The sequence below is a fragment of the Methylobacterium sp. AC433 genome (genome assembly GCF_979253015.1).
Genome location: NZ_CEEDBN010000004.1, coordinates 1 through 115,343, shown reverse-complemented (window position 1 = coordinate 115,343; position 115,343 = coordinate 1). Strand labels below are relative to the sequence as shown.

At 67.8% G+C, this 115,343-nt stretch carries 85 protein-coding genes (1 of these 85 running past the window's edge); 38 read left to right on the top strand and 47 right to left on the bottom strand.

The window, feature by feature from the left end:
• Positions 1-7,382: the 5' portion of an apolipoprotein A-IV repeat region-like domain-containing protein gene (locus AC0IWM_RS08560; RefSeq protein WP_471754285.1), read on the bottom strand. Its footprint begins 475 nt before the window's first position; the window shows 7,382 of its 7,857 coding nt (coding positions 1-7,382); the start codon lies at positions 7,380-7,382; its stop codon lies off the left edge, out of view.
• Between the two features lie 276 nt (positions 7,383-7,658).
• On the opposite strand from AC0IWM_RS08560, the gene AC0IWM_RS08555 reads away from it, so the two are divergent.
• Both AC0IWM_RS08555 and AC0IWM_RS08550 read left to right on the top strand, forming a co-directional pair.
• Complete coding sequence (locus tag AC0IWM_RS08555; RefSeq protein ID WP_471754283.1) at positions 7,659-8,006, top strand: Hpt domain-containing protein; 348 nt, start codon at positions 7,659-7,661, stop codon at positions 8,004-8,006.
• Between the two features lie 181 nt (positions 8,007-8,187).
• Positions 8,188-8,508 (top strand): 2Fe-2S iron-sulfur cluster-binding protein, encoded by a 321-nt coding sequence (locus AC0IWM_RS08550; protein WP_055954982.1) that lies wholly within the window; start codon positions 8,188-8,190, stop codon positions 8,506-8,508.
• On the opposite strand, the gene AC0IWM_RS08545 is transcribed toward AC0IWM_RS08550, so the two are convergent.
• A complete protein-coding gene (locus tag AC0IWM_RS08545) occupies positions 8,483-8,959 on the bottom strand; it encodes a bleomycin resistance protein (RefSeq protein ID WP_471754281.1) in 477 nt (158 codons plus the stop codon). The genes AC0IWM_RS08550 and AC0IWM_RS08545 overlap by 26 nt on opposite strands.
• 18 nt (positions 8,960-8,977) lie before the next feature.
• Positions 8,978-10,153, bottom strand: coding sequence for a vWA domain-containing protein (locus tag AC0IWM_RS08540; protein ID WP_471754279.1), 1,176 nt, complete (start codon positions 10,151-10,153; stop codon positions 8,978-8,980).
• 239 nt (positions 10,154-10,392) lie between these two features.
• On the opposite strand from AC0IWM_RS08540, the gene AC0IWM_RS08535 reads away from it, so the two are divergent.
• The gene (locus AC0IWM_RS08535; protein ID WP_471754277.1) at positions 10,393-10,932 is read left to right on the top strand and encodes a hypothetical protein; all 540 of its coding nucleotides are present in this window, start codon (positions 10,393-10,395) and stop codon (positions 10,930-10,932) included.
• Between the two features lie 18 nt (positions 10,933-10,950).
• Here AC0IWM_RS08535 and AC0IWM_RS08530 read toward each other — a convergent pair whose 3' ends face one another.
• Complete coding sequence (locus AC0IWM_RS08530; protein WP_471754275.1) at positions 10,951-12,795, bottom strand: cation:proton antiporter domain-containing protein; 1,845 nt, start codon at positions 12,793-12,795, stop codon at positions 10,951-10,953.
• Between the two features lie 273 nt (positions 12,796-13,068).
• On the opposite strand from AC0IWM_RS08530, the gene AC0IWM_RS08525 reads away from it, so the two are divergent.
• From AC0IWM_RS08525 to AC0IWM_RS08490, 8 genes are all read left to right on the top strand, one after another.
• Positions 13,069-14,319 carry an ATPase gene (locus AC0IWM_RS08525; protein WP_471754273.1) on the top strand — a complete coding sequence of 417 codons (1,251 nt, stop codon included), beginning with the start codon at positions 13,069-13,071 and terminating at the stop codon, positions 14,317-14,319.
• Positions 14,316-14,966 (top strand): hypothetical protein, encoded by a 651-nt coding sequence (locus tag AC0IWM_RS08520; protein WP_056475835.1) that lies wholly within the window; start codon positions 14,316-14,318, stop codon positions 14,964-14,966. Before AC0IWM_RS08525 ends, AC0IWM_RS08520 begins: the two co-directional genes overlap by 4 nt.
• Positions 14,967-15,064: 98 nt before the next feature.
• Complete coding sequence (locus tag AC0IWM_RS08515; protein WP_471754271.1) at positions 15,065-15,916, top strand: AAA family ATPase; 852 nt, start codon at positions 15,065-15,067, stop codon at positions 15,914-15,916.
• A gap of 97 nt (positions 15,917-16,013) precedes the next feature.
• Positions 16,014-16,994, top strand: a complete 981-nt coding sequence (locus AC0IWM_RS08510; protein WP_471754269.1) for an aldo/keto reductase — start codon at positions 16,014-16,016, stop codon at positions 16,992-16,994.
• 14 nt (positions 16,995-17,008) lie between these two features.
• A complete protein-coding gene (locus tag AC0IWM_RS08505) occupies positions 17,009-17,527 on the top strand; it encodes a SixA phosphatase family protein (protein WP_471754267.1) in 519 nt (172 codons plus the stop codon).
• Between the two features lie 54 nt (positions 17,528-17,581).
• The gene (locus AC0IWM_RS08500) at positions 17,582-18,829 is read left to right on the top strand and encodes a hypothetical protein (RefSeq protein WP_471754265.1); all 1,248 of its coding nucleotides are present in this window, start codon (positions 17,582-17,584) and stop codon (positions 18,827-18,829) included.
• Between the two features lie 114 nt (positions 18,830-18,943).
• Entirely contained in the window at positions 18,944-20,383 is a 1,440-nt protein-coding gene (locus AC0IWM_RS08495) for a YcjX family GTP-binding protein (RefSeq protein ID WP_471754263.1), read from the top strand.
• A gap of 22 nt (positions 20,384-20,405) precedes the next feature.
• Positions 20,406-21,437 carry a YcjF family protein gene (locus AC0IWM_RS08490; protein WP_471754261.1) on the top strand — a complete coding sequence of 344 codons (1,032 nt, stop codon included), beginning with the start codon at positions 20,406-20,408 and terminating at the stop codon, positions 21,435-21,437.
• 3 nt (positions 21,438-21,440) lie between these two features.
• Here AC0IWM_RS08490 and AC0IWM_RS08485 read toward each other — a convergent pair whose 3' ends face one another.
• From AC0IWM_RS08485 to AC0IWM_RS08465, 5 genes are all read right to left on the bottom strand, one after another.
• Positions 21,441-21,992, bottom strand: coding sequence for an RBBP9/YdeN family alpha/beta hydrolase (locus tag AC0IWM_RS08485; RefSeq protein ID WP_471754259.1), 552 nt, complete (start codon positions 21,990-21,992; stop codon positions 21,441-21,443).
• A gap of 140 nt (positions 21,993-22,132) precedes the next feature.
• On the bottom strand, positions 22,133-22,852 hold the full coding sequence (locus AC0IWM_RS08480) for an ElaB/YgaM/YqjD family protein (protein WP_471754257.1): 720 nt from the start codon (positions 22,850-22,852) through the stop codon (positions 22,133-22,135).
• A gap of 69 nt (positions 22,853-22,921) precedes the next feature.
• A complete protein-coding gene (locus AC0IWM_RS08475; RefSeq protein WP_471754255.1) occupies positions 22,922-23,314 on the bottom strand; it encodes a DUF3618 domain-containing protein in 393 nt (130 codons plus the stop codon).
• Complete coding sequence (locus tag AC0IWM_RS08470; RefSeq protein WP_056475805.1) at positions 23,311-23,706, bottom strand: phage holin family protein; 396 nt, start codon at positions 23,704-23,706, stop codon at positions 23,311-23,313. The genes AC0IWM_RS08475 and AC0IWM_RS08470 overlap by 4 nt, the downstream gene beginning before the upstream one ends.
• Positions 23,707-23,716: 10 nt before the next feature.
• The gene (locus tag AC0IWM_RS08465; RefSeq protein ID WP_471754253.1) at positions 23,717-24,196 is read right to left on the bottom strand and encodes a hypothetical protein; all 480 of its coding nucleotides are present in this window, start codon (positions 24,194-24,196) and stop codon (positions 23,717-23,719) included.
• A gap of 414 nt (positions 24,197-24,610) precedes the next feature.
• Here AC0IWM_RS08465 and AC0IWM_RS08460 point away from each other — a divergent pair, with 414 nt between their 5' ends.
• Positions 24,611-26,032 carry an alpha,alpha-trehalose-phosphate synthase (UDP-forming) gene (locus AC0IWM_RS08460; RefSeq protein WP_471754251.1) on the top strand — a complete coding sequence of 474 codons (1,422 nt, stop codon included), beginning with the start codon at positions 24,611-24,613 and terminating at the stop codon, positions 26,030-26,032.
• A gap of 67 nt (positions 26,033-26,099) precedes the next feature.
• On the top strand, positions 26,100-28,199 hold the full coding sequence (gene glgX, locus AC0IWM_RS08455) for a glycogen debranching protein GlgX (protein WP_471754604.1): 2,100 nt from the start codon (positions 26,100-26,102) through the stop codon (positions 28,197-28,199).
• Positions 28,200-28,235: 36 nt separating this feature from the next.
• On the opposite strand, the gene AC0IWM_RS08450 is transcribed toward glgX, so the two are convergent.
• Positions 28,236-28,442, bottom strand: coding sequence for a hypothetical protein (locus AC0IWM_RS08450; protein ID WP_471754249.1), 207 nt, complete (start codon positions 28,440-28,442; stop codon positions 28,236-28,238).
• Between the two features lie 243 nt (positions 28,443-28,685).
• Here AC0IWM_RS08450 and treZ point away from each other — a divergent pair, with 243 nt between their 5' ends.
• The 5 genes from treZ (at position 28,686) to glgB (ending at position 44,679) form a co-directional block, all read left to right on the top strand.
• Positions 28,686-30,488, top strand: coding sequence for a malto-oligosyltrehalose trehalohydrolase (gene treZ, locus AC0IWM_RS08445; protein ID WP_471754247.1), 1,803 nt, complete (start codon positions 28,686-28,688; stop codon positions 30,486-30,488).
• Entirely contained in the window at positions 30,488-35,395 is a 4,908-nt protein-coding gene (locus tag AC0IWM_RS08440; RefSeq protein WP_471754245.1) for a malto-oligosyltrehalose synthase, read from the top strand. The genes treZ and AC0IWM_RS08440 overlap by 1 nt, the downstream gene beginning before the upstream one ends.
• A 169-nt stretch (positions 35,396-35,564) precedes the next feature.
• Positions 35,565-38,945: a maltotransferase domain-containing protein gene (locus AC0IWM_RS08435; protein WP_471754243.1), complete on the top strand. Its 3,381-nt coding sequence runs from the start codon at positions 35,565-35,567 to the stop codon at positions 38,943-38,945.
• A gap of 172 nt (positions 38,946-39,117) precedes the next feature.
• A complete protein-coding gene (gene treS, locus AC0IWM_RS08430) occupies positions 39,118-42,375 on the top strand; it encodes a maltose alpha-D-glucosyltransferase (RefSeq protein ID WP_471754241.1) in 3,258 nt (1,085 codons plus the stop codon).
• Positions 42,376-44,679, top strand: coding sequence for a 1,4-alpha-glucan branching protein GlgB (glgB, locus tag AC0IWM_RS08425; protein WP_471754239.1), 2,304 nt, complete (start codon positions 42,376-42,378; stop codon positions 44,677-44,679).
• A gap of 124 nt (positions 44,680-44,803) precedes the next feature.
• Here glgB and glgA read toward each other — a convergent pair whose 3' ends face one another.
• A complete protein-coding gene (glgA, locus tag AC0IWM_RS08420; protein ID WP_471754237.1) occupies positions 44,804-46,309 on the bottom strand; it encodes a glycogen synthase GlgA in 1,506 nt (501 codons plus the stop codon).
• A 191-nt stretch (positions 46,310-46,500) separates the two neighbouring features.
• A complete protein-coding gene (locus tag AC0IWM_RS08415) occupies positions 46,501-48,096 on the bottom strand; it encodes an alpha-amylase family glycosyl hydrolase (RefSeq protein WP_471754235.1) in 1,596 nt (531 codons plus the stop codon).
• A gap of 557 nt (positions 48,097-48,653) precedes the next feature.
• Here AC0IWM_RS08415 and AC0IWM_RS08410 point away from each other — a divergent pair.
• Positions 48,654-51,119 carry a glycogen/starch/alpha-glucan phosphorylase gene (locus AC0IWM_RS08410; RefSeq protein ID WP_471754602.1) on the top strand — a complete coding sequence of 822 codons (2,466 nt, stop codon included), beginning with the start codon at positions 48,654-48,656 and terminating at the stop codon, positions 51,117-51,119.
• 132 nt (positions 51,120-51,251) lie between these two features.
• Here AC0IWM_RS08410 and AC0IWM_RS08405 read toward each other — a convergent pair whose 3' ends face one another.
• The 14 genes from AC0IWM_RS08405 to coxB form a co-directional block, all read right to left on the bottom strand.
• Positions 51,252-52,196, bottom strand: coding sequence for a ferredoxin reductase domain-containing protein (locus AC0IWM_RS08405; RefSeq protein ID WP_471754233.1), 945 nt, complete (start codon positions 52,194-52,196; stop codon positions 51,252-51,254).
• A gap of 68 nt (positions 52,197-52,264) precedes the next feature.
• Positions 52,265-52,621 carry a hypothetical protein gene (locus AC0IWM_RS08400; RefSeq protein ID WP_471754231.1) on the bottom strand — a complete coding sequence of 119 codons (357 nt, stop codon included), beginning with the start codon at positions 52,619-52,621 and terminating at the stop codon, positions 52,265-52,267.
• Positions 52,622-52,751: 130 nt separating this feature from the next.
• On the bottom strand, positions 52,752-55,649 hold the full coding sequence (locus AC0IWM_RS08395) for an EAL domain-containing protein (RefSeq protein WP_471754229.1): 2,898 nt from the start codon (positions 55,647-55,649) through the stop codon (positions 52,752-52,754).
• A 208-nt stretch (positions 55,650-55,857) separates the two neighbouring features.
• Positions 55,858-57,153, bottom strand: a complete 1,296-nt coding sequence (locus AC0IWM_RS08390) for a M16 family metallopeptidase (RefSeq protein WP_471754227.1) — start codon at positions 57,151-57,153, stop codon at positions 55,858-55,860.
• 6 nt (positions 57,154-57,159) lie between these two features.
• Entirely contained in the window at positions 57,160-58,572 is a 1,413-nt protein-coding gene (thrC, locus tag AC0IWM_RS08385) for a threonine synthase (RefSeq protein ID WP_471754225.1), read from the bottom strand.
• A 66-nt stretch (positions 58,573-58,638) separates the two neighbouring features.
• Positions 58,639-59,055 (bottom strand): DUF4864 domain-containing protein, encoded by a 417-nt coding sequence (locus AC0IWM_RS08380; protein WP_471754223.1) that lies wholly within the window; start codon positions 59,053-59,055, stop codon positions 58,639-58,641.
• Between the two features lie 82 nt (positions 59,056-59,137).
• A complete protein-coding gene (locus AC0IWM_RS08375; protein ID WP_471754221.1) occupies positions 59,138-59,902 on the bottom strand; it encodes an SURF1 family protein in 765 nt (254 codons plus the stop codon).
• Positions 59,903-59,904: 2 nt separating this feature from the next.
• Entirely contained in the window at positions 59,905-60,315 is a 411-nt protein-coding gene (locus AC0IWM_RS08370; protein WP_471754219.1) for a DUF983 domain-containing protein, read from the bottom strand.
• Positions 60,316-60,407: 92 nt separating this feature from the next.
• Positions 60,408-61,265 (bottom strand): cytochrome c oxidase subunit 3, encoded by an 858-nt coding sequence (locus AC0IWM_RS08365; RefSeq protein ID WP_056475738.1) that lies wholly within the window; start codon positions 61,263-61,265, stop codon positions 60,408-60,410.
• Positions 61,266-61,402: 137 nt separating this feature from the next.
• Positions 61,403-62,014, bottom strand: coding sequence for a cytochrome c oxidase assembly protein (locus AC0IWM_RS08360; protein ID WP_471754218.1), 612 nt, complete (start codon positions 62,012-62,014; stop codon positions 61,403-61,405).
• A 27-nt stretch (positions 62,015-62,041) separates the two neighbouring features.
• Positions 62,042-62,215 (bottom strand): hypothetical protein, encoded by a 174-nt coding sequence (locus AC0IWM_RS08355; protein WP_056475733.1) that lies wholly within the window; start codon positions 62,213-62,215, stop codon positions 62,042-62,044.
• Positions 62,212-63,162, bottom strand: a complete 951-nt coding sequence (locus tag AC0IWM_RS08350; RefSeq protein ID WP_471754216.1) for a heme o synthase — start codon at positions 63,160-63,162, stop codon at positions 62,212-62,214. The genes AC0IWM_RS08355 and AC0IWM_RS08350 overlap by 4 nt, the downstream gene beginning before the upstream one ends.
• A gap of 166 nt (positions 63,163-63,328) precedes the next feature.
• A complete protein-coding gene (gene ctaD / locus AC0IWM_RS08345; protein ID WP_056475726.1) occupies positions 63,329-64,960 on the bottom strand; it encodes a cytochrome c oxidase subunit I in 1,632 nt (543 codons plus the stop codon).
• An 88-nt stretch (positions 64,961-65,048) separates the two neighbouring features.
• Positions 65,049-65,888, bottom strand: coding sequence for a cytochrome c oxidase subunit II (coxB, locus tag AC0IWM_RS08340; RefSeq protein WP_471754214.1), 840 nt, complete (start codon positions 65,886-65,888; stop codon positions 65,049-65,051).
• Positions 65,889-66,201: 313 nt separating this feature from the next.
• Here coxB and AC0IWM_RS08335 point away from each other — a divergent pair, with 313 nt between their 5' ends.
• From AC0IWM_RS08335 to AC0IWM_RS08310, 6 genes are all read left to right on the top strand, one after another.
• A complete protein-coding gene (locus AC0IWM_RS08335; protein ID WP_471754212.1) occupies positions 66,202-67,110 on the top strand; it encodes a LysR family transcriptional regulator in 909 nt (302 codons plus the stop codon).
• Positions 67,111-67,276: 166 nt separating this feature from the next.
• On the top strand, positions 67,277-67,750 hold the full coding sequence (locus AC0IWM_RS08330; protein WP_471754210.1) for a formate dehydrogenase subunit gamma: 474 nt from the start codon (positions 67,277-67,279) through the stop codon (positions 67,748-67,750).
• On the top strand, positions 67,747-69,306 hold the full coding sequence (locus tag AC0IWM_RS08325; RefSeq protein ID WP_471754208.1) for a formate dehydrogenase beta subunit: 1,560 nt from the start codon (positions 67,747-67,749) through the stop codon (positions 69,304-69,306). The genes AC0IWM_RS08330 and AC0IWM_RS08325 overlap by 4 nt, the downstream gene beginning before the upstream one ends.
• A 13-nt stretch (positions 69,307-69,319) precedes the next feature.
• On the top strand, positions 69,320-72,181 hold the full coding sequence (fdhF, locus tag AC0IWM_RS08320) for a formate dehydrogenase subunit alpha (RefSeq protein ID WP_471754206.1): 2,862 nt from the start codon (positions 69,320-69,322) through the stop codon (positions 72,179-72,181).
• Positions 72,168-73,037, top strand: coding sequence for a formate dehydrogenase accessory sulfurtransferase FdhD (gene fdhD / locus AC0IWM_RS08315; RefSeq protein WP_471754204.1), 870 nt, complete (start codon positions 72,168-72,170; stop codon positions 73,035-73,037). Before fdhF ends, fdhD begins: the two co-directional genes overlap by 14 nt.
• A gap of 41 nt (positions 73,038-73,078) precedes the next feature.
• Positions 73,079-73,369: a formate dehydrogenase subunit delta gene (locus AC0IWM_RS08310; protein WP_471754202.1), complete on the top strand. Its 291-nt coding sequence runs from the start codon at positions 73,079-73,081 to the stop codon at positions 73,367-73,369.
• Positions 73,370-73,438: 69 nt separating this feature from the next.
• Here the strand turns inward: AC0IWM_RS08310 and AC0IWM_RS08305 are convergent, their stop codons facing one another.
• Positions 73,439-74,368 (bottom strand): hypothetical protein, encoded by a 930-nt coding sequence (locus AC0IWM_RS08305; RefSeq protein WP_471754200.1) that lies wholly within the window; start codon positions 74,366-74,368, stop codon positions 73,439-73,441.
• 702 nt (positions 74,369-75,070) lie between these two features.
• Between AC0IWM_RS08305 and gltB the strand changes: the two genes are divergently transcribed.
• From gltB to AC0IWM_RS08280, 5 genes are all read left to right on the top strand, one after another.
• Complete coding sequence (gene gltB / locus AC0IWM_RS08300; protein WP_471754600.1) at positions 75,071-79,708, top strand: glutamate synthase large subunit; 4,638 nt, start codon at positions 75,071-75,073, stop codon at positions 79,706-79,708.
• A 199-nt stretch (positions 79,709-79,907) separates the two neighbouring features.
• Positions 79,908-81,338: a glutamate synthase subunit beta gene (locus AC0IWM_RS08295; RefSeq protein WP_471754198.1), complete on the top strand. Its 1,431-nt coding sequence runs from the start codon at positions 79,908-79,910 to the stop codon at positions 81,336-81,338.
• 129 nt (positions 81,339-81,467) lie between these two features.
• The gene (locus AC0IWM_RS08290; protein WP_471754598.1) at positions 81,468-83,771 is read left to right on the top strand and encodes an FdhF/YdeP family oxidoreductase; all 2,304 of its coding nucleotides are present in this window, start codon (positions 81,468-81,470) and stop codon (positions 83,769-83,771) included.
• A 66-nt stretch (positions 83,772-83,837) separates the two neighbouring features.
• Entirely contained in the window at positions 83,838-84,143 is a 306-nt protein-coding gene (locus AC0IWM_RS08285; protein WP_056475693.1) for an RNA polymerase sigma factor region1.1 domain-containing protein, read from the top strand.
• Between the two features lie 184 nt (positions 84,144-84,327).
• Positions 84,328-85,710 carry a class II 3-deoxy-7-phosphoheptulonate synthase gene (locus AC0IWM_RS08280; protein WP_471754596.1) on the top strand — a complete coding sequence of 461 codons (1,383 nt, stop codon included), beginning with the start codon at positions 84,328-84,330 and terminating at the stop codon, positions 85,708-85,710.
• 66 nt (positions 85,711-85,776) lie between these two features.
• Here the strand turns inward: AC0IWM_RS08280 and AC0IWM_RS08275 are convergent, their stop codons facing one another.
• Complete coding sequence (locus AC0IWM_RS08275) at positions 85,777-86,844, bottom strand: HD-GYP domain-containing protein (RefSeq protein ID WP_471754594.1); 1,068 nt, start codon at positions 86,842-86,844, stop codon at positions 85,777-85,779.
• Between the two features lie 1,019 nt (positions 86,845-87,863).
• Here AC0IWM_RS08275 and AC0IWM_RS08270 point away from each other — a divergent pair.
• From AC0IWM_RS08270 to AC0IWM_RS08260, 3 genes are read left to right on the top strand one after another with little or no spacing between them, the layout of a single operon-like run.
• On the top strand, positions 87,864-88,946 hold the full coding sequence (locus tag AC0IWM_RS08270) for a glycosyltransferase family 4 protein (RefSeq protein ID WP_471754592.1): 1,083 nt from the start codon (positions 87,864-87,866) through the stop codon (positions 88,944-88,946).
• A complete protein-coding gene (locus tag AC0IWM_RS08265) occupies positions 88,939-90,051 on the top strand; it encodes a glycosyltransferase family 2 protein (RefSeq protein WP_471754196.1) in 1,113 nt (370 codons plus the stop codon). Before AC0IWM_RS08270 ends, AC0IWM_RS08265 begins: the two co-directional genes overlap by 8 nt.
• Positions 90,048-91,109 (top strand): glycosyltransferase, encoded by a 1,062-nt coding sequence (locus AC0IWM_RS08260; RefSeq protein WP_471754194.1) that lies wholly within the window; start codon positions 90,048-90,050, stop codon positions 91,107-91,109. Before AC0IWM_RS08265 ends, AC0IWM_RS08260 begins: the two co-directional genes overlap by 4 nt.
• A gap of 11 nt (positions 91,110-91,120) precedes the next feature.
• On the opposite strand, the gene AC0IWM_RS08255 is transcribed toward AC0IWM_RS08260, so the two are convergent.
• The 9 genes from AC0IWM_RS08255 to AC0IWM_RS08215 form a co-directional block, all read right to left on the bottom strand.
• Positions 91,121-91,984 (bottom strand): glycosyltransferase family 2 protein, encoded by an 864-nt coding sequence (locus tag AC0IWM_RS08255; RefSeq protein ID WP_471754192.1) that lies wholly within the window; start codon positions 91,982-91,984, stop codon positions 91,121-91,123.
• Complete coding sequence (locus tag AC0IWM_RS08250; protein WP_471754190.1) at positions 91,981-92,727, bottom strand: PIG-L deacetylase family protein; 747 nt, start codon at positions 92,725-92,727, stop codon at positions 91,981-91,983. Before AC0IWM_RS08250 ends, AC0IWM_RS08255 begins: the two co-directional genes overlap by 4 nt.
• A 93-nt stretch (positions 92,728-92,820) precedes the next feature.
• Positions 92,821-93,714, bottom strand: coding sequence for a polysaccharide deacetylase family protein (locus AC0IWM_RS08245; protein WP_471754188.1), 894 nt, complete (start codon positions 93,712-93,714; stop codon positions 92,821-92,823).
• A gap of 19 nt (positions 93,715-93,733) precedes the next feature.
• Positions 93,734-95,227: an amidase gene (locus AC0IWM_RS08240; protein WP_471754186.1), complete on the bottom strand. Its 1,494-nt coding sequence runs from the start codon at positions 95,225-95,227 to the stop codon at positions 93,734-93,736.
• An 87-nt stretch (positions 95,228-95,314) separates the two neighbouring features.
• Positions 95,315-96,331: an ABC transporter ATP-binding protein gene (locus AC0IWM_RS08235; protein WP_471754590.1), complete on the bottom strand. Its 1,017-nt coding sequence runs from the start codon at positions 96,329-96,331 to the stop codon at positions 95,315-95,317.
• An 11-nt stretch (positions 96,332-96,342) separates the two neighbouring features.
• Positions 96,343-97,326: an ABC transporter ATP-binding protein gene (locus AC0IWM_RS08230; protein ID WP_471754185.1), complete on the bottom strand. Its 984-nt coding sequence runs from the start codon at positions 97,324-97,326 to the stop codon at positions 96,343-96,345.
• 10 nt (positions 97,327-97,336) lie between these two features.
• Positions 97,337-98,299, bottom strand: coding sequence for an ABC transporter permease (locus AC0IWM_RS08225; protein WP_471754183.1), 963 nt, complete (start codon positions 98,297-98,299; stop codon positions 97,337-97,339).
• A complete protein-coding gene (locus AC0IWM_RS08220; protein WP_471754181.1) occupies positions 98,299-99,276 on the bottom strand; it encodes an ABC transporter permease in 978 nt (325 codons plus the stop codon). Before AC0IWM_RS08220 ends, AC0IWM_RS08225 begins: the two co-directional genes overlap by 1 nt.
• A gap of 298 nt (positions 99,277-99,574) precedes the next feature.
• Positions 99,575-101,191 (bottom strand): ABC transporter substrate-binding protein, encoded by a 1,617-nt coding sequence (locus AC0IWM_RS08215; RefSeq protein ID WP_471754179.1) that lies wholly within the window; start codon positions 101,189-101,191, stop codon positions 99,575-99,577.
• Positions 101,192-101,675: 484 nt separating this feature from the next.
• Here AC0IWM_RS08215 and AC0IWM_RS08210 point away from each other — a divergent pair, with 484 nt between their 5' ends.
• Positions 101,676-101,927 carry a hypothetical protein gene (locus AC0IWM_RS08210; protein WP_471754177.1) on the top strand — a complete coding sequence of 84 codons (252 nt, stop codon included), beginning with the start codon at positions 101,676-101,678 and terminating at the stop codon, positions 101,925-101,927.
• Positions 101,928-102,030: 103 nt separating this feature from the next.
• Here AC0IWM_RS08210 and AC0IWM_RS08205 read toward each other — a convergent pair whose 3' ends face one another.
• The gene (locus AC0IWM_RS08205; protein ID WP_471754175.1) at positions 102,031-102,906 is read right to left on the bottom strand and encodes a Crp/Fnr family transcriptional regulator; all 876 of its coding nucleotides are present in this window, start codon (positions 102,904-102,906) and stop codon (positions 102,031-102,033) included.
• Positions 102,907-103,255: 349 nt separating this feature from the next.
• On the opposite strand from AC0IWM_RS08205, the gene AC0IWM_RS08200 reads away from it, so the two are divergent.
• On the top strand, positions 103,256-104,041 hold the full coding sequence (locus AC0IWM_RS08200; protein ID WP_471754173.1) for a Crp/Fnr family transcriptional regulator: 786 nt from the start codon (positions 103,256-103,258) through the stop codon (positions 104,039-104,041).
• Positions 104,038-104,292, top strand: coding sequence for a hypothetical protein (locus tag AC0IWM_RS08195; protein ID WP_471754171.1), 255 nt, complete (start codon positions 104,038-104,040; stop codon positions 104,290-104,292). Before AC0IWM_RS08200 ends, AC0IWM_RS08195 begins: the two co-directional genes overlap by 4 nt.
• Before the next feature lie 274 nt (positions 104,293-104,566).
• On the opposite strand, the gene AC0IWM_RS08190 is transcribed toward AC0IWM_RS08195, so the two are convergent.
• From AC0IWM_RS08190 to AC0IWM_RS08180, 3 genes are all read right to left on the bottom strand, one after another.
• Positions 104,567-105,136 (bottom strand): hypothetical protein, encoded by a 570-nt coding sequence (locus tag AC0IWM_RS08190; RefSeq protein ID WP_471754169.1) that lies wholly within the window; start codon positions 105,134-105,136, stop codon positions 104,567-104,569.
• A 312-nt stretch (positions 105,137-105,448) separates the two neighbouring features.
• Complete coding sequence (locus AC0IWM_RS08185; RefSeq protein ID WP_471754168.1) at positions 105,449-105,589, bottom strand: hypothetical protein; 141 nt, start codon at positions 105,587-105,589, stop codon at positions 105,449-105,451.
• On the bottom strand, positions 105,586-105,876 hold the full coding sequence (locus tag AC0IWM_RS08180) for a hypothetical protein (protein ID WP_471754166.1): 291 nt from the start codon (positions 105,874-105,876) through the stop codon (positions 105,586-105,588). The genes AC0IWM_RS08185 and AC0IWM_RS08180 overlap by 4 nt, the downstream gene beginning before the upstream one ends.
• Before the next feature lie 139 nt (positions 105,877-106,015).
• Between AC0IWM_RS08180 and AC0IWM_RS08175 the strand changes: the two genes are divergently transcribed.
• Both AC0IWM_RS08175 and AC0IWM_RS08170 read left to right on the top strand, forming a co-directional pair.
• A complete protein-coding gene (locus AC0IWM_RS08175; RefSeq protein ID WP_471754164.1) occupies positions 106,016-106,849 on the top strand; it encodes a DUF6502 family protein in 834 nt (277 codons plus the stop codon).
• A gap of 11 nt (positions 106,850-106,860) precedes the next feature.
• Entirely contained in the window at positions 106,861-108,159 is a 1,299-nt protein-coding gene (locus tag AC0IWM_RS08170; RefSeq protein ID WP_471754162.1) for a DUF5666 domain-containing protein, read from the top strand.
• 34 nt (positions 108,160-108,193) lie between these two features.
• On the opposite strand, the gene AC0IWM_RS08165 is transcribed toward AC0IWM_RS08170, so the two are convergent.
• Genes AC0IWM_RS08165 through hpnA form a run of 6 tightly spaced genes read right to left on the bottom strand, consistent with a single transcriptional unit; the run spans position 108,194 to position 115,073 of the window.
• The gene (locus AC0IWM_RS08165) at positions 108,194-108,898 is read right to left on the bottom strand and encodes a phosphorylase (protein ID WP_471754160.1); all 705 of its coding nucleotides are present in this window, start codon (positions 108,896-108,898) and stop codon (positions 108,194-108,196) included.
• 37 nt (positions 108,899-108,935) lie between these two features.
• On the bottom strand, positions 108,936-110,933 hold the full coding sequence (gene shc, locus AC0IWM_RS08160) for a squalene--hopene cyclase (protein ID WP_471754158.1): 1,998 nt from the start codon (positions 110,931-110,933) through the stop codon (positions 108,936-108,938).
• A gap of 39 nt (positions 110,934-110,972) precedes the next feature.
• A complete protein-coding gene (gene hpnE / locus AC0IWM_RS08155) occupies positions 110,973-112,277 on the bottom strand; it encodes a hydroxysqualene dehydroxylase HpnE (protein ID WP_471754156.1) in 1,305 nt (434 codons plus the stop codon).
• Positions 112,277-113,131 (bottom strand): presqualene diphosphate synthase HpnD, encoded by an 855-nt coding sequence (gene hpnD / locus AC0IWM_RS08150; RefSeq protein ID WP_471754154.1) that lies wholly within the window; start codon positions 113,129-113,131, stop codon positions 112,277-112,279. The genes hpnE and hpnD overlap by 1 nt, the downstream gene beginning before the upstream one ends.
• On the bottom strand, positions 113,128-114,051 hold the full coding sequence (gene hpnC, locus AC0IWM_RS08145; protein WP_471754152.1) for a squalene synthase HpnC: 924 nt from the start codon (positions 114,049-114,051) through the stop codon (positions 113,128-113,130). Before hpnC ends, hpnD begins: the two co-directional genes overlap by 4 nt.
• Positions 114,048-115,073 carry a hopanoid-associated sugar epimerase gene (gene hpnA, locus AC0IWM_RS08140; protein ID WP_471754150.1) on the bottom strand — a complete coding sequence of 342 codons (1,026 nt, stop codon included), beginning with the start codon at positions 115,071-115,073 and terminating at the stop codon, positions 114,048-114,050. Before hpnA ends, hpnC begins: the two co-directional genes overlap by 4 nt.
• Positions 115,074-115,343 lie beyond the last annotated feature (270 nt).

Below are 115,343 nucleotides of genomic sequence, written 5' to 3'. Positions count from 1 at the left end.
TCGGCGCCGCGCGCGTCGGAACGCGAGGCGGAACCGGTCCGGGCCGCTGGAGCCGAAACCAGGTTCATCGACGTGCCGGGGCGCGGGGTCGGAGCGGCGGGCTTGGCCGCCGCCGGCGCCGCGGCAGGCTTGGCCGGCGCGGCCTTCGCCGGCACCGCCGGAGCGGGCACGGCAGCGGCCGGAGCCTGCGCGGGGGCGGGCGTGGCCGGACGCTTCGGCTCGGAGACCTTCGGCGCCGCCGCATCCACCGCCCGTCCCGAGGTCTGGACGAGGCTCGAGAGCTCGTTCAGGGCCTTCAGCTGTTCGGAGACGACCCGTCGCATCTCGCCGGTGGCATCCTGCGTCTCGCGCGGGATCTCCAGCACGCCGCGCTTAAGATCGGCCCGGGTGGCATCCAGCTCGCGCCGGATCTCGGCCGCCATCTCGCGCAGGCTGGAGACGGATTCCCCGAAGCGGCCGGATGCCGCCTCGAGCACGCCCATCATCTGCTGCGAGGCCGCCTCGATCGCGCTCCGCACGGCCTCGGCGGTGCGTCCGCTCTCGCTGTCGGCGCTGGCGCGCAGGCCCTCGAAAGCCCTGGCGACGGTCGTCCCCGCACCGGTGGCGGTCTCGGACAGGCTGTTGCCGAGCGCCCGGGCCCGCTCCTCGGCGGCGCGCAGGGTCTCGCCGATCATCGCGTCGAAGCGCGCGGTCTGCGTGTCGAGGTTGCCGGAGCGCTCCTCGATCCGCGACAGCACGTTGGCGATGGCGGCCTCGCGCTCACCCAGGCGATCCGCGAGGCGGGCCTCGGCGCCCTGGATCTGGCCGGCGGCCCCTTGCAGCTGACCGGCGGCGCCTTCGAGGTGCCCGACGGCCTGGCGCAGGGTCCCGGCATGGGTGCGACCGAGTTCGTCGAGGGCGCGGCCACGCTCGTCGAGGGAGATCGCCAGCTCGCTGGCCTCCCGCAGGGCGCCTTCCGCCACGCTCCGCAGGAGATGAACCTGCTCGGACACGCCGGCACTGGCGCGCTCGGTCTCACCGGCCACCGCCGCCAGACCGTCGCGGATGTCGGCGATGCGATGCGAGAGGCTCGACTCGATGTTTCCGAGATTCTCACCCGTTCCGGCCAGCAGCTCGCGCAGGGCGTCGTTGGCCCCATCGATCCGCTGGAGGACGGCGGCGAGATCGCCGCGCATCTGATCGTTCGCATCGTTGAGCGACGCGATGGCCCGCGCCGCGCCGCCGTCGATGGCCGACAGCAGCGCCTCGGCGGAAGCGCGGGACTGGGCTGCGAGGGCCTCGGTGCGCTCGCGGATGGCGGCGACCAGTGGCGCGCCGCTCTCCTGCAGGGCCCGCTCGATGGCGTCGCCCCGCAGCGTCAGGGCCTCGACGAGCTGGGCCGCCGGACCGTCCACGATCTCCCGCAGGCGCTCCGACTGGTCCGTCAGGCCGGCGACGACCGCGTTGCCGCGTCCGTCCAGTGTCTCGACCAGGGCACCGCCGCCCGTCTCGATGGCGCGGGTGATGGTCTCTGCGCTCTCCGCCAGCCGGCGGGCGAGGGCTTGGCCGCGCGCCTCGACGAGGCCGGCGAGCGCCGCGGAGCGGCGATCGAACGCCTCGGTCAGGGCGCCGGTGCCGCTGTCGAGCAGCGCCGCGACGGCCTCGTTGCGCTGGTCGAGGGCCGCCGCCAGGGCCTGGCTGTGCGCCTGCGCCAGGGCCGCGTGCCGGTCGACCCGCTCGTCGAAGGCCGCGAGCATGGCGGCCGTCCGCTCGTCGACCAGCGACGCGTAAGCGTCCTGGCGGTCGTCGAAGGCCGAGGCGAGGGCATCGCCGCGCGAGGCGACGAGGGTGGCGAACACCTTCATCCGGTTGTCGATGCGGCTCGTGAAGGCTGCCGACCGGCTGTCCACGGCCTCGGTGAGCGCATGGCCCTGGGTGTCGATGGTGCGGGCGAACTCGGCGGCGCTGGCCTCGACGAGGCCGCCGAGGGCCGTGAGGCGCTCGTCGAACATCGCCGCCAGCGCGCTGCCGCGGTCCTCGGTCTGCTTGGCCAGGGCGTTGGCACGGTGGTCGACCGTCTCGTCGAGGGTCCGAAGCTGGGTATCGAAGACCGATGCGAGGGCGCGGGTGCGCTCCTCGACGCGGTCGGCGAGCGTGCCGGTGCGTCCGTCGACCAGCGCTTCGAGGGCACGCAGGCGCTCGTCGAAGATCGCCACGAGGGCGCGGGTGCGCTCGTCCGCCTGCGCGGCGAGGCCTGCGGACCTGTCCTCGAACAGGGTGACGAACGTCTGTGCCACCGCCTCGGCCTGCTCACGCAAGATTCCGGCCCGGGCATCGACCACCTGGTCGAGGGCGCCGACCCGCGTGTCGATGAGCGAGACCAGCGCCTGGGCGCGGGCATCGACCTCGTCGGACAACGTGCCGGTCCGGTGCTCGACGAGCCGGTCCAGGGCGCCGAGGCGCTCGTCGAACAGCGAAGTGAGACCCCGTGTCCGGGTCTCGACCCGGTCGGTCAGAGCCTCGGCACGGCCGTCGATGACGCCGTCCAGGGCGCTCAGCACCTCGTCGAACAGGCTGCGCAGGCCCTGCGCCCGGGCGTCGAGGGACTGGGTCAGGTGGTTGCCGCGGCCGTCGACGATCTCGTCGAGGGCGCCGATGCGCTGATCGAGGAGGGTTGTCAGGGCCTCGGTTCGGCTCTCGAGGGTCTCGGTCAGGTGTGCGCCGCGATGGTCGACGAGCTGGCCGAGAATATTGATGCGATGGTCGAACAGGTTGGCCATGGCGCGGGTGCGGTCGTCGACGGCCTGGGCCATCTCGCCGCTCCGGCGCTCGACGACCTCGTCGAGGGTACCGATCCGCTGCTCGAACTGCTCGACGAGAGTCTGGGCATGGGCGCCGAGGTTGTCCGCGAGACGCTTGCCCCGGGTGTCCACGAGTTCGTCGAGGACACCGATCCGCTGGTCGAAGGTCTCCGCGAGGGCGCGGGTCCGGGCTTCGACCGAGTCCGCGAGGCTGCCGCCGCGCCGGTCGACCACCTCATCGAGCTGCTCGATGCGCTCGTCGAACAGGGTGGCCAGGGCCCGCGTCCGGGCCTCGACCGCCTCGGCGGCGCTGCCGAGGCTGGCCGCGATGGTGTCCACGAAAGTCCGGCCGCGCTGGTCCAGCGTGTCGTGCAGCGGCGCGAGACGGTCGCTGAAATCGGAGCCCAGGGAGCTGGCGTGGTTGTCGAGCAGCGCCCGGATCTCGCCCGTGCGGTCGTCGAGCAGCTGGTGGACCGTGCGCACGCCCTCGTCGAGGAGCGAGCTGATGTCGGAGGTCCGGCGGTCCAGGGTGGTGCCGAGGCGGCCCTCGCCCTCGCTGAGCTGACGGTCGGCCTCGGCGACCATCTCGCGCAGGCGGCCCAGGATCGTCTCGCCGCGCTGCTCCAGCACCGCACCGAGGGAGTTGCTGCCGAGATCGAACAGGCGCGCCAGTTCGGTGATGCGGCCGCCGAGAGCCCCGAACACGGCGCGTCCCTTCTCGTCGAGCTCCGTGCCCATGGCGGCGGTGCGGGCGTCGATGAGGCGGACCAATTCGTCGGCGCGCTGCGAGAAGGCCTCGCGGATCGCCGCGGCCTGGGTGTCGAGGGCCTGGTTGGCGCCCCCGGTGCGCTCGACGATCATGTCGACGAGTTCGCGGGTGCGGTTGGCCAGATCCTCGTCGACCGCGCGGGTGCGGCTCTCGATGAGCCGGATCGCCTCGAAGGCCTGGGTGCCGAAGGATTCTTCGATCAGGCGGCTGCGCTCCTCGAGGGCGGTGCCGATCGCCTCGAGGCGGCCGAGCACGCCGGCGTCGAAGCGCCCGGCGCCCTCGTCCAGGCGGCGGGACAGTTCGAGGGTCTGCTCGTCGAGGCGGCGGGCGATCTCGGCCGAGCGCTCGCCGAGGACGTCGCCCAGGCTGGCGCCGCGCTGGGCGATGTCGAGGGCCATGGTGTCCGCCCGGGTGTCGAGGGACTGCACGAGGTCGCGACCGCCCTCGGCCATGACGCGCGCCATCTCGGCGGTGCGCACGATCAGGGCTTCGTTCAGGGCGGTGGCACGGCTGCCGAGATGGCCGTCGATCTGGGCGACCAGGTTCGCGAAGGTTTCGCCGATCTCCGTCGAGCGACGGGCGGAGCGCTCTTCGAGGGCTCCGAGCTGGCTCTCGACGGCTTCCTGGGCCTCGCGGGTGCGCTCGGCGATGCTGTTGGCCACCACCTTGCCCTGGATCGTGATGATGCGGTCCATCTCCTCCAGGCGGCCCGTCACGGATTCGGTGAGGGCGGCTGTGTCGCGGGAGATGCGCTCGGCGAGGATGTCACCGCGGGCGATGGTCTCCTGCAGGGTCGCGAGGCGGTCGTTGAGCACGCGGTCGATGGCCTGGACGCGGGTCTCGGTGGTGTCGGCGAAGCTCGCGCCGGTCTGGTTGAGGGCGTCGTTGACGCGCGCGCCCTGGGCGGTGACGGCGAGGACGATGTCGCGGCCGGTATTGGCCAGCTGCGACTGAGCCTCCTGAGCCTGGGCGGCGATGAGGTCGCCGAGGGTCCGGCCGTGGTCGCCGAAGACGGTCTCGACGTCGCGGATGCGGGCTATGAGGTCGCCGCCGAGGCCGTCGGCCGCGCGGGCGATCGTGCCGGCCGCTTCCTCGGCGCGACGGGCGAGTTCGTCGTTGACGGCGTCCAAGGTCCCGCGCAGGGCCTCGATCGACTCCTGGGCCCTGGTGCCGACCGTGCCACCAAGTCCGTCGGCGGCGTTGCGTAGGAGTTCGGCCGCCTCGGTGGTCCGGGCCGCCAGGTCGGCGGAAGTGGCGGCGAGACGCTTCTCGAAGATCTGCACCGCCTCGACGGTGCGGGCTTCGAGCTCGCCCGTGGCGCTGGCGGAAGCGCGACGCAGCGACTGTGCGGCCTCCGTGGTGCTGGCGCCGAGGGCGACGGTGGTCTCCTCCGCGCTGCGGCGGAAGGTGTCGGCGGCCTCCGCCGTGCGGCTGCCGATCTGCTCGTCGAGGTGGGCAGCCGTCGCGCGCAGGCTGTCCACGGCCTCCGAGGTTCGGGTCTCGAAGGTGTTCCCGAGGGCCGAAAGGGCGCCCTCGAGGGTCCCGGTCGCTTCCTGCGTCCGGATACGCACAAGCTCTCCGACGCGGTCGCCGGTCGCCCCGAGGGTCGCCTCGAGGTTCGCACCCTCGACCGTGACGGTCCGGTGCAGCTGACTTGCCACCGTCTCGATGCGCTCGGCCAGGGCCGCGCCATGCTGGTCGAGGCCGTTGGCGAGGCCTTCCACCGAGCGCAGGAGATCGTCGCGCACGCCGCCGGCACGGTTGCCGAAGGTCTCCACGATGGCGCTGGCAGCGAGCGCGAGGGCGGCCTGGGCCTCGCGGCCGGACGCGTCGATGCGCTCGGAAACCGATCCGCCATGGACGTCGATCGTCTCCCGGAGACGGTTCGCAGCGGCCTCGATGCGCTCGGCCAGGGTGCCGCCGCGCTCGTCGAGGCGGGCGGTCGCGTCCTCGACCGAGCCGATCAGGGTTTCGCGCAGGGCGTCCGCGCGAGCGCCGAAGCTCTCGATGATGGCGCTTGCGGCGAGCGCGAGGCCCGCCTGCGTGTCGCGGCCGCGGGTCTCGAACAGGTTCGAGACCTCGGAGCCGTGGACCGTGATCGTCTCGTGCAGGCGGGAAGCAGCGGTCTCGATGCGCTCGGCCAGGGCGCCGCCCTGGCTGTCGAGGCCGGAGGCGATCCCGTCCACGGAGCGGATCAGATCATCGCGCACGCCGTCGGCGCGGGCCGTGAAAGTCTCGATGATGCTGCCGGCGGCCGCGGCGAGACCGGTCTGGGCCTCGCGGGCGCGGGCCTCGATGAGGGCGGACACGCCGGTGCCGGCGATCTCGATCTCGCTGCGCAGGGCATCGCCGCGGGCGGCGATGTCGTGCGTGAGAGCGGCGCCGGTCTCCGCGAAGTGGGCGCGCAGGGCATCGCCCGTCTCGGCGAAGCGCGCGGTGATCTCGCCGCCGGTGGAGGAGAAATGGGCCGTCAGTTCGGAACCGCGGGTCAGGAAGGCTTCCTCCAGACCACGTGCGGAGAGCTCGAAGGTCTGGCGGACTTCGCCGCCCTGGCGGTTGAGGGCCTCGATGACCTCGGAACCGGTCTGGGCGAGGGTGCGCGCCACCTGACCGGCATTCTCGGCCAGGGTGGTGGTGAGGATGCCACCGGTACGCTCGAAGGCCCGGGTGACCTCCTCGGCCCGCGTTTCGAGGGATTGCGTGAGCGCGTTGCCGACCTCCGAGAGGCTGCCGCGCACGCCTTCGCTGGTGGAGGCCAGGCGCTGGACGAGGTCGTCGCCGCGGCCGGAGACCAGCTCGACCACGCGGTCGCCGGCTTCGCCGAGGGCGGCGGTGATCGCGTCGCCGCGGTCTCCGAGGGCGGACGTGATGGCCTCGCCGCGGGCGTCGAGGGCGCTGGTGACCCGGTCGCCGGCACCGTTGACCGCGGAGACGATACGCTCGGCCGCTCCGTCGAGTTCGGCCGTCAGGCTCTGGTGGCTGCCAGTGATGGCCCCGCGCACCCGCTCGGCATTGGCGATGATCGACTCGCGCTGGGCGACGAGCTCGTCGACGAGCGAGCGGATGCGGATCTCGTTGTCGGAATAGGCCCGCTCCAGGGTGGCGATCTCGCCGCGCACCAGGGTCTCCAGTTCGCCGGCCCGGGCGAGCGCCCGCTCTACGCCGTCGCCGACCGCCGCGACTTCGCGCCGGACGGTCTGCGACATGGTGAGCACCGCGTCGGTGGAGAAGTTCTCGGGCTCGGCCAGACGGATCGCGACCTCGCCCACGGCGCGGGCGACGAGGCGCATCTCCTGGGCACGGACCGCGAGCATCGCCATGATGGCGAACAGGACGACCGGTCCGACCAGAGCGGACGCGGCGACGGCGCCCTGGATCGCGGTCAGGCCCTGGAAGAAGCCGCGCAGGTCGCCCGAGGACTGGGCCCAGGCGAGGGCGAGCAGGCCGCCGATCCAGAGAGCACCGGCAGCGGCGGCGATGAGATAGGGCGTGCGCGACGGGCGGATGCGGAGGGTCTGCTGCAGGATGCCGATGTTCTGGCGGTCGTCGTTGGCGACCATCGAGCGGTCGGGCGGCAGGAGACCACCTTCCCGGCGCGGACGGTTGCGGTCCGGCGGCGGCAGGTCCGAAGCGAGCGGCTGGTCGAGGTCGAGGCGCGGCGGCGCGAGCCGACCGCTGGGGTCGCGAAGAGGGTCGCTGTCGCCGACGTCCGGAAGGCGGGGTTCCACCCGCGATGCCTCGTCGCCCTGAGCGAAAGCGTCGAGGTTGAGAGCCTGCTCGATCGCCGACAGAGCCGCCTCGGCCGGATCCTTGAGCTTCTTTTCCGTGGCCATACAACGCCTCGTTACGCGTATCCCGATCCACGGCCGCGCCCGTCGATCAGGGTTACTTTTACCAATTTACCAAGGAACTTTAGACTTCGGCACGAAGCTCCGATACCCGAGCCTGCCGCAGCGCCCAAAAAACCTTAACGGAATGGTTACCAAGCCCGGGGCCGATACCGCGCCGTCGTCTTTCTCCATGATGCCTCAACGCGTAAACGGAAGCGAACGGCGGCGGGGCTCAGCTGTGGATAGCCTGGATGGCCCCCGCCGGAACGAGGGGACGCTTTGTCAGATCCGAATTCCCGCGACGTGCCCGGGGCGGCGCTCCTCGATGCCGAACACCTCGCGCGGCAGACCTTCGGCGATGCCGAACTCGCCGCCGAACTGCTCGTGCTCTTCGCCGCCCAGTGTCGGCGCCTGCTGCCGGGCATCGTCGATGCGGGCGCGCCGACCGCTGAACGGGCCGACCTCGCCCATACCCTGAAGGGATCGGCCCTCGGGATCGGCGCGGACAGGGTTGCCCTGTCATCGGCCGCGGTCGAGGACGCGCTCCGCGCCGGTGCCGGCGCCTCCTGCGATGAACTCGCCGCTGCGGTGATCGAGACCCTCGCGGCCCTCCCGCAGAAGCCCTGACCGGGCGGGCTCGGACGTCGCGTCGCGGCGGCCCGATGGAACGGCGGAGCCTCTGCGGCGTAAGCGCAAGAATCCTTGCCGGGTCGGCGAGCGCGCTTGCATTCGGAGGCCTGCCCCTTCAAGGCAGGCGGTGCGCCGCACAACCGGCCGTTCTACGCGTTGTCCGAGCCCGGAGCCCCCGATGCCCAAGATCACCTACGTCGACCATGCCGGAACGGCCAGGACCGTGGAGGGCGACGTGGGATCGACCGTGATGGAAGCGGCGATCCGCAACAATGTCCCGGGCATCGATGCGGAATGCGGCGGCGCCTGCGCCTGTGCCACCTGCCACGTCTATGTCGATGCGGCCTGGGCCGAGGTGGTGGGCCCCGCCGAGGCGATGGAGCAGGACATGCTCGACTTCGCCTCCGATGTGCGCGCGACCTCGCGCCTGTGCTGCCAGATCCGGATCACGCCGGAGCTCGACGGCCTCAGCGTCACGACGCCGGCCCGTCAGGGCTGAACGGACGACGGCCGAGACTTTCGCTGAAGCGGAGGAGGTAGCCGTCCGGATCCTGTACGAGGAACTGCCGGCATCCCACTTCTTCGCGGCCAGCCCGATACCAGGCGTCGTGCAACGGCCTGAATAGCGGCCAGTCGAGGGCGTCGAGGCGCTCGATGATTTCGGCCGTGGACCGCACCGCGATCTGCAGGTTGATGCCCCGGCCGAGAGGCGGCTCGAGGGGCGCGGTCGTCCAATTTCCATTGACCACGTTCAGCATCACCTGAGCGCCATCGCGTTCGAGATAGGCGAAGCCGGTCTCGAACCGTTCATAGGCGATCGTGAAGCCGAGCCCGTCGCACCAGAACGTCAGGCTCTGCGCCAGATCGCGGATATCGAGTTCGGGAACGAGTGACGCGAACCCGCCCCGCGGCAAGGAATCCGACATCGAAGCTCCGTTCATTCCGGACATCGAGACGCGCTTCGCGCGTCAGCGAACCAGCGCGCGCATGGCGCCGTCGATGCCCTCGAGGTTGAGCGGGAACATGCGCTCGCCCATCAGGCGGCGGACCATCCCGATCGACTGCGTGTAGGCCCAGTGCTCCGCAGGTACGGGATTGAGCCAGACGGCCTTCGGGAATCGATCGAGGATGCGGCGCAGCCAGACCTCGCCCGGCTCCTCGTTCCAGTGCTCCACCGAGCCGCCCGCCATGGCGATCTCGTAGGGACTCATGGAGGCGTCGCCCACGAACACCACGCGATAGTCCGGCGGATAGGTGCGCAGCACGTCGAGGAGCGGCAGCGTCTCGTCGTGCCGGCGCCGGTTTTCGCGCCAGACGCGCTCGTAGGGGCAGTTGTGAAAGTAGAAGTGCTCGAAGTGCTTGAACTCCGAGCGGGCGGCGGAGAATAGCTCCTCTGCGAGCGCCACGTGCCAGTCCATCGAACCGCCGACGTCGAGGAACAGCAGCACCTTCACGGCGTTGCGCCGTTCGGGCCGGAGCTTCACGTCGAGGTAGCCCTTCGCCGCCGTCTCCCGGATCGTGCCGTCGAGGTCGAGTTCGTCCGCCGCCCCGGTGCGCGCGAAGCGGCGCAGGCGGCGCAGGGCCACGCGCATGTTTCGGGTGCCGAGCTCGACCGTATCGTCGAGATCCTTGAACTCGCGCCTGTCCCAGACCTTCACCGCACGGAAGTTGCGGTTGCCGTCCTGCCCGATCCGGATACCCTCGGGGTTGTAGCCGTAGGCGCCGAACGGAGAGGTGCCGCCAGTGCCGATCCACTTGCTGCCGCCCTGATGGCGCTCGCGCTGCTCGGCGAGGCGCTGCTTCAGGGTCTCGAACAGCTTGTCCCAGCCGAGCGCCTGGAGCTCCGCCTTCTCGGCGTCGGAGAGATACTTCTCGGCGAGCTTGCGCAGCCATTCCTCGGGAATCGCCGTCGGTTCCGTCGCCTCTCCCAGGGTCTCGATGCCCTCGAAGACGGTGCCGAACACACGGTCGAACCGGTCGAGGTTTCGCTCGTCCTTCACGAGAGCGGTGCGGGCGAGAAGGTAGAACTCCTCCACGCGCTTCTCGGCGAGATCGCGGTCGAGCGCCTCGAGGAGCGTCAGGAATTCCCGCAGGGTGACGGGGACCTTGGCCTCGCGCAGGGCGGTGAAGAACTGGAGCAGCATGGCGCGACAACGCGGGAAGCCGCGATCGGGGTCAAGGGGCCGTCCGAGACCGGCGCAGACCCGGTTCACATACGTTAAACTGGGTATAACCCCGGTTTTCTGTTGATAGCGCCATGCGGACGTTATTCCGGCGAACAGGACTTGTCATCTGAATCGAACATCTTGTCCGCACGGTCTCGTGCAAGTCAGGACAAGTCGTCAGGGCGCATGGTCTACGGGTAGAGTGAGGAGTGACCGACATGGCGCTCGCGTTGCGCTCGTTGAGCGATTTCAAGCGGTTCCTCTCCGAACCGGGCGCGACGATTCAGGTGGTGCGCAACACCTTCATCGACCGTCAGCCCGCCTCCTTCGCGGACGCCTACCGGTCAAAGGGGATGTACGAGCCGCGCACCATCCGCGCGTTGTCCAAGAAGGCGGCGATCTTCTCGGTCCAGGGCCACCCGACGACGATCTGGCTCTACTGGGATAAGGGCACACGCAAATGGCGCTTCAACGACGATACGGTGACGATCCCGCTCGACACCGGTCTCGGGCCGCCTGACGAGATCGTCTACCGCTGTAGCTTCGCGCCGGGCATGGAGCCCTCCGCGCATCCAGCCGTCCGCCGCGCCAAGCCGCGGGCAAAGAAGCCCCCCGATGCCTTGAAGCCGGCCGCGCCGAAACCGCCGCCCGGCATCAAGTCCGGGCCGGGCAAGGCTTCCGGCGCGCAGACGCCCTCCGGCTCTGCCCCGCTGACCGCGCCGGTGATGCCGTCCCGCGGACAGGGTCGGCTGCTCTGAAGCGTTTCGGAACGCCTCTCAGGCGCTCTTGACCACCGATTTGCCCTCGTCGGCGGCAGCCGGCGGCTCCCGCGTCTCGACGCCCTTGCCGACGGTCCGGCGGGCACGGAAGGCCGGGCGGACTTCGGTCTCCTTCTTCTTCAGCATCGCCCGGTACTCGTCGCGCCGCTCGTGGATCGAGGCGATCACGAGGCCCATCGGGACCCCGACATCGACGAGGACGGCCTCGGAGAGCTGGAGCGAAGCCTCGATCGTCTCCGGGACGGCATCGTCCACGCCCATCTCATAGAGGGCGGTGGCATGGCGGGCGTCGCGCGCCCGCGCCACGATGGTGATGTCGCGCCGCTCGGCCCGCGCTGCCTCCACGACCGCCTCGACCGCCCGCGGATTGTCCAGGGTGACGACGAGGGCGCGGGCATTGGCGATGTCGCAGCGACGCAGCAATTCGGGATTGGCCGAATCCCCGAAATAGACCGGGTTTCCGAGGCGGCGATGTTCCGAGACCCGGGCCGCGTCCGCATCGAGGGCGAGGTAGGGGATCTTGTGCCGCAACAGCATCTCGCCCACCAAGCGTCCGACCCGGCCGTAGCCTGCGATGATGACGCGGTTCTGCTGACGGTCCGGCACCGGCTCCGCCCGGGCGCGGCCGAGTTGCGCGACGGTGAGCCGCTTGCCGATGCGGCGGGCCAGGACCGCGAGCGCCGGAATCGCGATCATGGTCACGGTGGTGACGATCAGGGCCGCCTGTCCGACCTCCTCCGGGACGAGCCCGCCGGCCAGCGCGCCGCCGATCAGAACGAAGGCGAACTCCCCGCCGGGTCCCAGCAGCAGGGCCGCCTCGATCGCCACCGCCCGCGAGAGCTTCAGGAAGCGCGCCGCCAGCACGATGACGGTGCCCTTGATCAGAATCAGCGCCAGGGCCAGCCCGAGCACCGCGCCCGGCGCCGACATCAGCTGGGCCGGATCGAGGTTCATGCCCACGGAGACGAAGAACACGCCCAGCAGCAGGCCCTTGAACGGGTCGATCGTCGCCTCGATGGCGCGGCGATACTCGGTCTCGGCCAGGAGCAGCCCGGCCACGAAGGCTCCCAGCGTCATCGACAGGCCGGCGGCGGCGGCCGTCACGGCGGTGCCGATGATGACGAGGAGGCAGGCCGCCATGAACAGCTCGGGCGAGCGCGTCCGGGCCACCAGCTGGAACAGCGGCCGGAGCGCCACGCGCCCGACCACGACGATGACCACGATGGCGACGGCCGCCTGGCCGAGGGCGAGGGCCAGGGCGCCGCCGACGTCCGAGCCGTCGTTGCGGCCGAGCACCGCGATCGCGAACAGGACGGGGGCGACCGCGAGGTCCTGGAACAGCAGGACGGCGAAGCTGGCGCGCCCCGCCGGCGTGTTGAGCCGCTTCTGGTCCGCCAGCACAGGCAGCACGATCGCCGTGGAGGACAGGGCGAGGGCAAGGCCGACGATGATCGCGGCGGCGAGGGGCACCGAGAGGGATAGCAGGATCGCGCCGATGACGGCGGAGGAGGCGAGGACCTGGATCGAGCCGAGCCCGAAGACGAGGCGGCGCAGCGTTCGCAGGCGCTCCCAGGAGAGCTCCACCCCGATCATGAACATCAGAAAGATGACGCCGAACTCCGCGAGGTGGGCGATTTCCGCGCGGTTCGCGATGGTGAAGGTCGAGACCCAGTGATGCGTCTCGGCGAAGCGTCCGAGGCCGAAGGGGCCAAGAAGCGCGCCCGCGCCGATGAAGCCCAGGACCGGGCTGATGCGCAGCCGATGGAACAGCGGCACCACCACGCCCGCGGTGACGAGGAACAGAATCGCTTCCTTGTAGGATCCGGCGTGCACGTCCGTCATCGGTTCGGGATGTCTCCTGGCGCCGGACCGGAGGCGGGGCGCCGCGGCGCAGCCCCGTGCGTGTCCGTCCCGAACCATGGGCACCGGTGGCACTCCGGCGCAACAGCGCACACACCCGGAAACAACAAAATGGTGAGCTGCGACCATTCGGATGGGGAGACCGTGCTGGTCAGCACCCCTGATGCGGCGCAAAAACGGCACAATATGCGCATAAGGCAAAGCCTTAACGGACGGTTAAGCGCGCTGCGTCGCGTTTCGAGATACGAGTGCCCCATGCGAAAGACGCCGCCCAACCGCGACGTGCAACGTGAAGCCCGAGAATGGCGCCGGGAATCCGAGCGCTGGACGCAGGAGCGGCACATCGAGAAGGGCTACCGCATCAAGTGGGGCTACGTCTCGATCGCCTATCTCGTCGAGTTCATGGTCATCGGCGCGTCGCTCTGGGGCGCCTGGCTGTTCGCCGGCGTCTACAGCGACGGCGACTCCCAGGCCTTCTACTTCATGCTCCTGGCACCGCTGGTCTATGCCGCGGTGGAGCTGTGCCGCGTGCCGCTGGGCATCCTGGCCCGGACGCAGCGCTCCTACTTCATCCGCATGCTGGCGATCGTGGGCATCGTCTTCGCGGCCGGCGTGACCACCAAATCGGTGTCCCAGCTCGGCGAGATGATGTTCCATCCCCGCCTGATGGACGCCGCCAAGGCGAAGACCGCCCTCAAGGACGCGCAGGCCGATCGCAGCACCATCGACAACCGTATCGCCGCGGCGGATGCGCGGGTGGCGCAGTACACGACCGAACTCGACCAGATCGAGAAGCGCGCCGCCGAGAATGCGAGCCAGCTCGCCGGATTGCCGGCGCAGCGCTGCGAGCGCGTCTACGGCACCAACAGCAAGGGCCAGCGCTATTCCAACATGAAGTGCGTCACCGACCCCCGTACCGCGACCCTGAACGCCAGCGTCGCCAAGGCCGGATCGGACCGTGGCGCGGTGACGAAGATGCTGGAGGAGGCCCGCAAGGCCCGCGCGGACCTCGACCGCGGTGCGGCCGAGCGCAAGGTCGCGGATGCCGAGCAGGCCTATCGCAACTCGGTGAATCGCTCGCAGCTGCATTCCTTCACCGCGATGGTCTACGGCGTCGATCCGATCGACGTGTCCGAGGCGCAGGTTCACGCCTTCCTGCGCATCTTCGTATTCGTGCCGGCGCTCTGCGCCGCCTTCGCCTCGACGATCCTCGCCCTCTGTGCGGTCTCGGTGCGCAAGACCTTCATGGACGAGGACGACCTCGGCGCCACCGTCGACCCGGCAGCGACCCCGTACATGCTCGACTCGATCACCGACGCCCTGCGCCAGGAAATGGCTCTGAGTCAGCCGAGGGGCGTGCCGGACGAGCCGGCGGTCGCCCCGCCGGTGCCGGCGACCGCAGCGGCGACGCCCGCCGCTCCGGTGACCGCCGCTCCCGGCGGCGCTGTGATCCCGATCGATCGGCGCGGTCCGGCCCAGGCCGCCAGTGCGGGAGCCGGCGCGTGAGTATCCATACCCCCGGCACCCCCGAGAACGTCGTCCTCGCCCAGAGCGTGAACGGGCGCCTACGGGCCGAGGCGCGCATCGTCGCCGCGCGGGCCTTCCTCTTCCGCTCCCTCGGCGCGGGCGCCTTCGTGCTCCTCGCCGGCCTGGGTGTCGGCGCGGCGTCCTACGGCTACGCCTACATGAACCAGTTCGACTCGGCGGCGGAGAAGATCGCCGCCGCCATGCAGGCCGCCCTGTCGGACGTGACCCTGAAGACCAAGGGCGAGGTCACGCTCACCGACAACGTGCTCAAGCTCGAGGGTGGTTTGCCGAAGGCGGCCGGGGCGCCGACCCCGACGAAGGCCCAGCTCGGCAACGATGCGGCCCCGGCTTCGAAGGCCCCGGTGAACACCACCTTCACGGTGTTCAAGCAGGTTCCCTACATGGACGGCCAAATCGTCACCGGCTGGAACTTCCGCGCCAACGAGGAACAGCCGTTCCAGCAGTATTGCTACTTCTCCCGCCGCCAGAACGAGGCGAAGGGACAGGTCGAGATCAAGATCGACCTCGCCATGGACGGAAAGACCCTGCCGCAGCCGCAGAAGTCGGACGTCAACCTCGGCATCCTGGCCTCGAACTGCGTCTGGCACGACGGGAAGACGCTGTAATCGAAGCGCTCGAAATCCGACGCGGTCGGTGCCTTGCGGGGATGCCGGACGCGCTCTAACCCCGGACGCCTGCGTCCCCATCCCCCGCGAGGACCACCATGCGCTTCACCGGCACCGCCGACTACGTCGCGACCTCCGACCTGACCACGGCGGTGAACGCCGCCATCGTGCTGGAGCGGCCGCTGCTGGTGAAGGGCGAGCCGGGCACCGGCAAGACGGTGCTGGCCGAGGAGATCGCCAAGGGGCTCGGGGCGCCGCTGCTGACCTGGAACGTCAAGTCGACCACGAAGGCGCAGCAGGGCCTCTACGAGTACGACGCGGTCTCGCGCCTGCGCGACAGCCAGCTCGGCGATCCGCGCGTCTCCGACATCGGCAACTACATCCGGCGCGGCAAGCTCTGGGAGGCCTTCACGGCTCCAGAGCGGCCGGTCCTGCTCATCGACGAGATCGACAAGGCCGACATCGAGTTCCCGAACGATCTCCTGACCGAGCTCGATCGGATGGAGTTCCATGTCTACGAAACAGGGGAAACGGTCCGGGCCGAGCGCCGCCCGATCGTCATCATCACATCGAACAACGAGAAGGAGCTCCCGGACGCGTTCCTGCGCCGTTGCTTCTTCCACTACATCAAGTTCCCGGACGCCGACACGCTGAAGGCCATCGTCGAGGTGCACTTTCCCGGCATCAAGCATCGGCTTGTGGAGGAGGCCCTGCGGGTCTTCCTCGAGACCCGCGAGGTGCCCGGCCTCAAGAAGAAGCCCTCGACCTCCGAACTGCTCGACTGGCTCAAGCTCCTGGTCTCGGAAGACGTCGCGCCCGAGACCCTGCGCGAGCGGGACGGCCGCAAGCTCATTCCGCCGCTGCACGGTGCGCTCCTGAAGAACGAGCAGGATGTCGGGCTGTTCGAGAAGCTCGCCTTCCTGATGCGGCGCGAGCAGCGCGGCGGCTGAGCCGAACGATCGGGCCTCGGCCCCTGGCCCGGAGCGCCCGCCGGACCCAGATAGGACGGGTCGCCCGCGCAGGCTCCCCTCCAGCGGAACGCTCCCGATGAAACTGAAGAAGCTCGGCCGCACCGGCCTCGACGTCTCGCCTCTCTGCCTCGGCTGCATGACCTACGGAGTGCCGGAGCGCGGGCCTCACCCCTGGACCCTGCGCGAGGACGAGAGCCGACCACTGATCAAGCAGGCGCTCGATCTCGGCATCAACTTCTTCGACACGGCCAACGCCTACTCGGACGGCACCAGTGAGGAGATCGTCGGACGCGCCCTGCGCGACTACGCCGACCGCGATGCCATCGTGCTCGCCACCAAGTGTTTCTTCCCCCTGACGAGCCAGCCCAATGCCGGCGGCCTCTCGCGCAAGGCGATCTTTTCGTCGATCGACGCGAGCCTGAAGCGCCTCGGCACGGACTATGTCGACCTCTTCCAGATCCACCGCTGGGATTACGGGACGCCGATCGAAGTGACCCTTGAGGCGCTTCACGACGTGGTGAAGGCAGGCAAGGCCCGCTACATCGGCGCCTCGTCGATGTACGCTTGGCAGTTCGCCAAGGCGCTCTTCACCGCTGACCGCTACGGCTGGACACGCTTCGCCACCATGCAGGACCACTACAACCTGCTGCACCGGGAGGAAGAGCGCGAGATGCTGCCCCTCTGCCTCGACCAAGACATCGCGGTGCTGCCCTGGAGCCCCCTGGCCCGTGGGCGCCTGACCCGCGATTGGGAGGTTCGGAGCGTGCGCCAGGACAGCGACGAGGTCGGCCGGACCCTCTACGCCTCGGCCGATGCCGCCGACCGCGCCGTCGTCGCGCAGGTCTCGGCCATCGCTGCAGCCCGGGGCGTGCCGCGGGCCCAGGTTGCCCTGGCGTGGGTCCTGCAGAAACCGGTCGTGACCGCCCCGATCGTCGGCGCGTCGAAGCCGAGCCACCTCACGGACGCCGTCGCAGCCCTCGACATCGAGCTCACGCTCGAAGAGATGAGCGCCCTCGAAGCCCCCTACGCCCCGCATCCTGTCGCCGGTTTTTCCTGAAGGTCCGTTTCCGTATGCGCCGCCTGATCCTCCTGCGTCACGCCAAGTCCGACCGCCCTGCCGGCGTCGCAGACCTCGACCGGCCCCTGAACAATCGCGGCAAGCGCGCCGCGCCGCAGATGGGTGTCTATCTGGCGGCCGAGGGCCTGGTGCCGGATGCCGTCGTGGTCTCGCCATCCTTGCGCACCCGGGAGACCTGGGAGGCGATACGGGCGGCCCTCAAGGGACCCGAGGCCGAGACCGTTCCGTCGATCTACGAGGCGCCGGAGACGGCCCTGCTCGCCGTGGTGCGTTCGACACCGGATAGTGCGGCCACCCTCCTGATGATCGGTCACAATCCGGGACTGCAGGAGCTGGCGATGCGTCTGGCCGGCTCCGGCGAGAAGGCCGGCCGCCGCCGGTTGGCACTCGAATTCCCCACCGCCGCCGTGGTGGTCCTGGATTTCGAGGGCGACGCCTGGAGTTCGGTCGCCGCCGGCACCGGTCGGCTGGAGCGCTTCGTTGCCCCGAAGGACCTCGACATCGCGGATTGAACCCTTCGCGCCCGGTCGCCGTTGCCCTGGTCCTGATCAAGCTTCGCAGATCCCGTGCTCCTGACCACACTCATCGTCCTCACGACGCTGCTGCCCCGCCTCGAGGGCACGGTCGAGGATCTTCGGCCGAGGGTGTCGCAGTGGAGCGCGGTGCTGACCGTGTTCGAGGGTACGCCCGCGCCGTTCCCGGTCTTCCAATCCGAGGCCAGGGCCGTGTCGAACTGGCGCTACGAAGCGGCCGCGGGTCTCCGGCCCGCTTCGCTCGCCCTTGTCGCCCGCTACACCGCCGCCGAGCCGGCCTTCGTCGCCCGTTGCGTCAAGCTCAACAATTACTGGTGCATCAAGAAGGCACGCTGGAACGGTGAGATCGGCGCCGATGCCGAGGGGCATACCGGCTTCGCGACCGCGGCCGACGGGGCAGACGCGGCGGCCCAGCTCCTCCGGCGCTACTATCGCGAGTTCGGTCGCCGCTCGGCCCTTGCCATCGTGCGGCGCTGGGCTCCGGCCGAGTGCCGCATCGGCGGCGCGGCTCCGCCGCTGGCGCGCCGCGCGACGGGCGCGAAGGTCTCCCCGACCATCGCACCGCGCGGCATCGGCGGAACGCTGCGGGCGCGCTTCCTCGCCCGCCATCCGCGCGGCGGCGTCGCGCGCACGGCAGTCGCCACACGGGGCGGTCCCCTGCGGATCCAACCCTGGTCTCCCCTCGCACGCATGCGGGGACGTCCGAATTCCGTTCGCGCAAAGGCGAAGGCTGCGCCCGTTTCAAGACCCGTGCCGGCCGCGGCATCCAAATCCGCTCTCCTGGTCCGCCCCTCCGAGATCCTGGTCAAACCCTCGACGGTGATCGCCAAGCCGTCGGTGCTGCTCGTCGAGCCGAACGCCGTCCTCGGCGCTACGCCCACGGCGCAGAAGCGCGCGCCGCTCCCCAAGCCCGGCTCCGTGGCGAGCCTGCAGGAGCGCTTCGTGGCGGAATCCGCAGCGCTGCCGGCCATCGCGGCCGGTCTGCCCAACCTGCCGCTTCTCGACCTCAGCGTACCGGCACCGTTCTGCGGCAACGACGAGACACGCATCCGCAACTACGCCACCCGGATCGCCGCGAGCGTCGGCCTCAAGGTCGAGGACGATCTCAGGCTGTTCGGCCCTGACGGGCGTCCGCTGCCGAATCTGCGCCCGGTGATGCTGGCGATGTCCAGCGTGGAACTCGGTGCCCTGCGCGCGGGACCGGCGCTGGTCGAGGCCGCGATCGCACGCCTGGATGCCGTGACCCTGGCCGCCTTGAGCGCTCCGGTCACGACACCCTGATCGTCCAGCTTCGACCCCTGAGCCTTGCGGCGGCGTCCCGGTGGCGCCACCTCTGCGGCATCGTCGCGGCGCGCCCGCACCGCCCTCTCTCGCCCGTCGCATGAACAGGTTGCCATGAACAGCTTCGCCGCGCGTGCGGGTTCCGCGGTCAAGGCCTTCGCCGAGGCATCGAGCGACCTTCTGATCCAGCCGACCCTGAGGCTCGGCGTGACCGGGTTGGCGCGTTCGGGCAAGACCGTCTTCACGACCGCCCTGATCCACCACCTCGTCGAGGCCCATGCCCTCCCGGCCTTCGCGCCGGCGCACGAGGGCCGGCTGCGGCGCGCGCGCCTCGTGCCCCAGCCCGACGACGACATCCCGCGCTTTCCCTACGAGGAACACTATGCGGCGCTCACCGAGCAGCGGCTATGGCCGCGCTCGACCGACCGGATCAGCCAGTTCCGCCTCGCCATCGAGTACGAGCGCGCCGGCGGCTGGCGCTCCGGGCCGGGCACCCTGATGCTCGACGTCGTCGACTATCCCGGCGAATGGCTGCTCGACCTCGCGCTGCTCGACCAGAGCTACACCGCCTGGTCCCGGGCGACGATCGCGGGAACCCGCCGAAGCGGCCGCGGCACGATGGCGGCGCCGTGGCTGGAGACCCTGAAGGAACTCGACCCTCTGGCGCCCCTCGACGAAGTGGTGGCCGAGCACGCCAGCACCGCCTTCAAGACCTACCTCTCGGCCCTGCGCGCCGGCCCCGAGGCGGTGGCGACCACCCCGCCCGGACGCTTCCTGATGCCCGGCGATCTCGCGGGCTCGCCGGCCCTGACCTTCGCGCCCCTCGACAACCTCCCCGAGACCTTGGCTCCCGACAGCCTGGCCGGGCTCATGGAGCGCCGCTTCGAAGCCTACAAGGCGAAGGTCGTCGAGCCGTTCTTCCGCAATCACTTCCAGCGGGTCGACCGCCAGATCGTGCTCGTGGACGTCCTGGCGGCCGTGGATGCCGGGCCGGCGGCGCTGGCCGAATTGGAGGAGGCCCTCGATGCGGTGCTCCTCAGCTTCCGCATCGGGCGCAACACCATCCTGTCCCGGCTGTTCGCCCCGAGGGCCGAGCGCATCCTGTTCGCCGCCACCAAGGCGGACCACCTGCACCAGACCAGCCACGACCGCCTCGACGCCTTGCTGCGCCTCCTCGTCTCGCGGGCGATGCGGCGCACCGAGGCGGCCGGCGCGCGGGTCGGCACCGTCGCCCTGGCCTCGGTCCGTGCGACCCGCGAAACCACCGTGCACGACAGCGACGAGATCCTGCGCGCGGTGTCGGGCACGCCCGAATCGGGCGAGCGCGTCGGCGACGAGGTCTTCGACGGCCTGAGCGAGGCCGCGATCTTCCCGGGCGAACTGCCGCAGCGGCCGGAATCGGTTCTGGAGGGGGCAGTACCGCCCGGCTCCCTGCGCTTTCCGCGATTTCGGCCGCCGCTGGTGAAGGCCGACGCGCTCGGCCGGCCAGGCGCCCTCCCGCAGATTCGGCTCGACCGCGCCATGCAGTTCCTCATCGGCGACAAGCTCGCCTGAGGCGTCCCGGGAAACCCCATCCATGAGCTCGACCAACCGCCCCCGCGCCTTCCGCATTCCCTCCGCGCCGCCGGAGGAAGTCGCCGACGGCGTCGCGCCGGCCCCGGCCACTCCGTCCCAGGTCCGCATCGTCGAGGAGCCCTTCGAGATCGTCGATGCCGCCGACGGTGTGGCGGTGCCGGTGGCGCCGAAGGCGCGCGCGCCCTGGCTCAGCCTGCTCCTCGTCGCCCTCGGAGGCCTCGTCTCCCTTGGCGTCGGCCTGTCGGTGGAACGGCTGATTGCCGACCTGTTCAGCGCGGCGCCCTGGCTCGGCGCCGTCGCGCTGGTCCTGCTCGCGGTCGCCGGCATCGCCTTCCTGGCCCTCGTCGCCCGGGAGCTTTCGGGGATCTGGCGAGAGCGCCAGATCGAGCGGGTCCGTGCGAAGGCGATGGAGGCGATCGCGACGCGCGACCATTCCGCGGCCCAGGCCGTGGTCCGCGATCTCACGGGGCTCTACGCCGACCGGACCGCGTTGGCGGCGGGCCGCGGCCGCCTCGAGACCCTGGGCGATGCGATTCTCGATGTCGACGACCGCATCGGGCTCGCCGAGCACGAACTGCTCGTGCCTCTCGATCGACAGGCCCGCAACGCCATCGCGGCAGCGGCCAAGCAGGTCTCGGCGGTGACCGCGCTCAGCCCGCGCGCCATCGTAGACGTCGCCTTCGTGATCTTCGCCGCCGTGCGCCTGCTGCGTCGGATCGCGACGATCTATGGGGGGCGCCCGGGCTTCCTCGGCTTCGTGCGCCTGGCACGGGCGGCGTTCGCCCATCTCACGGTCACCGGCGGCATGGCCGTCGGCGAGAGCATGATCCAGCAGGTGCTCGGGCTCGGCATCGCCGCGCGGGTTTCTGCCAAGCTCGGCGAGGGTGTGCTGAACGGCCTGATGACGGCGCGATTCGGTCTCGCCGCGATGGCGGTGTGCCGGCCCCTGCCATTCGTGCGCGAAGCGCCGCCGCGCCTGTCCGACGTGGCGGGCGAGCTTCTGAAGCCCTTGGCGGACGAGGCGAAGGGCTGAACGCTAGAGGGTCTTCATGAAGCCGGCGAGGCGCATCAGTCCTTCCGGCCACGGACCGTGCCCGCTCGCCGCGTTGATGTGGCCGGATTCCCCGGCATCCACCACGACGGCGCCCCAGGCATAGGCGAAGTCTTCGGCGCGGGCGTAGCTGCAGTAGGGATCGTTGCGGCTGGCGACCACGAGGGACGGGAAGGGCAGGGGATCGCGTGGAACCGGCGCGAAGGCGGTCACGCTCGCCGGGAGGTTCGGCGTCGTCTCCACATCCGGAAAGGCGACGAGGAGTGCGCCGCGTACCGCGCCGAGCGTGAAGCCCGGAGCCGCCTGGACGGCGGCCACCACGCCGAGGCTGTGGGCGATGAGGATGACGGGCTTGGCTGCCGCGTTCACCGCCTCGACGATTCGCGCCCGCCAAGCCTCCGCATCGGGATGATGCCAGTCATCCTGGGCAACGATCCGCCCGGTCGAAAGCCGTTCTGCCCAGCGCGCCTGCCAGTGCTCGTCTTCGGATCCGGCATAGCCCGGCAGGATGAGGATTTCGCAATCGGCAATCTTCATGGCTTACCCGATAACGGCTCCGCTTTGCATCGTCGAGGGTCGTTGGACCTTCCCGAACGCAACATCGTCGGAACGACGAAAGGGGCGGCACGGATCGCGTGCCGCCCCTCGATTTCGGGCGCTTCGGATGGTGTCGCTGCTCAGTGCGGCTTCGAGGCAGGGCCCTGAGCCGCGGCCGGCGAAGCCGTGACCGGCTCGTCACTGCCGGTGGCCCGCTGGACGGCGGCGTTCAGATTCTCGGGGTCGAGGGCGCTGGCGACGAATTCGCGGCCGCGATGGGTGACGTCGCGGGCGTAGCGCAGCCCTTGGTCCCGGACCTCGTCCGCCCAGGGACCGACATTCTCGTCCTCCGTACGGGTCCGGGGAAGCAGCGCCCCGATGAGCAGGCCGGCAGCGAGGCCGACGACGCCGACGAGCAGCGGATTCTCGGACACGAAGTCCTCGACGGCGGACCGCCCGTCCTGAATGCGGGCGCTCCCGCGCTCGCTCAAGTCGCTGACGCGGCGGCGCCCTTCCTGGCGCGTGTCCGATGCCCAACTCCGGGCATCGTCGTAGGCGTCCGAGGCGCGATCGCGCAGGTTCTGGACGGTGCCGGAGACCTGGTCATGGACGTCGCTCGCGGTCTCGGCGGCCCGGTCCCGGACGTCGCCGGCCCGTGCCTTGACTGCGTCGGTCGCGGACGAGCCGTGCGACCCCTCCGCGTAGATGCTGTGGGTCTGCGTGCCGGTGTGGTGCGAACCCGGGCTGGGTACGTCGTGCAGGGAGCCCTCGGTCTGGTGACCACGCGGCATGCCGGCGGCGAGGGCGATGTCGTCGGGGAGCGAACGGTGCTCGTCACCGGGCTTCTGGGTCGAACTCATGGGACACTCCTGAGGGTCGGCGAAGGCCGCGGGGGCCGGATCGAGTCTCTTGGGATCGGCCGTGGCGGCTCAGATCTGGGTCTCGCTCGCGAGGTGGTTGACGGGGTGCTGGGTCGGGAGATCCGGGTCGTAGACGCGGTCGGCACCCGTCTTCGTCACCGGCAGCGCGTCGGTGGCGAGACGCGCACGCCGCCGAAGCGCCGGGTTGGTCTGGTTCGTCGACATGCGGTGGACGAGCCAGCCGACGCCCGCCGCGATCAGCAGCACCGGAACCGGATTGCGCCGGACGGCTTCCAGAGCTCCGTCATAGGCACCGCTGAGCGGAGTTCGGCGGGCATTGCCCAACATCTCGTCGACGATGCTGGAGACCGACAGCCTCTCCTGGATCTGGTCGATGGTCTGATCGAGGCGGGCACGGCTCGCCTCGATGTCCTTCTCGAGTTCGTTCAAAGATTCGGTCATCCCGAGACCCTCTCAGACAATGTACGGGCGTCTTCGCGGACCTGTCGGGTCGTTCGGACGGGCGCCAGGGTCGAGAGCGACATGGCGTTCCGACCGATGAGGGCCAGGGCCACGGCGACGACGAGGAGAACGCCACCGACGATCAGGGCGGCCAGCGCCTCCGAGTGGACGACGGTGGCGAGCCATTTCACCAGGGCATCCACGAGGACGAAGAGCGCGACGACGCCGAACACGGCGGCGCCGACGAGGAGGCCGAGGCCGATGAACAGCGCGCGGACGTTGCTCGTCATCTCGTTGCGGAAGAGGGCGATCTCCTTCCGAGCGAGTTCGTTGGTTTCCCGCAGGGCGTCGCCGATCAGGCCCTGGATGCTGGATTGCGGACCGGTGGTCATCGAACGGCCCTTAGAGACGGTTGTGGGTCGGGTAGGTGTCGGTCAGGGGTGCAGCGCTCGTGGACTTGATGAAGCGGGCCACGACGAAACCGGTGAGGAAGCTGGCCACCGCCACCGCGACCGGCGCCCGCCGCGCGAAGGCCTCGGCATCCTCGTAGAACTCGGAGAAGCTGCGCTCCTCGATCGACGTCCCGAGATGCTCGAGGCCGTCGGCGGCGCTGTCGAAGAATGCCCGGATGTTCGGCTGAGCCTCGAAGGTCTTGCTCGATTCCCGTACCGACTTGGCGAGATCGGTGACGGAACGAGCGGCATCGCCCTTGCGCTGGTCGATGTAGTCGGTCGCATGCGAGCGGGCCGCCTCGACGAAGGTGCGGCCGCGCTCGGCCGCCACGTCCGCGATCCCCTCGACGTCGCCGCGCAGGGCCTTCCAGTCGGCGGTTGGGTTCGCCGGCTCCGCGCCCGTGGGACCTGGGGATTGATTTGCGGTCACGGTGATACTCCTCGGCACGAGATTGAAAGAACTGGCGTTTGCGACGGTTAAACAGCAGCGGGAGAGGCAGGGTTCCGCCTGCACCGATCGTGCATCCGGCACGGCCCGATCGGTCCCGCGTCAGCCGCCGTTCATCCGGCGTTGCGTAGGACGCGGAAGCTTGACCGTGGAGGCGTCAGGCGAAGGTATCGTGCGTGGTCTGCAAGATGCATCGTGGCATGGTGGAACAGGGCGGAATGTGTTTCCGCGGAGCTTTGTTTGCCGTGAACCCCGGACATTCAGGTCTTGACCCGGGTCCATCGAACGCGCTTGGCTGCATCGACGGATCGCGCTCGGCTTCCGCGCGTTCACCCAATGTATCAGTCTGGTCGAGCGCACATCTGCGCGAGACCCGTGAGGACCGGAGCCGGCTTCGTGGCACGTCTCGTCATCGTATCGAACCGCGTTGCTATCCCTGAGGAAGGGGGCAAGGCCGTCGCAGCAGGCGGCCTCGCGGTGGCCGTCAAGGAGGCCTTCACGGCCTATGAAGGGCTCTGGTTCGGCTGGAGCGGGAATGTCGTCGAGAACCCGTCCAGCGAGCCGACCCTCATCGATCGGAGCCATATCAGTTACGCCGTAGTCGATCTGTCACCCCAGGATCACCGGGAATATTACAGCGGCTTCGCCAATCGGGCGCTCTGGCCGATCATGCATTATCGGCTCGGGCTCGGCGCGTTCTCGCGTTCCGATTACGCCGGCTATCAGCGAGTGAACCGCATCTTCGCCCGCGCCCTGGCGAACCTCGTGGAGCCCGACGACATCATCTGGGTTCACGACTACCACCTGCTCCCGCTCGCCTCCGAGCTTCGCGGTCTCGGGATCGCGAACCCGATCGGCTACTTCCACCACATCCCGTGGCCGGCGGCCGACGTGTTCAACACGCTTCCCGCCAGTGGCGATCTCCTGCGCGGCATCGCGGATTACGACCTGATCGGCCTGCAGACCGACCCGGACGTGCACAACCTGACCCGCAATCTCATCGACGAGCTGCGGGCGATCCCGCTCGGTGGCGGGTCGCTGATGGTGGACGGGCGCCGCACGCGCATCCGCAGCTTCCCGATCGGCATCGATGTGGCCGGCTTCAAGGAAGCGGCGGAAAACGCGGGCTCGAATCGGACCGTCCGCGAGACCATGGCGGGCCTGCGCACCCGCAAGCTCCTCATCGGCGTCGACCGCCTGGACTATTCCAAGGGCGTGCCCGAGCGCATGGAGGCGGTGGACCGCTTCTTCGCCTCGAATCCCGACCAGCGCGGGAACGTCGTCTACCTCCAGATCACCCCCAAATCGCGGACGGAGGTCCCGGAATACGAGGACCTCAGCCGCGAGGTGAACGAGACCGTCGGCCATATCAACGGCACCCTCGGGGAGCCCAATTGGACGCCGATCCAGTTCGTCACCAAGGCCTATCCGCGGCCGGTCCTGGCCGGGCTCTACCGGGCGGCCAGGGTCGGCCTCGTGACCCCCATGCGCGACGGCATGAATCTCGTCGCCAAGGAGTACGTCGTCGCGCAGACCGAGGAAGATCCCGGTGTCCTCGTCCTGTCGAAGTTCGCGGGCGCGGCGCGACAATTGCCTGAGGCGCTCCTTGTCAATCCTTACGACCGGTTCGAGGTCGCCGAGGCGATCCGCACGGCGCTCTACATGCCGCGCGGCGAGCGCCTCGAGCGCTGGAAGCCCATGGTCGAACGCATGACGCGCGAGGATGTGGACTGGTGGGCGCGCAACTTCATGGCGGAACTCGAGAATTTCCGGACGATCGAACGCGAGCCGCCCCGTACGGCAGCCGCTGCGGAATGATCTTTCGGTGGCGCCCGGCGGCGCCTAACTCCGGGACGGCACCAGCGTCTTGATCGCCTCCGACCATATGATCGGCGTCGACGACGGCGTACCGGCGCCTTTCGGCGCGCATTTCGATGGGCGCGGCGTGAACTTCGCGCTGTTCTCGGAGAACGCCACGGCCGTCGACCTGTGCCTGTTCGATCCGGGCGAGCGCCACGAGACCCGCCGCATCCGCCTGCCGTGCCGCACGGACGACGTTTGGCACGGCTATCTCCGCGGGGTCTTCCCGGGCCAACTCTACGGCTACCGCGTCCATGGACCATGGGACCCGGCGCAGGGACACCGGTTCAATCCCGCCAAGCTCCTGCTCGATCCCTATGCCCGCGACATCCAAGGTCGAATCCGCTGGCACGATTCGCTCTACGGTCACCGGCGTGGCCTGCAAAGAGCCGACCAGATCGACCGGCGCGACAGCGCTGCATTCATGCCGCGTGGGATCGTCACGCCGCCGGAGGTGCCAGACCTCGCGGTGAGTCCGGTCTGCCGGCCCCTGTCCCAGTCCGTGATCTACGAGGCGCACGTCAAGGCGCTGACCCAGACGCACCCCGACGTGCCGGAAGCGGCCCGCGGTACCTACGCGGCCCTCGCTCATCCGGCCATCATCGAACACCTTTTGAAACTTGGCGTGACCGCCATCGAGCTCCTGCCCATCCAATCCTTCGTCGACGACCGGTTCCTCGTCGAGAAGGGCCTGGTCAATTTTTGGGGCTACTCGCCGCTGAACTACTTCGCCGCCGATCCACGCTATCGGGGGCCGTCGGGAATCGGGGGCCTGCGCGCGGCCATCCGCGAACTCGCCGCCGCGGATATCGAGGTGATCCTCGACGTCGTCTACAACCACACCGCCGAGGCCGATCACACCGGGCCGACCCTGTCGTTCCGCGGCGTCGACAATGCGAGCTACTACAAGCTCAAGCCGGAGAACCGCCGCGAAGAAATCGACTGCACCGGCTGCGGCAACACCCTAGACCTCGACCATCCGCGAGTGATGCAGATGGTGCTGGACTCCCTGCGCCACTGGGTGACGGCCTACGGCGTCGCGGGCTTCCGCTTCGACCTGGCGACGAGCCTGGGGCGAAATCCGCACGATTTCAGTCCGAAGGCCGCCTTCTTCCAGGCCGTGGCCCAGGACCCCGTCCTCGCCCACGTGAAGATGATCGCGGAGCCCTGGGACATCGGCGCGGGCGGCTACCAGCTCGGTGGCTATCCCCGCGGCTGGAGCGAATGGAACGACCAGTTTCGCGACAGCATCCGGGGCTTCTGGCGGGGCGACCGGGGGACGCTCGCCAAGGTCACCCAGGGGCTGTCCGGCTCGCGCGAGATCTTCGCGGCGTCCGGCCGCTGGCCGCTGTCGAGCATCAACTTCGCCGCCTCGCATGACGGCTTCACCCTGGCCGACGTCGTGGCCTACGAGGAAAAGCACAATCTGGCCAACGGCGAGGACAATCGCGACGGTCATGGACACAACCTCTCGCGCAATTACGGCGTCGAGGGCGAGACGACCGATCCGGTCATCCTCAACCTGCGCGCCCGCCAGAAACGCAACCTTCTGGCGACGGTGTTCCTGGCGCAGGGTGTGCCGATGCTGCTGATGGGCGACGAGCGCTCGCGCAGCCAGGGTGGCAACAACAATGCGTACGCCCAGGACAATCCCACGAGCTGGATGGACTGGGAGAACGATCCCGATCTCAGCCTCACGACCTTCGTCGGGAATCTGACGCGCCTGCGCCGCGAGCAGCCCGCCCTGCGCCGGCGCGATTACCTGACCGGCGCGCTGGTGGAGAACGGACCCCTGCGCGATGTCCATTGGCTCGCGCCAAGCGGCACCGAAATGGCGGATGGCGACTGGTCCGATTCCGAGCGTCAGGCCTTCGGCATGCAGATCGGCAACGACCTGCCGCAGGCCGATCGCCTGTTGATCCTCGTCAACGCGGCCGAGGAGCCTTGCGACTTCACCCTGGCGCCGATCATCGGTGGTCCCTGGACCCTGGTCTTCGACACCACCAAGCAGACCGGCGCGGTGCCGGCCGGCCAAGCCCTCTTTCCGCCGGGGGCCGGCGTGCGCCTCGACGCGCAGGCCATCTACGTCCTGCGGGCGAGGCCCGCCTCCGCCTACAGGGCCTGACCACACGCCCCCTCCGAACGCGACCGAGGCGCACAGTCAGGACGCGGAAGCTTCCTGCCGAAGCTCGTGGCGCGCCTGTTCGAGGAACTCTTCGCGCTCAGTCTCGGACAGGGGCAGCAGCGTGCAGTCGGAGGTCAAGTGGGTGTCGGCGCCGCCGGCATCCCAGCACCGTTCGCCATGGCCTCTCCGAGCGAAATTCAGCTTGGCCCTGGCGAGGACCAGGGATGCGTCTGCCTCGGTCATTTCAAACCCCGGAACGCGGCGAATGTGTCTTCGGAGCCCGAGGCAAATGTCGGGCCGGCGATCGTGGGTCCGACAATCCTGTGCAGTGCACAAAACTCTTTCGCTCGGTGGTTGTCGCGGCCAAGCCACGCCTTACCTCGACGGTGACGCCGCAGGGAACAACACGGTGCGCGCCGTCTTCTGCAAGGTGCGACGGACGCTCACGGACCGCGGCGAACGCGAGAAACGGAAGATGGTGGCTTGATGCGGCGCGCCCACAGCATGGCCTTCGGCAGCGAAGTGTCGAAGGACGGGGTCAGGTTCGCCTTCTGGGCTCCGACCGCCAAGGATGTGAAACTTGTCCTCGACGGGACCGATCATCCGATGCCGGAGGCGGGTGAGGGCTGGCGGCGGCTGACCGTCCCAGGCCTGAGCGGCGGCGCGCGTTACGGCTACCGCATCGACGGCGATCTCGTGGTGCCGGACCCGGCCTCCCGCTTCCAGCCGGACGATGTCTCCGGTCTGAGCGAAGTGGTCGATCCTCGTGCCCACGATTGGGCAGACGGCGACTGGAAGGGGCGGCCGTGGGAAGAGGTCGTTCTCTACGAGCTTCATGTCGGCACGGCGACGCCGGAGGGCACCTATGCCGCCCTAGAAGGCAAGCTCGAGGATCTGCGTGACCTCGGCGTCACCGCCATCGAACTCCTGCCGCTTGCCGACTTCAAGGGCACGCGCAACTGGGGCTACGACGGCGTCCTTCCCTACGCCCCGGACAGCGTCTACGGCCGACCGGACGACCTGAAGCGGCTGATCGACAAGGCGCATGCTCTCGGGCTGATGGTCTTCCTCGACGCCGTCTACAATCACTTCGGCCCGGCCGGGAACTACCTCAACGCCTACGCCAAGACCTTCTTCACCGAACGCCACCAGACTCCCTGGGGCGCAGGGATCAACTTCGACGGTGAGACCAGCGGGCGCGTGGTCCGCGACTTCTTCATCGAGAATTCCCTGTATTGGCTCGAGGAATTCCACTTCGACGGACTTCGCTTCGACGCGGTGCATGCGATCCTCGACGATTCCGAGAAACACTTCATCGGCGAGCTCGCCGAGACCATCCGCGCGCGCCTACCCGGGCGCCACATCCACCTCGTCCTCGAGAACGAGGCGAATCAGGCCCGATGGCTCGAACGCGATCCGCAGGGGCAGGCGATCCAACACAGCGCGCAGTGGGCGGACGACCTGCATCATTGCTGGCACGTGCTGCTCACCGGCGAGGATGCGGGCTATTACGCGAGCTTCGCCGACAAGCCGGTCGAGCACCTCGCTCGCTGCCTGTCGGAGGGGTTCGCCTATCAGGGTGAGCCGTTCCCGACCCTCGACAATCATCCGCGCGGGGAGCCATCGGCCCACTTGCCCCCCTCGGCCTTCGTCACTTTCCTGCAGAACCATGATCAGGTCGGAAACCGCGCTCTCGGAGAGCGCCTTAGCGCCCTGTGCGATCCCCGGAAGCTCGCACTCGCCCGGGCCGGTCTGCTCCTCAGTCCGCAGATTCCCATGCTCTGGATGGGCGAGGAATGGTCGGCGACCGCGCCGTTCCTGTTCTTCGTCGATTTCGCGCCGGACGAGGAGCTGAACAAGGCGGTTCGCGAGGGACGGCGCCGGGAATTCAAGAGCTTCGCGGCCTTCGCCGACGACACGTCGGTGATCCCGGATCCCACGGAGGCGAAGACCTTCACGGATTCGCGGATCGATTGGGCCGAGCGCTCGGAGGCGCCTCACCGTGCCGTCCTGGCCGACACGCGCAACCTGCTTCAGATCCGTCACCAGAGCGTGGTGCCTTTGACGAAGACCCCCTATCTCGGCGCCAAGGCGGTCCTGCCGCGCGCCGACGTCGTCGACTGTACCTGGACTTACCAGGGCGGCCGGCTGCGCTTCGTCGCCAATCTGGGTGTCGATGATTTCACCGTCGAGCGCGGTGACGCGCAGGTCATCTGGTCGAGTGGGTCGGGCAACGGATCGATCGAACTCCCGTCATGGACGGGTGTCTTCCTGACGGGTGTGAAGTGATGAGCCGCGACCTCGAACGCCTCGCCGACCTCCTCGGCGTCGCCGCAGGCTACACCGACGCCTTCGGGCAGCCCGTGGAAACCGCCCTCGACGTCCGGCGCGGGATGATCGCAGCGCTCGGCTTCCCCACCGAGACGGACGACGATATCGCGAGAAGCCTCGCCGAGGTCGAAGCGGTGCGCAGCGGCTTGATTCCGCCGCTGCTGCCGGCCGAAGCACGCCGCGCGACCAGCATACCGATCCGGACGGCGGGTGCCGGCGGTACCCTGTCCTGGCGTCTCGTCGACGAGCGCGGCCATCATCGCGAGGGTCGCGTCGCGGTCACGGGCTCCGGCTCCGGCTTCGAGCTGCCGCCGCTCACACCCGGCTATCACCGCCTGTCGGTCGCCCTCGGCGAACACCGTTCGGAGGCCTGGGTGATCTCGGCGCCGCAGCGCTGCTGGCGTCCGCGGGCCTATGCCGACGAGGGAGCCCGTGACTGGGGCTTGGCGGCACAACTCTACGGTTTGCGTTCGCCTGACAACCTCGGGATCGGCTCCTACGCCGATGCGGGCCGCGCGGCACGGGATGCGGGCCTGCGCGGAGCATCCTTCCTGGGCCTCAGCCCGGTCCACGCGCTGTTTGCCACCGATCGCACCAAGATCTCGCCCTACTCGCCGTCCTCGCGGCTCTTCCTCGAGACCCTCTTCATCGAACCCGGCGCCCTGCCGGGCTTCGTCGGATCCAAGGCCGCCGATCTCCTGGCCTCCATGGCGGACCGGATCGAGGCCCTGCGGGAGGCCAAGCTCGTCGAGCATGCCGGCGTCTGGGCGGTGCTCTCGCCGGTGTTGCGGGCATTGTGGCAGGAATCCGCGGCACGTGACGGGATGGATGCCGGCTACGCCGCCTTCCGGTCAGCTGGCGGCGAGGACCTCAAGGCCCACGGTACCTTCGAGGCCCTCGCCGAGCATTTCCAGGCGCAGGGCGCCCAATGGCTCGGCGACTGGCCCGAGGAGATGCGCCGCAACGGAACGCCCGCGGTGCGCGCCTTCGCCGAAACCCATGCCGAGGCGGTGACCTACCACATCTGGCTGCAGTACCTCGCCGACCGCCAGCTCGAGGACGCGTCGAACACCGCCCTCGGCACCGGCATGCGCCTCGGGCTCTATCGCGACCTGGCGGTGGGCGCCGACCGCGGCGGCTCCGAGATCTGGTCCCATCCCGAGCGCTTCGCCAACGGCGTCTCCATCGGTGCGCCGCCGGACCTGCTGGCTCCGAAGGGGCAGGATTGGGGCCTGCCCGCCTTCCACCCGCTCGAGATGGAGCGAGACGGGCTCGCGGCGTTCCGCGCCCTCGTGGTGGCGAACATGCGCCATGCCGGTGCGATCCGGATCGACCACGCCTTCCAGCTCGCTCGCCTCTTCCTGATTCCCGTGGGACGCTCGGCGAAGGAGGGCGCCTACGTCGCGATGCCGTTCGAACCGATGCTCGCGGTGCTGCGTCTGGAGAGCCATCGCGCCAAGTGCCTCGTCATCGCCGAGGATCTCGGGACCGCACCGGAGGGCTTCTCCGATGCGCTGATGCAGGCCGGCATCCTCAGCTACCGCATCCTCGCCTTCGAGCGAGAGCAGGGTGCCCGCTTCAAGCCGCCCGCCGCCTATCCCCGCGATGCCCTGACGGCCATCACCACCCACGACCTGCCGACCTTCGTCGGCTGGTGGCGGGGCGTCGACACCGACACTCGCCAGGCCCTCGGCCTCTACGATTCCGAGCGGGCCGATGCGGAGCGCCGCGAGCGCGTCGAGGAGCGCGCCCGGCTTACCGAGGCGCTGGCGGGCGAACAGCTGCTCCCGAGCTACGATCCGCCCGAGGCGGCGCCCTTCGAGGCCGCCGCCCGCTATCTCGGGCGGGCGCCGTCCATGCTGACGGCCGTTCAGTACGAGGACGTCGTCTCCGAGTTGTCTCAAGCCAACGTCCCGGGCTCGACGGAGGGATATCCGAACTGGCGGCGCAAGCTCGATCGCACGCTGGAAAGCATCGCTGCCCCGGGCGGTCCGCTGGCCAAGCTCGCCGCCTCCCTGGCCGCCGAGGACCGTGGCCCCCGCTCGGGTGCCGCCCGCCTCGCCTCGGCTCCGCCCCGGTCGACCTACCGCCTGCAGTTCCACAAGGACTTTACCTTCGCGGATGCCGAGAAGATCGTTCCCTATCTGGCTAAGCTCGGCATCAGCCACGTCTACGCCTCTCCGATCCAGAAGGCCCGGCCGGGCTCGACCCACGGCTACGACATCGTCGATCATTCGACGATCAACCCGGAACTGGGCGGCGAGGGCGGCTTCGTGCGTTTCTCGGACGTGCTCCACGGAGCCGGCCTCAAGCTCCTCCTCGACATCGTGCCGAACCACATGGGCGTCGGCGGCGCCGACAATCCGTGGTGGCTCTCGGTGCTCGAATGGGGCGGCCTCTCGCCGTCGGCCGAAGCCTTCGACATCGACTGGTCGCGTCTCGGCGCCAAGAACAAGCTCGTCGTACCCTTCCTCGGCGACCGCTACGGCGAGGCTCTGGAGAAGGGGACGCTGGCGCTGAAATTCGACCCCGAGAAGGGCGCTTTCAGCATCTGGCACTATGAGCACGAATTCCCGATCTGTCCGCTGCAATACCCGACGATCCTCAATCGCTCGCTCGCGGCCCTGGGTGACATCGAGGACGCCGCCGCCCTGGAGGTTCTCGGCATCTCCGAGCGCCTGCGCCTGATGGGTGAGGAGACGAGTGACGAGCGTCGCCGAGCCTTTCCGGCCGAGGCCGAGGAGCTCAAGGAGCGCCTCGTCGAGGCCGTCGAGGCCTCGCCGGCCATCGCGGCGGCCATCGGGCGGACGCTGAAACTGCTGAACGGCGCCAAGGGCCACCCGGACAGCTTCGGCCCGCTGCACCGCCTGCTGGAGCAGCAATCCTACCGCCTCGCCCATTGGCGGATCGCCGCGAGCGACATCAACTACCGTCGGTTCTTCGACGTGAACGGCCTGGCGGGACTGCGCGTCGAGAAGTCCGACGTGTTCCAGCGCTCGCACGAGACGATCTTCCGCCACATCGAGGCCGGGCGGATCGACGGGCTGCGTATCGACCACATCGACGGCCTCGCCGATCCGCTCGGCTATGCGCGTGCGCTCCAGGCCGCGATTGGTCCGGGCTTCTACGTCGTGGTGGAGAAGATCCTCGAACCCGGAGAGCGCCTGCGGCCCTGGCCCGTGGCCGGCACGACCGGCTACGACGTGCTCAACCAGCTCGACGGCATCCTCGTCGACAAGGGGAAGCGCGCCGAGATCCGTATGCTCTACGAGAGCCGTACGCAGTTCGACGAGCCCTACAAATTCATGCTCCGCGCCGCCAAGGCCGAGATTCTCGAGATCAGCTTCGCCTCCGAGCTGGAGGTGATGACCTCCGACCTCAAGGCGGTCGCGGATGCCGACCGCCGCACCCGCGATTTCTCGGTCAACGCCATTCGCAGGGCGCTCATCGAGATCATCGCGCGCTTCCCGACCTATCGGAGCTACCTGCCGGGGGACCTGGACGAGAGCGACGTCGAGGACGAGGATATCCGCCTCATCGAGACGGCCGTGAAGAAGGCCAAGCGCTGGAGCGCGTTGCCGGATCGCTCCGTGCACGATTTCGCCGCCGACGCCATGCTCGGGCGCATCGACGTGACGGGTCCGGGTCGGCCGGACCCGGAGGTGATCCTGCGTTTCCGTCGCCGCTTCCAGCAGCTCACCGGCCCGGTCATGGCCAAGAGCCTCGAGGATACGCTGTTCTACCGCTTCGCCGAGCTCCTCGCCCTCAATGAGGTCGGGGGCGATCCGGGCGAGTACGGCATCGACGCGGAGCATTTCCATATGCTGCAGGCGGCGCGGGCCCGCGATTGGCCGAACGCCATGATCACGACCGCGACCCACGACACCAAGCGCGGCGAGGATGCCCGCTCGCGCCTGCTCGCCCTCTCTGAAATTCCGAAGGATTGGAGCGTCGCCTGGGAGACCTGGACGAATCTCGCCCAGCCCCACCTCACGGTCGTCGACAAGGAGCCGGTGCCGGACGCCAACGATCAGTGGATGTTCTTCCAGGCCATCCTCGGCGCCTGGCCGCTGGAATTGCTGGAGGCGGATGACGCGACCGCGATCGAGGATTTCCGCGGTCGTCTCGACGCCTATGCCGAGAAGGCCCTGCGCGAATCCAAGCGTCGGTCGAGCTGGGTCAATGTCGACGAAGTCTACGAGGGCGCGGTCCATGACCTGTTCGCCCAGTTGATCGCACCGGGTTCCGCGTTCCTGGCGCAGTTGCGTCCCTTCGCGAAGCGTCTCGCCCATCTGGGCATGATCGCCGGCCTCGGCCGGACCGTGCTCAAGGCGACTCTGCCGGGCCTGCCCGACACCTACCAGGGCACCGAGTTCTGGGACTTCTCGTTCGTCGACCCCGACAACCGGCGTCCCGTTGACTATCCGGCGCTGGCGCGCGCCCTGGACGAGGGGAGGCCGGCCGCAGACCTCCTGGCGCATTGGACGGATGGGCGGGTGAAGCAGGCGACCCTGGCCAGGCTGCTCGCCGACCGCGCCGCGCGCCCGAGCTTCTACGCCGATGCCGACTATCAGGCGCTCCCCGCGTCTGGTCCCCGGGCCGACCATGTCATCGCATTCACACGTTCCGATGCGACGACGGGCGAGGGTGATCTCGTGGTCGCGGTGCCACGCCTCGTTTCCGGCCTCGTCGGAGATGCCATCTGGTCGGGCGACGCCTTCGCCGGGACGGGGATTGCGGTGACGCCGGGATCGGCCTGGACCGATCTCGTCAGCGGCCACGAACTCGTCTGCGAGGATGGCAAGATCGAACTCGGACGGGCCTTCGCGCGTCTGCCCTATGCCGTCCTGAAGCGAGTTCGCTGACGGTGGACCGAACGCGCTCCCGAGATGCGGAGTGCACCGACACGATCGACGCGGGGGAGGGATCGACCTTCCCCGTCGCGGTCGCGTCCCCTTGGACCCGCCGCGTGCGGGTTCGCGCGACCCACCGTCGGTTCAGCGGTCGCGCAAGCACAGACGAGATGGAGCACGCATGAACGCACCCAGCCCCGCAACGACCGCCGCCCAGCGGACCGCAGCCGGTCAGGTGCCGCTTCCCGCCGCCCTCGCGCCCAGGGCCGAAGGGCCGCGCATCTACAATCTCTTCCCGCTCCTGGTGGGCCGTGTCTCGGCTTGGACCGCCGAGCTTCCACGGATCGCCGCCCTCGGCTTCGACTGGATCTATCTCAACCCCTTCCACCAGACCGGCGGCTCGCGCAGTCTCTACGCCGTGGCCGACCCGGACCGCCTGGACGAACGTTTTCGCGACCACGACGGCACATCGGACGACGAGCAGATCCGCCGATTCTGCGCTGCGGCGGTCGCGCAGGGCCTCAGCGTGATGACGGACCTCGTCATCAACCACACCGCCATGGACGGTCCGCTGGCCGCACAGCGCCCCGACCTGTTCGTGAAGGATAGCGAGGGTCGGATCGAAAGCCCGTATGCCGTCGATCCGGATGATCCGTCGATCCGCACGGTCTGGGGCGACCTCGCGGAACTCGACTACCATTCGGAGGGCTCGCGCCGGGAACTCACCGCCTTCTGGTCGGGCTACGTCAATCGCCTTCAGGACCTCGGCGTGCAGGGCTTCCGCTGCGACGCCGCCTACAAGGTGCCGGCCACGGTCTGGCGCGACCTGATCGGTGCCGCGAAGGCGTTGGAGCCGGATTGCCTGTTCGCGGCCGAAACGCTCGGCTGCACCTTCGCGGAGGCACAATCCACCGCCGGCGCCGGCTTCGACTACCTGTTCAACAGCTTCGCCTGGTGGGATCTCAAGGCGTCCTGGGCTCTCGATCAGTACGAGCGCCTACGCGTCATCGCGCCCTCGATCGCCTTCCCCGAAAATCATGACATGGCCCGCCTGGCGGCCGACCTGGATGGCGATCCGACCGCCATCGCCCGTCACCTGACGGCGCGCTACGCCCTGTCGGCCTTCTTCTCGGCCGGCGTGCTGATGCCGATCGGCTATGAGTGGGGCTATCGGCGCGCCCTGCACGTCGTCGAGACGACGCCGGAGGCGCGCGAATCCGCCACGGGCATCGACATTTCCACCCCCATCGCGGCGATCAACGCCCTGCGGGCCGAGTTGCCGGCGGCCAATGTCGAGGGTGCGCAGGCGCGCATCTCGTCGCCCGACGCGCCCTACACCGCGCTCCTGCGCTTCGACACCGGGCACGGCGCCTCGGCCCGCAGCGCCACGCTCGTGCTCTATAATCCGACCGGGCACCCGGCTCCTGTCGAGCCCGGTGCCCTGCTTGCCCGGACCGGCGGCATGCTCGGCGACTTCATCGACCGGACGCCGCAGGCCGACCCCATCGATTTTCGCCCAGGGATCGCCCTGACATTGGCGCCCGGCGAATTCCGCATCCTCGCCGCGGAGCGTGCCGATGCGAAGGGCGCCCCGAAGCCGAGCACGCCGACCGGCGAGGGCCGGGTCGTGATCGAGGCGGTGATGCCGGAACTCGACGGTGGTCGCTCCGCCGTGAAGCGCGTGGTCGGCGAGAGCGTTCACGTCACCGCCGACATCTTCAGCGACGGCCACGAGATCATCGACGCCGAGATCTTGTCCCGGGTGGTCGGCGAGACCGCGTGGCGCGCCGACCGCATGGTCTTCGTGGACAACGACCGCTGGGGCGGGCACTTCCCGCTCCTGCGCAATGCCCGCTACGAGTTCACCATACAGGCCTGGCGCGACGGCTATTCGTCCTGGGTCCGTGACACCCTGAAGAAGCGCCAGGCCGGCGTCGACGTCCGCTTGGAGACCATCGAGGGCGTGACCTTCGTCATCGGCGCGTCCGAGAACGCGACCGGCCCGGATGCCGCCCGCCTGAACGCGCTCGTTGGCGACCTCGAAGCGGCGGGGACGGGCTCGGCCGCGCAGCTCGACCTGATGCTGGAGCCGGCCAATGCCCACCTGATCCGTCGGCACGCGCCGCGCATCAACCTCTCGCGCTACCCCGTCAACGTACCGGTGATCGCCGACCGCCTCGCGGCCCGGTTCTCGGCCTGGTACGAGATCTTCCCACGCTCGCAGTCGATGGACGTGAACCGCCACGGCACCTTCGATGACGTGATCCGACGCCTGCCCGAGATCCGCGAACTCGGGTTCGACGTGCTGTACTTCACGCCGATCCATCCGGTCGGAAAGACCAACCGCAAGGGCAAGAACAACACCCTCAAGGCTCTGCCGGGCGATGTCGGCTCGGTCTACGCGGTCGGTTCGGAGGAGGGTGGCCACGAGGCGGTGCACCCCGAACTCGGCACCCTCGACGACTTCCGCCGTCTGGTGGCGGCGAGCCACGCCTATGGCATGGAGGTCGCGCTCGATTTCGCGATCCAGTGCTCGCCGGACCATCCCTGGATCAAGAACCACCCGGAATGGTTCGAGTGGCGCCCCGACGGCACCCTGAAATTCGCCGAGAACCCCCCTAAGAAGTACGAGGACATCTCGAACGTCCATTTCTACGGCGGCGCATTGCCGTCCCTCTGGATCGAGTTGCGCGACATCGTCATGGGCTGGGCCGAACTCGGCGCCCGGATCTTCCGGGTCGACAACCCGCACACAAAGCCGATCCCGTTCTGGGAATGGATGATCGCCGAGGTCAACGCGCGCTATCCGGACGTGATCTTCCTCGCCGAGGCTTTCACGCGCCCGAAGATGATGAAGAAGCTCGCCAAGGCCGGCTATCAGCAGAGCTATACCTACTTCACGTGGCGCGACACCAAGGCGGACCTGATTGCCTATTCGACCGAACTCGCCGGCGAGATGGGCGAATACTATCGGCCGAACTTCTTCGCCAACACGCCTGACATCAATCCCATCTACCTTCAGACCAGCGGACGGGCGGGCTTCGTGGTGCGCGCGACCCTGGCCGCCACGCTGTCGAGCGTCTGGGGCATCTACAACGGATTCGAGATGTGCGAGGCCGAGCCCTATCCGGGCAAGGAGGAGTATCTCAACTCGGAGAAGTACGAGCTGAAGGCCTGGGACTATCACCGGCCTGGCAATATCCGCGAGCACATCATCAAGCTGAATCAGATCCGGCGCGACAATCCGGCCCTGTGGGACTTCCGGAACGTCGTCTTCACCGGCGCCTACAATGACCAAATCATCGGCTACGCCAAGGTGACGCCGGACGGAGACAACTGCATCTTCGTGCTGGTCAACCTGGACCCGCGCAACCGTCAGGAATGCACCTACGAGGTTCCGCTCTGGCTGCTCGGTCAGCCGGACGACGGCGCGGTGGAGGTGGAGGACCTGCTGCTCGGCTACAAGTTCGAGCTGCGTGGGAAATCGCACCGCATCGCTCTCGATCCCGCGGAGCGCTCCACGGTGATCTGGCGCCTTCGCGCTCCGAGCCGGGTTGCGTAAGCCCCGTGCCCGTGTCAGCAAAAAACCCGGCGGCCCAGGCGGGCCGTCGTCGTGTCGCCCGATTGTCGGCGCCTACCCCGCTGACGGACGCCGCACACCCCAGTCTCATCGCTGTGAGTGGTGCGGATGCCCCGGACACGCCCTTGAACTCGACGCATGAGGCAACGACGCGATGATCGATCGCAGCGATCCGCAATGGTACCGTGACGCCATCATCTACCAGATCCACGTCAAGTCGTTCTTCGACTCCAACAATGACGGGATCGGCGATTTCGAGGGCCTGACGCAGAAGCTCGACTATGTCCGCGACCTCGGCGTCACGGCCATCTGGCTGATGCCGTTCTACCCCTCGCCGCTGCGCGACGACGGCTACGACATCGGCGACTATCGCGACGTCAATCCGTCCTACGGTACGATGGAGGAGTTCCGGAAGTTCGTGGACGCGGCGCACGAGCGTGGCCTGCGCGTCATCACCGAGCTCGTCATCAATCACACCTCGGACCAGCATCCCTGGTTCCAGCGGGCCCGCGAGGCCCCGGCCGGTTCGCCGGAGCGTGACTTCTACGTCTGGTCGGACACCGACACGCCGTACTCGGACACGCGCATCATCTTCCTCGACACCGAGGTCTCGAACTGGACCTGGGACCCGGTCGCCAAGCAGTATTTCTGGCACCGGTTCTACAGCCACCAGCCGGACCTGAACTTCGACAATCCGGCCGTGCTCGAGGCCGTGATCGAAGTGATGCGCTACTGGCTCGACATGGGTGTCGACGGCCTGCGCCTCGACGCGATTCCCTACCTGATCGAGCGCGACGGGACGAACTGCGAGAACCTTCCTGAGACCCACACGGTCATCAAGGCGATCCGCGCGGCCCTCGACGCGAGCTATCCCGACCGGATGCTGCTGGCGGAAGCCAACCAGTGGCCCGAGGAGACCGCGCAGTATTTCGGCGACGGCGACGAGTGCCACATGGCATTCCACTTCCCGCTGATGCCGCGCATGTACATGGCGATCGCCCGGGAGGACCGGCACCCGATCACCGACATCATGCGCCAGACCCCGGAGATCCCCGAGGGCTGTCAGTGGGCGATCTTCCTGCGCAACCACGACGAGCTGACGCTCGAGATGGTGACGGCCGAAGAGCGCGACTACCTGTGGTCGTTCTACGCCGCCGAGCGCCGCGCCCGCATCAACCTCGGCATCCGCCGCCGCCTCGCGCCCCTGCTGGAGAACGACCGGCGCAAGATCGAACTCATGAAGTCCCTCGTCCTGTCGATGCCCGGCACGCCGGTGCTGTACTACGGCGACGAGATCGGCATGGGCGACAACATCTATCTCGGTGATCGCGACGGCGTGCGCACGCCGATGCAGTGGTCGCCCGACCGCAACGGCGGCTTTTCCCGGGCCAACCCGCAGAAGCTGTTCCTGCCCTCGGTGCAGGACCCGATCTACGGCTTCGATGCGATCAACGTCGAAGCGCAGACCCAGTCTCAGACCAGCCTTCTGAACTGGACGCGCCGGATGATCGCGATCCGCAACAACTCGGTCGCGCTGGGTCGCGGCGGCATGCAGTTCCTGTATCCGTCGAACCGCAAGGTGCTGGCCTGGATTCGCGAGTTCGAGGGCGAGCGGGTCCTCTGCGTCGCCAACTTGTCGCGCGCTCCGCAGGCGGTGCAACTCGACCTGTCGGAGTTGCGCAGCGCGGTGCCGATCGAGCTCACCGGCGGTTCGGAGTTCCCGGCCATCGGCGAACTGCCGTACTTGCTCACGCTGCCGTCCTACGGCTTCTACTGGTTCTCGCTGAGCGCCGCGAACACCGGCAGCATCGGCCCGCAGCCGGAACTGCCGGAGCTTTTCACGCTGGTGCTCACCGGTGGGATCGAGACCCTGATGGCGGGGCGCGAGCGCATTGCCTTCGAGCGTACGGTGGCGCCCCGGTTCATCGCGACCCGCCGCTGGTTCGCCGCCAAGGGCTCGCGCATCAAATCGGTGCAGGTCACCGACAGCGCGGCTCTCAAGGATGGCACCGGCGAGGCGAAGTTCCTCCTGCCCCGCGTCGCGGTCCACCTCTCCACGGGCGAGCGCCAGGATTACTTCGTCCCGGTCGCCGTCGACGAGGGACGCGAGGACGAGGCGATGCTCCAGCACGCCGTCGCCCGCGTCCGCCGCGGTCCGCGCACCGGCCTGCTCCTTGGCGCCGCCGCTTCGCCGAACTTCGCGGTCTCGATGATCGAGGGCATGCGCGAGGGCCGCGAAATCGCCACCGAGACCGGGCGCCTCGTCTTCTCCACTACCTCCGCCTTCGACCGCGAGATCACGTTCGAGGCCAGCGAGGTCCGCTCGCTGAACGCCGAGCAGAGCAACACATCGATCGCCATTGGCTCGAAGATGATGCTCAAGCTCCTGCGCCGCCTTCAGACCGGGGTCCATCCGGAGATCGAGGTTGGGCGCTTCCTCACCGAGACGGCGCATTTCAGCAACACGCCGGCCCTCCTCGGCGTCCTCGAACACGTCGACGCCAAGGGTACCCGCACCGCGCTCGCTGTGCTGCAGGCCTTCGTGCCGAACCAGGGTGATGCCTGGACGCTCATGCTCGAAGGTCTGCGTCGTGACTTCGACACGGTGGTGCTGGCGCCCGAGAGCGAGGCGCCGTCCCCGGCCGAGGCTTTCGAGACCCATCTGCGCTGGGCGATCCTGCTCGGACGCCGCACGGCCGAGATGCACAATGCCTTCGCGGTGGAGACAGACGACCCGGCCTTTGCGGCCGAGCCGTTCGACCACGCCGACCTCTATGCCCTCGGCGACGATACCCGTCGTCAGGCCGAGCGGGCGTTCCGCGGCCTGGATGGCCTCGCGGGCCGTGCCTCCAACGCGGCGAGCACCGAGTTGGCCGGCCGCCGCCACGAGGTCGAGACCGCCATCGAGACGCTGACGGCCAGGGCACCCGTCGGGGCGATGAAGACCCGCATCCACGGGGATTATCATCTCGGGCAGGTGCTCGCGGCCGAGGATGATCTCGTCATCGTCGACTTCGAGGGCGAGCCCTCGCGGCCGGCCGATGAGCGCAGGATCAAGTCGACGCCGTTGCGCGACGTGGCAGGGATGCTGCGCTCCTTCGCCTACGGCGCCGAGACCGTGACCCGCGGGATCGCGGCACGCTTCTCGGATTCCGAGGAGCGTGCCCGCCGGGCCTCGATCGCCTGGCGCGGCATGATCGATGCGGCCTTCCTCGACGGTTACCGCGAGGCCGTCTCCGTGAGCCGGGCCGCCGTGACCGACCCCCAGACGGAGAGCCGCCTCCTCAAGCTCTCGCTCCTGACGAAGGCGCTCTACGAAGTCGATTACGAAGCCAACAATCGTCCCGACTGGATCGAAATCCCCGCCCGTGGGGTTCTCAACATTCTGGATGAAATCAAGAGAGGCGTTTGAATGATGGGCATCGACGAGACGTTCGCGAGCAGGACCGGCCCGGCATCCGGCACCTCCAGATCGGCGGACGTTGCGCCCGTTGCCACCCGGGCGCCTCAGGCGGCGGTGCCAGAGACCGGTTCCCTCCACCCGGATGCGATCGCCGCCATCATGGCGGCGAACCACGGAGACCCTTTCTCCGTCCTGGGTCCGCATCAGGTCGGCCCGGGGCAATGGGAGGTCCGCGCCGTCCTACCTGAGGCCAAGTCCGCGAGCCTGCTCGTGGGCGGCCAGCGCGTTCCCTTCGAACGCCGGCATCCAGACGGCTTCTTCATCGCGCGCGTGCCGAGCGACGGGCGCCCGCTCTATGAGTTGTCCGTCGAGACTTGGGACGGCGTCGAGCGCTCGCGCCACGATCCCTACAGCTTCGGCTCTTCGCTCCGCCAGGAGGACATCGACAACCTGCGCGAGGTCGGCAGCAACGTCACCTATCGCATCCTCGGCGCGCAGCACCGTCCGGTCGACGGCATCGACGGCTTCCGCTTCGCGGTCTGGGCACCCAATGCCCGCCGGGTCAGCGTCGTCGGCGACTTCAACAAATGGGATGGTCGCCGCCATCCCATGCGGCTCTGGCAGAATGGCGGGATCTGGGAACTGTTCATTCCCGGCCTGAAGGCAGGCGCGCATTACAAGTACGAGATCCGCGGCGCCGACGGATCGCTCCTGCCCCTCAAGGCGGATCCGGTCGCCTTCGCGGCTCAGAAGCCGCCGGAAACCGCGTCGGTGCTTCAGGGCACGAACGACCCAGAATGGCACGACGAGAAGTGGATGGCGACGCGGGGCGCGAAGGACCCGCGCCACATCCCGATCTCGATCTACGAGGTGCATCTGGGTTCCTGGGCGCGCGTCGCCGAGGAGGGGAACCGCTACCTGACCTACCGGGAACTGGGCGAGCGCCTGATCCCCTACGTCAAGGAGATGGGCTTCACCCATATCGAGATGCTGCCGATCACGGAGTTCCCCTTCGACGGGTCGTGGGGTTACCAGCCGGTCTCGCTCTTCGCGCCGACCAGCCGCTTCGGCACGCCGGACGACTTCGCGGCCTTCGTGGATGCCGCGCATGCCGCCGGGATCGGCGTCATGCTGGACTGGGTGCCGGGCCACTTCCCCCTCGACGCGCACGGCCTAGGCCAGTTCGACGGCACGCACCTCTACGAGCACGCGGATCCACGTCAGGGGTTTCACCAGGATTGGGGCACCTACATCTACAATTTCGGCCGCACCGAAGTGTCCAGCTTCCTGGCGGCCAATGCGCGCTTCTGGCTCGAGCATTACCACCTCGACGGCTTGCGCGTGGATGCGGTCGCGTCGATGCTCTACCTCGACTATTCGCGCCGGCAGGGTGAGTGGATCCCGAACCGCTACGGCGGCAACGAGAACCTCGACGCCATCGAATTCCTGCGCAAGACCAACGAGGCGACCTACGCGCACGCGCCCGGCACCCTGACGGTGGCGGAAGAGTCGACTTCCTGGCCGGGCGTCTCGCATCCGACCTACACCGGTGGCCTCGGTTTCGGCTTCAAATGGAACATGGGGTGGATGCACGACACCCTGAACTTCGTTTCGAAGGAGTCGATCCATCGGCGCTACCACCACCACGACCTGACGTTTGGCCTTCTCTACGCCTTCTCCGAAAACTTCATCCTGCCACTGTCCCACGATGAGGTGGTGCACGGGAAGGGGTCGCTGCTCGGCAAGATGCCGGGCGACCGCTGGCAGAAGTTCGCGAACCTTCGGGCCTATTACGGGTTCATGTGGGGCCATCCGGGCAAGAAGCTCCTCTTCATGGGTTGCGAGTTCGGCCAGGAAAAAGAGTGGAACCACGACCAGAGCCTCGATTGGCACTTGCTGGAAGACGGCATGCACCAGGGCGTCAAGGATCTGATTCGCGACCTCAATCATCTCTACGCATCGACTCCGGCCCTCCACAGTCGTGACACCGAGGCCGGTGGCTTCCAGTGGCTCGTCGCCGACGATCAGGACAACAGCGTTATCGCCTGGGCCCGCAAGGGTCGCGAGCCGGACGAGATCGCGATCGTGGTCTCGAATTTTACGCCGGTGCCCCGCGAGGGCTACCGCATCGGCGTTCCGGCGGCCGGGTTCTACCGGGAAGCGATCAATTCGGATGCGGGGCGTTACGGCGGCTCCAATGTCGGCAACATGGGCGGCGTCCAGGCTGAAGCCGTCGCGAGCCATGGCCAGCCTTACTCGGTGTCGCTGACGATCCCGCCCCTGGCCACGACGATCTTCGTTCGCGAGGGCTGAGCTTTTCCGAAAGGTTTTCTTTCCTGCAGGCCCTCCTGTGAGAAGGAGGGCGGCCTCAAGACGAAGAAAGCCGGCGGGTCGCCCCGCCGGCTTTCTTCGTTTCGGCCGTTTGAGATCCCTGAAGTCAGGCCGCGCGCAGGCGCAGGCCGGCGGTATTGCCGAAAGCCCTGGCATAGAGCGAGGCGTAGTTGGTGGCAGCTTGGTCCCAACCGAACGAGCGCGACATGGCGTGGCGGCGCATGGCGTTCAGGCGCTTCTTCTGCGCGAAGGCCTCGAAGGCCCGGCGAATGGCGCCGGAGAAGCCCCGCGCCGACGCTTCGCCGAAGGTGAAGCCGGTGACGCCATCCTCGACCGTGTCGGCGAGACCGCCGGTACGGTGGACGATCGGCAGCGAGCCGAAGCGCTGAGCGTACATTTGAGCGAGGCCACAGGGCTCGAAGCGCGACGGCATCAGAAGAAAGTCGCTGCCGGCGAACATCCGGCGGGCATCGCGCTCCTCGAAACCGACATGGACGCCGACCGAGGCGGGATGACGCCGGGCAAGGTCCCGCAGCGCGCCCTCGAAGCGGCCCTCGCCCTGGCCGATCACAACCAATTGGCCCCCCTCGGCCACGATGGACTCGGCCGCGCCGATGCTGAGATCGATGCCCTTCTGGTGGACGAGGCGGGACACGACGGCGAAGAGCGGACCGCGCGAAACCGCCAAGCCGAACTGCCGCCGGACGGTCTCGGCATTGGCCCGCTTGCCCTTCCAGTCGTCGATCTCGAAGCGAGCGGCCAGGTGCGCATCGGTGCGCGGATCCCAACTCTCATCGATGCCGTTGAGGATGCCGGCAAGGCGCCCCTGCGCCGCACGCGTGCGCAGCAGCCCGTCGAGGCCGCAGCCGGATTCCGGCGTGATGATTTCCCGGGCGTAGGTCTCGCTCACCGTGGTCACGTGCGAGGCGTAGTAGAGCCCGGCCTTGAGGAAGGAGAGCTGGCCGTAGAACTCGACCCCGTCCATCTGGAACGCGTCCTCCGGAACGCCGAGGCGCCCGAGGGACTCACGTGGGAAGACGCCCTGATAGGCGAGGTTGTGGACAGTGAGGATGCTCGGCACCCGTAGCCCGCTCCAGGCGAGGTAGGCGGGGGCGAGGGCAGCCTGCCAGTCGTTGAGGTGCAGGAGGTCCGCCGCCCAGGCCGGGTCGATGCCACGTGCGAGCTCTGCGGCGGCGAGGCTCAGGCGGGCAAAGCGGATATCGTTGTCACCGAAATCGCCCTGGGCATTGCCGTAGGGCGTGCCGTCGCGCTGGTAGAGATCGGCGTTGAGGATGACGTAGACTTTGAGCCCGTCGCCGGTCTCCACGAGGCCGAGGTCGCAGGGGGGGATGCCGGCCTGTCCGGGCAGTTGTGCGACGACCGTGATGTGGTCGAATTGCTCGACGACCTGCCGATAACCCGGAATGAGGACACGGACGTCGTAGTGCCGGCGCAGGGCTCGGGGAAGCGAACCGGCCACTTCGCCGAGGCCGCCCGTTTTCACGAAGTCGGCCATCTCGGGGGTGGCGAAGAGGATGCGGGGTTGAAGCTGTTGACGGGATCGGGTGCTGTGGTGGAGGTCGAAGTGATCGGGCTGATCCGACAGGCTCATGAATACGTTCCCGGGTCGAGCGAGGGGCGGGAACGGAGAGCGAGAGCCCAGCATCGACGTCGACCTCGTGAACACAGCGAGACGGCTTTTGTTCCGTTGCGTTGCACAATTCAAGCCACGTTCAGGAACTTTCTCGAAGCGGGACAAAAGTGCCCGCTTTCCACACGTCGGCACCGTTGGAAGCTCGCCCTCTAAGCCGCTTGGATGAGGATCACGCCCTCGTTCGCATCCAGTGTGATCGTGGCCTCGAGCATTCCGCCGATGCGAACCGCATGCGTCGAGAGCAGAATGGACCAGCGGTTTTCGCCTGGACCGGTGATCATGACCTCCTGCTGCGATGCACTGAAGTTCAGCAGAATGCGGAGCTTTCCGGCACTGTCCTCACGTTCGTAGGCAAAGACGAAAACCGTAGTGGTGGGCAGGATTCTGAACGTCCCAGTTGCGAGCGCGGTGTGATCCCGGCGCAGGCGCAGCAGGCGACGATACAGGGTGAGCAACGACCGTGCGTCGTCGCGCTGAGATTCGACGTTGCGAATGCCAGCGTCCGTGGTCTGAGGAAGCCAGGGTTCACCCGTGCTGAAGCCCGCATTCGGAGAATCGTCCCACTGCATCGGCGTGCGTTCCGGATCGCGCCCGTGGCCTGGCTCGTTACGCTCCCAAGGGTCTTGCACGCGCTCCGGCGGAATGTTCACCTGGGCGAGCCCGAGTTCATCGCCGTAGTAGAGTGTCGGCGTGCCGCGCAGGGTGAGGAGAAGCATCGCCGCGATGGCGGCCTGTTCGGCGCCGACCCGCGCGGCGATCCTTGGCTGATCGTGATTGCCGATGACCCAGTTGGGCCATCCGCCCGGGGGCAAGGCCTCCTCGTAGGCCACCACGAGATCGGCCACCGAGCGGGCGTTCCATGGAGTCTGGATGAGTTGGAAGTTAAAGGGCAGGTCGACGCCTGCGAGGTCAGTGCCGTAATATGCCACCAGACGTTCGACGGGGAGATAGATCTCGCCGATGAGCACGCGCTCGCCGTAAGGCGCCAGCACCGCCCGCATCTCCGCGATGACGTCGAACACCTCCGGCCGGTCGGCCGAATAGACCTGGGCGAAGCGGTTGATCTCCGCCTGTCCAGGCCCGAAACCCGGATTCTCTGGGTTGTCGCGGAATCCCTCATCCTTCATCAGATGCCAGATCACGTCGACGCGGAAGCCATCGACGCCGCGGTCGAGCCAGAAGCGAAGCGCATCGTGCATCGCGGCCCGCACATCCGGGTTGCGCCAGTTCAGATCCGGCTGCTCGCGGAGGAAGGCGTGATAGTAATATTGTCCCGTGGCCTCGTCGCGGGTCCAGGCGGGGCCGCCGAAATTGCTGATCCAATTGTTGGGTGGGCCACCGTCGGGGGCCGGATCACGCCAGATGTACCAATCGCGCTTCGGGCTCGTGAGCGACGCCCGGCTCTCCACGAACCAGGGATGAGCGATCGAGGTGTGGTTCGGAACGAAGTCGAGGATCACCTTGAGCCGGCGAAAATGTGCCTCGGCGATGAGCGCATCGAAATCAGCCAGCGTCCCGAACAGGGGATCGACGCCACAGTAATCGGCGACGTCGTAGCCGAAATCCGCCATCGGCGAGGGATAGAATGGCGAGATCCAGACAGCATCGACGCCGAGCCAGGCGAGGTAGTCGAGCCGGCGGGTGATCCCACGCAGATCCCCGATCCCATCGCCGTCGCTGTCCTGGAACGAGCGCGGGTACACCTGATAGACCGTGCCGCGCTTCCACCAGACCGTGTCCGCCATGCCATCCCTCCGGCGACGCGTCCCGGTTGCGTCCCGGGCGGACCCTAGCGGCTGCTGACACGTTTCGCGACCCATCGCCGGACGATGTCGTTCAGACAATATTCGAACGTGGTGTGGTCTCATTCCCGCGCGGTTTGGCTGAGACTGTCGGGCAGTGCAGGACCGGTTCAAATCTTGGACGCAGGTCTAGCGGCAAAGATATTCACTTCAGTGAGGGCATGCTCAGGCAAGCAAGGTACGGCACTCTGAAGAAGTAGAGATTCCTCAGGATTGGTGAAGTGCGGAGTAGCCGCCCCGGCGCCAGGATCGGACGCCAAGCCATGGAGATCTCGCGATCGCGGAGCAGCGCCGGATCGTGACACGCGACGACGGGGACGAGGCCGTGCGCGGAACGTGTGTAGCGACGGGAACGACCACCCGGGGGTTGTCATTCCGGACACGACTACCGAGTTTCACGGCCGAGAAGGGGGACTTGAGACGTGCTGAACGACAAACTCATCGGACGAGACAATGCCGACATCACCGCGTCTATGGCCGGCCCGGACGTGACGGGGCGGATGGGCGCGCCCCTCACGCAGGAACGGACCCGGCCGTTGGCGAGGCCATCCGGCGACGCGGTGGCCGACCTGCGCGAGGCCATCCTCGCGAAGCTCGCCTACGCCATCGGCAAGACGCCCCGGACCGCCCGCGAGCGCGATTGGTTCGCCGCGACGGCGCTCGCCCTGCGCGACCGGATCGTCGATTCCTGCCTCGACGGTGACGCGTCGATCCCGAACAAGCGCGTCTACTACCTCTCCCTCGAATTCCTGATCGGGCGTCTCCTCTCGGACGCCATGAACAATCTCGGCCTCGTCGAGACCACCCGTGCGGCCCTGCGCGAACTCGGCGTCGAACTGGGCGACGTGGAAGCGGCCGAGCCGGACGCCGCGCTGGGCAATGGGGGACTCGGCCGTCTCGCCGCCTGCTTCATGGAGAGTATGGCGAGCCTGTCGATCCCGGCGATCGGCTACGGCATCCGCTACGACCATGGCCTGTTTCGGCAGTCCCTGGAGGATGGCTGGCAGAAGGAGGCCCCGGAGACCTGGCTCGCCGAGGGAAACCCCTGGGAATTCGTACGGCCCGAGGCGACCTACACCATCGGCTTCGGCGGTCACGTCACCATGTCGTCGATCTCCGAGGGCGTGATTCGCCGGCACTGGCACCCGGCCGAGACGGTGCGGGCCGTGGCCCACGACGTACCCGTGGTCGGCTGGCGCGGACGCCACGTGAACACGCTGCGTTTCTGGAAGGCCGAGGCCGAGGCCCCGATCGAACTCGCCCGCTTCAACGGCGGCGACCATGTCGGTGCGGTAGCAAGCCGGGCGCGCGCCGAGGCGATCTCGCGGGTGCTCTATCCGAGCGATTCGTCGACGGAAGGTCAGGAACTACGCCTGCGGCAGGAATACTTCTTCACCTCGGCGTCGCTCCAGGATCTCGTGCGCCGTCACGTGGCGGAGCGTGGAGACCTCCGCTCCCTGCCCGACCACGCAGCGATTCAATTGAACGATACGCACCCCGCCATCGCGGTGCCGGAGTTGATGCGGCTCCTCCTTGAGGATCACGGCTTCAACTGGGAGGATGCCTGGCACGTCACCACCCACACGCTCGGCTACACCAACCACACGCTCCTGCCCGAGGCATTGGAGACGTGGCCGGTCGAGCTGATGGAACGGGTGCTGCCGCGCCACATGCAGATCATCTACCTGATCAACTGGATGCACTTGGAGGAGCAGGGCAAGCAGGGCCGTGGCTCCGCTGAGAAGCTCGCCGCCGTCTCGCTCATCGACGAGACCCATGGAAAGCGGGTTCGCATGGGCCACCTCGCCTTCCTCGGTGCTCGACGGGTGAACGGTGTCTCCGCCCTGCACACCGACCTGATGCGCTCAACCGTGTTCAAGGATCTGCACGCCCTCGACACCGACAAGATCGTCAACAAGACCAATGGGATCACCTTTCGGCGGTGGCTCCACAACGCCAATCCCGAGCTCACGGCCCTCGCCATCGAGGCCGTCGGGCCGGAAGTGCTCGACACGCCCGAACTGCTCACTGGGCTGGCCGAGGTCGCCTCGGATTCGAACTTCCAGTCCCGCTATGCCGCCATGCGGCGCGCCCGGAAGGTCGCCCTGGCCCAGGTCGTCGCGGACCGCACCGGGATCAGCATCGATCCGTCGGCTCTCTTCGACGTGCAGATCAAGCGCATCCACGAGTACAAGCGCCAGCTGCTGAACGTGATCGAAACCGTCGCCCTCTATCAGGCGATCAAGGCCGATCCGAAAGCCAATTGGACGCCCCGGGTGAAGATCTTCGGCGGCAAGGCGGCGCCGAGCTATATCCAGGCCAAGCTCATCATCAAGCTCGCCTGCGACGTCGCCAAGGTCGTGAATTCCGATCCCGACGTGGCCGGTCGGCTGAAGGTGGTCTTCCTGCCGAACTACTCGGTCAGCCTGGCCGAGGCGATCATCCCGGCCGCCGACCTCTCCGAGCAGATCTCGACCGCCGGGATGGAAGCCTCGGGTACCGGCAACATGAAGCTCGCCCTCAACGGCGCGCTGACGATCGGCACCCTCGATGGTGCGAACATCGAGATCCGGGATCACGTCGGCGCCGACAACATCTTCATCTTCGGCCTGGATGCGGCCGGGGTGCAGGCCCGGATGGCCGAGCCGAACTACGCCGAGGCGGCGATCGCGGCCTCGCTGCGCCTGAAGGCCGCCCTCGACTTCATCGCAGTCGGTGGTTTTTCGCCCGAGCAGCCCGATCGGTTCCAGCCGATCGTCGACGATCTGCGCCACAACGACCGCTATCTCCTGACCGTCGATTTCGACGATTACTGGCGAGTGCAGCGTTCCGTGGATCAGGCCTGGAACGATTCAAAGGCCTGGTGGCGGACAGCAATCCTCAACACCGCACGGATGGCGTGGTTCTCCTCCGACCGCTCCATGCGCGAGTATGCCGAGGAGATCTGGCGCGTCCGTCTCGGCTGATCAGGATCGCCCGGTTCCCGCCATGAGGACCGGGCTCCCAAGGCCGGCAACCCCCAAACGAAACGAGGCGCATCCCGTCGGCCGGGATGCGCCTCGTTTCATTCTGACACCTGCCCTGGGCGGCGGGAGGTTTCAGATGCCTGCGTCGATCAGAATGGGATGGCAGCGGGCGCCGGTCGTGGCTGCGAGGACCTCGACGGCGCCCACCGTCGAGGCATCGCCGGCGACGTGGACCACATCGGTGCTACGCAGGCAAGGCAGGTGAGCGGTCAGCGGGCCAGGACGAACCTCCGGTGGACGCTGGCGGGTCCGGTCCGAGACCGTGACGATCCGGGTGACGCCGGTCGCGCGCAGCCAGTCGAGGGCAGGGCGCATGTAGAGGTCTAGGGGATTGCGCGCGCCGACGATGAGCATGATCTCGCGAGCGGGCTCGATGTACCGCGCCGCATGCGCGATCGACCAGATCGGGGCAAAGCCCGTCTCGGAAGCGACCAGCACGAGACGTCCCCCACCGGCTCGATAGAAGCCGCGTCCGACGGGGCCTTTCACTTTCACCGGATGGTCGAGTTCCAGGGCCTCGACCAGTTCATGGCCGAGACCGAAGCCTTCGCGGTCCTGACGGATATGAAAGACCAGTTCGTTGAGTTCGGCAGATCCATCGACACGGAGGGTCGGGCTCAAGGTGACGGGCGCAAAGTTCTCGAAAGTCACGTCGACGCCGTGGCCCGGCTCCAGGGCGAGGCGGCGGGTGATCGTGACCACGACCTGGAAGGTGTGCGGCCCGAGTGCGATGATCTCGGTGACCGAACCGCTCCGTTTCTGGACGGCGGTCGGACGGCTCGGCAGCACGAGGCGCGAAGGCGGCTCGATGGCCGCCGCCCGGGGCAGCGAGAGCTTGATGGACTCACCGCGGTGAGCACGGCTCTGTGCCCGGCGTGGCGCAGGGCCGGAACCCTGGCTTCCAGGGCCGGGCAGGGGAGCGATCATCCCATCGGCGAGGGCGGCCTCCATCGGGGTATCCCCGGTGGAGACGCGCACGGACTTGCCGTTGACGACGAGCGAGCAGCGGGCGCTCATGGTCGTCCTTCAGTGGTGGGGAAAGGGACGGGCGGCGTTCGGCGGGGTCGGGCGACGACCCTCACGTCTCAGCGCGGTTCGTTGAGCAAATGGTCGACGAGAGCCGCCCAGCGATCGCGAACCGCCTGGGCTTCCGGAGACAGCGCCTCGGCGCCGTCGATGCGGCTGATGCAGGCCCGGAGACGCTCCGACTCACGCCGCTCGGCCCCGAGGACGGCCTTCATCACCATGACCTCGGCCTTCAGCCGGGACACCTCGCCTGACGCAGATGCCGGCATCGCTTCGGTCGCGGGCACCGGGCGAACCGGAGCGTCCGGAACGATCGGCGCGGGTTCGGGAGCTGTGCGGAGCGGGCGCGCCATCAAACGCCGGACGAGGCCGGTGTCGATCTCGTCATCCACGATCCGCAACGCTGCCTGCGCCATGACGCCATCTCCCTCGGCCAGCGCATCGCGCCCTGCCGCCCGCACATCAACTCGAGGCTGAGAATGGGGGATCATGGTTAAGGGAGGTTTAAGCGAATGCCGCACGATGCGAGCATCCGGTCGAGCTCTCTCACGCGGCTTCCGGCGCCGCACCGAGCAACTGCCTGGCCTGGAGCATCGACATCGGTTCTCCGAAGGCAAATCCTTGAGCATAGTCGCAGCCCAGCTCGAACAGGATCTGGGTGTCGACTTCCGACTCGGCGCCTTCGGCGACGATCGACAATCCAAGTTCCTGAGCCATCTTCACGATAGAGCGGAGGATCGCCGTCTGCCCCGTCGCGATCTGACGTACGAATGACTGATCGATCTTGATCGTGTCGAAGGGGAAGCGCTGCAGATAGGACAGCGCCGAGTAGCCGGTGCCGAAATCGTCGAGGGACAGGCCCGCGCCGAGGTCGTGGATGCGGTGGAGCATCTGCGCCGCGTATTCGGGATTCTCCATGACCAGGCTTTCGGTCATCTCCAGCTTCAGCGAGCCGGGGATCACGCCGGAGCGGGCAAGGATCGTCTTCACGTCGTGCAGCAGATCGTGGCGCAGAAGCTGGCGCGAGGAAACGTTGACGGAGGCGAAGATCGGCGGGTCCACGTCGAGGGAACGCTGCCAGGCTGCCAGTTCCAAGGCCGTGCGCTCGAGGGCGAAGATGCCGAGGTTGACGATGAAGCCGCTCTCTTCCGCGATCGGCAGGAAGGTGGAGGGTCCGATGCGGCCGAGCTTGGGATGATCCCAGCGCAGGAGCGTCTCGAAGCCCGCGACCGTGCGGTCTTCCAGGCGAACGATCGGCTGGAACAGGACCTTCATCTCGTTCCGATCGAGGGCCCGGCGCAGGTCGGCCTCCAGCATCAGCCGGTCGCTGCGCTCGTTGCGCATGGTGGCGCGGAAGACCTCCGTACGATCGCCACCGCCGCGCTTGGCCTGGATCATGGCCATCTCCGCGTTCTTGAACACCTCCTCGCGCTTCAGGTTGGCGGCGCCCTCGTGAAGGGCGAGACCGATCGAGACCGTCAGGAAGATTTCGCGATCGGCATAGGTGATGGGCGTCGCGATCGCTTTGCGGATCATCTCCGCGAAGGCGAGGATGCGGTCGGGCTCTCGCTCGGACAACAGGATCAGCGCGAACTCGTCTCCGGCGACCCGAGCCAGGGTATCCTGCGGTCTGAGCAGGCGTCCGAGGCGACGTGAGAGCGTCAGCAGGATCGAATCGCCGGCCGACAGGCCGATGGCGTCGTTGATCGCCTTGAACCGATCGATATCGAGGACGATCGTCGTCGGGCGCAGGCGCGGATCCTGGCTGGCGAAGGCCAGTGCCGCGTCGAGGCGATCGTAGAAGAGTTCGCGGTTCGGCAGACCGGTGAGGCTGTCATGGACCGCGTCGTGGAGCAGGCGCTCCTCGGCCGTCTTCACCTCGGTGACGTCGCTGATCGTGCCGACGACGCGGATGACCTCGCCGTCCGAGCCGATCACCGGCCTCGCCTTGAGGCGATACCAGTAGTACGGGCCGGCCGTGGAACGCAGACGGAAGTCGTGGACGATGCGGCCGCGGCGCTCCTCGATGACCGTATCCAGGGCCGCGGAGTAGCGCTCGACGTCGAAGGGATGGACGAGGGCGAGCCAATTCGCCGCCGGCCCTTCCAGGGCACCGCGCTTCAGACCGAGCTGTCCCTCGATCTCCTGGCCGGCGAAAACGCGGTCGCCCGGCACATCCCAATCGAACACCACGTCACCGGCGCCGGTGAGGGCGAGGGCGCGGCGCTCGGTATCGGAGACCAGGGCATGGGTCAGCCCGCCGCCCGCGAAGGCGTGCTGCATGACCGTGAAGCCGATCAGCATGACGATGAGAACGAGGCCGCCGATCAGGGCGGGCTGCACGAGGTCGCTACCGATCTGCCCCGTGATGGCGAAGCCCGCGGCCACGACCCAGACGAGGAGCAAGCACCAGGTCGGAACCAGCAGGATGGCCCGGTCGTAGCCGTTATGGGCCGCGAGGTAGACGATCAGCAGCAGGCCGACACCGGCCACCGCCGCGATCGAGATCCGGGCGACGCCCGCGGCGACCGGCGGGTCGAACACCGCGAGGCCGACGAGGCAGGCGAGGAACAGCAGCCAGATGATCGCCACGTGGCTGTAGCGAACGTGCCAGCGGCTGAGGTTGAGATAGGCGAACAGGAAGACCAGCAGCGTCGCGCCGAGGACCGCTTCGGTCGAAGCGCGATAGACCCGTTCGGCCACTTCGGTGATGGAAAAGACGCGTTGCAGGAAGCCGAAATCGATGGAGGCATAGGCCAGCACGGCCCAGGCCAGGGATGCGGCGGCGGGGAAGATGATTGCCCCCTTAACCACGAAGATGATCGTCAGGAAAAGGGCGAGCAGGCCGGCGATACCGATGATGATGCCCTTGTAGAGCGTCAGGCCAGTCGATTTCTTGCGGTAGGCTTCCTGGTCCCAGAGATAGACCTGGGGGATGTTGGGGCCGCGCAACTCGGCCACGTAGGTGACCGTCGCGCCGGGATCGAGCGTGATGACGAACTGATCTGCTTCCGGATTTTCGTCCCGCTCGGGCCGGATTCCCTGGCTTGCGGTGATGGCCGCGATGCGTGAGCCGCCGAGATCCGGCCAGATCACGCCTGAGCCGACGAGGCGGAAGTGCGGAGCGACGAGGACACGGTCGACCTGCTCATCGGTATCGTTCGTGAGCGCGAACACCATCCAATCGGGCCGGGCTCCGGTCTCGCGGGCCTTCACGACGATGCGGCGGACGATGCCGTCCTTGCCAGGGGCAGTGGAAATCTGAATCAGGTCGCCGTCGGAGCGATAGCGCTCGATCATCGGCGTGAGGTCGATGGCGGACGCATCGAGAGTGACGCGCACGGCCTCGACGGCATGCGCCGCACCGCTGACGATCAGCGCAGAGAGCAGCGCCGCGACGAGGGCCGGGACGACGGCGGCGAGGACGAGGGCGATTCTACGCAACGGGCGAGTGTTCCGGCCGGGCGAGGCATGATCGACGGAGGCAGGCGAAGGGATACGGCTCAGCTGTGCATCCAGTCGTATCGGTGAGGGCCGCAGCGAGCAAGGCGACGGGCCGCCCTGCGCGACGGCGTTCACCGCTTCTGAACCGTGACGCCGAACGATTTCGATCGCCCGCCTTTGCGGCCAAAACAAGCCGCATCGGCCGAGCTCAGGCCGCCTTCAACGTCGCCTTGATGCGATCGAGGGTAGGAAGCTTCTTGATGGGGCCGATAGCGGCCAGGGTGGGGGCACCCTTCAGGAGGCGCTGACCGGCCAGACGGACGTCGTCCACGGTCACCGCATCCACTTTCGCGATGACCTCGCTCGCCGGGATGACCCGTCCCCAGGCCAGGATCTGCCGGGCATTGCGCTCGATGCGGCCGCCGGGCGTCTCCATAGCGGAGAGCAGGGCCACCTTCAGCTGCGCCTTGGCACGGGCGATCTCGATGGTGTCGGCGTCCGCCGCAGCGCGGATGGTGGTCGCCAGCGTCACGTCCATCAGTTCCGCGAGGTCGCCCCCCGAGGTGCCGGCGCCGATGCCGAACAGGCCGCAATCGTAGAACGCCCAGTGGAAGGACTGGATCTCGTAGGCGAGGCCGCGGGTCTCGCGTACTTCGTGCCACAGGCGCGAGGTCAGGCCGCCGCCGAGCACCTGCGCGAAAATGTGCAGGGCGTAATAATCGTCGTCGCGGAACGACAGCCCTGGCAGGCCGAGGACGACATTGGCCTGCTCCAGCTTCTTCGGTAGCCGCTTCTCGCCACCGCCGTAGATCCCGGGCACGGTCTCGGGCGCCTGGCTCGGCTTCATGGCGCCGAAGTAGCGCACCGCCGACTCGACGATGCGGTCGTGCCCGATGGCGCCGGCAGCCGCGAGGACGATGCGGTCGGGGGTGTATTCCCGTGCGATGTAGGCCTCGATCGCTTTGCGGTCGAAGCTGTTGATGGTCTCGGGCGTGCCGATGATCGGCCGTCCCATCGGCTGATCGGGGAACGCTGCTTCGGTGAAGGCCTCGTAGACGACGTCGTCGGGGGTATCCTCAATCGCCGCATGTTCCTGCAGGATCACGCTCTTCTCGCGAGCGAGTTCGCCGGCATCGAAGACAGAGCCGGTGAGGATGTCGCCGATGACGTCGAGGGCGACGCCGGCATCTTCGCCCAGCACACGCGCGGTGTAGCTCGTGCCCTCGGCGCTCGTGGCTGCATTGATGTCGCCACCGACATTCTCGATGTCCTCGGCAATGCGGCGGGCGGAGCGGGTCTTCGTACCTTTGAAGGCCATATGCTCGATGAGATGGCTGAGCCCGCCTTCATCGGCGCGCTCGTGGCGCGAACCGGCGCCGACCCAGACGCCCAGGGTCGCCGTCGCCACGCCCGGCATCGCCTCGGTGACAACGGTGACCCCGTTGTCGAGCTTGGTGATCTTGAGATCGGGCGAGGCACCATGCGTGGCGAAATGCTGGTTCATGAGCGGTCACGCTCCCTTGCTGATGCGGGCGCGCTCACGGATGAAGGTCTCGACCGCAGCCTGATCGTTGGCCACGCGCGAGAAGGTCTCCTTGCGGTCCATCAGGTCGGCGAGATGCGGCGGTAACTCCGGCCGCCGACCGCCGATCGCCTTCGCGACCGCGTCGGGAAACTTGGCCGCGTGTGCAGTGGCGAGAGCCACGACCGGTGTGCGCGGATCCTGGCGCAGAAGCGTGCGCGCCGCGTGCACGCCGATGGCGCTGTGCGGATCGATGACGTGCCCGGTCTCCGCGTGGGTCCGGGCAATCTCGGCCATCACCTCCGGCTCGGAGACGGCGGCTGCATCGAACTCCGCCCGAACGGTCTCGAGGACTGTCGGATCGAGGTGGAAGCCGCCCGACTGCTTCAGGCCGGCCATGAGCCGCCCGAGGCTGGAAGAATCACGGCCGAGGGCCTCGAACAGCAGGCGCTCGAAGTTCGAAGAGATCTGAATGTCCATGGAAGGGGAGGTGGTCGGCTGCACGCCGCGCACCTCGTAGGCGCCGTGCTCCAGGGTCCGTGCCAGGATGTCGTTGGCGTTGGTCCCGATCATCAGACGCTCGATGCCCAGGCCCATGCGCTTGGCGACCCAGCCGGCGAGAATGTCGCCGAAATTTCCCGTTGGAACCGCGAACGAGACCGGGCGGTGCGGCGCACCGAGCGCCACCGCGGAGGTGAAGTAGTAGACCGCTTGGGCGGCGACGCGGGCCCAATTGATCGAATTCACGCCTGAGAGCCGGACGTCGTCGGCGAAATCGGCGTGCTGGAACAGGGCTTTGACGATGTTCTGGCAATCGTCGAAGTTGCCGTCGATGGCGATGGCGTGGACGTTGTGCGCGCCCACGGAGGTCATCTGACGACGCTGGACCTCGGAGACCCGCCCTTCCGGGAACAGGATGAAGATGTCGACCTGATCGAGGCCGCGGAAGGCTTCGACCGCCGCGCTGCCGGTATCGCCGGAGGTGGCGCCCACGATGGTGGCCCGCGTGCCGCGCGCCCGCAGGACGTGATCCATCAGCCGCCCGAGCAGCTGCATGGCCACGTCCTTGAACGCGAGCGTCGGGCCGTGAAAGAGCTCCAGCAGGAACAGATTGTCGTCGAGCTGAGTGAGCGGGCAAACGGCCGGATGCCGGAAGGTGGCGTAGGCTTCTTCGATCATCCGATCGAGGTCCGCGTCGGCGATCTCCCCGTCGATGAGAGGGCGCAGGACGGTCTTGGCGGCGTCGGCGTAGCGCACGCCCGCAAGCCCGGCGATCGTCGGCGCGGCGATCTGCGGCCAGGTCTCGGGCACGTAGAGGCCGCCGTCTCGGGCGAGGCCGGCGAGCAGGGCATCGGAAAAGCTGAGGGGCGCCGCGGCGCCGCGGGTCGAAACGTGAAGCAAGGGGGCCTCCGGGAAGGCGCCCCGTCTACACGATGTCGGCGGGCGTGTCGAAAGGCTTGGGCAGTCTTAGGCGTTGCTGCCCGGTGCCTTCACCAGCCGGCATCCTGTGATCCGCCAGGCCCCGTCCGCCTGCTTCTCAAGGCTGTAGAGGGCGGCCCAGTCGGTGCCCTCGGCGTCCTGCAGGGTGACGCCGAGGGCGAGGCCGTCGTCGCCGGCTTCCTCGATGCGATCCACGCTGTAGCGCCGAGCACGATAGACGGCGGCGTAGCCTTGCCGGACCATCGCGATGAAGGTCTCGGGCGAGGGGAACATGCTCTGGATGGCAGGCGCGGCCTGGGCATAGGCAGTCGCCGCGTCGTCTCGCTGGAAGGCGTCGATCTGCCGCTCGACCGTGGCTCTCGCGGCGTCTCGGGCGGCGGCGTCGACAGCCAGAGCGACCGACGGGCTCGTCAGCAGGGCGAGGAGCAGGAGAACGGCGCGCATGGGACCCACTCCGTATCGTGACCACCTGTCCGAAAGTTAACTGGGCCACGATCCGGGCGAAGCAAATTTTCAGCCGTTCCCGTCACGAGGGCGCAGCGGCCGGATCCTCATGCAGGCGGCGCCAGGCGAAGACGCCGAAGACGCCGATAAGACAGGCGGCGATGCCGAACCAGGTGAAAGCATACTGCAGGTGGTTATTCGGCAGGTCGACGCGCAATTGCCCGCCCTTCGGCCAGCCCCCCGGATTAGGGGTTCCATCGGCCTCGACGAGGTAGGGCAGGGGGGCGCCGATGCCGCGCGAGGCACTGATACCGGCGATGTCGCGGTTGAACCACTCGTTGCGGACGGGGTCCGGCGCCGGCACGAAGATCGTGCGCGGCTCGGAGCCGCGCAGAATGCCGGTGACGGTGGTCATCCCCGCGACCTGACCGGCCAAGCGGTTCGCAGGCGCCTTCAACTCCGTGGGCACGAAGCCCCGGTTGATGAGGACGGTGCCGCCATCCTGGATCTGGAACGGTGTCAGGAGGTAGGAGCCCTGGAGTGCCCGCCCCGGCACTTCCCCAGCGGCGAGGCCATGGACCAGCGTCTCTTTCTCATGCTGGAAGCTGCCGGTGACGCGGACCCTGCGGAATTCGTCCCGGACAGGGTCCCAGTTCTGCGGCACCGGGAGCGTGCCCGGCGGCTCGACCTTCGAGCGTGCCAGGATGCGGGCGATCAGCGCCTCCTTCTCACCCTTGCGCTCGAGCTGCCAGATTCCGAGCCCAAGAAGAATGGCGAGGCAGACAAGAGAGACAAGGCCGGGCGCCAGGATGCTGCGCCAGGCGCCGGGGCGAAGAGTCGAAGCCATGGCTACCGGAAGCGTCCCTGCTCGGCCTTGTTGGTGAATTGAAGGGCCGCGAGGACTCCCTTCAGGGGACGCACCAGCAGCAGGCTGAGCCCGATCGAAAGGGTGCCAGCCACGAGGGCGTGGACCCAGATCGGCGGCTCGTAGGTGATCTCAATCCACAGGGCGAGCCCGACCACGATGATGCCGACGATCGACATCACGAAGAAGGCGGGTCCGTCACCGGAATTGAAGCTGCCATAATCGAGGCCACAGACCTCGCAGGACGGCCGGAAGGTGAGGAAGCCGTCGAACATATGGCCCTCGCCGCAGCGCGGACAGCGGCCGCGAAGGCCAGCGGAGACGGGGGAAGGCTTCGGCCGCGATGCGTCCAAGATCGGTAACTCCTCGTACGGCGCCGCGCCGCTCGGTTTCATATGGGAATGACCCACGCGCTCTTCAGGCGCGCCCACGAAAAAGGGCGGCTCGCGCCGCCCCCTTCAATCCTGGCATGCGGTGAAGGCCGGACTCAGTGGGCCGCGTGGCCTGCTCCAGCGCCCCAGACGTAGATCGACGCAAACAGGAACAGCCACACCACGTCGACGAAGTGCCAGTACCACGCAGCGAACTCGAAGCCGAGGTGCTGGCGGGTGGTGAACTGACCCAGATAGGCGCGGTAGAGGCAGATCGCGAGGAAGATCGTGCCGATGATGACGTGGAAGCCGTGGAAGCCGGTCGCCATGAAGAAGGTCGACGAGTAGATGCTGCCCGAGAAGCCGAAATGGGCGTGGGCATACTCGTAGGCCTGGCAGGCCGAGAACAGGGCGCCGAGGATGATCGTCAGCCAGAGGCCGTACTTCAGGCCCTTGCGATCGTCATGCAGAAGGGCGTGGTGCGCCCAGGTGATCGTCGTGCCGGAGGTGAGCAGGATCAGGGTGTTGAGGAGCGGCAGGTGCCAGGGGTCGAACGCCTCGATGCCCTTCGGCGGCCAAGTGCCGCCCGTGAAATCGACGCGCGAAGCCTGGATCGGATCGGCGGTGTAGAGCGCCGCCTCGAAGTAGGCCCAGAACCAGGCCACGAAGAACATCACCTCGGAGGCGATGAACATGATCATGCCGTAGCGGTGATGCAGCTGCACGACGCGGGTGTGGTCGCCCGTGTTGGCCTCGTGCACGACGTCTTTCCACCAGGCGAACATGGTGTAGAGCACGCCGAGGAGACCGGCGCCGAAGATGTAGGGACCGGGAGTGAGCGTGCCGATCTGGAGGCTTTTCATCCAGAACACAGCGCCGAACGCCATTAGGAACCCTGAAAAGGCGCCGATCAGCGGCCACGGACTCGGGGCGAGAATGTGGAAGTCGTGATTTTTGGCGTGCGCCTCGGCCATTGAACTCTTCTCCTACCCCCGACTTTCGGACCGTCACCGGCCTTCGAGCCACTGAATGCATCGTCCCGACCGGGTTGCCCCGGATTGTTGTGGCCAACCCTTATCCAGGGTCACCTGCTGTTGTCACGCTTGCGCCATCAAAAATTCGACTTCGTCCCCGTGCCGCCCGTTGTCGCAAGCGCGGCCGTGGGCTGGCCGTTCTTGGAGGCGAAGTAGGTGTAGGAGAGCGTCATCTCCGACAGGTGCGCCGTGTTCGAATCCTTGCGGACCTCGGGGTCGATGTAGAACACCACCGGGAAATCCATGGTCTCGCCCGGCTGCAGGGTCTGCTCGTTGAAGCAGAAGCACTGCACCTTGACGAAGAAACTGCCCATCAGCCCCGGTTGGACGTTGAAGGTGGCGATGCCGGTGGAAGGTGTGGCGCCGGTGTTCTTCACGCGGAAGAAAACGGTCTTGGTCTCGCCAAGGCGGGCCTCGACCTTCGGCGACTCGGCCTGGAAGCGCCAAGGCAGGCTCGACGCGACATTGGTGTCGAAATGGACGACCATGCTGTCGTCGATCGCCGCCGCCGTCGGAGCGAGGCCGGTGCGCGGCGTACCATCGTAACCGGTCGCCTTGCAGAACATGTCGTAGAGCGGCACCGACGCGAAGGCGAGGCCGATCATGCCGAAGGCGAGGCCTGCGCAGGCGAAGGCCGTGACGCCGGCCCGGCGTCCGGGTCCGCGCAGGGCGTGTCTGGGGTCGGCCATCAGAAGCGTCTCCGTTGTCCGGCGCGATCAGATCGGGCGGTTGAGGACCTGGGGCCCAAGCTTCGCGATCGTCAGCACGTAGAAGATGGTCACGAGAGCGAACAGGACGGCTGCGATGGCAATCGAGCGCTTGCGGCGGCGCTGCGACTCCTCGGGCGTCAGCGGACGTGGGCTTCCGGGCAGGCCGGGTCGATCGCTCACAGGCTCACCGCGCGGAAGAGTCCGAGGCTCTGCTCCGCCAGCAGGGCCGCGAACATCAGGAAGAGGTGCAGGATCGAGAACCCGAACATGCCCATTGCGGCCTTGCGCTCGGGCTCGCCCTCGCGATTGCGAAAGACGTGGACGCTGAAGGCCAGCATGCCGAGGCCGCCGAGGAGTGCGGTCACCGCATAGAGCCAGCCTCCGAAACCGAGGGCGACGGGTGCGAGGCCGAGGGGAAACAGGATGATCGAGTAGGCGATGATCTGGCGACGGGTTGAATCCGGCCCGGCCACGTTCGGCATCATCGGGATGCCGGCCTTGGCGTAGTCGGCGGACTTGATGAGCGCGAGGGCCCAGAAGTGCGGCGGTGTCCAGATGAAGATGATCAGGAACAGGACCAGCGACTCGATGCCGATGGTGCCGGTGACGGCGGCCTGGCCCACCATCGGGGGGAGGGCGCCTGCCGCGCCGCCGATGACGATGTTCTGCGGCGTGGCCCGCTTCAGCCACATCGAATAGACCACGGCGTAGAACACGATCGTGAAGGCGAGGAGTCCGGCGGCCAGCCAGTTCGAGGCGAGGCCGAGCACCAGGACCGATCCCACCGACAACACGATGCCGAAGGCCAGCGCCTCGTCCGGGCGGATGCGGCCGTCCGGGATCGGACGCTTCGCGGTTCGGGTCATCACCGCGTCGATGTCGGCGTCCCACCACATGTTCAGGCAGCCCGAGGCACCCGCGCCGACGGCGATCATGAGCAGTGAGATCGAACCGACCACCGGCTGGATGTGAACGTTGGAGACCAGCATGCCGACGAGGGCGGTGAAGATGACCAGCACCATCACGCGTGGCTTCAGCAAGGCGAAGAAGTCCGACACCTCGCCGCCGACCGGCGACAGAACTTGCGGCTCGGCGCCAGCGGGTAGGCTGTTCGACAGGCTCGTCATGGGTTCCTGATACGGTTTTCGTGTCCGATGGGGCTTCGGATCGCGCCGCGTGGCGCCGCCCTTTGCGAGAAGCCGCGGCATCGCTCCCATGAGCTTGGCCGAGGCTTCCGGGAAAGAGCGAGGACCGCTCGCGCGGTCCTCGCAATCCTCGAAGCTGTGATGGGCCTCAGTGGTGGCCCGGTTCGTCGACGATCCGGGGAAGAGTCTCGAACTGGTGGAAGGGCGGAGGAGAGGACAGCGTCCATTCCAGGGTGGTCGCACCCTCGCCCCACGGATTGTCGGCGGCGCGCTTGCTGGAGCGGAACGCCAGGACGACGCCGATGAAGAACACCACCATGCCGAGGGCGAAGATATGTCCGCCCCAGGTGGAGACCTTGTGCCAGCCGGCGAAGGCTTCCGGATAATCCGCGTAGCGGCGCGGCATGCCGGCAAGGCCGAGGAAGTGCATCGGGAAGAACAGTACGTTCGCACCGATGAAGGCGAGCCAGAAGTGCAGCTTGCCGGCCCACTCGGGGATGATGTGCCCAGTCATCTTCGGGAACCAGTAGTAGACACCTGCGAAGATGATGAACACGGCACCGAGCGAGAGGACGTAGTGGAAGTGCGCCACGACGTAGTAGGTGTCGTGCAGGTACTTATCGACCGCCGAGTTCGCCAGCACGACGCCGGTGACGCCGCCGACCGTGAAAAGGAAGATGAAGCCGACCGCCCAGTGCATGGCGGCGGTGAAGCGGATCGAGCCGCCCCACATCGTCGCGATCCAGGAGAAGATCTTCACGCCGGTGGGAACCGCGATGACCATCGTGGCGAAGACGAAGTAGGATTGCGTCTGCAGCGACAGGCCGACCGTGTACATGTGGTGCGCCCACACGACGAAGCCGACGACGCCGATCGCGACCATGGCGTAGGCCATGGCGAGGTAGCCGAAGACGGGCTTGCGCGAGAAGGTCGAGATGATGTGCGAGACGATGCCGAAGGCCGGCAGGATCATGATGTAAACTTCGGGGTGACCGAAGAACCAAAACAGGTGCTGGTAGAGCACCGGATCGCCGCCGCCGGCCGGATCGAAGAAGGTCGTGCCGAAGTTGCGGTCGGTCAGCAGCATCGTGATCGCGCCGGCGAGCACCGGGAGCGACAGGAGCAGAAGAAACGCGGTCACCAGCATCGACCAGGCGAAAAGCGGCATCTTGTGCAGGGTCATGCCCGGCGCGCGCATGTTCAGGATGGTGGTGATGAAGTTGATGGCACCGAGGATCGAGCCCGCTCCGGAGAGGTGGAGGGCGAAGATCGCGAAGTCCACGGCCGGGCCCGGGTGGCCGGAACTCGACAGCGGCGGGTAGACGGTCCAGCCGGTGCCGGCGCCGGAGGAGCCGGGGGCGCCCTCGACGAACAGCGAGCAAACGAGGCTGAAGAAGCCCGCGACCGTCAGCCAGAACGAAATGTTGTTCATGCGCGGGAACGCCATGTCGGGCGCGCCGATCATGAGGGGCACGAACCAGTTGCCGAAGCCGCCGATCAGGGCGGGCATCACCATGAAGAACACCATGATGAGGCCGTGTCCGGTGACGAACACGTTGTAGGTGCCGGGATTGGCGAAGTACTGGAGGCCGGGCTCTTCCATCTCCATGCGGATGCCGAAGGAGAGGAACGCTCCCATGATGCCCGCGCAGAAGGCGAACAGCAGGTAGAGGGTGCCGATGTCCTTGTGGTTCGTCGACAGGAACCAGCGGGAGAAGAAGGACGGCATGTGGTGGTCGTGGGCGTCGTGGTGCCCCGTATGTGCAGCGGCGTTCGCCATGGATGCAGACCTTAGTCCAGGTTTCTCGTAATCATCTCGATGGTGGGACCGAGCGCCGCTCGAGGGCTCGGTCCCGGGGTGCGCGCCCTTACCGGGCGTCGGCGAACTTCGAAGGGTCGTCGATGCGGGCGAATTTGGTCTTACCTTCGGCGAGCCACTTGGCGTACGCCTCGTCGCTCACGACCTGAACCGTGATCGGCATGTAGGCGTGACGGGCGCCGCAGAGCTCGGAGCACTGGCCATGATAGGTGCCCTCGCGCTCGGCCTTGAACCAGAACTGGTTCAGGCGGCCCGGCACGGCATCGATCTTGAAGCCGAAGGACGGCATCGCCCAGGAGTGCATGACGTCTGCGGCGGTGACCTGGATCTTCACGATCTTGTTCACTGGGACGACCATGTCGTTGTCGGTGCCGAGCAGTTTCGGCTGCTTGTCCTCGTCGAGGTTGGCGTCGAAGGTGAAGCCTCCGCCATTCTCGACGGCCGGGTACTCGTAGGACCAGTACCAGGCATGACCGATGACCTTCACGAGGACGTCGGCCTTCGGATCGGAGAGCTGCGTCCGGAGGAGGCGGAACGACGGAATCGCAACCGCTACGAGGATCAGGACCGGGACGATGGTCCAGGCGACCTCGATCATGGTGTTGTGGGTGGTCTTCGAGGGCGTCGGGTTCGCCTTCTCGCTGAAACGGAAGACGCAGTAGAGGATCAGGCCGAGCACGAACAGCGAGATGCCGAACGACAGCCAGTGCATGCCATGCTCGAACGAATGGATGTCCCGGGCGTTTTCCGTGACGGCGACCTGACGGTCCATCTGCCACGGCACGGGCTGACCGATACCGGCCGCGAGAGCCGAGGACGAAGAAACGAGGAACGCGCCGAGCGCGGCAAGCCCCCATGATGACCGGTGTTGCGCCTGCGTCGTCCGCATGTGCCTCTCGTGGCTCCCCGTGACTGTGATCGCCGATGCCGCGCGTCTTGCTGGGTTTATTCTAAATCGCAAGTGCATTTCGCGGATCGTGGGCCATCCGCGGGGCTGAACCCACGTCTCGCCGATTGGCGTGTCAGACCACAAGGCCGTGAGGTGCGCAACCGCAACAGCGTCGCATGATACGGGCTCGAAGCCTCGATTCAGGCATTTGACCGTCTATCGAAATGTCGCAGGCGGGCCCATTCATCCGTCGGAATTCATAATGCCAGCGAAAGCGCGATCCAATTGGATTTCCGCTGGTGGAGGCCCGCTCGTGATCGATCGACTGGAATTCATCCTGGCTCTCGCTCGCGAGCGACATTTCGGGCGGGCTGCACAGGCCTGCAACGTCTCACAGCAGACGTTGTCCGCTGGCGTGAAACAGCTGGAGGAGCGCCTCGGTGTGCTTCTCGTGCAACGGGGCTCGCGTTTCCAGGGCTTCACGCCGGAGGGCGAACGCGTCCTCGAGTGGGCGCGGCGCATTGTCGGAGATGCCCGTGCGATGCGGGAAGAGGTCACCAGTCTGCGGCGCGGCCTATCCGGTACCCTTCGCCTCGCCGCGATTCCGACGGCTACTCCGATCGTCGCGGCGCTGACGACGCCGTTCCGGGCGCGTCATCCCAACGTGCGTTTCTCCGTCCAATCCACCACTTCGGGCGAAATCGGGCGGCTCATCACCGACCTCGAGATCGACGCCGGCATCACCTACCTGGAGAACGAGCCCCTCGGTCGGCTGACCGCCGTGCCGCTCTATCGGGAGCGGTACCGCCTGTTGACGGCGATCGACGGCGTGTTCGGCGAGCGGGATGCGGTCACCTGGGACGAGATCGCAAGTCTCCCGCTCTGCCTTCTGACGCCGGACATGCAGAACAGGCGGATCATCGATCGGCAGTTGCTCAATGCGGGAACCGTATCCGCACCGCTCCTCGAATCGAATTCGATGATCGTGCTGCTCACCCACGTACGTACGGCGAAGTGGGCGAGCATCATGCCGGCGGTCCTCGCCGACACCTTCCGTTTGAACGACCGCGTCCGGGCTGTACCCATCGTCGAGCCGGATCTGAGCCATCTGGTCGGCCTCGTGGTCCCGGAGCGTGAGCCGATGACGCCGCTGTGCGCCGGGCTCATCGTCGAGGCACGGAACGTGGCCGCCAGCATCGCGCAGACGATCGACGCGCTCTGAAAAAAATTTGGGTTCGCGGCAAATCGCGACGTAGTCACCATGCTTTTTTGCGTCGCAGCATGTACTCTTGACAAAAAACCACTGTCACACCACCGATCAGCGCGATTGATCGGAGGTTGGCGATATACCACCCTGGAATGAGAACAATCTCAGTCGGGTAGGAACAATGGTGCCGAACGAGCCCTGGAGTGAGCCACGCGCCGCCGGGATCATCGCCGAACACGTCCACCTCGAGGGCGCCACACTCCCCATTCTCCACGCGCTCCAAGAGACCTTCGGCTATGTCGACGAGGGCGCCGTTCCGCTCATCGCCGATGCGCTGAATCTTTCGCGTGCGGAAGTCCACGGCTGCATCACATTCTACCACGACTTCCGTCGCGCACCCGCGGGACGCCATCAGGTGAAGCTCTGCCGGGCCGAGGCCTGCCAAGCCATGGGCTCCGACGCGCTGCACGCGCAGATTCTCTCGCGCCTCGGAGTCGACTGGCACGGAACCACTCCCGACGGTGAGGTCACCGTGGAGCCCGTCTACTGTCTCGGCCTCTGTGCCAATGGCCCTGGCGCCCTTGTGAACGACGAGCCGCTGGCGCGGCTCACCGCCGATTCTCTCGAAGCCGCCCTGACGGAGATGAAGTCGTGAGCATCACGATCACTGTTCCGCGCGACGCAGTCGCCCTTGGCCTCGGCGCGAACCGGGTCGCCCGCGCGCTGTTTGCCGGCGCCGAGCGCCGCGGCCTCGACGTCACCATCGTGCGCACCGGCTCTCGCGGCCTGCTGTGGCTCGAACCGATGATCGAGGTCGCGACGACGGAGGGTCGCATTGCCTACGGGCCGGTGACGCCCGCCGACATCGACAGCCTGCTCGATGCGGGCCTCGTGGAGGGCGGCGCGCATCCCCTCCGTCTCGGTCGTCCGGAGAAAATTCCCTATCTCGCCCGCCAGCATCGACTGACCTTCCAGCGCTGCGGCGTGGTCGATCCGGTCTCCGTCGACGATTATCGGGCCCATGGCGGCTACAAGGGCCTCGAGGCCGCGCTGACGCGTGGCGCCGCCGGCATCGTCGCGGAAGTCCGCGAATCCGGCCTGCGCGGCCGCGGAGGCGCCGGTTTCCCTGCCGGCATCAAGTGGAACACGGTGATGCTCGCGCAGGCGGAGCAGAAATATGTGATCTGCAATGCCGACGAGGGCGATTCCGGCACCTTCGCCGATCGAATGATGATGGAGGGCGACCCCTTCAACCTCATCGAGGGCATGACCATCGCGGGCATCGCGACGGGTGCCACGCGTGGCTACATCTACCTGCGCTCGGAATACCCGCAAGCGTTCGCGACACTGAAGGAAGCGATCGCCAACGGAACCCAGGCTGGTTTCCTTGGCGACAACGTCATGGGCTCGGGCAAGGCCTTCCATCTCGAAGTCCGCCTCGGAGCCGGCGCCTATATCTGTGGCGAGGAGACGTCGCTGCTGGAGAGCCTGGAAGGCCGCCGCGGCATCGTCCGGGCCAAGCCGCCGATCCCTGCGCTGAAGGGATTTCTGGGGCAGCCGACGCTGGTGAACAACGTGATGACCTTCACGGCGGTACCCTACATCCTGGAACACGGCGCGAAGGCCTATGCTGAGTACGGCATGGGGCGCTCCCTCGGCACCCTCGCGATCCAGCTCGCCGGCAACGTCAAGCGCGGTGGGCTGATCGAGTACGCTTTCGGAATCACGCTGCGCGAAATCATCGAGGATTTCGGCGGTGGCACGCAGAGCGGCCGTCCCGTTCGCGCAGTGCAGGTGGGCGGCCCGCTCGGCGCGTACTTCCCCGACCACCTCCTCGATACGCCCCTGGATTACGAGGCGATGGCGGCCAACAAGGGCTTGGTCGGCCACGGTGGGATCGTCGTCTTCGACGACACCGTGGACATGGCCAAGCAGGCACGCTTCGCCTTCGAATTCTGTGCGGTCGAATCGTGCGGCAAGTGCACGCCGTGCCGGATCGGGGCGACTCGTGGTGTCGAGACCATGGACAAGGTCATCGCCGGCATCCGCCCGACCGAGAATCTCGCCGTGGTCGCCGACCTCTGCGACGTGATGACGGACGGCTCGCTCTGCGCGATGGGCGGCCTGACGCCAATGCCCGTCATGAGCGCGATCACCCACTTCCCAGAGGATTTCCAGCAGCGCGGGCCGATGTCCGTCGCGGCTGAGTAAGGAGGCGCGACCCATGGCCCTCATCAAAGAGATCGACTACGGCACCCCGATCCGCGTCTCGGACCAGACCGTGACGCTCACGATCGACGGCATGAGCGTGACGGTACCGGCCGGCACCTCGGTGATGGCCGCGGCGATGCATGCCGGAACGCAGATCCCGAAGCTCTGCGCCACAGACTCGCTGGAAGCCTTCGGCTCCTGTCGCCTGTGCCTCGTGGAGATCGAGGGACGGCGCGGCACGCCGGCCTCCTGCACCACGCCGGCCGAGAACGGCATGGTGGTCTCGACCCAGACGGACAAGCTCGCCAAGCTCCGCAAGGGCGTGATGGAGCTCTACATCTCCGACCACCCCCTCGACTGCCTGACCTGCGCCGCCAACGGCGACTGCGAATTGCAGGACATGGCCGGCGCGGTCGGCCTGCGCGACGTCCGCTACGGCTATGACGGGGCCAACCACGTCAAGCCGACGTCCGAGCAGTACCTGCCGAAGGACACCTCGAACCCGTACTTCACCTACGATCCGTCGAAGTGCATCGTGTGCAACCGCTGCGTCCGCGCCTGCGAGGAGACGCAGGGCACCTTTGCCCTGACCATCTCCGGTCGCGGCTTCGACAGCCGCGTCGCCGCCGGTCCGACCGACTTCTTCGACTCCGAGTGCGTGTCCTGCGGCGCCTGCGTGCAGGCCTGCCCGACCGCGACCCTCCAGGAGAAGTCGATCATCGAGTACGGCCAGCCGGATCACTCGGAGATCACCACCTGCGCCTATTGCGGTGTCGGCTGCTCGTTCAAGGCCGAGATGCAGGGTACCCGCATCGTCCGCATGGTGCCCTACAAGGGAGGCAAGGCGAACGAGGGCCATTCCTGCGTCAAGGGCCGCTTCGCCTATGGTTACGCCACGCACAAGGATCGCATCACCAAGCCGATGATCCGTGAAAAGATCACCGATCCCTGGCGCGAAGTGACCTGGGAGGAGGCGATCGATCGCGCCGCCTCCGAGTTCAAGCGCATCCAGGCGAAGTACGGCAAGGACTCCGTTGGCGGGATCACCTCGTCCCGCTGCACCAATGAGGAGGCCTACCTCGTCCAGAAGCTGGTGCGTGCGGCCTTCGGCAACAACAACGTCGACACCTGCGCGCGCGTCTGCCACTCGCCCACGGGCTATGGCTTGATGTCGACGCTCGGCACCTCGGCCGGCACGCAGGACTTCGCCTCCGTGGCGCATTCCGACGTGATCCTTGTCATCGGCGCCAACCCTACCGATGGCCACCCGGTCTTCGCGTCACGCATGAAGAAGCGCTTGCGCGAGGGCGCCAAGCTCATCGTCGCCGACCCGCGCAAGATCGACCTCGTGAAGTCGCCCCATATCAAGGCCGACTTCCACCTGCCGCTGAAGCCAGGCTCGAACGTCGCCTTCATCAATTCGATGGCGCACGTCATCGTCACGGAAGGCTTGGTCGACGAGGCCTATGTCCGCGAGCGCTGTGATCTCGGCGACTTCGAGGCCTGGGCCCGCTTCGTCGCCGACGAGCGCCATTCGCCTGAGGCGCAGGCGACCTATACGGGCATCGATCCGGCCGAGCTGCGGGCCGCTGCCCGCCTCTACGCGAAGGGCGGCGCCGCCGGCATCTATTACGGACTCGGCGTCACAGAGCACAGCCAGGGCTCGACCATGGTGATGGGCATGGCCAACATCGCCATGGCGACCGGAAACATCGGCATGCTGGGCGCCGGCGTGAACCCGCTGCGCGGCCAGAACAACGTCCAGGGCTCCTGCGACATGGGCTCGTTCCCCCACGAGCTGCCGGGCTACCGCCACGTCTCGGACGATGCCACCCGCGAGACCTTCGAGGCGCTCTGGGGCGTGTCGCTCGATCAGCATCCGGGCCTGCGCATCACCAACATGCTCGACGAAGCCGTCGATGGCGCCTTCAAGGGCATGTACATTCAGGGCGAGGACATCGCTCAGTCCGACCCGGATACGCATCACGTCACCGCCGGCCTGATGGCGATGGAGTGCATCGTCATCCAGGACATCTTCCTGAACGAGACGGCCAAGTACGCCCACGTCTTCCTGCCGGGCGCCTCGTTCCTGGAAAAGGACGGCACTTTCACCAATGCGGAGCGCCGCATCTCCCGCGTGCGCAAGGTCATGCCGCCGTTGTCCGGCGTCGGGGACTGGGAGGGTACGATGCTGCTCTCGAACGCACTCGGCTATCCTATGAACTACAGCCACCCGAGCGAGATCATGGACGAGATCGCATCGCTGACTCCGAGCTTCTCCGGCGTCAGCTTCGCCAAGCTCGACGAACTCGGCTCGATCCAGTGGCCGTGCAACGATGCCGCCCCTGCCGGCACGCCGATGATGCACGTGGACCGCTTCGTGCGCGGCCTCGGCAAGTTCATGATCACCGAGTACGTGCCCACGGAGGAGCGTACGGGACCGCGCTTCCCGCTCATCCTCACCACGGGTCGAATCCTGTCGCAGTACAATGTCGGCGCGCAGACCCGCCGCACCGAGAATTCGCGCTGGCACGAGGAAGATGTGCTGGAAATCCACCCCTTCGACGCGGAGGTGCGCGGCATCGTCGACGGCGATCTCGTCGCCCTGGAGAGCCGCTCGGGCGATATCGCTCTGAAGGCCATCGTGTCCGAGCGCATGCAGCCTGGTGTGGTGTATACGACCTTCCACCACGCCAAGACCGGCGCCAACGTGATCACCACCGACTACTCGGACTGGGCCACCAACTGTCCTGAGTACAAGGTCACGGCGGTGCAGGTCCGGCGGACGAACCGCCCCTCCGACTGGCAGGCGCGGTTCTTCGAGGAAGATTTCTCGTTGACCCGGATTGCGACCCAGCTGAATGCGGCCGAGTGAGCACGACGTCCTGAACCGACCCGAAGGGGACGCGCCGGCTGCGACCGCCCGGCGCGTCCCGACCTTGATCGTTGCCTATGACGATCCGGAACCGCGCAGCGGCACACGGCCCCTCGCGGTCGAAATGCCGGTCAACCTCGTCTACGGAACGGTGCCCTATGCCGTGATGATGACGACGCCCGCTGACCTCGTGGATTTCGCCTACGGGTTCAGCCTGACCGAGGGCATCATCGCTGCGGCCGACGAGATCCGCTCGGTTCAGGTCGAGGCGGATGCGGCGGAGGGCGGCATGCGACTGCTGGTCGACCTCGTGCCGGGACGCTTGCGCGAGCACCTGGCTCGGAAGCGTGCCATATCGGGTCGTACCGGGTGCGGTGTCTGTGGGATCGACGACCTCGCCTCCCTGCCGAAGGCGGAAGCACCGCTGCACGGGGCTCGACGGGTGAGCATCGCGGCGATCCAGCGGGCGCTGCTCGCCATGGGGGACGCGCAGCTCCTGAACGCCGAAACGCGAGCGGTCCATGCTGCGGCTTGGGCCGACCTCGACGGCACTCTCGTGGCGCTACGCGAGGATGTCGGACGCCATAACGGCCTCGACAAGCTGATCGGCGCCCTGATCCGGCGCAAAACCGATCCGGCGGATGGCTTCGTCGTCATCACCAGCCGGTGCTCGTTCGAGATGGTCGAGAAGGCGGCGAGCCTCGGCGCCACGGTGCTGGTGGCAATCTCCGCCCCGACCTCTCTCGCCATCGACCGGGCGCGCCTCCATGGCATGACACTCTGCGCCATCGCCCGCTCAGACACCCTGACGGTCTTCACCGGCCGCGAACGCCTCGACCTGCCGGCGCAGACCTGACGCTGCGCATATCCCGTTCCCTCGACAGAGTTTTCGCACCCATGAGCGCCCTCACCTCCGACGAGAAACTGGTCCGGATGGCCAACCAGATCGCCACCTTCTTCCGCTCCTATCCGGACGAGGAAGCCGTGGCCGGCATCCACAAGCACATCGTGGCGTTCTGGACGCCGAAGATGCGCAGCGCCCTCGAGTCCTACGGTCCGAGCCCGGAGAGCGGCCTTGACCCCCTCGCGCTCAAGGCGCTGCAGGACACGCCGACGGCCGACAGCCCCGTCCGCCCCGGGACCCGCGATCCACACCTGCAGGGAGCGGGCGCCAGCGACGCCGGTTGATCGCCGGAAACGGCAAAGGCCCGGACGGATGATCCGCCCTAGCCTTCGTTTCGTCTCCGTGAACTGGGCTCAGTTCTTCTCGCCGTCCTTCGCGGTCGTGCCAGGCACGATCGTGGCCCCGCCGATCACGCGGACGGAACGCTTGGCGTCCGCGGGAACATCCTTCCAGTTCTGGGCCGCTTTGTCAGGCGCCGGTTGCACGGCGGCCGGCGTGGTGCTTGTGCCGGAGGTGGCCGGCGTCATCGGCTGAGACGGTGCGATTCCGGCACTGGCTGCCCCCGACTTTGCCTCCGGATGTGCGGCCACAGCGGGCACGTCGGAGAGCTTAGGGGCGTCCGGCGTGACCGATGGAGCCGACGGCTTCGGCGCAGAGTTCAAACGAACGACCTTGCGCGGTGTCTCGGCCTTCGGGCGCGCATCTGGCCCCCGAGCATCGGGATTGAGGCCCATCGGATTCCGGTCGGTCGGCTCCGTGCGGTTTGTCGTCGTCGTGCGCGGTCGCGGGTCAGATCGCGGAGCGAGTTCGGGCGCGCCTCCGAAATCCGGAGACGCACGGCGGGACTGCACCTGCGGGAAGGGGATGTCGGCGGGCGGAACGATACGCTCGGCTTCGCGGATCGGTCGGCGCGGCGCCTCATCTTCCTCGGTCCAGCCATAGCCCGGCGCCCGCCGCGCGACGCGAGCCGGCATCTCCGGAGGCGGTCCTTCGAGGCGCTGGCGCCCCAGGACCCGGCCATCCCGGGCATCCACGAACAGGCGCACGCGCTCACCGTAGGGGTTCGAAGCCTCGACGACATACGCCCGCCCATCGAAGCGGGGGCGCGTCACATCGGTGAAGCCGCGCTCGTTCAGCCGCCAGACGACGGCGCGCGGCGGCATGAAGAGATCCGGTTCGTAGGCATATTGTGCCTGTGCGGGGATGGAAGCGAAGGTCGACAGGGATACCAGCAATGCCAGCGGGCCTGCGGACAGGGCATTGCGTGACGGGAATGCGCGCATGAGCGTCCTGCGACACAGATCCATGGATATCAGGTTCCGAATGAGGGGTCGGTCCGGGGGCCAGCTGTTGACGCAGGTCCCCCGGTCACGATCCGCCGGGTCTTGCAAACCCCGCATGCCGCTTGTGCTCGGCGAGGCTCTGTAGAGCGTGGGAATGGGGCGAGATTGCGGGGCGGATGCGGCGAAATGGGCAGGCGCGTCGAAGGCCATACAGCTACCCGCGAAAGTTCCTGCGTCAACAGGGCGTCGACTGGAGGGCGCATCGAACGCAAAATCCACGATGTGCGTCGTGGCACGCCCTTGCTGGAGCGGTTAAAATCTGTCACTTTCCATCGGTAGGACAGTAAGACTGTCCCATTTCCCGCAGGCTGCCTGCGTGGAGGGCTGTGAGGATCTCGCTCAGGTGACTTTGCCGGCGACCAAACGAGATTCGAAGCCGGTCGCCATTACGGCGATCCGGGCCCGCACGGCTTGAGACCAAGCCGGCGTCGAGCCCGCGAGGAGCGGGCGCTTCTGACCGAAGAACCCGCTTAGAGCCGACGCTGTCGAGAGACGCGAAACCCGGAGGCCCCTTGGCTCCTGGGCATGAAACATGCTCGCATGCGGGCAGGTCGGAGGCGAGAGATGGTGGACGTGGTCGCATTGTCTGAGTTCGGGGCGCACCAGGCGTCGGTTCCCGCCACCCGTGACGGCACCGCGCCGATGATCGTGCGCGACGCTGCCCTGCCTAAGGCCCAGGGCCTCTACGACCCGGCCCGCGAGAGCGACGCCTGCGGGGTCGGCTTCGTCGCCGACATGCACGACCGGCGTACGCACGCCATCGTTCAGCAAGGCCTGCAGATCCTGAAGAACCTCGACCATCGCGGCGCCGTCGGCGCCGATCCGAAGATGGGCGACGGCTGCGGCATCCTCGTCCAGATTCCCCACGCCTTCTTCAAGGCCGAGTGCGAGGCCCTCGGCATCGCCCTGCCGGAGCCCGGCCATTACGGCGTCGGCCAGTTCTTCATGCCGAAGGACGAAGAGGCACGCCGGCTCGTGGAGGAGATCGTCGAGAAGGCGCTCGCCGACGAGGGCCTGCCGTTTCTCGGCTGGCGCGACGTGCCGGTGGATCCGAGCGATCTCGGCGTGATGGTCAAGGAGACCGAGCCCTGCCACCGGCAGATCTTCATCGGTCGCCCGGCGACGGTGTCGGACGAGGATGCCTTCGAGCGCCGGCTGTTCACTGCCCGCAAGGTCATCTCTAACAAGGTCTACGGGCTGAAGGACGAGCGCACGAACACCTATTATCCCGTCTCGCTCTCGACCCGGACCATCGTCTACAAGGGCATGGTGCTGGTCGATCAGCTCGGCGAATACTATCGCGACCTGCAGGACGAGCGCTTCGTCTCGGGCCTTGCGCTCGTTCACCAGCGATTCGCCACCAACACCTTCCCGACCTGGCGCCTGTCGCACCCCTACCGGATGGTTGCGCATAACGGCGAGATCAACACCCTGCGGGGCAACGTCAACTGGATGGCGGCCCGTCAGGCGAGCGTCGATTCGGACCTGTTCGGCAACGACATCTCCAAGCTCTGGCCGATCTCCTACGAGGGCCAGTCCGACACCGCGTGCTTCGACAACGCCCTCGAGTTCCTCGTGCAGGGCGGCTACTCGCTGGCCCACGCGATGATGATGCTCATCCCGGAGGCCTGGGCCGGCAACCCGCTGATGAGCGAGGAGCGCCGCGCCTTCTACGAGTATCATGCTGCCCTGATGGAGCCGTGGGACGGCCCGGCCGCCGTCTGCTTCACCGACGGCCGCCAGATCGGCGCCACCCTCGACCGAAACGGCCTGCGCCCGGCCCGCTACCTCGTCACCGACGACGGCCTCGTGGTGCTCGCCTCGGAGATGGGGGTCCTGCCGATCCCGGACGAGAAGATCGTCGAATCCTGGCGCCTTCAGCCGGGCAGGATGCTGCTCATCGACCTGGAGAAGGGTCGCATCGTCTCCGATGAGGAGATCAAGAGCGAACTCGCCGCCGCGCACCCCTATGCCGAATGGGTCAAGAACACGCAGATCGTGCTCGAAGATTTGAAGCCTGTGATTCCGCGTGCCTCGCGCTCGGATGTCTCGCTTCTCGATCGTCAGCAGGCCTTCGGCTACAGCCAGGAAGACCTCAAGCTCCTGATGGCGCCCATGGCCGTGACCGGCCAGGAAGCGGTCGGCTCCATGGGCACCGACACGCCGCTCTCGGCGCTCTCGGACAAGCCGAAGTCGCTCTACTCCTATTTCAAGCAGAACTTCGCGCAGGTCACGAACCCGCCGATCGATCCGATCCGCGAGGAGGCCGTGATGAGCCTCGTCTCGTTCATCGGCCCGCGTCCGAACCTGCTCGACATGGAAGGTGCTTCCCGCAAGAAGCGCTTGGAGGTTCGCCAGCCGATCCTGACGAACGGCGACCTCGAGAAGATCCGCTCGATCTCCCATTTCGAGGACCGCTTCGACACCAAGACCCTCGACATGACCTTCCCGGCCGAGACCGGGGCGGCCGCCATGGAGGGGGCGGTCGATCGACTCTGTGACCGGGCCGAGGTCGCAGTGCGCGGCGGCTACAACATCATCATCCTGTCGGATCGCGGCGTCGGACCGGATCGCATCGCGATCCCCGCGCTTCTCGCGACCGCTGCCGTGCACAACTACCTGATCCGCAAGGGGCTCCGGACCTCGGTCGGCCTCGTGGTCGAATCGGGCGAGCCGCGCGAGGTCCATCACTTCGCGTGTCTGGCCGGCTACGGCGCCGAGGCGATCAATCCGTACCTCGCCTTCGAGACCCTGATCGCGATGAAGGACGAATTCCCGCCGGACCTGACCCCGGACGAGATCGTCTACCGCTACATCAAGTCGATCGATAAGGGCCTGCTCAAGGTCATGTCCAAGATGGGTATTTCGACCTACCAGTCCTATTGCGGTGCTCAGATCTTCGACGCGATCGGCCTGAACTCGTCCTTCGTGGCCCGCGACTTCTTCGGCACGGCGACGACCATCGAGGGAATCGGCATGGCCGAGGTCGCGCAGGAGACTGCGCGGCGGCATTCGGATGCCTTCGGCGACTCGCCGATCTACCGCACCGCTCTCGATGTCGGCGGCGAATACGCCTACCGCCTGCGCGGCGAGAGCCACACCTGGACACCGGATTCGGTGGCGACGCTGCAGCACGCGGTGCGTCTCGGCCTGCCCGATCGCTACCGGGAATATGCCCGGCTGGTGAACGAGCAGGAGAACCACCTCAAGACGATCCGTGGCCTGTTCCGCATCAAGCAGGCTGCCGAACTCGGCCGTGCACCGGTGGACATCGAGTCCGTTGAGGCGGCCGCGGACATCGTCAAGCGTTTCGCGACCGGCGCGATGTCCTACGGCTCGATCTCGAAGGAGGCGCACGAGACACTCGCCATCGCGGTGAACTCGTTCGGCGGCCGCTCCAATTCGGGTGAGGGCGGCGAGGAGGTTGAGCGCTTCAAGCCGATGGCGGACGGCCGCTCCCGCCGCTCGGCGATCAAGCAGGTCGCCTCGGGCCGCTTCGGTGTCACGACGGAATACCTCGTCAATTCCGATATGATGCAGATCAAGGTCGCGCAGGGCGCCAAGCCCGGCGAGGGTGGTCAGTTGCCCGGCCACAAGGTCGATGCCAAGATCGCCAAGGTCCGCTACGCGACCCCGGGTGTCGGCCTGATCTCGCCGCCGCCGCACCACGACATCTACTCGATCGAGGATCTGGCTCAGCTGATCTTCGACCTGAAGAACGTGAACCCCTCTGCCGACGTCTCGGTGAAGCTCGTCTCTGAGGTCGGCGTCGGCACTGTCGCCACGGGCGTGGCCAAGGCGCGGGCCGACCACATCACGATCTCGGGCTTCGACGGCGGTACGGGGGCGGCGCCGCTGACCTCGATCAAGCATGCGGGCGGCCCCTGGGAGACGGGACTCGCCGAGACCCAGCAGACCCTGGTGCTGAGCCACCTGCGGGGGCGCGTCGTCCTCCAGGCCGACGGCGGAATCCGCACGGGCCGCGACGTGCTGATCGCGGCGTTGCTCGGCGCCGACCAGTTCGGATTCTCGACTGCGCCGCTGATCGCGGCCGGCTGCATCATGATGCGCAAGTGCCACCTGAACACCTGCCCGGTGGGCGTCGCGACGCAGGATCCCGTGCTGCGCAAGCGCTTCAAGGGCACGCCCGAGCACGTGATCAACTACTTCTTCTTCGTGGCAGAGGAACTGCGCGAGTTGATGGCGTCGATGGGCTTCACCAAGCTCGAGGATCTTATCGGCCGGGCCGACTTTCTCGATACCCTGGAGGTCATCAACCACTGGAAGGCACGCGGCCTCGACTTCTCGAAGCTCTTCCACCGTCCGGAGGTGCCCGAGCACGTCGCGATCCGTCACACCGAGAAGCAGAAGCACCCGATCGACACGGTCCTCGACCGCCGCCTGATCGAAGGCGCGCAATCGGCCCTCGACGGCGGCGATCCGGTGGTGGTGCGGGACGTGATCCGGAACTCGGACCGTACGGCCGGCGCGATGCTCTCCGGAGCCGTGGCCAAGCGCTACGGCCACGAGGGCCTGCCCGACGACACCATCCGAGTGGAGCTGTCCGGCACAGCCGGTCAGAGCTTCGGCGCCTGGCTCGCCGCCGGCGTGACCCTGGTGCTCACCGGCCATGCCAACGACTACGTCGGTAAGGGGCTCTCGGGAGGCAAGCTGATCATCCGCCCCTCGGATGCGCTGAAGGCCCCTGGCTCGCACACGATCATGGCCGGCAACACCGTCCTGTACGGCGCGATCGCGGGCGAGGCCTACATCCGCGGTTCTGCCGGCGAGCGTTTCGCCGTCCGCAACTCAGGCGCCATCGCGGTGGTCGAGGGCATGGGCGACCATGGCTGCGAGTACATGACCGGCGGCGTGGTGGTGTCGATCGGCGAAACCGGGCGCAACTTCGCGGCCGGCATGTCGGGCGGCATCGCCTACGTCCTCGACGAGGACGGCTCGTTCTCGGCTCGCTGCAACCTCTCCATGGTCGATCTCGAACCCGTTGAGGAGGAGGACGACCTCATGCGCCGTTTCCACCAGGACGGCGACTTGGAGACGAAGGGTCGGGTCGACATCCTGGCGGACATGTCGGGCCACGACGAGGAGCGGCTGTCCCAGCTCATCACCAATCACCTGAAGTACACGGGCTCCCCCCGTGCCAAGGCGATCCTCGACGACTGGGCCGGCTATCGCACCAAGTTCGTCAAGGTGATGCCGGTGGAGTACCGCCGGGCGCTGCGCGAAATGGAGATGGCGCGGATGCCGGTGGCGGCCGAGTAGGCGGTCGCCGACCGACATTCTATCGTGACAGCGCCCGATTATTCGAAAAGCCGGGCACTTCACGGGTCAGCATTTCGGAATGGCTGACGCATGAGACAGGCCGGCTGATGAGCCGGGCTGTACGGGTGGAAGCGGAACAGGCCGATGCGGCCGCCTTCCGCGCGACGGATCAGACAGACTCGCGAAAGACGGTCAGACGATGGGCAAGGTCACGGGTTTCCTCGAATTCGACCGGCAGGAGCAGAAGTATCAGCTCGCCGCCGATCGTGTGCGCCATTTCCGCGAGTTCACGCTGCCGCTCGACGAGCATGACCTCAAGAAGCAGGCGGCGCGCTGCATGGATTGCGGCATCCCATTTTGCCACGGTCCGACCGGCTGCCCGGTCCACAACCAGATCCCGGACTGGAACGAACTCGTCTATCAGTCCGACTGGGAGGAGGCGGCCCGCAACCTCCATTCCACCAATAACTTCCCGGAGTTCACCGGCCGCATCTGTCCCGCGCCCTGCGAGGAGGCTTGTACGCTGAACCTCGAGAACCAGCCGGTGGCGATCAAGACCATCGAGCAGGCGATCGCCGACCGCGCCTGGAACAACGGCTGGGTCAAGCCCGAGCCGGCCGAGCACAAGACAGGCAAGAAGGTCGCGGTGATCGGCTCCGGGCCGGCCGGACTGGCGGCAGCGCAGCAGCTTGCCCGGGTCGGGCACGACGTCCACATCTTCGAGCGTGAGCCGAAGGCCGGGGGACTGCTCCGCTACGGCATCCCCGACTTCAAGATGGAAAAGCGCCACATCGATCGGCGCGTGAAGCAGATGGAAGGCGAGGGCGTCCGCTTCCACTACGGCGTCAATGTCGGCGTCAACAAGCCGCTCGACGAGCTCACGGCCGAGTTCGACGCGGTGCTGTTCGCCGGTGGCGCCGAGGATCCGCGCAATCCGCAGCTCCCGGGCCAGGATCTGGAAGGCGTGCACTACGCGATGCCGTTCCTCGTGCAGTCCAACCGCCGCGTCGGCGCCGAGCCGATGCCGGGCAACGGCGAGGCGCCCATCCTGGCCACCGCCAAGAACGTCGTCGTCATCGGCGGTGGCGACACGGCGTCGGATTGCGTCGGCACCTCGTTCCGTCAGGGTGCCCTGTCGGTGACGCAGCTCGATATCCGTCCGCGTCCCCCGGAGCGCGAGGACAAGCTCTCGGTCTGGCCCTACTGGCCGACGAAGATGCGCACCTCGTCCAGTCAGGCCGAGGGCGCCGAGCGCGAATTCCAAGCCGCGACGCTCCGCCTGGAGGGGAAGAAGGGCAAGCTGACGGGTGTCGTCTGCACCCGCGTCGACGAGAAGCGCCAGCCGATCCCGGGTGGCGAGTTCACGCTGCCTGCCGACCTCGTCTTTCTGGCGATTGGCTTCGCTGGCTCGGTCCGCAAGGGCCTGCTCGAGGAATCTGGCGTCACCATGGACAAGCGCGGCAACGTCACCGCCGACGAACTCGACTATCGGACTTCGAACGAGAAGATCTACGCGGCGGGCGATATGCGCCGCGGACAATCCCTCGTCGTCTGGGCGATCCGCGAGGGGCGTCAGGCGGCGCGCTCGATCGACGAAGCCCTGATGGGTGCGAGCATCCTTCCGCGCTGAGGAGCTACCGGATCGGCTTGCGCGAAACGGACTGCAGCTTTCCCGCCGTCGCAGTCCGGAACACCGTGGCTCTGCGCGTCATTGCTGTCCTGACACCCACGATGTCGGGATACGCGCATGACCGAGCCGATGGCCGAACCCAAGATCGAACCCTACGACGGCCCCGCGGGGGGATGGGGTTCGGCGGGCTCCCTCGCGGAGATCCTGACGCGGGAGCAGATCCCGGTCTCCGGCGCGGCGCTGCTCATGAAGCAGAACAAGCCCGACGGCTTCATGTGTACGTCCTGTGCTTGGTCGAAGCCGGCCAAGCCCAACACGTTCGAGTACTGTGAGAACGGCGCCAAGGCCACGATCTGGGAGCAGACCGCGAAGCGGGTCGGGCCGGATTTTTTTCAGCGCCACACCGTCACCGAACTCCTGACCTGGACGGACTACGCACTTGAAGAAAAGGGGCGCCTCACTCACCCGCTCCGCTACGATGCCGAAAGCGACTGCTACGTCACGGTTTCGTGGGAGCATGCCTTCGCGGAGATCGGGCGTGAATTGCGCGCCCTCGATCCGAACGCGGTGATCTATTACACCTCGGGCCGCGCCTCGCTCGAGACGTCGTACATGTACGCGCTGATGGCGCGCATGCACGGCACGAACAACCTGCCCGACTCGTCGAACATGTGCCACGAGCCGACCTCGGTCGGCCTGAAGTCGTCGATCGGATCGCCGGTGGGCACCACGATCCTCGAGGACTTCGAATCCACCGATCTGATCCTGTTCTTCGGTCAGAATGTCGGCTCGAACGCACCCCGCATGCTCCACCCCCTTCAGGAGGCGCGAAAGCGGCGCGTTCCGATCATCACCTTCAACCCCCTGCGGGAGCGCGGTCTGGAGCGCTTCACCAATCCGCAATCGCCCACCGAGATGCTGACGCGGACCTCGACCGAGATCTCGACGCAGTACCACCAAGTCAGGGCGGGCGGAGACCTCGCAGCGATCACCGGCATGTGCAAGGTGCTGATCGCCGCCGATCGCGAGGCGATGGAGGTCGGGCGCCCGCGTATCCTCGACGTGGACTTCATCGCGGAGCACACGCACGGATTTCGGGAGTTCGTCGCATTCTGCGATTCTCAGGAATGGGCCAATATCGAGGCCCGCGCGGGTCTGAGCCGCGAAGCGCTGGAAGCGGCCGCGACGGTCTATGCACGGGCGCGCTCCGTGATCGCGGTCTACGGTATGGGCCTGACCCAGCATCGCCGCGGCACCGAGGGCGTGCAAATGCTCGTCAATCTCATGCTGCTGCGCGGCAATGTGGGTCGCCCCGGTGCCGGGCTTTGTCCCGTGCGGGGGCATTCCAACGTTCAGGGACAGCGCACTGTCGGCATCACGGAGAAGCCTGAACTGGCGCCCCTCGACAAGCTCAAGGAACTCTACGGATTTGAGCCGCCGAGGGAGAAGGGACGCAACACCGTCGAGGCCTGTGAAGGCATCATTTCCGGAGAGACCCAGGCCTTCATCGGTCTCGGCGGCAATTTCGTGAGGGCCGTGCCCGATACCGTTCGAATGGAGGTGGCTTGGCGATCCCTGCGCCTCACGGTGCAGATCTCGACGAAGCTGAATCGCTCGCACCTCGTGCATGGGGCGGTGTCCTATATCCTGCCGTGCCTCGGCCGCATCGAGGTCGACGTCCAAGCGAGCGGACCGCAGGCTGTCTCGATGGAGGATTCGACCTCCTGTTTCCATGGTTCCCGTGGGCAGACCAAACCCGTCAGCGATCAGCTGCGCTCCGAGCCCTGGATCGTCGCCGAGATGGCGAAAGCCCTGTTGCCGTCCAATCCGAGGGTCGATTGGGATGGTTGGGTCGGTGACTACGCCCTGGTCCGCGAAGCCATCGAAGCCACCTATCCGGACGTGTTCCACGACCTGAACGGCCGGATGTTCCAGCCCGGCGGCCTGCACAAGCCGCTCGCCGCCCGTGATCGCAAGTGGGAGACGGAAACCGGCAGGGCCAACTTCACGGTTCCAGGCGGCCTGGAGGCCGATCCCGATATGCGCAGCAATCGCCGCGACGTGCTCGACCTGATCACCCTGCGCTCCAACGATCAGTTCAACACGACCGTGTACGGCTACGACGACCGTTTCCGTGGCGTGAAGGGCACCCGGATGATCCTGTTCATGAACGGCAATGACATGGATCGCCTGGGACTCGCCGATGGCGAAACCGTGGTCCTTTCCGCCGATGCCGACGATGAATTCCTGCGGGAGGTGAATGGCCTCCGGGTGATCAAGTACGGCATCCCGGAGGGCAACGTCGGCGGGTATTATCCGGAACTCAACGCACTGATCCCACTCTGGCATTACGACGAACAGGCCAAGACGCCGGCCGCTAAGGCGATTCCGGTTCGGATCCGCAAGGGGACGCCGATTGCCATTGCCGATTGATACGAACTCGGCTTTCCGCCGCCGAGTCCCCTCGACGACCGGCGCGGAAATCCCATAATCGAAGGCATGGAACGCTTCGACGACGCCCATGACCGCCGCCAGGCCATCATCGACCGGATGCTCGTCGAGGCGCTGCATCCGGCCTCCAACGATCGAAGCCCGAGCCACGATGGACTGCCGGAAGATATGCGGAGAGTGGTCGACGTCCTTCTTGCCAAGGCCGAGGCGCAGCGACAGCGACGTTTAACCTACGAGGATCTCGAGGAGGCGCTGCCACCTCGAGACGTTTCGGCGGAAGATCTGGAGGCGATCTTCTGGATCCTGTCGGAGCATGGCATCGCCATCGAGGACGGAGACCCGGCCGGAGACTGAACGCGTCTGCTTTACTCTTGGGACCGACGGTCGAACTTTCCAATCCGATATGCCGAGCATGGCACGTATGCCTGCCACATCCTCGGCCTCTCTCGCATCCGCCGAAGAACCGCTCTATAAGCCGCGCTCCTCCGTGGGGCTTTCCGCCACACGGAGCCGACCGAAAGGCGGAACGGAGACGATTATGGCCGAGCGTTGGACACCGAAGACCTGGCGAAATCTGCCGATTCAGCAGGTGCCCGCCTATCCGGATGCCGCCGCGCTGGAATCGGTCGAGTCGCAGCTCGCGAGCTTTCCGCCGCTCGTTTTTGCAGGTGAGGCGCGCAAGCTGAAATCGGCCCTGGCGCGGGTCTCCACCGGCGAAGCGTTCCTGCTCCAGGGCGGCGACTGTGCCGAGAGCTTCGACGAGCATTCGGCGGACAATATCCGCGATTTCTTCCGCGTCTTCCTTCAGATGGCGCTAGTCCTCACCTTCGCGGGCGGTTCGCCCGTGGTGAAGGTCGGACGCATCGCCGGCCAGTTCGCCAAGCCGCGCTCCTCGCCTACCGAGACTTTGGAGGGCGTGACGCTTCCGAGCTACCGCGGCGACATCGTCAACGGCCTCACCTTCACCGAGGAGGCGCGTGTTCCCGATCCGCGCCGCCAGCTCGAGGCGTACCGCCAGTCAGCGGCAACGCTCAACCTCCTGCGCGCCTTCGCCACTGGCGGCTACGCCAACTTGGAGAATTCGCATCGCTGGATGCTCGGTTTCGTGAAGGATTCGCCCCAATCCTCGCGTTACGCCGACTGCGCCGAGCGGATGACGGAGACGCTCGACTTCATGCGTGCCATCGGCATCAATCCGGAGACGCACCAGGAAGTCCGTACCACCGATTTCTACACCAGCCACGAGGCCCTGCTTCTGGGCTACGAGGAGGCGCTCACCCGCGTCGATTCCACGAGTGGCGACTGGTACGCCACGTCAGGCCACATGCTGTGGATCGGCGACCGTACGCGCCAGCCGGACCACGCTCACGTGGAGTACGCTCGGGGAATCAAGAATCCGATCGGCCTGAAATGCGGTCCCTCCATGACCGCCGAAGGTCTGATCCGCCTCGTGGATCAGCTCAACCCGGCCAACGAGGCTGGGCGTCTGACCCTGATCTGCCGTTTCGGAGCCGACAAGGTGGGCGACCACCTGCCCGGCCTGATCCGGGCGGTGGAGCGCGAGGGGCGGAACGTGGTCTGGGTCTGTGACCCGATGCACGGCAACACGATCTCGGCCGGCGGCTACAAGACCCGGCCGTTCGAGCGCGTGATGCAGGAAATCGAGGGATTCTTCGATGTCCATCGTGCCGAGGGCACGGTCGCGGGCGGCATCCACTTGGAGATGACCGGCAAGGACGTCACCGAGTGCACCGGCGGTGCTCGTGCCCTGACTGCCGAAGACCTTCAGGACCGCTACCACACCTACTGCGACCCGCGCCTGAACGCCGAACAAGCGCTGGAAGTAGCGTTCCTCACGGCGGAACTCGTGAAGCGCGAGCGCTCGGCGATCGAGCGTCCACGCCTCGACGCAGCCGAGTAGGCGAAAGCGTTCACCCCGAGACTACGAGCTGGAAGGTCCGCTTAGGGTCTTCCGGCTTCCACTGTCTCAGCTTGCCGAGTGGGGTCCCAGCATCGCGTTCCCAAAGTGCTGGACGAGGCTCATCTCGAGTTTTCCGGACATCCCGGTGAGGATCGCCATCGCTTCGCGCGCCGGCATCGGCTTCTTGTACGAGCGGCGCTCCGTGAGAGCGGCGTAGATGTCGCAAATGGTCAGCAGGCGCACGGTGTCGCTGATTTCAGCGCCGACCAGCCCGTCCGGATAGCCCGAGCCATCCAGCATTTCGTGATGGTGACGCACGGCACCGAGGGTAGCCGTATCGCAACCACTTTTGCGCAGGATGTCGTAACCGATCACCGGGTGACGCCGCATGATCACCATCTCGTCGGCATCGAGGCGGCCGGGCTTGTTCAGGATCTCGAGCGGGATCTGCGCCTTGCCGACATCGTGCAGCAGGGCGGCGCGCACGAAATGTTCCCGGTCCTCGGTGCGAAAACCGAGATGCAGAACGAACTGGGCAGCGACGCCTGCGACGAGCAGGCAGTGCTGGTAGGTCGCATCGTCGTGAGTCCAGACGGTTTCGAGCCACTGAGTCAGCCCACCTTCCTTCACTGCGGCGAGAATCGGATCGAGCCCGGCGTCGACTTGATCCAGGGAGATCGGACCGCCGCCTCGCACGCCGTCGAAGAGCCCGCTCAGGACTTCCTTCGCCCGGGTCACGTTCCGTATGACCGGCTGCGCGAGTGCGTCCGCCTCGTCGGTTTTCATTTCCGCTTGCAGCGCCTGAACGACGAGATGCGGCGCAGTGTAGGCGGGAAAACAGATCGTGGCGCCGAGGTCGCGTGCCTGACGCAGGTCGTGGTCGGTCGTCGAGCGCAGCAGACAGACAACCGGCATATCGCTCGCCCTGCGGACGTGGAGGAAACTCCGCAGGCGGTTCACAGATTCGCGTCGGCTCAACGTAAGATCGGAAACGATCGCACGGGGAAGGACGTTCGGCGTTGCGTCATCACCCGCTGCAACGACCTCGCAATGCGCGATCTTCTTGATGAGCGTCTCCAAAGCGGCGCTGCGATCCGGCCGATCGGTCAGTAGATAAATGGCTCCTTGCGCCATGATGTCCACGCTTCCTCCGAAGACTCCAATCTACACCCAAATTGCAAACAGGGCGTTTGCGGCACACGATTTCTGCGGAGGTCTGAGGCCCTTTACGCGACAGGAAAATCGGGCTTGAGATTGACCGTTTGAGCGCGCCCGGAGGACATCAAACGCCCTGATATCTCTCACTCCTCCCTCGACGGTCCGAACTCGTGGGGGCAGTCAGTATCACGATCCCTGAGGTTCGTATTCGAGCATTCTTCCTGAATTATAGATTTTCAGAGGTGTACAGTTTCTAAATCGACCATGCCTGTGGCGAAGCCTTCAGAAGTGACATGCTTGGAAAATAGCGCTCTATTCCGATTTGTAATCCATCTGTTTGACATTTTTCCGCTCGAAGCTTGCTCATAGTCGATAAAAAACAGAAATTACCCATATATGAGCTAAACTTCGGGTTTCGCCGATCTATTTATTCACTGAAAAGATGCAAATAATTCCAATCTAGAAAATCTAATATTATTCTGTATCAATTATATAGGAATTTTTGTTAAAATGTACGGCCGTTTTCGTTGCGATCAAAAGTCATCGGTTTTACCGTTATAGACGATTGCTTAGTCAGTTCCATCGGCGTTAGACAACAGGAATCTGCAGACGCGTGATGCTTCCCGAGGAAGCGGTGATATGATGATTGTAGCTGTTTGCTGCCTCAAAGAAGACGATATTTGATCTATTTACTGAATTAATCGGGATAAAAACTTGGAACTCTAGTGCGGCGAGAAGCCGATGAGAAACGGCAGATTCTGAATCGGCCGTTGGCCACGTGCGAAAGATTTGTCGCATGCCTTCGCGTCATCCCACGGTCAAAACGCCGTGAAACGGTCTGGTACACCACATACGAATCTGGCCGTTTGTTCACGCTACGTTGTGGTTCATGATGGCCATGTGTCCCGTGCCGGCATCCTCGCGATGCAGGAATCCACGGCTTGGATGTTTCCCATCCGACGCTTCGATCCCTCGAATCTCGTGTCCTGCATCCTGTGAAGATCGCCATCATCGCGCATCTCAAGTTCCCGATTGCCCAGCCGTACTCGGGGGGCCTGGAGATGCACACGCATCTGCTCGCATCCGCGCTGCAGGCACGCGGACATGAGGTGACCCTCTATGCCTCGGAAGGGTCCGGCGGCGACTTCGGGCTCGTGACCGTCTGCGCACCCACGGGGTGCGCTTTCGACGATGTTTCCGAGGCCCGGATCGATGCGGCGGAACATGCGGCCTACGTTCGGATCATGGATTCGGTTGCGGCTGGGGGCTACGATTTCGTCCACAACAACAGTCTTCACTTCCTGCCGCTGCTGCGTGCCGGTGAACTCGCCGTTCCGATGGTGACGGCCCTGCACACGCCGCCGTTCGAACCGTTCGTACGTGGCGTGCGAGCGCGCGCCCGGGACATGACCTTCGCCGCCGTCTCGCCGTCGCTCGCACGGGAATGGCACGATCTAATCGGCGATCCGCAGGTGATCGGCAACGGGATCGACCTCGGCGCCTTCGCGTACGCAGCAAAGCCCAAGGGTGAGCCGCACGCGATCTGGATGGGTCGGCTCGTTCCCGAGAAGGGACCGCACCTTGCCATCGACGCCGCCCGGGCCGCCGGCCTGCCGCTCAAGTTTGCGGGTCCCCGCTCGAATCCGGCGTATTGGGACACCGAGATCGCGCCGCGGCTCGGCACCGACGTCACCTATCTCGGCCATCTCGGGCACGACGCTCTCGCCCGCCAAGTCGGTGAGGCACACGTCGCCCTGTGCACGCCGCGCTGGGAGGAGCCCTTCGGACTCGTGCTGGCGGAATTTCTGGCCTGCGGAACGCCGGTTGCCGCGTTCCGCCGCGGGGCTATCCCCGACATCCTGGATGTTTCCTGCGGCGTTCTCGCGGAGGCGGACGATGTCGCCGATCTCGGTCGTGCTGTCACGAAGGCCATCGGGCTGTCGCGCACAGATTGTCGGCGCCGGGCGGAGCATCTGTTCAACGCGGAGGCGATGACCGATCAGTACGAGGCGCTCTATGCGCTCGAATTGCAGCGCGCCGCCAGTTCCGCGATTGCCGCCCGCGTGAGCAATGCCTGAGACCGATCTCTCCCTCGGTCGCGCCGTCGTCTGTGTGCCTGCACGCAACGAGGCCGATGCGCTACCGCGCCTGCTCCGGTCCCTCGACCGCCAGGACGGGATCTACGACGGCGCCCGCTTGCGGATCGTCGTGCTCGCCAACAACTGCACCGACGAGACGGTCGCGAGATTGCGGGCGATGGAGTCGAATGCTCAGGTCAAGAACCTCTCGCTCCGAGTCATCGAAGCGGAGATTGCACCCCCCCATGCTCATGTGGGTACGGCCCGGCGTCGTGCCCTCGATGCGGGAGTGGCATGGCTAGAGCAGGATGGGATCGCGGACGGCGTTCTCCTGAGCACGGACGCCGATGCGGTCGCGCCGTCGGATTGGGTAGAGGCGAACCTCCGGGCATTGCGAAACGCCGAAATCGTCGGAGGGCGCCTCGTGCTCCACGGTGAAAAGCCGGCGGGTGACCCGCGCCTTGCCGCGCTTCATGCCCGGATCGAGCAGTACTGGGTCGCGGTGCGCCGCCTCGAAGAGGTGTTCGATCCGCCGGCTCACGACCCGGCGCCGCGCCACGGCGATCATGTCGCCGCGAGCCTAGCGCTGCATGCGGACCTCTATCGCCGCGTGGGAGGGCTTCCGGTGCTGCCCTGCGGCGAGGACAATGCCCTGGTCGCGCGGGTGCGCTGGCATGGCGGGCGCGTACGGCACTGCCCGAACGTCTCGATCGCGGTCTCCGACCGCGGCACCGGCCGGGTCACGGGTGGGATGGCGACGGAGATGCTTCGCCGAGCCCGCGTCGTGGAGGGGCTCGAGAGCTATGCCCTTCCCTCGGCGACGCATTGGCGTGCGCTGATCGACCGGCGTCGGGTCTTGGCGAGTTGCTTTGCCGATTCGGCCGGCGTCGCTGCGTCCCTGCGGGATTTCGGCATCTCGGAGTCCGATCTTGCCGCGATCGATCTCGAGACCTGCCCGAATGCGATTGCTCTGGTCGAGCGGGTCGAGGCACAGGTCGGGGAGGGGATCGCAGCGGCGGTTCCGGTGCCGCTCGACGAGGCCGTGGCGGGACTCAACGCGATGCTCGCCGAGGCCCAAGGCGTACCCGCCGCGCGGGTCGCATGAGCCGGCGTCCGGTCGGCTACTACGTCCACCACCAGGGGGCCGGCCACTGGCAGCGAGCCTGCCTGATCGCGCGGGCCGTAGACCGTCCGGTGACGCTGATCGGAACGCTCTCGGATCTCGATACGCGCGCGGCTCCTGGATCGATCCTCGACCTGCCCGACGATCGAGTCGGCGCCGATTTCGATGGTCAGGACGGGTCTGCGGAGCGCCCTCACGGTCTGCATTACGCGCCCTTGGGAGCAGACAACGTTCGCGCTCGGATGGGCCGGCTCGCCGCGTGGATCGTCGAGGCCGACCCGGCGTTGATTGTCGTCGACGTTTCGGCGGAGATCGCGCTCTTTGCGCGGCTGATGTCAGTGCCGATCCTGGTCGTCCGCTTGGCCGGGACACGCACGGATCTTCCGCATCTCGAGGCGTTCCGAAGTGCCGAGCGCTTGCTCGCCTTCTTCCCGCCCGAACTCGACTCGGCGGCAACCCCTGACTGGGTGCGCGCCAAGACGTCTTATGCCGGGCTCCTGACGGCTGACGTGGTGTCCGACACGTCGCCGGAGGCGAATGGATCGATCCTCGTCATCTATGGACGTGGCGGAGCCGGAGGCCGAATGTCCGATCTCGCCGCTGCTGCGATCTCTGTGCCCGACCGCCACTGGCACGTCCTCGGCCCTGTCGACGCCTCCGGCATCGTGGCACCGGACAATCTTCATCTGCACGGCTGGGTCGCGGATCCTGCGCCCCATATCGCGCGAGCTGAGTTGGTGATTGGCGGCGGCGGGGATGGGGTCGTTTCGGCGGTTGCCGCAGCGGGAAAGCGCTTCGTGTGCCTGCCCGAACCGCGGGCCTTCGACGAACAGGTCGAGAAGTCCCGCGCGCTCGCGGCGATGGGCGCAGCGATTCATCACGAGTCGTGGCCCGGGCCCGGAGCCTGGCCCGGCATCGTCGCGGCAGCCCTCCGGCTCGACCCAGCCGTGATCGGCGGTCTGGCGAAGCCGGGCGTGATCGCCCGGACAAGTGCCCTGATCGCCGAGGAGGCCGATCGGGCCGAAGCGCGCCGTCGCTAGGCGGTCCGGTCTCAGAAAGGCCGGTCAGCGGGTACCTGGGTCGCCGCGATCTCGTCGGCGCGGGGCTGGCGCAGGACCGCGAGCGCATCGCGCCACTGCGCGTTGATCAGCCCGCGCGCAGCGAAGGCATCGAGCCAGCCGTCCATGGGCCAAAGTCCATGCCGCTCATGAAAGCGGGTCGCATTCCTGACGATGTCGGCAAAGTGTTGTAGTGGCGGATCGCAGGCGAGGTGGTGCTGGTGAAAAGCCTGGCCGCCGCCGCTGAACAGCACCGGGATGCCGAGGGCATCGGCCCGGAAGGCGAGATCGGTGTCTTCCGCGCCATAGCCGTCGAACCCTTCGTCGAAGCCGCCGAGGCGGTCGAAGGTCGTCGCGCGGACGCCGAAGGCGAGGGACCAGAACAGTCCGGGGTTGTCCGAGCGGGCGAGCCCGAACTTGGGAAAGCGGCGGACGGGATGGGGGTGCCCGGCCGCGCGCAGCCCGCCTTCCGTCCAACCATCGCCGACCGCGCCGGCCGGGAGGTAGCGGATCTCGCAGCAGATCAGTCCGTCGGCTTCGGCCAGATCGGCGCTGAGGCGCGGCACCAGATCGGCTGAGGGGATGCAGTCCACGTCGAGGAAGATCAGGCGCTCGGTCGCGGCGGCGTGCCGTCCGGCGTTGCGAGCCCGCGCGAGGGGCAACCCGGGGCTGTCGAGCACGACGCGGCGGATCGGGAAGCCGTAATCCGGCAGCGGGGCGGGCTCAGCCCCCATCTCGACGATCACGCAGGCCTCCGGATGGGGACCCCGCGCGACGCCTTCGAGGAGGCGGGCGAGATGCGCATCGCGGCCCTTGTTCAGGGTGATGAGGGTGATGAGGGTGGTGTCGGCGATCACGGGGCGGACACGTCCATGGCGACGAAGATCTCGAAGGGGCCGGTGAAGCGGGCGACCATCGCCGGCTCGAGGCGAAAGCCCGACGGGTCGTCGGAGATGAGGTCGGTGGTCTGGGAGCGGTGGGCGCCGATCGCGGCGGTCTTCGCCGCGCGGTGGGGGCCGACATCGAGGCGCAGGCCGGTCGGACCGGCGCCGACCTCGGTGCCTTCGGGCAGGGTCCAGCCCCAGACCGAGTAGGCGAAGGTCCGGATCGGGCCGAGTTGGGCCTGGGCGAGTCGGACGATGGCGGCGGCGGCCTGGTGGTCGCAGTGGGGATCGTGACCCCAGGTCACGCAGACGGCACCGGCATCGGCCTCTTGGGCGATCGCGGCGATCCGGGCGGCGGCCCCTTCGGCGATCGGGCCGGCGCTCGGAACGCCGGCATCGGGCAGGCGGAGGAAGGTCACGGCGTCCGCCGGAACGCCCAGTATACCAACGGCGTATACCGTCTCCGTTTCGCGCAGGTCACGCAGTTTTGCCGGCGGATAGAGCGCCGAGTGCGTGTGCGAGCCGCAGCCGTCGCTGACGATGACGACGCGGACCTCGCGACCGCGGGCGCGGGCCTCGGCCATGACGCCGCCGCAGCCGAGGCTCTCGTCGTCGGGATGGGGCGCGACGACGACGAGGCCCTTGCCGGCCGTCAGGGCATCGAGATCCGCGACCGGCAGGCGTTCGGCGGCGGCGAGGAAGGCATCGGCATGCATCGGTGGACTCGGGGGCGGGCGTCGGGGACGCGAAGTGCCTGTCTATCCGGGCCAGTCTGATCGGTGTCTGAACGGTCGGCCGACGCCGACCCGCTAACGGGCGGTGCCGCTGTCCACCGCGAAATCGGCGATGGCGCCGGCGGTGGTGAGCCAGATCTCGTCGCGGCGGGCCGCGATATGGGCGAGCGCCCGGCGCAGGGGGCGCAGGCGGTGGGGCTGGCCGACGATGTAGGGGTGGAGGGCGATGCCCATCACCAGGGGGGCGGTGCGCGACTGCTCCAGCATCTCGTCGAAGGCCTCGACGATGGCGTCGGCGAATTGCTGACCGGTCTCCTTGCGGGCCACGATGGCGGGGATGTCGTTCAGCTCCTGCGGATAGGGCACCGCCAGGATGCGGCCGCCGTCGCGGGTGGCGAACCAGGTCGGCTGGTCGTCGTGGCACCAGTCGAGGAGGTAGCGATAGCCCGCCTCGGCGAGGAGGTCGGGCGTCCGGTGGCTCTGCGAGATCCACGGTCCGAGCCAGCCCTTCGGCGGCCGACCCTCCTGGGCGGTGAGGATCGCGGTGGCCTCGGCGACGAGGGCCCGCTCCTCGGCCTCGTCCCGGTCGCCCTGGCGCTCGGCGTTGGTGCGGCCGTGCCCAACGATCTCGTCGCCGCGCGCCCGGAAGGCCTCGATCAGGCCGGGGCAATCGGCGTAGAGGCGGCTGTTGACCAGCACGCTCGCGGGCATCTTCAGGGCATCGAGGGTGTCCCGGATCCGCCAGGCGCCGACCCGGTTGCCCCAGTCGCGCCAGGCGTAGTTGAGCACGTCCGGCTGCGGGCCGCCCGGCGCGAGTTCGGCGCCGAGGCCGCGGCCGAAATCGAAGCCCTCGAGGTTGAGCCCGAGATAGACCGCGAGGCGCTTGCCTCCGGGCCAGTCGTAGACCGGCCGGTCGGGCAGGGCGCTGTAGGCGTAGCGGCCGTGATGCGGCGCGGGCGTGTCGGTCATCGTGGGTCTCGGAAGCGGGTCAGGACGGGTTGAGGAGCGCGGGCTTGCGCCGGTCCACCCAGCAGGTCACGGCGTCGTAGGCGGCACCGAGCTGGAGGCAGGCGCGCTCGCCGTTGTTGGGTCCGACGATCTGGATGCCGGAGGGGCGCCCGGCCGGGTCGAACCCCGCCGGGACGTTGAGGGCGGGCAGGCCGCTCATGGTGACGGGGATCGTCGCCTCCATCCAGCGGTGATAGGTGTCCATCGCCCGGCCACCGACGCTCTTCGGCCAATGCTCCTCGACGTCGAAGGGGAAGACCTGGGTCGAGGGCATCAGGAGGAAGTCGTAGCGCTCCTGGAACCGGCGCACGGCCTCGTACCAGGCGGTGCGGCCCTCCTGCGCGGCGGCGATCTGGTCGGCGGAGAGGGAAAGCCCGCGCTCCACCTCCCAGACCGCCTCCGGCTTGAGCAGCGCCCGATAGGCGGGCTCGTCGTAGAGGGGCCGCAGGTTGGAGGCGGTCATCCAGGCGCGAAGGGTGAGCCAGTCACGCCAGACCTTGCCCATGTCGAAGCGCGGACGGTCCCACTCGACCTTGGCGCCCAGCGCCTCGAAGGCCGGGAGGGCGCTGCGATCGAGATCGAGCACGCCCGGCTCGAAGGGCAGGTAGCCGCCGAGATCATCGAACCAGGCGATCCGGGTGCCGGTGAAGTCGCGATCGAGGCTCCCGGCGAAGATTGCGGGGTCCTGCGTGTTCGAGTAGGGCACCCGCCCGTCGTAGCCCGCCTGGACCGAGAGCAGCAGGCCGATATCCGCCGGCGAACGCCCGATCCCGCCCGCCACGCCCAAGCCGGGCGTGAAGGCGTCCTTAGTCTCGATCGGGATGCGGCCGTAGCCGGTGCGCAGGCCGAAGAGGTTGTTGAAGGCGGGCGGATTGCGCAGGGAGCCGGCATGGTCGCTGCCGTCGGCGACGGGCTGCATGTGGAGGGCCACCGCCACCGCCGCGCCGCCGCTGGAGCCCCCGGAGGTCTTGGTCGGATCGTAGGCGTTCCGGGTGGCACCATAGACCGGATTGAAGGTCTGCGAGCCGAGGCCGAATTCCGGCATGTTGGTCCGGCCCGTGAAGATCGCGCCAGCCCTGCGCAGGCGCTTGACCATGATCGAATCGGCCGCCGCGATGCGATCGCGGAAGATCGGCGACCCTTGCGTGAAGGGCAGCCCCTTGACCGCATCGATGTCCTTCACCGCGTGGGGAAATCCATGCAGCGGTCCGAGGAACTCGCCGCGCGCCGCCTGTCCATCGCGTTCCTCGGCAGCGGCCAGGAGTTCGCCCCGGTCGCGCAGGGCCACGATGGCGTTGACCGTCGGGTTCAGCCGCTCGATCTGGTCGAGATAAGCGGTCATGACCGCGACGCAGGAGACGCGCCGGGCGTGGATCGCGGCCGAGAGGTCGACGGCGCCGAGGCTGAGGATATCGTCGTTCGAAGCCTCGCCGAGCGCCGGTTCGGCCGGGGCGATGGATGGGTCTGTGCTCATGCTCTTGCTCTGGAACGCGCGCCTGCATGCCGCCGGCACCGGCACCGGCGCCTGGGCCGGCACCGGCGCTCGGGGCGAACCCGGCCCTCAGGCCGGCAGTCGCCGCTCCTGGAAGGCGTGGCAGGCCACACCCTCGACCAGGGCCGGGACCTCGCTGCGACAGCGCTCGTTCGCGAAGGGGCAGCGCGGGTTGAAGGCGCAGCCCGAGGGGGGATCGATGGGGTTCGGGATCTCGCCCGAGACGGGGATGCGCCTGCGCCCGGTGAGCCCGATATCCGGAACCGCATCGAGCAGCATGCGCGTGTAGGGATGTTTCGGAGCACGGAAGAGTTCCCGTCCGTCTGCGATCTCGACCACGCGCCCCAGATACATCACCCCGATCCGGTTCGCCATGTGGCGCACGACGGCGAGGTTGTGGCTGATGAAGAGGTAGGTCAGCCCGAGGCGGTCCTGCAGGTCGCGCATCAGGTTGAGGATCTGGGCCTGGACCGAGACGTCGAGGGCCGAGGTCGGCTCGTCGCCCACCAGGAACTCCGCCTCCGAGGCCAGTGCCCGGGCGATGGCGATGCGCTGGCGCTGCCCGCCGGAGAATTCGTGCGGATACTTCACCCCGTCGTCGGGATGCAGGCCGACGAGGCCGAGGAGTTCGCCGACGCGGGCGCCGATGGCGGCCTCGCCCTGGAGCAGGTTGAAGGCCCGGATCGGCTCGGCGATGATCCGCCGGACCCGCCAGCGCGGGTTCATCGATGCGTAGGGGTCCTGGAAGATCATCTGGATGCGCCGGCGCAGGCGGCGGCGGGCCGCGGCCTCCCGCGGATCGGTCATGGAGATCCCGGTGATGCGCACGTCCCCGGCGCTCGGGGGCAGCAGACCCACCACCATGCGGGCGACCGTCGACTTGCCCGAACCGGATTCGCCGACGAGCGCGAAGGTCTCGCCGCGGCGGATCTCGAAGCTGACGCCGTCGACCGCCCGCAGGATCTGCCGGGGCTGGCGCTCGATGATCCGGGCGAGCCAGGGGCGCGACACGTCGAAGTTGCAGCGCAGGCCTTCGATCGCGACGTAGGGAGCCTCCGTCCGGGCGCTCGGGGCGGGCGGCGGCATCACGGGCGCATTCATGCGGCGGAGGCCTCGGACCGATCGTAGAGGTGGCAGGCGACCCGGTGTGCTCCCACCGGGATCGGGTCGGGCCGCTCCACCACGCAGCGGGTGAAGGTGGAGGGGCAGCGCGGATGGAAGGCGCAACCCTTCGGAATGCTCGAGAGCCGGGGCATCGCGCCGGGGATCTGGGCCAGCCGGTCGGTCTCCTGGGCCAGCGTCGGGATCGCCCCCATCAGGCCCTTGGCATAGGGGTGGAGCGGGTTCTGCACCACGTCCCGCACGGGGCCGATCTCGGCGATCCGGCCGGAATACATCACCGCCACCCGGTCGGCGGCCTCCGCGATCACGCCCATGTCGTGGGTGACCAGCATCACGGCGGTGCCGCGCTCGGTGCCGAGGCGCTTCAGGAGCGCGATGATCTGGGCCTGGACCGAGACGTCCAGCGCCGTCGTCGGCTCGTCCGCGATGATCAGTTCGGGCTCGGCGGCCAGCGCCAGGGCGATCACCACGCGCTGGCGCATGCCGCCGGAGAATTCGTGCGGGTAGCCGTCGATCCGTCGTTCGGGCGCCGGAATGCCGACCTCGGCCAGGAGGTCGATGGCCCGCCGGCGCGCCGCCTTCTCGGACAGGTCGGTATGGGTCCGGATGGTCTCCACGATCTGGCGCCCGACGCGATAGAGCGGGTTGAGGCTCGTGAGCGGGTCCTGGAAGATCATTCCGATGCGCCGGCCCCGGATGCGCCGCATGGCCTCCGGCGACAGGGTGTCGATGCGCTCGCCCCGGAGGAGGATCTGCCCGCCGACGATGGCGCCGGGCGGGTCGATGAGGCCGATGACGGCCGAGCCGGTCACCGACTTGCCCGCTCCCGACTCGCCGACGACGCCGAGGATCTCGCCCCGGGCGATGTCGAAGGAGACGTCGTCGATGGCCGTGAGGGTGCCGCGCCGGCCGGCGAAGGCGACGCGCAGGTTGCGGACCGAGAGGACGGGCTCTGTCATGCCGGCACGATCACTGGAGTTTCGGGTTGAGGGCGTCGCGCAGCCAATCCCCGAGCAGGTTGATCGCCAGGACGAGTCCGGCGAGCGCCAGGCCCGGGAAGGCGACGATCCACCACTCGCCGGAGAACAGGAAGCGGTTGCCCGTGCGGATCAGGGTGCCGAGGGACGGCATCGAGTCCGGCAGGCCGGTGCCCAGGAAGGAGAGCGTCGCCTCGGTGATGATCGCGAGCGCCAGGTTGATGGTGGCGATGACGAAGACCGGCCCGAGGACGTTGGGCAGGACGTGCCGGACCATGATGACGGGCGAGGACAGCCCGATGAGCCGTCCGGCCTGCACGTAGTCCTTGTTCTTCTCCACCAGCACGGAGGAGCGGACGGTGCGAGCGTACTGCACCCAGAACGACAGGCCGATCGAGAGCACGATGAGCCCGATGGCGGCGTTCGTGTCCATCTGGCTCCCCAGCGCCGCCTTGGCGACGCCGTCCACCACCAGGGCGATGAGGATCGCCGGGAAGGTGAGCTGCACGTCGGCGACGCGCATGATCAGCGTATCGACGAAGCCGCCGAAATAGCCCGCCACCAGGCCGAGCAGGATGCCGAGCGTCCCCGAGACCAGGACGCCGAGGAGGCCGACCACCAGGGACAGCCGGAGGCCGTAGAACACCGCCGAGAGCACGTCGCGGCCCTGGTCGTCGCTGCCGAGGGTGAAGGGGGCGACGCCGTCGGCGTACCAGAGCGGGGGCAGGTTCGAGTTCATCAGCTCGAGCTGGGCCGGGTCGTACGGATTCTGGGGCGAGATCCAGGGGGCCGCCACCGCGAGGACGACGAAGACCAGCGTCACCGCGAAGGCCCCCATGGCCAGCTTGGAGCGCCGGAAGCTGGCATAGACGTCGGAATCGAGGAAGCGGGCCAGAGTCGAGCGCCCGGCCGGCGTCTGCGAAGCGAGGGGAGCGTCCTGCAGGGAAGCACTCATCAGGCCCGTCCCGTGGAGAGGCGCAGGCGCGGATCGACGATGGTGTAGAGCACGTCCACCACGAGGTTGATGACGACGAAGATGGCGGCGACCAGCAGCAGGTAGGCCGCCATGATCGGGATATCGACGTTCTGCACGGCCTGGACGAAGAGCAGGCCCATGCCCGGCCACTGGAACACCGTCTCGGTGATGATCGAGAAGGCGATGACCGAGCCGAGCTGGAGGCCCGCGATGGTGATGACCGGCACCAGCGTGTTCTTCAGGGCGTGCCCGAGATGGATCGAGCGGGTGGTGAGGCCCCGGGCCCGGGCGAAGCGGATGTAGTCGGTGCGCAGCACCTCCAGCATCTCGGCGCGCACCAGCCGCATGATCAGGGTCATCTGGAACAGCCCGAGGGTGACGGAGGGCAGGATGAGCGCACGCAAGCCGGAGGCGGTGAGGAAGCCGGTCGTCCACCAGCCCAGCCGCACGGTGTCGCCCCGCCCGAAGGAGGGAAGCCAGCCCAGCGTCACCGAGAACAGGAAGATCAGCAGGATGCCGATCAGGAAGGTCGGCAGGCTGATGCCCACGAGCGAGATGGCGAGGAAGATCTTGGCGAGCCAGGTGTCCCGCCGCAGGGCGCAATAGACCCCCATCAGGATGCCGACGGTGAGCGCGAACAGCGTGGCGCAGAGCGCGAGTTCGAGGGTGGCGGGCATGCGCTCGGCCAGCAGCGCGGAGACCGGCTGGCGGAACTGGTAGGAGGTGCCGAACTCGCCGCGGACCACGTTGCCGGCGTAGCGCAGGAACTGGACCGCCACGGGATCGTCGAGGCCGAGATCCTTCCGGATGGCGACGCGCTCGGCATAGGGCGTGTCGACGCCCACGATCTGGTTCACCGGATCTCCGGCGAAGCGGAACATCGAGAAGGCGATCAGCCCGACCGCGAACAGCACGGCGATGGACTGGAGCAGGCGCTGCAGGACGAAGGCGATCATGGATGGGCGCCTTCCGAACCGGATCGGGGCCGTCCGATCGATGGCGACGGACGGCGCGACGTCATTCCGGGGCGCCGCCGGCGAACCCGGACCCGAAGGGGCGCGCCAGCGGCGTGCAATCCAGAACCGCTGACGGCGGCAGGCCGGGCCTCGTCGGCGGTTCTGGATCCTGGGCTCCGCTGCGCGGCCCCCGGATGACGGACCGCTTCCTGGACCGATCCTCCGCTGAGGACCCGTCCGGTTCGCAGTCCCGGATCGAGGCTTGGCTCATGAGCCTCTGCAAGCTTCTCGCGAAATCTCACGGCTGCTTCGAGACCCAGTACAGCATCAGCATGTTGTCCGGCCGCTGGACCAGGGTGACCTTCTTCGACACGCCCCAGGCCAGGGCCTGCTGGTGGAGCGGGATGAAGCCCCAATCGGCCTGGATGGTGTCGAAGCCCTCCTTGATCTCGGCGTTGCGCTTGGTCGGGTCGCTCTCGGCCTCGACGGAATCGGCCAGCGCGTCGACCTTCGGGTTGCAGTAATTGCCGAGGTTCCAGTTGCCGCGGCCGGGCTTGGACCCATTCCGGCAGCCGGCGATCTCGAACAGGATGTTGTGCGAATCCTGGGAGGAGGGGGTCCAGCCGACGAGGTAGAACGAGGTGTCGTAGGACGGCGCCAGCACCTTGGCGAAGTACTTGGCCTTGGGCTGGGCGTTGAGGTTCACCTTCACGCCGACGCGGGCCAGCATCGAGACCACGGCCTGGCAGATCGCCTCGTCGTTGACGTAGCGGTCGTTCGGGCAGTCCATGCCCAGCGAGAAGCCGTCCGGGTAGCCGGCCTCGGTGAGGAGCGCCTTGGCGCGCTTCGGATCGTATTCGGGGCGCTTGAACTCGGAGGCGCGGGGGAACAGCACCGGCGCGATCAGCAGGGCGGAGGGCACGGCCTGCCCGCGCATGACGCGCTTGGCGATCGTCTCCTCGTCGATGGCCCGGTAGAAGGCCTCGCGCACGCGGACGTCCTTGAATGGGTTCTTGCCCTTGACGTTCGAGTCCTTGAGCTCGTCGCGGGACTGGTCCATGCCGAGGAAGATGGTGCGCAGCTCCGGGCCGGCCATCACCGTGGCGGTGCCGCTCCCGTTGACGCGCTGGGCGTCCTGCAGGGGCACGGGGTCGATCCAGTCGACCTCGCCGGAGATCAGGGCGGCGACGCGGGTGGCGTCGTTCTGGATCGTGGTGAAGACCGCCTCGTCGAGGTTGGATTCGATCTTTCCCCAGTAATTGGGGTTTTTCTTGAACACCGTGCGCACGCCGGGCTGGTGCTCGGTGACGATGAACGGCCCGGTGCCGTTCTCGTGCAGGGCTGCGTAGCTGGTGGAGGTGGCGCTCGGCAGGGTCGGGGCGACGGCGCCGTTCTTCTCGGCCCAGGACTTCGACATGATGTACCAAGTCGAGAACTGGTACAGGGCGATGGGGTTGGGGCTCTTGAGCTTCATGTCGACGGTGTGGTCGTCGATCTTCACCCATTCGGCGTCCGACGGGACGTTGGTGGTGAAGTTCGAGCCCGGCGCGCGCACGCGGTTGGCCGAGAAGATCACGTCGTCGGCGGTGAAGTCCGAGCCGTCATGGAACTTCACGCCCTTGCGGAGATGGAAGCGCCAGCGCGTCGGCTCCGGATTCTCCCAGGATTCCGCCAGCATGGGCGCGAGCTTCAGGTTCTTGTCGCGGGTGATGAGCGAGTCGAACACCGCGCCGTGCATGCCGATCGTGAAACTCTCCTTCAGGGAGTAGGGATCGAGGGACTTGATGTCGCCCTGGAAGGCAAACCGGAAGACGTTCGCCGCGTCGGCCGCCACCGTACCGGAGAGGCCGATCAGCCCGGCGAGGGCCGTGGCCGAGACGAACGCTTTGACCGTGGACTTCAACAAGGCACCCATCCTCTTCGCGTCCGTTTCCCGTGCGGCTCGCCCCACCTTGGCACGGATCGGGCCAAGCCCGAACGCCGTTCTCGCCGCCGTCCACTTCGATGCTGCGGACCTGAGACCGCGCATCGATCGGACCGCGCGATGCTCAAAAATTGATCAAGCGTCACGAGCCGGTCAAGCTTCGCCCGGACGGCGCCCCGGTGCGCCGGCTGAACAGGGAGGCGCCCGGACCGGTTGAACCGGCATCCCCGATCCCACAGCCGCTTCCCCGGTCGGGACCAGGAGACCGGCCCCCTGTTCGCCGCCCGCGCGCCCCTCGGCGAGCACGGACATCGGGGTGGCCGGATTCGGTCTCGCGGCGGCAAGGCCGATCGGGGGTGGCGCGCGCCGCCGCCGATGCAACGAGGCCCGGCGCGGCGCGGGACCATCGGGGCGCACTCGATCGGCCGTGTCCGTCATCGCCGTTCGCCAACAGGACAGATCCGGAGCAGTCGCCATGGCCGATCTCGAGCACACCCTGCGGCGCTTCCAGGGCCTCCTGGTGGCCGAACAGCCGGTCGACATCGGCGAGGCGGAGGACGCGATCTGGGCCTATCTCTCCCAGGCGCAGGGGCTGTCCGCCCAGGTCGAGGCCCTCGACCGCCTTCAGGACGCGGTCGACCGCTGGGACAGCCAATCGCCGTTTCTGCCGAACCTGCGCGCCGCCCTCGACCGGCACCGGACCCGCCTCGCCGAGCCCTCGGCCTGACGTCCGCCGATGCATCGCCGCGGGCCGCGCCGAGGCCCGCTTCCGTCCAGCGATGCGCGCCGATGAGGCCTCGTCCCGGATCGCGGGATCGCAGGCGGCTCGCTCAATCGTCCTCGACCAGGTGCCGGTAGGCCGCCTCCGCGACCCCGTAGCTTCCGCCGGCCGCCGCCTGCAAGCGGGTGCGATCCGTGATCGTGATCCGGCCGCGGCGGGCGCGGATGTAGCCGGCCCCTTCGAGGTTCTGGACCGCGAGCGTCACGCCCGAGCGCTGCACGCCCAGCATCACCGCCAGCACCTCGTGGGTGAGCAGGAGATCGTCGCCATCGACCCGGTCGTGGCACATCAGCAGCCAGCGCGCGAGGCGCGTCTCGATGCCGAAGCTGGCATTCACGAAGGCGGTTTGCCGGGCCTGGAACAGCTCGGATTGAATGAAGCGCAGCATCTGCCGCCGCAGGGAGGCGCTGCGTTCCATCGCGTCCTGAAGATCGGGAAGGTCGATCGCGAGGGCCGAGCCGCCGATCTGAACAACGTGCTCGTAGGGTGAGCTCCGCGATCCGAGAATGACCGTCGAGCCTCCGACGAAACCTTCCGGGCCGATCATCCCGACTTCGAGCCGGGTGACGCCGATCTGCAGGATGAGGGAGACGAGGCCGGCCTCGACGAAGTAGGCCCGCTCCAACGGCGCACCGGAATGGATGAGGACCTGCCGGGCCGGAAGGTCCACGCGACGAAGATGTGGCTGGAGCAACGTCAGATCGTCGGACGACAGCGTTCGCAACAATCGGTTACGCGGCGAGATCTGCATTCCCGGTGGTCGAGCCTCGTTCTCTCGGGTCAGAGAACCAAGACTCTCACGCCCGAGCGAGGCCATAGCGAAGGTCGAGCACTCGATCAATGGAAGATGGTAACGCGCCCATCGACCATCTGGACGCAGCAGTACCCGGGGATAAACATAGGTTAACTGTTTGAAATCATACAAAATTGGATGCGGTGATTACAACTGCTGAAGCGGCGGGATAAATGAATGCAGTTTGCCGCTGCCAGTCCCATGCAGATATCGAGAGCAGAACGACATGATCTCGTCGGATCGACGAACCGACGTATCTTGCTGGACAGCCGGGGCGCCCGCCGTCCGTCCGCAGTCTCCGTCCCGGGCGACGCCGGCAAGTCGCCTCGATCCGGGCCATAGGCATCGGCTCACGGGCGCCTTCGATGGCTCGCCCGCCCGCCGCGCGCGCTTCCTCTCGCCGTCGCCCGACGATCGGCCGCACCCCCACGCCGCCTGACCGCTGATCGCTGCCCCTCGACGCGAGGGCGAGCGCGATCCGATGACCGCTGCCAGAATCACGGACCCCGTCTTGTCGTCTCATTCCCCGTCTCCGCTCTTCGACCCGTCCAATGCGCTGATCCGCAAGCTCGAAGGGTTCAATCCCCTGTCGGACGCCGATCGGGCGGTGCTGCAACGGATCAGCGCCAACGGTCACATCATCGGGCCGCGCGTCGACCTGATCCGCGAAGGAGATCAGCCGGACGGCGTGATCCTGATCATGGAGGGCCTGGCCTGTCGGCAGAAGCACCGCGCCAACGGGGCGCGGCAGATCACGGCCTATCTCGTCCCCGGCGACGCCTGCGATCTCGACGTGGCGCTGCTCGCCCGGATGGACCACACCATCACCACCCTGTCGGCCTGCCGGGTGGTGCGCATCCCGTTCGACGTCGTCAGGCGCGTCATGGACGAGCATCCGGCGATCGCCAGAGCCCTGCGCCTCGGCACGCTCGTGGACGAGGCGACCTTGCGCGAATGGCTCGTCAACGTCGGCTGCCGATCGGCGATCGAGCGCATCGCCCACCTGTTCTGCGAACTCCTGGTGCGGTTGCAGGTGGTCGGATGCGCCAGCGAGAATTCCTATGAATTTCCGGTCACGCAGCTCGATCTCGCCGACACGGTCGGCCTCTCGAACGTACACGTCAATCGGTCTCTCCAGGAACTCAGGCGCCAAGGCGTGATTGAACTCAAGGGCAGGACCCTGACGATTCTCGACCGTCAACGTTTGAAATCGATAGCGGAATTCAACTCGAAATACCTGCACCTGGGAACGCGGGCCGCAGCATGATCATGAAACTACAGCCCGTTCAGGTCGCGACGGGCAGCAGCGACCGCGAGAGCCGGTTGGTGTTCGAGGATGGTCTGCTCGTCGCCGTCCTCGTCCAACTCTCCAGCGAGCACGATTCCGAGGCTGGGCATTGGTTCCTGGAGGCGGGATTCGGACGGGTCGACGATCCGCATGCGCCGATCTTCGCGGATCTCGACGAGGCGCAGGCCTGGATCGCCCGGCAACTCTCCGAAACCGGTCCTGTCGGCTGAGACCGCGCCGGACGACGGACGGCTTGGTCGCCGACTTTCCCGAGACTTGATTTGTGTGAATGCGCGGCAGGCGAGACTGCTTCACGCCTCTGCGGGGTCGGATCGCCAGCGGTGCGACCGGGTCTCGCCGGTGCCTTGCCCCCCGACAGCATCGGCGAGACCCTTTCGACGGCTCCCAGCGTTCAGCCTGATCCCCGTCGGCCGTGGCCACTTATGTCCCGGGCGTCGAAATTCCGACTTCCCGGACCGGCGGACGGCGCCTCCGGGATCCGGTTCAGACCTTGAAGTTCATCAGCAACGCGCTGGCGGAGGCCGTGCTCGTGCGGGTGCCGCCGGAGCCGTAGGGGCTCGTCTGGTCCTGGCGCGATTGAAGCTGCTTCACGAAGGTCGTGAGGAGATCGTTCGTGCTCTGGGCGGAGGCGTCGGTGGCGTTGGTCTGGGCATCAGCCGAGGCTTGATCGACGTCGACCGGCGGGGGACCGCCGTGATGGTGCCCGCCGCTTCGGCCCCCGACACCCGCGACGGACGATCCACCGGACTCGCCGCCGAGGACCGACTTCAGGGTCTTGGCCTGCTCGCTCGTCAGGCTCCCGCTCTGGACCTGCTGGCCGATGAGGTCGTCGATCCGCGCCTTCATGTCCTCCGGATCGAGGCGCGCCTGTCCCGCCGCACCGGCCCCGTCCGAGCTCTTCAGAGCGGCGTCGATCGTATCGACCGCCGTGTCTAACGCGGTCTGATCGGTGCTGCTGATCGAACCGGAGGCGGTCTGTGCCGCGATGCGGTCATGCGCCCGCACTTGCGGGGACGGAAAGACCGGGGCTTGCGAGGCAGAGATCGACGACATCGCCACTATCCTGAGTGTGGGTAATTGTCCCACGCACAGGATGGGCCGCGTCGGTTAACGCTTCATGAGCGCGGCGCCGCTTTCCGCGCCGCACCGATCAGCCAGGCGGCGAGCGTCCTGCCGAGACCGTCGATCGCATGGCGGAGCGTGCGGCGGCGGCGGGGCGCCCCGTTCCGGGGCAGGCAGGCTTTCAGGGACGGGCTCAGGCGCGGATCGGCTCTGTACATCGGGTGCGGCTTCACGGGGGTGGCGAGAACGTTCGAGGCGCGACCGTCCGAGACGTCGTGCACCAGCCGAGCGGGCCGATCGTTCTCAGAGGGCGAGGATCAGGAGGACGACCGTGGCGATCGCCGGGACGGCACAGAGGAGCAGGTCGATGAGCAGACCCGGCCGGTCCTCGGCCTGAGAGAGGACGCGGCGGTTCGCCGGCCGCGTCGCGATGCCGGCTTTCACGGGGCGCTCGAGGAGCCGGAGATCGAAGCCATCCGGTCGGCAGTCCGAAGGCGCGGGGCGGAGATCCCGACGACTCCCGTGGCATCCGCAACGGTCGTCCCGTCGATGGCGGCTTCGCGGCCGGCATAGCGCAGCCCGATCGCGGGCAGGCTCAGACCCGCGATCACCACGAGCCCGCGCGCGATCATCGCCAAGAACCGGCTCGGCGGCACGCGCTGTCGAGCCGGGGCGGCCGCGTTCAGGGGCGGCAGAGGCTCGGCGGGATGGAAGGGCCTCAGCTTGGCCATGGCGGTGCTCCGCGGGGAAAAACAGGCCTGGATCTCGTACGTGGGCAAATTTCCCACGTCAATCCGCGATCGTCGGGATCGGGTGTCGGACCGCACCGCGTGGGATTGTCTCCCACGGGGCGATGGCTATGCTCGCGGGATGGCCGATTCTTTCGAGACTCCCTCCGAGGGTGCGAACCTGCATGCCCCCGTCGCGCGTCTCCTGCGGCCGCTCGTCCGCCTGTTCGTGGCGCGCGGCATCACCTTCCCGGCCCTCACGACCCTCTTGCGCGAACTCTACGTCAACGTCGCCGAGTACGATTTCGCGCTGCCGGGGAAGGAGCAGACCGACAGCCGCGTCAGTCTCCTGACGGGCATCCACCGCAAGGAGGTCAGCCGCCTTCGCGGGGCCGGAGCGCCGGTCAGTGCCGTCCCGTCCTCGGTGTCACGGACCAGCCGGATCATCGCGCGCTGGCTGGCGGACCCGGCCTTCACGGATGCGCAGGGCCAGCCCCGGCCGCTGACGCGGGCGGGCGAGGGGAAAGGGCCGTCCTTCGAGGAGCTCGTCACCGCGGTCACCCGCGACCTGCGCCCGCGCGCCGTCCTCGACGAGTGGCTCGACCGCGGGCTCGTCGTCGCCGATGCCGACGGCCACATCGTGCTCGCCGAGGCGGCCTACGTGCCGAAGGGCGGCGGGGAATCGCAGCTCTACTACTTCGGGCGCAACCTGCACGACCACATCGCCGCCAGCGTCGCCAACATCACCGAACCGAGCCCGCGCTTCCTCGAGCGGGCCGTCCATTACGACGGTCTCTCGAAGGAGCTGGCCGAGCGCCTGGAGGCCCGCGCCCGCGAGATCGCCATGGAGGCTCTGCAACAGGCCAACCGCGAGGCCCATGCAGCCTGCGAGACAGATTCCGGTGGGACCCATCGCTGGAATTTCGGCGTCTACATCTATGCCGAGGATGCGCCGCCCGCAGCGGCGAAGGCGTGAGGGCCGCGTCCATGCGCGCACCCAACCGCCGCGACGCCCTGCGCCTGCTCGCCTCGGCACCCTTCGCCCTGGCCGCGCGCGCCGACCCGGTCCCGCCGATCCGCGACCAGGGCATCGGCGGCACCGGCGCGCGCCCGAGCCAGCCGCCCGGCGACGGACAGGACGGGGAGGGCGACCGCGGCCTCGGCGGCACCGGCGTGATAGGGACGATCCGCAAGTTCGGATCGATCATCGTCAACGACCTGCGCATCGCCTACCCGAAGGACGTCCACGTGCGGATCGACGGGCGACCGGCATCGGCCGGTGACCTGCGGATCGGGCACGTGGTCCGTGTCGTCGCCCTGGAGGCCGGCGGCACGCTCTCCACCCGCCGCATCGATGTCACCAGCGAGGTCGTCGGACCGGTCGAGGCCGTGAGGCCGGGTGGCCTCACGGTGCTCGGCCAGCGCGTCGCCCTGCCGACGGCGCAGCGCGACGGCTGGGCCCTGGGCGAGCGGGTCGCGGTGAGCGGCTTGCGCCGCCCCGACGGCGTCGTCGTCGCGAGCCTCGTCGAGCGCCGGCCGGAGGGACCCGCGCGGGTCGCCGGCCTCGTCCGGCGCGGCCCGGACGGCACGCCGATGATCGGCGCTCTCCGCCTCCTCGGCGCCGATGCCGGGCCGGTTGGACGGCGCGCCATCGTCTCGGGCGACCCGACCGGGACCGGCCTGACCGTGACCGGACGGGAGGAGGCGCGCGCCCTCTTCGTCCCCGGCCTGCGCCGGGTCTCGATCGAGGCCTATGTCGGGCGCAATGCGCGGGGCCTCCAGCTCGGCTCGGGCCTCGACGTCGCCGGCCGGCCCGATCCCGGATTGCCCCGCCGCGGCAGCGTGCGCGCCATCGTCACCGCCGAGCCGTCGCGCGACGGCCGCCTCAGCGTGGAGAGCCTTCGGATCGACGGGCGCGGCAGCGAGCGCCCGGGCCTTCGGAACGGGACCGATCGCGGATCGCCGCCGCGGCTCGACGGCCGTGGCGTCGAGGGACGGGGTCTCGGGGGACAGGGCTTGGAGGGACGTGGCTTGGAGGGACGTGGCTTGGACGGCCGCGTGCCCGGAGGGCAGCCCGGCGGTGCCCCGCGCTTCGACATCGACACGCGCGCGCCGGCGGGCGCCGAGCGCGGTCGGCCGGGCGGCGGGTTTGGCGGCGGACCCGGCGGCTTCGAGCGCCCAGGCGGGTTCGGGCGCGGTCCGGACGGACCCGGCGGCTTCGGCGGCGGCCCCGGGCGTGGGCCGGGAAGTGGTGGAGGACCTGGTGGAGGACCGGGCGGACGCTGAGGCGTCGCTCCGGCTCGGTCCGCCGCGGCGAGGCCTACGGGGCCGGAACGCCGAGGGCGGTTCCGAGCCGTGCCCGGCATCGAGTCAGGCTCCGGAAGGCGCGTCCCGAATCCCGGGCGAGGCGGATCAGGGCCGGGATCTGGCTCGGCTGGCGCGTGATCGCGGCAAGCACCGCCAGGATGTCGGGCTCGCCATCGGGCTTCAGCGCCTGTGCGGCGAAGGCCGGAATCGCCCGGTCGGCCGGATCGCAGACGATGCGCAGGGCGGCGAAGGGCAGGCCGTGCCGTTCGGCATAGGCGGCCGCGACGTGCGATTCCATGTCGACCCCGGCGCTGCCGGTGGCGTCGCGAAGGGCCGCCTTGGCCGCCACGTCGAGGACGGCCGCATCGACGCCGGCGAGCACGCCTTCGCGGACCGTCGGCCCCGAACCGGCGAGGGCGCGCATCCAGGCGGCGGCGATGGACGGGTCCGCCCCGTAGCGACGGGCCGGCGTGACGATGGCCGTGGCCACCAGCACGTCCCCTGGGACCAACGCCGGATCGAGGCCGCCGGCGATGCCGATGCTGACGACGGCCCGGCAGCCGGGCGTGGGCCGCGCCGTCAGAAGGGCGCGCAGGCGTTGCGGATCGCCACCCGCCCCCACCGCGAGGACCCCGGGGCCCGAGGCGAGGCGCGCCTCCTTGGCCAGGCCGGTGACGGCCAGGACGGGGAGGGCGCCGGACGCGGTGACCGTGCTCATGCCGTCGCTCGATCGACCGCGAACCGACGTCTTCGCATCACATGCCGAAGGCGACCTTCCGGGTGTTGCTGCGCTTGAGGTTGCGGTAGCGCGCCATTGCCCAGAGCGGGAAGAACTTCGGATAGCCGTGATACCGGAGGTAGAACACCCGCGGGAAGCCCGTCGCGGTGTAGCGCTCCTCGGCCCAGAAGCCGTCGGCGCCCTGGGTGCGGGTCAGGTAGTTGATGCCCCGCGTCACCGCCGGATCGTCGGCCTCGCCCGCCGCCATCAGGGCGAGCAGGGACCAGGCCGTCTGCGAGGCGGTCGAGTAGCCCGGCTCGAAGGCCGGATCGATCTTGTAGGACGAGGCGTCCTCGCCCCAGCCGCCATCCGGATTCTGGATGCGGATCAGCCAGGCGACGGCCTTGCGGATCTCCGGCGAGGCCGGATCGACCCCGGCCGCGTTCAGGGCGCAGAGCACCGACCAAGTGCCGTAGATGAAGTTCATGCCCCAGCGGCCGTACCACGAGCCGTCCTCCTCTTGGTCGTTCAGGAGGTAGGTGACGCCGCGGTCGAGGGCCTTCGAACTCTCGCGGGTCTCGCCGAGCTGCGCCAGCATCGAGACGACGCGGGCGGTGACGTCGGCCGTCGGCGGATCGAGCAGCGCGCCGTGGTCGGAGAACGGGATGTGGTTCAGGTAATGGTGGTTGTTGTCGGCATCGAAGGCCGCCCAGCCGCCGTCGCTCGACTGCAGCCCCTCGACCCATTCGCGGGCCCGGGCGATGGAGGCGCCGTAATCGGGCACGTCGGCCACGAGGCCGTGCTGGTGCGAGGCCCGGTCCATCGCCATCACCACCACGGCGGTGTCGTCGAGGTCGGGAAAGTGCGGGTTGGCGTACTGGAAGGCCCAGCCGCCGGGGCGCACGTTCGGCCGGCCCGCGGCCCAGTCGCCCTTGATGTCGAGAACCTGGAGCGGCTTCAGCCAGTCGAGACCGCGCCGGGCCTGGTGCTCGGCCTCCGGGCCGCCGGCCTCGAGGAGGGCATGGCCGGCCAGCGCCGTGTCCCAGACCGGGGACAGGCAGGGCTGCACGTAGGCCTCATGCTCCTTGACCACCACGAGCTTCTCGATCGCCTCGCAGGCGATCCGCACCTGGGGATGGTCGGGCGGATAGCCGAGCACGTCGTACATCAGCACGGTGTTGACCATGGCGGGGAAGATCGCGCCGAGGCCGTCATCGCCGTTCAGGCGCTCGCTGACCCAGGCCACGGCCTTGTCCATCGCCCGCGCCCGGCGCTTCTTCGGGAAATAGTCCTGCGTGACCTGCAGCATCCGGTCGATGGCGCCGAAGATCGGCGTCCAGGGCCAGGTCGCGTGGGGGCTGCCGGGCCAGGTGCGCACGGTCTGGGGCGGCGCCACGAACAGCTCCGGGATGCCGATGCCGCGCGGATTGCGGGCGAGCGGCTTCCTCGCCTGGATCACCAGCATCGGCACGATCACGCAGCGCGCCCAGTAGGAGACCTTGTCGAGGTGGAACGGGAACCACTTCGGCAGGTGCATGATCTCGACCGGCATCACCGGCACCGCGCGCCACGGCACCTCGCCGAAGAGGGCGAGCAGGAAGCGGGTGAACACGTTCGAGTTGGCCGCACCGCCGCGGGACAGGATCGCCTCGCGCGCCCGGCGCATGTGCGGGGCCTCGATCGAATCGCCACTCATCTTGAGGGCGAAGTAGGCCTTGACGCTGGCGCTCATGTCGAACGGGCCGTCATGGACGAGCGCCCAGCCGCCGTGCTTGCCCTGCGTCCGGCGCAGATAATTGCCGATCTTGGTTTCCAGCTCCGGCGCGATCTCGGTGGCGCGGAACTGGTGGAACATGATGTATTCAGACGGGATCGTCGCGTCGGCCTCGAGCTCGAAGCACAGGTGGCCGTCGGCATGCGACAGCGCCGTCAGCGCCTGGGTCGCGCGCACGACGCCACGCTCGACGTCCTCGAGTGAGATCTCCTGAGTCTTGGGGCGCTGCAGCGCCTCGACCTTCTTGAATGCTTCCCGCATCGTCCTCGCCTCACCGGCCGCGCAGGCGGCCGCCATACCTCACGCCGCGCCGCGCGCTCGTGCCTGTCCGCACGTTCCGGTCCTCTTGGCGAGGGCCTGGGCGGCGGTCGTTCCAGAACGGATCGCTCCCTCGATCGTCGAAGGCAGGCCGGTCGCGGTCCAGTCGCCTGCCAGGACGAGATTCTCATGGGCCGTCACGGCGCCGGAGCGCCGTGCGGCCTCGGCGGGCGTCGCCGCGAAGGTCGCCCGCTTCTCCTTGACGATCTGCCAGCTTGGCAGTTCGGGCGCAAGTCCGGTCAAAGTCACGATCTCGGACCAGATCTGACGTCCCAAATCTTCACGCGGCACATCCAAGAGCCGATCGGCGCCGCTGATGGTCACGGACAGACGATCCGGATAGGCAAATAGCCATTCCGTCATTCCGTTCACCACGCCGAGAAGTAACGGCGATCCCGGCGGGGGAATCACCGCGAAATGCGCGTTGACGATGGAGCGATGGCTCTGCGGCGCCGGCAGGCCCGGCAGCAGGTCGCAGGCGACCCAGGGCGGCAGGGCAAGGACCACCGCGTCCTCCGGTGCGAGTTCGATCGATTCGTCGCCGAAGACCAGGCCCGCGATGCGGCCGTCACCGAGGGTCAGGCTGCGCAGCCGGTGGCCGAGGCGCAGCTCCGCGCCGCGGCGCGCGAGGAAATCCACCGCGGGATCGACGAAGGCCGCGGACAGGCCTCCGACGGCAACGAGGGGACGGCAGGCCTTGCCGCCGGCGCCCAGGGTCTCGCGCAGGATCGTTGCGGCGAGGCCGTTGTCGCTCTCCCGCGGGTCCGTGTTGAGCGCGGCGAGCAGCACCGGGTGCCAGAGGCGATCGTAGAGCGTGCCCTCGCAGGCCATGCTCTCGCCGATGGTGCCGCCCTGGCCCGGCGCCTTGCCGGCCGCGGCCTTCAGGATGCCCAGGGGCGCGAGGTAGTCGCGGGCCGTGGTGCCCGGCACCCGGCGCGACGCCTGCAGGACCCACCAGGGCACGCGGCCGGCATTGGGGCGCAGGGTCCAGCGCTCGCCGGTCTTCAGGTCGGCGAAGGGGAAGGCGGCCTCGGCCGGTCCGGACAGCGCACTCTCGGGCGCACCGATCGTGCGCATGAACGCGAGCGCGGAGGTGTTCCCCGAGAGCAGCAGGTGGTTGCCGTTGTCGATGGTGAGGCCGAGGGTCGGATCGTAGTACGAACGGCACCGGCCGCCGGCTTGCTTGGCCGCCTCGTGCACGACGACGCGCGCGCCGCGCTCCACCAGCGTGACGGCGGCGGACAGCCCGGCGAGGCCGGCGCCGATGACGTGAACCGTTCCTGCCATCATACGATCCCGTGCCGCAGGACGACGCCCAGCAAGGCGAGCTTGCCCGGCTTGACCCGGGCGCGGGGCTTCTCCCAGCCGCGGGCCAGAACGGCGTCGAGGTAGAGCCGGTAGGCCGCCGCCATGAGGCGCGGCGCCTTCGTCACCCTGCGCGGGCACTTGGCGATGATGTCCCAGGTGGCGCGGTAATGGGCCTCGGCCTCGCGGGCCACGGCGATGCAGACCTCGCCGATCCGCGGATGGTCGATGGCGGCCTGCGGCGTCGGCGCGGTCAGCCCGATGGCGGCCAGCTTCTCGCGGGGCAGGTAGAGGCGGTTGCGCTCGGCATCCTCGTCGATGTCGCGCAGGATGTTGGTGAGCTGCAGCGCGCGGCCCTCGTGATAGGCGAGGGCGATGCCCTCCTGCTCCGCCACGCCGAAAATCCGCACGGACAGGCGGCCGACCGCGCTCGCGACCCGGTCACAGTAGAGGTCGAGGGTGGCCTCGTCCGGAGCGACGATGTCCTCGAAGGCGTCCATCGCCATCCCGTCGATCACCGCCTGGAAGTCCTCGCGCAGAAGACCGTAGCGGCGGATCGGCACGACGAGATCCTGCACCCGCGGTGCGGGCCGGCCGGCGAAGAGCTCGTCGATGTCGGCGCGCCAGCGGTCGAGTTCGGCCGCCCGCACGGGGGCGGGGCCGCCATCGTCGGCGACGTCGTCGACCGCCCGGCAGAAGGCGTAGACCGCGTACATCGCCGCCCGGCGGTCGGGCGGCAGCAACCGCATCGCGGTGTAGAAGGACGACGATTTGGCCGGCAGCGCATCGACCGCCGTGGCATCGGCCTCGGCGGCCGGGGACATCGTGGCGCTCATGGCCGGGCTCCCTGCGCCGCCTTCGAGGCGGTCCTTGAGGCCTGCGCCCGAAGGGTCCGGCCGCGCAGGGGCCGGCGGGCCAGGGTCGCGGCGATGCCGCCGAAAGCCGTCAGGGCGAAGGCGGCCTTGCCGTGATGCACCTTCTCGCTCAGGGGGTCGCGCGCCATCAGGCCCCTGCACAGTACGACGGCGAGGCGGTGGATGGCGGCGATCTCCAGGCTGAGGCGCAGATCCGCGATGAGGTCGGGCAGGACCGCCCCCTCGTCGAGAAGCCCCATGGTGCGCTCGGCCAGCTCGGCGATCACGCAGCGCAGGGCCGGCGAGGCCTTGTCGGCCCCGAGTTCCGAGACCGCGGCGCCGTGCCGGTCGAGGGCGTCCTGCGGGATGTAGACTCTGTCGATCGCCTTGAAGTCCTTCCCGCAATCCTGAAGGTGGTTGATGATCTGGAGGGCGGCGCAGATCGCGTCCGATGGCCCCCAGACCACATCGCGATCCTCGCCATGGACGTCGAGGACGTAGCGCCCGACCGGCATCGCCGAGAGGCGGCAATAGGCGATCAGCTCGTCCCAGTCGGCGTAGCGGCTCTTGCGGGCGTCGAGGCGGAAGGCGTCGAGGAGTTCGAGGGCGTGGGTCGGCGTGAGCCCGCGAGCGGCGAGTTCGCGGCGCAGGGGCTCGGCGGCCGAATCCGTCGGCCTGCTACCGGTCAGGTCGTCGGCCAGGGCGTCGAGGAGCTCGATCTTCCGCTCCGGCGCCAGGCCGGTATGGTCCGCGACGTCGTCGCCCGCGCGGACGAAGTCGTAGAACGCCAGGATCGCGCCGCGATGCTTCGGGTGGATCAGGTGCGACGCGACGGGGAAGTTCTCGTCGCGATAGCCCTTGCCGGTGCGCGCCTCGGTGGCCGTCTGAATCGTCGTGCTCATCGCAGGCGTCCTTCCTGGCGGAACCAGGCGATCGCGTCGGAGAGGCCCTGCGCGTACGGCCGGGCGGTGTAGCCGAATTCGGCGCGCGCCTTCGCGTCGGAGAAGAACATCCGGTAGCGGGACATGCGGATGCCGTCGATCGTGGCGAAGGGCGCCTTGCCGGTGAAGCGGGCGATCTGCTCGGAGACGAAGGCGATCGGGTAGACCACCGCCCGCGGCAGGTTCACCGTCGGGGGCTTGCGGCCGACCATGCCGGCGATGTCGGCCAGCATCTGCGAGAGCAGGACGTTCTCGCCGCCGAGGATGTAGCGCTCGCCGGTGCGGCCGTGGCGCAGGGCCAGCAGGTGCCCCGCGGCGACGTCGTCCACATGGGCGAGATTGAGGCCGGTATCGACGAAGGCCGGCATCCGGCCGAGCGCGGCCTCCAGGATGATGCGCCCGGTCGGGGTCGGCTTGACGTCGCGCGGCCCGATCGGCGTCGAGGGATTGACGATGACGACGGGCAGGCCGTTGCGGGCCGCCATCTCCTCGACCACGCGCTCGGACACGACCTTGCTGCGCTTGTAGGCGCCGATGGCGGTGGCGGGGGTGAGGGGCCGGGTCTCGTCGGCCGGCGTGCCGTCGTCATGCGGCTTGATGGTGGCGACGCTCGACGTGTAGACGACGCGCTCGATCCCGGCCCGCAGGGCCTCCTCCATCAGGATCACGGCGCCGTCGCGATTCGTGGCGACGATCTCCTCCGGGTCCGGTGCCCAGAGCCGGTAATCCGCGGCGGCATGGACGAGATAGCGCTGGCCCTGGAGCGCGCGCGCCACGGCGGCGCGGTCGCGCATGTCGCCCTCGACGATCTCGACGTCCGTCCAGGTCAGGTTGGTGCGCGGGGAGGTGGCCCGGACCATGATCCGGACCGGGAAGCCGGCCTTGCGGAAGACGTCGACCAGGGCCGCTCCCAGGAAACCGCTCGCGCCCGTGATGAGGACCGGGCCGGCATCGAACGGGCCGGAAGGGGTCGCCTGTGGCATTTCTCTCGTAAGGGTCTGAGGATCGAATGCGCGCGCAGGGCCCGAAGCGGACTTCGGACCCATGAATGGCGCGCTTTTCTCATCGAAACCGCCGCCGGACAAGCGCAACGGAGCCACACCCGGGCTGCAAAGCCCGGATGGCTCGCGCGCCCGAACGGCCGCTCAGGCGAGGCGCAGGCGTCCCGACTGGCCGGCCTTCCGTTCGGGGAGGGCGTCCTTGACGGTCTTGAGGATGCCGGCGGCGTCGAGGCCGGCCTCGGCGTACATGGC

What these genes read in the sequence shown, in the direction of transcription:
- AC0IWM_RS08405 (WP_471754233.1), bottom strand. Translation starts at nt 52,196, where the DNA reads ATGAGCGCCCGCTGCTCGCTCGTCGTCAACGGCAAGTCCGTGCGCGTC.
- AC0IWM_RS08170 (WP_471754162.1), top strand. Translation starts at nt 106,861, where the DNA reads ATGCGCGCACCCAACCGCCGCGACGCCCTGCGCCTGCTCGCCTCGGCA.
- AC0IWM_RS08275 (WP_471754594.1), bottom strand. Translation starts at nt 86,844, where the DNA reads ATGGCGCAAGGAGCCATTTATCTACTGACCGATCGGCCGGATCGCAGC.
- AC0IWM_RS08450 (WP_471754249.1), bottom strand. Translation starts at nt 28,442, where the DNA reads ATGACCGAGGCAGACGCATCCCTGGTCCTCGCCAGGGCCAAGCTGAAT.
- AC0IWM_RS08265 (WP_471754196.1), top strand. Translation starts at nt 88,939, where the DNA reads ATGCCTGAGACCGATCTCTCCCTCGGTCGCGCCGTCGTCTGTGTGCCT.
- fdhD (WP_471754204.1), top strand. Translation starts at nt 72,168, where the DNA reads ATGCGGCCGAGTGAGCACGACGTCCTGAACCGACCCGAAGGGGACGCG.
- AC0IWM_RS08365 (WP_056475738.1), bottom strand. Translation starts at nt 61,265, where the DNA reads ATGGCCGAGGCGCACGCCAAAAATCACGACTTCCACATTCTCGCCCCG.
- shc (WP_471754158.1), bottom strand. Translation starts at nt 110,933, where the DNA reads ATGCGGGAAGCATTCAAGAAGGTCGAGGCGCTGCAGCGCCCCAAGACT.
- AC0IWM_RS08535 (WP_471754277.1), top strand. Translation starts at nt 10,393, where the DNA reads ATGGCGCTCGCGTTGCGCTCGTTGAGCGATTTCAAGCGGTTCCTCTCC.
- AC0IWM_RS08540 (WP_471754279.1), bottom strand. Translation starts at nt 10,153, where the DNA reads ATGCTGCTCCAGTTCTTCACCGCCCTGCGCGAGGCCAAGGTCCCCGTC.
- AC0IWM_RS08195 (WP_471754171.1), top strand. Translation starts at nt 104,038, where the DNA reads ATGATCATGAAACTACAGCCCGTTCAGGTCGCGACGGGCAGCAGCGAC.
- AC0IWM_RS08440 (WP_471754245.1), top strand. Translation starts at nt 30,488, where the DNA reads ATGAGCCGCGACCTCGAACGCCTCGCCGACCTCCTCGGCGTCGCCGCA.
- glgX (WP_471754604.1), top strand. Translation starts at nt 26,100, where the DNA reads ATGATCGGCGTCGACGACGGCGTACCGGCGCCTTTCGGCGCGCATTTC.
- AC0IWM_RS08525 (WP_471754273.1), top strand. Translation starts at nt 13,069, where the DNA reads ATGCGAAAGACGCCGCCCAACCGCGACGTGCAACGTGAAGCCCGAGAA.
- AC0IWM_RS08215 (WP_471754179.1), bottom strand. Translation starts at nt 101,191, where the DNA reads ATGGGTGCCTTGTTGAAGTCCACGGTCAAAGCGTTCGTCTCGGCCACG.
- gltB (WP_471754600.1), top strand. Translation starts at nt 75,071, where the DNA reads ATGATCGTGCGCGACGCTGCCCTGCCTAAGGCCCAGGGCCTCTACGAC.
- AC0IWM_RS08375 (WP_471754221.1), bottom strand. Translation starts at nt 59,902, where the DNA reads ATGGCTTCGACTCTTCGCCCCGGCGCCTGGCGCAGCATCCTGGCGCCC.
- AC0IWM_RS08390 (WP_471754227.1), bottom strand. Translation starts at nt 57,153, where the DNA reads ATGAACCAGCATTTCGCCACGCATGGTGCCTCGCCCGATCTCAAGATC.
- fdhF (WP_471754206.1), top strand. Translation starts at nt 69,320, where the DNA reads ATGGCCCTCATCAAAGAGATCGACTACGGCACCCCGATCCGCGTCTCG.
- AC0IWM_RS08245 (WP_471754188.1), bottom strand. Translation starts at nt 93,714, where the DNA reads ATGACCGACACGCCCGCGCCGCATCACGGCCGCTACGCCTACAGCGCC.
- AC0IWM_RS08330 (WP_471754210.1), top strand. Translation starts at nt 67,277, where the DNA reads ATGGTGCCGAACGAGCCCTGGAGTGAGCCACGCGCCGCCGGGATCATC.
- AC0IWM_RS08400 (WP_471754231.1), bottom strand. Translation starts at nt 52,621, where the DNA reads ATGGCGCAGGCAGCGTTGCGGATCGTGGATGACGAGATCGACACCGGC.
- AC0IWM_RS08350 (WP_471754216.1), bottom strand. Translation starts at nt 63,162, where the DNA reads ATGACGAGCCTGTCGAACAGCCTACCCGCTGGCGCCGAGCCGCAAGTT.
- AC0IWM_RS08285 (WP_056475693.1), top strand. Translation starts at nt 83,838, where the DNA reads ATGGAACGCTTCGACGACGCCCATGACCGCCGCCAGGCCATCATCGAC.
- AC0IWM_RS08545 (WP_471754281.1), bottom strand. Translation starts at nt 8,959, where the DNA reads ATGTCCGGAATGAACGGAGCTTCGATGTCGGATTCCTTGCCGCGGGGC.
- AC0IWM_RS08475 (WP_471754255.1), bottom strand. Translation starts at nt 23,314, where the DNA reads ATGACCGAATCTTTGAACGAACTCGAGAAGGACATCGAGGCGAGCCGT.
- AC0IWM_RS08260 (WP_471754194.1), top strand. Translation starts at nt 90,048, where the DNA reads ATGAGCCGGCGTCCGGTCGGCTACTACGTCCACCACCAGGGGGCCGGC.
- AC0IWM_RS08505 (WP_471754267.1), top strand. Translation starts at nt 17,009, where the DNA reads ATGCGCCGCCTGATCCTCCTGCGTCACGCCAAGTCCGACCGCCCTGCC.
- treZ (WP_471754247.1), top strand. Translation starts at nt 28,686, where the DNA reads ATGCGGCGCGCCCACAGCATGGCCTTCGGCAGCGAAGTGTCGAAGGAC.
- AC0IWM_RS08435 (WP_471754243.1), top strand. Translation starts at nt 35,565, where the DNA reads ATGAACGCACCCAGCCCCGCAACGACCGCCGCCCAGCGGACCGCAGCC.
- glgB (WP_471754239.1), top strand. Translation starts at nt 42,376, where the DNA reads ATGATGGGCATCGACGAGACGTTCGCGAGCAGGACCGGCCCGGCATCC.
- AC0IWM_RS08295 (WP_471754198.1), top strand. Translation starts at nt 79,908, where the DNA reads ATGGGCAAGGTCACGGGTTTCCTCGAATTCGACCGGCAGGAGCAGAAG.
- AC0IWM_RS08280 (WP_471754596.1), top strand. Translation starts at nt 84,328, where the DNA reads ATGGCCGAGCGTTGGACACCGAAGACCTGGCGAAATCTGCCGATTCAG.
- ctaD (WP_056475726.1), bottom strand. Translation starts at nt 64,960, where the DNA reads ATGGCGAACGCCGCTGCACATACGGGGCACCACGACGCCCACGACCAC.
- AC0IWM_RS08370 (WP_471754219.1), bottom strand. Translation starts at nt 60,315, where the DNA reads ATGAAACCGAGCGGCGCGGCGCCGTACGAGGAGTTACCGATCTTGGAC.
- AC0IWM_RS08415 (WP_471754235.1), bottom strand. Translation starts at nt 48,096, where the DNA reads ATGGCGGACACGGTCTGGTGGAAGCGCGGCACGGTCTATCAGGTGTAC.
- AC0IWM_RS08470 (WP_056475805.1), bottom strand. Translation starts at nt 23,706, where the DNA reads ATGACCACCGGTCCGCAATCCAGCATCCAGGGCCTGATCGGCGACGCC.
- AC0IWM_RS08235 (WP_471754590.1), bottom strand. Translation starts at nt 96,331, where the DNA reads ATGCCGCCGCCCGCCCCGAGCGCCCGGACGGAGGCTCCCTACGTCGCG.
- hpnD (WP_471754154.1), bottom strand. Translation starts at nt 113,131, where the DNA reads ATGAGCGCCACGATGTCCCCGGCCGCCGAGGCCGATGCCACGGCGGTC.
- treS (WP_471754241.1), top strand. Translation starts at nt 39,118, where the DNA reads ATGATCGATCGCAGCGATCCGCAATGGTACCGTGACGCCATCATCTAC.
- hpnE (WP_471754156.1), bottom strand. Translation starts at nt 112,277, where the DNA reads ATGGCAGGAACGGTTCACGTCATCGGCGCCGGCCTCGCCGGGCTGTCC.
- hpnC (WP_471754152.1), bottom strand. Translation starts at nt 114,051, where the DNA reads ATGAGCACGACGATTCAGACGGCCACCGAGGCGCGCACCGGCAAGGGC.
- AC0IWM_RS08490 (WP_471754261.1), top strand. Translation starts at nt 20,406, where the DNA reads ATGAGCTCGACCAACCGCCCCCGCGCCTTCCGCATTCCCTCCGCGCCG.
- AC0IWM_RS08550 (WP_055954982.1), top strand. Translation starts at nt 8,188, where the DNA reads ATGCCCAAGATCACCTACGTCGACCATGCCGGAACGGCCAGGACCGTG.
- AC0IWM_RS08220 (WP_471754181.1), bottom strand. Translation starts at nt 99,276, where the DNA reads ATGATCGCCTTCGTCCTGCAGCGCCTGCTCCAGTCCATCGCCGTGCTG.
- AC0IWM_RS08230 (WP_471754185.1), bottom strand. Translation starts at nt 97,326, where the DNA reads ATGACAGAGCCCGTCCTCTCGGTCCGCAACCTGCGCGTCGCCTTCGCC.
- AC0IWM_RS08360 (WP_471754218.1), bottom strand. Translation starts at nt 62,014, where the DNA reads ATGGCCGACCCCAGACACGCCCTGCGCGGACCCGGACGCCGGGCCGGC.
- AC0IWM_RS08210 (WP_471754177.1), top strand. Translation starts at nt 101,676, where the DNA reads ATGGCCGATCTCGAGCACACCCTGCGGCGCTTCCAGGGCCTCCTGGTG.
- AC0IWM_RS08480 (WP_471754257.1), bottom strand. Translation starts at nt 22,852, where the DNA reads ATGAGTTCGACCCAGAAGCCCGGTGACGAGCACCGTTCGCTCCCCGAC.
- AC0IWM_RS08225 (WP_471754183.1), bottom strand. Translation starts at nt 98,299, where the DNA reads ATGAGTGCTTCCCTGCAGGACGCTCCCCTCGCTTCGCAGACGCCGGCC.
- AC0IWM_RS08310 (WP_471754202.1), top strand. Translation starts at nt 73,079, where the DNA reads ATGAGCGCCCTCACCTCCGACGAGAAACTGGTCCGGATGGCCAACCAG.
- AC0IWM_RS08180 (WP_471754166.1), bottom strand. Translation starts at nt 105,876, where the DNA reads ATGGCCAAGCTGAGGCCCTTCCATCCCGCCGAGCCTCTGCCGCCCCTG.
- AC0IWM_RS08250 (WP_471754190.1), bottom strand. Translation starts at nt 92,727, where the DNA reads ATGCATGCCGATGCCTTCCTCGCCGCCGCCGAACGCCTGCCGGTCGCG.
- AC0IWM_RS08380 (WP_471754223.1), bottom strand. Translation starts at nt 59,055, where the DNA reads ATGCGCGCCGTTCTCCTGCTCCTCGCCCTGCTGACGAGCCCGTCGGTC.
- AC0IWM_RS08410 (WP_471754602.1), top strand. Translation starts at nt 48,654, where the DNA reads ATGGGCGCGCCCCTCACGCAGGAACGGACCCGGCCGTTGGCGAGGCCA.
- AC0IWM_RS08200 (WP_471754173.1), top strand. Translation starts at nt 103,256, where the DNA reads ATGACCGCTGCCAGAATCACGGACCCCGTCTTGTCGTCTCATTCCCCG.
- AC0IWM_RS08240 (WP_471754186.1), bottom strand. Translation starts at nt 95,227, where the DNA reads ATGAGCACAGACCCATCCATCGCCCCGGCCGAACCGGCGCTCGGCGAG.
- hpnA (WP_471754150.1), bottom strand. Translation starts at nt 115,073, where the DNA reads ATGCCACAGGCGACCCCTTCCGGCCCGTTCGATGCCGGCCCGGTCCTC.
- glgA (WP_471754237.1), bottom strand. Translation starts at nt 46,309, where the DNA reads ATGAGCCTGTCGGATCAGCCCGATCACTTCGACCTCCACCACAGCACC.
- AC0IWM_RS08290 (WP_471754598.1), top strand. Translation starts at nt 81,468, where the DNA reads ATGGCCGAACCCAAGATCGAACCCTACGACGGCCCCGCGGGGGGATGG.
- coxB (WP_471754214.1), bottom strand. Translation starts at nt 65,888, where the DNA reads ATGCGGACGACGCAGGCGCAACACCGGTCATCATGGGGGCTTGCCGCG.
- AC0IWM_RS08515 (WP_471754271.1), top strand. Translation starts at nt 15,065, where the DNA reads ATGCGCTTCACCGGCACCGCCGACTACGTCGCGACCTCCGACCTGACC.
- AC0IWM_RS08485 (WP_471754259.1), bottom strand. Translation starts at nt 21,992, where the DNA reads ATGAAGATTGCCGATTGCGAAATCCTCATCCTGCCGGGCTATGCCGGA.
- AC0IWM_RS08510 (WP_471754269.1), top strand. Translation starts at nt 16,014, where the DNA reads ATGAAACTGAAGAAGCTCGGCCGCACCGGCCTCGACGTCTCGCCTCTC.
- AC0IWM_RS08165 (WP_471754160.1), bottom strand. Translation starts at nt 108,898, where the DNA reads ATGAGCACGGTCACCGCGTCCGGCGCCCTCCCCGTCCTGGCCGTCACC.
- AC0IWM_RS08305 (WP_471754200.1), bottom strand. Translation starts at nt 74,368, where the DNA reads ATGCGCGCATTCCCGTCACGCAATGCCCTGTCCGCAGGCCCGCTGGCA.
- AC0IWM_RS08495 (WP_471754263.1), top strand. Translation starts at nt 18,944, where the DNA reads ATGAACAGCTTCGCCGCGCGTGCGGGTTCCGCGGTCAAGGCCTTCGCC.
- AC0IWM_RS08190 (WP_471754169.1), bottom strand. Translation starts at nt 105,136, where the DNA reads ATGTCGTCGATCTCTGCCTCGCAAGCCCCGGTCTTTCCGTCCCCGCAA.
- AC0IWM_RS08175 (WP_471754164.1), top strand. Translation starts at nt 106,016, where the DNA reads ATGGCCGATTCTTTCGAGACTCCCTCCGAGGGTGCGAACCTGCATGCC.
- AC0IWM_RS08530 (WP_471754275.1), bottom strand. Translation starts at nt 12,795, where the DNA reads ATGACGGACGTGCACGCCGGATCCTACAAGGAAGCGATTCTGTTCCTC.